The organism is Trinickia sp. EG282A (assembly GCF_040965455.1).
Taxonomy (GTDB): domain Bacteria; phylum Pseudomonadota; class Gammaproteobacteria; order Burkholderiales; family Burkholderiaceae; genus Trinickia; species Trinickia symbiotica.
Map to the genome: position 1 here is coordinate 167,503 of NZ_JBFRCC010000001.1, position 114,334 is coordinate 281,836.

The following is a 114,334-nucleotide window of genomic DNA, read 5'->3' on the forward strand; positions in this document are numbered from 1 at the left end:
TGGCGGTGCGGGCTCGCGCTCGCCGGTGCCGTACTCGGCGAATGCTTCGTCGCGCGTTCCGGGATCGGCTTTCTCATCGCGCGCGCGGTCCAGCAGTTCAACGCGGGCGGCGTCTATGCGGCGCTTGTCGTCCTCGTCGCCATTGGAGTCGTTGTCGACTTGTTCGCCGGTGCCCTCGAGCGCGCGTGGCGGCGGCGCGCTGCTCCTATCGAGAACGGAGCTCGTCCGCTCGACAATGACCATTCGACAGCGAGCGGGCGGTCGAACCGATAGTGCGGCGAGCGCGCCTAAGAAAGCGCCGGTGCAAGCGCCTTGGGTGCGAATGAATCGCTGCGCGCGACGGGCCACCACTTCTCGTAGAGCGAATAGCGATAGTTGCCGTTGGCGAGGTCGTTCGGCTCGAGATACTTGAGCAGGTCCGACATCAGCCGTACCTCGTGGGAGGACACACGGCGGACGATGTGGTGCGCGCGCAATTGCGACGGATGCTCGATGCCCGCCGCCTGGACAAGCTCGAGCAGCGCATGGAGCGTATTGCGGTGGAAGTGGTAAACACGCTCCGCCTTGTCGGGCACGACGAGCGCGCGCTGACGCACCGGATCTTGCGTCGCGACACCGGTCGGGCAGCGTCCCGTATGGCAGGTCTGCGCCTGGATGCAGCCGACGGCAAACATGAAGCCGCGCGCCGAGTTGACCCAGTCGGCGCCGATTGCGAGCGTGCGTGCGATATCGAAGGCCGTGATCATCTTGCCGCTTGCGCCGATGCGTATCCGATCGCGCAAGCCGATGCCGACGAGCGTGTTGTGCACGAGCAGGAGCCCTTCTTGCAGCGGCACACCGATGTGATCGGTGAACTCGAGCGGCGCCGCGCCGGTGCCGCCTTCGGCGCCGTCGACGACGATGAAGTCCGGCACGATCCCGGTCTCGAGCATTGCCTTCGCGATGCCGAAGAACTCCCACGGGTGGCCGATGCAGAGCTTGAAGCCGGTCGGCTTGCCGCCCGACAGGGTTCGCAGTCGCTCGAGGAATTCCAGCAATCCGCGCGGCGTCTTGAACTCGCTGTGCGCGGCCGGCGAGACGCAGTCGCGGCCCATCGGCACGCCGCGCGCTTCAGCGATCTCCGGTGTCACCTTCGCGGCCGGCAGCACGCCGCCGTGTCCGGGTTTCGCGCCCTGCGACAGTTTGATCTCGATCATCTTCACTTGCGGATCGCTTGCCTGCTTCGCGAACTTGTCGGGATCGAAGCCGCCGTCGTCGCGGCGGCAGCCAAAATAGCCCGAGGCGATTTCCCAGATGATGTCGCCGCCATGTTCGCGGTGATATTTCGAAAGCGAGCCTTCGCCCGTGTCATGCGCGAAGCCGCCTTTTTTCGCACCAAGATTGAGCGCGCGGATCGCATTGGCCGACAATGCGCCGAAGCTCATCGCCGAAATATTGAAGATCGACATCGAGTACGGCTGGGCGCGGTCATGACCGACGACGATGCGAAAGTCGGGGCTCTCTATTTTCGTCGGTGACAGCGAGTGGCTGATCCATTCATGTCCGACCGCCCGCACGTCGAGCTCCGTGCCGTAAGGGCGGCTGTCGGGCTCGTTCTTCGCGCGCTGATAGACGATGCTGCGCTGCGCGCGCGAAAACGGCTTTTCCTCGGTATCGTCCTCGACGAAGTATTGGCGGATCTCGGGGCGGATGAACTCGAAGAAGAAGCGCAGGTGGCCTGCTATCGGATAGTTGCGCAGAATGCTGTGACGCTGCTGCCTGAGATCGAAGACGCCGAGCGCGATCAGAGCGAGCGGCACGAGCAACCACCCCCACGAGATCCCATGTTTCGCGGCGAAGAAGGCGCATGCCGCGGCGAGCAGAAGCGCGCACCAGACGGCGAAGTAGCGTCGAGAGAACATCGGGGGGCTCCTGGGCGGCGATGGCCGCTCGAAAGTCCGTGATTTTAATCGGGTCCGATGTCAGGTCGTTTGCAATTGAGCGGTAAGCAGATTTTTCGTGGTCTCGGCGGATGCGCTCGCTTTTTCGATAATGCCGCCCCCAAGGCAGACTTCGCCGTCGTACAGCACGGCCGATTGACCGGGCGTCACAGCCCATTGCGGGGCATCGAACGAGAGCGCGAACGTGAATGCGCCGTCCGCGCTTGGCGCCGGCGTCTCGCCGCCGAAAGTGCAGGCGGCATCGGTCTGGCGATAGCGCGTCTTGGCCGCGAGCCGCGCGCCGCTCAAAGGCGCCTCGCCGGCAACCCAGCTCACGTTGCCGGCCACGAGCGTTTGCGAGAGCAGCCAGGGATGATCGTGGCCCTGCACGACGTAGAGCGTATTCGCGGCCATGTCCTTGCCCGCGACGAACCACGGCTCGCCGCTACCGGTCTTGCTGCCGCCGAGGCCGATGCCCTTGCGCTGTCCGAACGTGTAGAACGCGAGCCCGATATGCTCGCCGACGATCGCCCCGTCGGGCGTCTTCATCGGTCCCGGGCGAGTCGGCAGATAGCGGTTGAGGAACTCGCGGAAAGGCCGCTCGCCGATGAAGCAGATTCCCGTCGAGTCCTTCTTCTTCGCGTTGGGCAGGCCGATTTGCTCGGCGAGCGCGCGCACCTGAGTCTTCGGGATCTCGCCGAGCGGAAAGAGCGTTTTCGAAAGCTGCGACTGATTGAGCCGGTGCAAAAAGTACGATTGGTCTTTCGTATGGTCTTTGGCCTTGAGCAGCTCGAAGCGACCATCGACTTCGCGCACGCGAGCGTAGTGGCCCGTCGCGATCGTTTCCGCACCGAGGGACATCGCGTGATCGAGGAACGCCTTGAACTTGATTTCGGCGTTGCAGAGCACGTCCGGATTGGGCGTGCGGCCGGCCGAGTACTCGCGCAGGAATTCGGCGAAAACGCGATCCTTGTACTCGGCCGCGAAGTTGACGGCCTCGACGTCGATGCCGATCAGATCGGCGACTGAGACGACGTCGATCCAGTCCTGCCGGGTCGAGCAGTACTCGCTGTCGTCGTCGTCTTCCCAGTTCTTCATGAAGAGGCCGACGACTTCATAGCCGGCTTCCTTGAGAAGCCATGCGGTCACCGACGAATCGACGCCGCCCGACATTCCCACTACGACCCTTTGCTTGCTCATTGATCTGCCTGGTGTTTGATTCCCGATGCCCGGATGGCCTTGCCGATGGCCTCGCGTCCCGTCCGGACGGGACGATCGGTACGGCGCAGCGTCACTGAGCGCCCGTTGGCCCGACCGAATGCGTATGCACGAAGTCGAGCGGGAAACGCCGCCCTGCCAGGTAGTCTTCGAGCGAGCGCAGCACGAGCGGCGTGCGATGCCTCGCGCGGCAGGCGCGCAGCTCATCGGCCGTGAGCCAGAGTGCGCGAACGATGCCCTCGTCGAGCGCTCGTGCTTCGCCTTCGGCCGCGCTCGCCCCGCAAAATGTGAAACGCAGGTAGGTGGCGCCGCCGCCGGGCTTCCCGATGTAGGTCATGTAGGCGCCGACGAGCGCCTCGGGCGCGAACGCGTGGGCCGTTTCCTCGAGCGTCTCGCGCATGACCGCCTCGACGAGCGTTTCGCCGGCTTCGAGGTGTCCCGCCGGCTGGTTGATGCGCAAGCCGTCGGCCGTTTCTTCCTCGACGACGAGAAACCGGCCATCGCGCTCCACGACGGCCGCCACCGTTACATGAGGCGTCCAGCGTTCCTGTTTCATGGGTGCGTATTTTACCGTTTGCGGAAGAACCCTGCCCGACGCGCCGAACCGGGGGCAAGACGTCGGACGCCGCAGGTGCCACGGAGACCCAACGAGCTGCGATCCGAACCGAATTCGTTCGCACCGGGCAACTTCGGTTAAAGTGACGCTTCAGCGCGCCTCGAGCGAGAGGCCGACAGTCCGCCGGAACGGGCTGCGGCATGCGATTCGAGCGCGTTCGTACCGAATGAGTCGTGCAAGCCGTGTATCTCGAGATGAGCCGGCGCAGCATCGTCGGCCAGTCTTCAGTCTTCGCAGCACTTGAACAACGAGAAGGTGAGGAGGATTCCACGATGCATATCGGAGTGCCAGCCGAGACGCGCGCGCACGAAGCGCGCGTGGCCGCGACGCCCGAGACGATCAAGAAGTACGTCACCGCAGGGCATCGCGTCACGGTCGAGCGAGGGGCGGGCAGCGCCGCGAGCTTTACCGACGAGGCGTTCGCCGCCGCCGGTGCCGAGCTCGTCGATGCCGCGACGGCATTCGGCGCCGAGCTCGTTCTCAAAGTCCAATCGCCCGTCGAAAGCGAACTCGCGACCATGAAGCGCGGCGCCGTGCTCGTCGGGATGCTCGAGCCGTTCAATACGGAAAACGCCGCCCGTCTCGCCGCCGCCGGCGTCACGGCCTTCGCGCTCGAAGCCGCGCCGCGCACGACGCGCGCGCAAAGCCTGGACGTACTGTCCTCGCAGGCGAACATCGCCGGCTACAAGGCAGTGCTGATCGCCGCCGATCTTTATCCTCGGTTTTTGCCGATGCTGATGACGGCTGCCGGCACGGTGAAGGCCGCGCGCCTGCTCGTGCTCGGGGCCGGCGTGGCGGGGCTGCAGGCAATCGCGACCGCGCGTCGGCTCGGTGCCGTCATCGAAGCGTCCGACGTGCGGCCGGCCGTGAAGGAGCAGATCGAATCGCTCGGAGGCAAGTTCATCGACGTTCCTTACGAGACGCAGGAAGAGCGCGAAGCCGCGGAGGGAGTGGGCGGCTATGCGCGGCCGATGCCGGCGAGCTGGCTCGCGCGTCAGGCGACGGCGGTGCACGAGCGCGCGAAGCAATCGGACATCGTCATCACGACGGCGCTGATTCCCGGGCGCGATGCGCCGACGTTGATTTCGGCCGAGACGGTCGAGGCGATGCGTCCCGGCTCCGTCATCGTCGATCTCGCCGCGGGCCGCGGGCCCGGGTTGCCTGGGGCGCCCGGCATGCGCGGCGGAAACTGCCCGCTGACTGAGCCGGACAAGGTCGTGACGAAGCATGGCGTCACGATCGTCGGGCATACCAACCTGCCCGCGATGGTCGCGGCCGACGCCTCTTCGCTGTATGCGCGCAACCTCTTCGACTTCCTGAAACTGATCGTGACGAAAGAGGGGACGCTCAATATCGACATGGCGGACGACATCGTCGCGGCGACGCTGTTGACCCGCGACGGCGCGCTTGCACGCAGCGCGTGATTCCGAGCGCGAATAAGGCTAAGGAGAAGCGACGATGGAAGTGATCAATCACACGGTCATCAATCTGATCATCTTCGTGTTGGCCGTCTATGTCGGCTACCACGTGGTCTGGAACGTCACGCCCGCGCTGCATACGCCGCTCATGGCCGTGACGAACGCGATCTCGGCGATCGTCATCGTCGGGGCGATGCTCGCCACGGGCTTGACCGTGGGCGGCCCCGGCAAGTTCTTCGGCACGCTCGCGGTGCTGCTCGCCGCCGTCAACGTGTTCGGCGGCTTTCTGGTGACGCGCCGCATGCTCGAAATGTTCAAGAAGAAAGAGCCGAAGAAGCTAACGAAGGAGGGCGCATAAATGAGCATGAACGTCGTTACGCTCCTCTATCTGCTTGCATCGATCTGCTTCATTCAGGCCTTGAAGGGGCTTTCGAATCCGAAGAGTGCGCGGGCGGGCAACCTCTTCGGCATGGTGGGGATGGCGATCGCGATCCTCACGACGGTCGCGCTCATCGTCAAGCAGGCGGCGCTGTTCGGCTCGAATCTCGGGCTGGGGCTCGGGCTGCTCTTTGCCGCGCTCGTCGTCGGCGGGGCGATCGGCGCGTTCGTGGCCGCGCGCGTCGAAATGACGAAAATGCCCGAGCTCGTCGCGGCGATGCACTCGCTGATCGGTTTGGCTGCCGTGGCGATTGCCTACGCCGTCGTCTACGAGCCGGCGGCTTTCGGGCTCGTGCCGCCTGACGCGCCCTACGCGGGCTTTCTGCCGTACGGCAACCGGATCGAACTTTTCATCGGCACGTTCGTCGGCGCCATCACGTTCTCGGGCTCGGTCATCGCGTTCGGCAAGCTCTCGGGTAAGTACAAGTTCCGCCTCTTTCAAGGCGCGCCTGTCGTCTACCCCGGGCAGCATCTGCTGAACCTGATGCTCGCGCTCGCCATGCTCGGCTTCGGCATCATCTTCTTTCTCACGCAGTCGTGGCTGCCGTTCATCATCATGACGCTCATCGCGTTTGCGTTGGGCGTGCTCATCATCATTCCGATCGGCGGCGCGGATATGCCCGTCGTCGTTTCGATGCTGAACTCGTACTCCGGATGGGCGGCGGCCGGCATCGGCTTTTCGCTGAACAACGCAATGCTCATCGTGGCGGGCTCGCTCGTCGGCTCATCGGGCGCGATCCTCTCGTACATCATGTGCCATGCGATGAACCGGTCGTTCTTCAACGTGCTGCTGGGCGGCTTTGGGGCCGAGCCGGGGGCGACGGCCACGGGCGGCGGCGAGCAGCGGCCCGTCAAATCGGGCTCGGCCGAAGACGCCGCGTTCATGCTCGGCAATGCCGAGACGATCGTCATCGTGCCCGGCTACGGGCTCGCGGTGGCACGCGCTCAGCACGCGCTGAAAGAGTTGACGGACAAGCTCATCGAGAAGGGCGTCGACGTGCGCTATGCGATTCACCCCGTGGCGGGCCGGATGCCGGGGCACATGAACGTGCTGCTCGCAGAAGCGGAAGTGCCGTACGACCTTGTCTTCGAGATGGAAGACATCAATAACGAGTTCGGGCAGACCGACGTCGTGCTCGTGCTCGGCGCGAACGACGTGGTGAACCCCGCCGCGAAGAACGATCCGAAATCGCCGATTGCCGGCATGCCGATCATCGAGGCCTACAAGGCGCGCACGGTGATCGTCAACAAACGGTCGATGGCAGCCGGCTATGCGGGGCTCGACAACGATCTCTTCTACATGGACAAGACGATGATGGTCTTCGGCGATGCGAAGAAGGTCATCGAGGATATGGTGAAGTCGGTGGAGTGACGGGGGGGGCGGAGCGCCGCGGCAGCTCCGCGCGTCCTGTCTCGCCAGGCGGCGACTCATGAAGATTGAAGGTCGCGCAATGCTTCCGGGTGGGCTGCAGCCACGCGCAACAGCGTCTGCGCTGCCCCGGTCGGTTCGCGGCGACCTTGTTCCCAGTCTTGTAGCGTCCGCACCGATACGCCCAGCAGTGCCGCGAACGCGCTTTGCGATAGCCCTACCTTGGTTCGAGCAAGCGATGCCACAGTTGGTTCGACTTTCGTTACTCGAGCAGCCCTGCCCGCCTTCATGTCTCGGACCGACTTCAGCAAGTCGGCTTGAAATTGCTCTAGTTCTTTGTCCATCGCTCAACCTCTTCGCGCAGCGCGTTCAGGAATGCGCTCGGCAAATTGTCAAATTTAGATTTCGTATAACCGATCAGCAGCCAGATCTGACCGTTATCGAGTAGGTTGTAGTAGATCACGCGAGCGCCACCGCGCTTACCCATGCCACTGCGGCTCCAGCGAATCTTACGCAAGCCGCCGGTTCCGGAGATGACGTCGCCCGCGAATGGGTTATGCGCGAGCCACGTGACAAGCGCCTCACGTTCGTTTTCGCGCCACAGGCCGTGCGTGTACTGCACGAACGTCTCAGTTTCGATGACCGTGTACATTCGCATCATACGGCGTTGCCGTATATCTGTCTAGTCGAAGAACGGCAAGAATAGTCGCGCGGAGCAGCGCAATCGATCAGCTGGGTGGGAATTCGGACGGATGGACAGGATGGCCTCTGACAAGGGGCCTTGGGACGCCGGCAGGGATGCTCCGAGCGGCTAAGCCGACGGCGTCTCTACACGCCTCATATAGTCGGCGAGCCGTCGCCCCTCCATGTCGGGAAACGGCTCTTGCGGCGTCACGTCGGTCATGCGGGAGATGTCGAAGTTGCGGAAGTCCGAGCGCAGCTCGCACCACGCCCCGACCGTCCATTGTCCGCCCCAGTAGACGAGGCTGAGCGGCCAGATGCGCCGCTGAGTCCGTGCGCCTTTCTTGTCCTCGTAAGACATGCTGACGACGTGGTGCCTGTCCACGGCGCGATGCAGCGCATCGATGTTTTCGGAAAACTGCCGGTTCACACGATAGGAAGGCGCGAATACCGCAAGGCGCTCGATCGTCGCCCGCTTGTCGGCCGGCATGGCCGAGGCGATTTTCGCGAGCGCGCTTCTCGCGCCGCTCGCCAGTCCCATGCCGCCCCACGTCTCGATCATGCGCGCGCCGGCCGCCAGGGCGGCCAGCTCATCGGCCGTGAACATGAGCGGCGGCAGGCTCGCCGAGCGGCTCAGCCGGTAGCCGATGCCGGCCTCGCCCTCGATGGGCACGCCCGATAGCTGCAAGTCGCGTACGTCCCGGTAGACGGTGCGCGGCGAGACGCTGAGCCACTCGGCGAGTTGCTGCGCAGTCGTCAAGCGACGGCCGCGCAACAGCTCGGCGATTTGAAACAGACGATCGGCGCGGCGGCTCATGGCAGTCGGGTGATCAGCGCAGTGTCGTCGAGTGGAGTCCCACCCTGTTGCCCTCGCTGTCGAGGAAGAAGCCAATATAGCCGTAATTGTTCGGCAGCTCCACCAGCGAGCCGACTTGCTTGCCGCCCGCTTTCGCGACGCGATTCAGCGCGGCTTGGACCGACGGCTCCGCATTCAGGTAGACGAGCACGCCCGCATTGTTTTCGGCCGGGCGCATCTGGCCGGGGTTGTGGACGATGCAGCCGCCCGTTGCGTCGTCGTCGTGCGCGAAGAGTGCCATCGGCACACCGCCGATGACCTCGCGCGGCAAGTCCGCGTCGAGAACGGCTTCATAGAAACGAACGGCACGCTCGAAATCGATGGTCGGGATTTCGAACCAATTGATCACGCGCGTGGCAGTAGCGGTAGCAGTAGCAGCAGTCATGGCAGTCTCCATCGAGAGCGGCAGGTGCCGCAAGGTCAACGTTCGGGCGCCGAACGGCAGGCTGGCGCAGCGAAGTGAGACGGATTTTGAGACAGCGCTGCTGACACCGTTCTGTCAGCAGGATGTCCGCCGCGGCGATGGCGTCGGCAGGCGGACGGGCCGCGTCCTTTTGCCGTTTGTCAGAACTGCTTGAGACCGCGTGATCGTCGCCCGTCCGTCGCCGAGATCAAGAAGGCGCGGGAGCGATTCGCACGTGAGGCAGGAGGGCTGGGTGGTGGCTCGCTCAGCGTTTCGCCGCGTCGTCGTCCGCGTTGTCGGCGCGTGCAGCCTTCACACTGCCCGCGACAAGATCGAAGCGAAAAAGCCGGCATTCGAGCGCGCCGTTGAAAAGCGGCGTCTTGGTCGACTCGCGCAACCTCATCTGGCCCGGCAGCTTGCGATCGGCCGTCAGCACGAAGGCGCGCCAGCCGGCGAAGCGCTGCTTGAGCGCGTCGCCGAACGCGTGAAAGAACTCGGCGTCCGGGGCGTCGGGTTGCGCGCGCCTGAATCCTTCGTCCGCGTCGCGCTCGCGTTCGCGCGTCTCGCCGCGCGGGCCGCGCCCGCGCACGGCAATGCGCTCGCCATAAGGCGGATTCGCGACGATGATGCCGGGCGTCGCGGAGGGCGGCGTGATGGCGCGCGCGTCCAGTTGCTTCAGGGGAAGCGGCGGCAGGCCCGCGCGCTCGAGGTTCGCGCGCGCCTTGATGAGCATGTCGCCTGAAATGTCGCTGCCGAAGATGAGCAGATCGTCGCGATGCGAAGCGCGCGCGGCGCGTTTCGCATCGATCGCGGCGACTTTCAACGCTTGCCATGACGCGATGTCGTATTGCTTCAGCTTCTCGAACCCAAAGCGGCGATCGACGCCCGGCGCGATGCCGAGCGCCACTTGGGCGGCCTCGGCGAGGAAAGTGCCGCTGCCGCACATCGGATCGTAAAGCGGCGTGCCGGGCGCCCAGCCGGTCTGACGCAGGATGCCGGCCGCAAGGTTCTCGCGCAATGGCGCCGCGCCTTTGTCGAGCCGCCAGCCGCGCTTGAAGAGCGGATCGCCCGAAGTATCGAGATAGAGCGTGCACTCGCTTGCCGTGAGGAAGGCGAAGATGCGCACGTCAGGTTGCGCCGTATCGACGCTCGGCCGCGCGCCGCTCACGCTGCGCAGGCGATCGCAGACCGCATCCTTCACACGCAGCGTCGCGAATTCGAGGCTGCGCAGCGGCGATTTGATCGCGGTCAGATCGACGCGCAGCGTTTCATTCGCCGAAAACCATTTCTCCCATGCCTGCTCGGCCGCGAAAGCGTAAATGTCGTGCTCGTTGCGATAGGGTCGCTCGGCGATTTTCAGCAGCACGCGGCTTGCAATGCGCGAATGGAGATTGGCGGCCATTCCGGCCGCCCAGCCGCCGCGAAAGTGGACGCCGCCCGGCACATGCGCGCCTTGCTCGAGGGGCGGCGTGCCGGCTCCTGCGAGATGGCGCGCGCCGATCTCGGCGAGCTCGGCGGCAAGTGCAGCTTCGAGACCGCGCGGACAGGGAGCGAAGAAATCGAACGGCATGGGGGATGACATAAAGCGGCGGCCTGCGTGCAAAGCCGTCATTGTACGCGGGTCGGTCGTCCACACCCGAGGCGAGCGGCGCGCCAGCCCTGCCGATCCAGTCCGCTGGCGCCAGCGGTCAGTGTCAGCCGCTCCTGTGCGTGCGGAGGCGCTACGCCGCGCCGGCGCCGACCTTGCCGGATGATGGCTTGCCCGTCGCGCATTGCCCGCTCGGCGTCGACGGCGCACCGCGGCCGGAAGCGCCGGCCCGGACAGCCGCGGCGATCTCGTCGGCCATTTGCGCGACGGCTTGCCGATGTCCGTCGACGAGCGCGGCGTAGCCGGGACCGACGGAGACCTGCGCGAGCGTATGGCAGGTCAGCACCGATTCGCTGCCCACCTTGCGCACGCTCCACACCGCATCGAGCACCGCGCGTGAGCCGAGCCACGAATCGAAGCGCCGCACGTTGACGGTGATGCGGTAGACCGGCACCACGTTCGGATAGGGCGCGCCATAGACGTCGAATGTATCGAGGCGAGCCGCGAGATCGCCCGAGAGCGCGCGGCGGATTTCATCGGCCGGCGGCGACACCCATCGCTCTTGCTCGAGCACGTCGACGCCCGAGCCGCCTTTTTGCACCACGAGCTGATTGCGCGCGACTTGCGTGGGGACGTCGACGGGCGGCACTTCGATCAAGAAGGCCGGGCTTGTCGCACGGTCGGCCGCCGCGGCGGGGGCGGCCGCCGGCGCGGCCGATGCCGTCGATGCCATGGACGCCGACCCCGCTCCGCCCGATCCGAGCGTATAGAAATGGGCGGGCGGCGAGGCACAAGCCGCCAATGCCGCCACGCTCGCGCAAAGCGCGATGCGAACATAGGCGCCGTATGAGCGCGAGAGTCGAAGGGACTTCACGGGTTCGTATCCTTTGCCTTGCCGCGCAGCAGCGATTCGGGGTGGCGTTCGAGGTAATCGGCGAGCGCGTTGAGCGACTGCAGCGTCTGCGTGAGTTGCGTCAGCGCCTGATGCACGTCTGACTGCATCGGCGAGTCCTGCTGCAATGTCTGCTGCGCGGCGCCGAACGTCTTTTGCGCGGCCGCAAGCGTGTCTCGCGCCTGCGGCGCGACTTCCGTGTCGAGCCGCTTGAAGAGGCTGTCGGCATTCTTCAACGTGCCGTTCAGGTTCTTGCTCAGTTCGTCGAACGGGATTTTGTCGAGCTTGCTCGCGATGTCGGCCAACTGAACCTGCAGTTCTTCGAGCGTGTTCGGCACGGTCGGCAGCGTGAGCGGCGTCGCGTCGGGATTGAACGCGATATGCGGCGCGTTCGGGAACACGTCGAGCGCCACGTAGAGCTGGTTCGTGAGCAGGTTCCCGGTGCGCAGTTGTCCGCGCAAGCCGCGCGCCACGAGCTGCGTCAGCAGTGTCTTGTCGGCATTGGGACCCGTCTTCGCGAGCGCGTCGCGGAACCGCGTGCCGAGCCGGTTCGGATAGAGATTCATCGTGACGGGCATCGTGATGCTGCGCGTCTTGGCATCGTAGTCGACGCCGATCTGCGTGACTTCGCCGAGCTCGATACCGCGGAAGTCGACGCTGGCGCCCGGAGAGAGGCCTCGCAGCGATTGGTTGAAGTTCATGACGACCGTGAAGGCCGGGCCGTCCGGCTCGCGCATGGCGGCCGATTCGCTGCCCGCGAGGCGGAAAGTCATATTGTCTGGCGCTTCCTGCCCGACCGCCTGCCCTGGTGGAGACTGGAACGCGAGGCCGCCGACGATGACGGTTGCGAGCGATTGCGTATTGAGCTTGAGCCCGCTCGAATCGAGCCGCAAATCGACACCGCTCGCATGCCACCAGCGCGAGTTCTCGCCGACGTACTGATCGTAGGGCGCATCGACGAAGACCTGTATCGTGACGCCCTTGCCATCCTTGTCGAGCGAGAAGCCCACAACCTGCCCGACCTGAACGCGCCGATAGTAGACGGGCGAGCCGATATCGATCGAGCCGAGCGAATCGCCCTGCAGCGTATAGCGCCGCCCGCGCTGGTCACCGGTTACCGCAGGCGGCGTTTCAAGCCCGTTGAAGTCGGTCTCTCCGTTATGGGAGCGGCCCAGATCGACGCCAATGTACGCCCCCGAAAGCAGCGTGCCGAGGCCCGACACACCGGTCGTGCCGATGCGCGGACGCACGATCCAGAAGCGTGTGTCTTCGACGGCGAAGTCGGACGCTTCCTTCGTGAGCTGCACTTCGACGATGACGCGCGTATGGTCCTTCGAGAGGCGGATCGTCTTGACGGTACCGATGTCGACGTTCTTGTACTTGACCTTCGTCTTGGCGGCCTCGAGGCCCTCCGCGTTCGCGAAGCTGATCGAGATGGTCGGCCCGCGATCGACGACCGACTTGACGACGAGCGCAATGCCGATCAGCGCCGCAATGAGCGGCACGACCCAGACGAGCGAGGGCAGCCAGCCGCCGCGGCGGGCAGTGACCGGCTCCGGCAGATCGGGCGGAAGGCCCGAGCCGCCGTTCGAGCCGCCTGGCGGATTGCCGGGCTCTTGATTCGGGCTATTCATGTCGTTGCGTCCTGGTTCCTTTCTGTGCGTCCGGCTTCTGCTTCATCGGCGCAGTCCCAGATGAGGCGCGGGTCGAACTGCATCGATGCAATCATGGTCAGCACCACGACGGCGGCGAACGCCAGCGCGCCCCAGCCCGCGGTAATGACGGCGAGCGACCGGAAGCGCACGAGCGCAACGGTCAGCGTGATCACGAATACGTCGAGCATCGACCAGCGACCGATATGCTCGATGATCCGATAAAGCCTCGCGCGCTCGTGCGTGCGCCAGCTCGAGCGGCGCTGCACCGTCAACGCGAGCAGCGCCAGCACGACGAGCTTCAGCATCGGCACGAGGATGCTGGCGACGAAGACGATGATCGCGAGCGGCCAGTCTCCCGATACCCAGAAGTAGACGACGCCGCTCATGATCGTGTCGTCTTCGTCGCCGAAGAGCGACCTCGTGTGCAGGATCGGCAGCAGATTGGCCGGGATATAGAGCAATGCCGCGGCGATCAGCAAGGCCCACGTTCGCATGATGCTGTCCGGGTTGCGCTGGTGCAGCACCGTGCCGCAGCGCGAGCAGCGCTGGTGCGCGGCCGTGGCGCGCTCCGCGTGCTGCCCGCGCCCGGCGGCGCGGCGTGCCTCGACGTTGCCGCACGCATGGCAAGCGATCAGTCCCGCGGCTGCCGCCGTGACGTATCTCATCGCGGCTCGATGCGCGTAGGCGCCGTTCCCGCGGCCGCCGCAGCGTGCTCGGCGCGCCGCTCGCGCGCTGCCCGGGCGTCGCCTTGGCGAGCGTTCAGGCGATCGGCCATGTCCCAGAGCACACGCGGATCGAACATCACGACCACAGCCAGCATCAGCGTCAGCCCGCCGAACGCAAAGAGCGCCGCTTCCGGAATGACGCGGGCTAGGCTCGTCATTTTAACGATCGTCACGAGAATGCCGAGCATGAGCACTTCGATCATGCCCCAGGGGCGCACGAATTGAATCGCGCGCAGCACGGAATGGAAGCCGGGCGGCACGACGCCGGCTCGGATAGGCAGCAGGACATAGAGCAGCGAGGTCAGCTCGACGAGCGGAAAGAGGATCGTCGAGCAGAACACGAGCACGGCGACGATCTGCATGTCCTCGCTCCAAAGAGCCACGAGCGCGCCCATCAGCGTCGTTTGCGACGTGATGCCGTTCAACTCGAGCTCGACGATCGGAAAGCCCTGCGCGATGAGGAACGTGATCAGCGCCGCCATCGCGAGCGCGGCAATCCGCTCGACGTGGATCGAGCTCGAGCGCGACAGCACGGCGCCGCAACGCGGGCAGCGCGCATTCGCGTGATTGGAATCGCGCGGCTTGCGCAACAGTGCGTCGCATTCATGACATGCAATCAGATTCAGGCGATCCATAGGCAACAGTGCGTCCGCCCGGGCGGGGCGGCGGTGGACGGGCGAGACTCGAGGCGCTGCAAACGAGCGGCAAACCCGCGCCAATCTTACCAAATGGCCCCGCGCGGACGCGTTGCGGTCAATCCGCGGAAAGGGGCCGGAGCATGCGCGTGGGCGACGCGCGGAATAGACTGTCCTTTGTCCGCGTTTAGCAGTTGCCGTTCCCGGATTCCGTTCTCGAAAAAATTCGGGGCCACACGGTCTCTTCGCTTGCGGTAGCATGGCGGCCGTACGGGATGGGGCCGCCGTCGCCGGTCTCGGCAAAATACCTGGTAACTCGATATCCTGCCATGTCGACTGAAATCCGGCCTTCGCGGCCATCATTCTCGCAGTCCGATGCTTACACGAGCACCGCAATCACCTTTCATTGGGTAATCGCGCTGCTCATCGTCAGTGCGTTTGCGATCGGTCTCGTCATGACGAGCATTCCGGGATTCACGCCCGATAAGCTCCGCTATTTCTCATGGCACAAGTGGATCGGCGTGACCGCGTTCGCGCTCATCGTGCTGCGCATCGTCTGGCGCTTGACGCACAAGGCGCCGCCGCTGCCCGAACATATGCGCGGCTGGGAGCGCGCGCTGGCGCATGCCATCCACGGCTTTATTTACCTGCTGATGATCGCCGTGCCCGTTACCGGCTATCTCTATAGCTCGGCCGCGAACGTGCCCGTCGTCTACCTCGGCATCGTGCCGTTGCCGCGCATCATCGCACCCGACCCGATGCTGAAGGAAGTGCTCAAGACGACGCATATCACGCTCGACTATTGCCTCGCCGCGCTCGTCGTCCTGCACATTGCAGCGGCGCTCAAGCACCAGTGGTTCGACCGCGACGGACTCCTTTCGCGGATGATCCCGTTTCTCAAGTAATTCAATTATCCAAGTAACCTTTCAAGAGCGACACTGCAATGAAAGCTTCGTTTTATCGCTACATGCTGGCCGCATTCGCAGCCGCGACACTGGCAGCCTCGGGGGCCGCGCTCGCTCAGGTCGACTCCGCGAAGAGTTCGATCGTCGCGACGTCGAAACAGATGAACGTCCCCGTGGACGGCAAGTTCACGAAGTTCACGGCCGACGTGAGTTTCGATCCGTCGAAGCCGACGGCCGGCAGTGCGCAATTCTCCGTGGACGTGCGCAGCTACGATCTCGGCGATAAGGAATACAACGATCAGGTGGCCGGCAAAGACTGGTTCGACGCGAAGGCGTTTCCGACGGCCACTTTCGTCTCGAGCGCCATCGCGCCCGCCGGCGGCAACAAATACAACGTAACGGGCAAGCTGACGATCAAGGGCAAGAGCCAGACTGTCGTCGTCCCCGTGACGGTGACGCAGCAGGGGGCCAGTCAAGTGTTCGACGGCGCGGTGCCGATCAAGCGCTCGGCCTTCGACGTCGGCACCGGGGAGTGGAAGGATACCTCGGTCGTCGCCGACGACGTCGTGATCAAGTTCCATATTGTCGCGGCGGCGAAGAAAGGCTGACCGGCGCGATTTTGCGTTTCTTCCCTCGTTTATTCAACTTTGCCGCCCGTTGGGCGGTGCTCGCATCAGGAGAATCGGTTGTGAAAAAGAATGTCCTTATCGCCGCCGCGGCATTGGCGGCGACGCTGTCGGGCAGCGTCTTCGCTGCGGATACGTATCAGCTCGACCCGAACCACACGTACCCGAGCTTCGCGGCCGATCATTTCGGCGGCTTGTCGGTCTGGCGTGGCAAGTTCACGAAGACGACGGGCACCGTGACGCTCGATCGGCAGGCGAAGACCGGTACGGTCGACGTGACGATCGATCCCGCCTCGATCGATACGGGCAACGCCAAGCTCGACGAGCATTTGAAGAAGGACGAATTCTTCGACGTGACGAAGTTCCCCACGGCCACTTATAAAGGCACGAAGATCAAGTTCGACGGCGACAAGCCCGTCGAAGTGATCGGCGAGCTGACGCTGCACGGCGTGACGAAGCCTGTCGACCTGAAGATCGATTCCTTCAAGTGCATGCCGCATCCGATGCTCAAGCGTGAAGTGTGCGGCGTCGAGGCGAGCGGCGATTTCAATCGCGCCGATTTCGGCCTCGATTTCGGCCAAAAGTATGGCTTCAATATGGATACGAAGCTGGAGATTCAGGCTGAAGGGATCAAGCAGCAGTAATCGCGCGGCCGTCATAAGCTGGCGCATGACGAGCGCCAGTCCGGCGAGCCAATGAAAAAACGCTTCGAGCATGGCGCCCGAAGCGTTTTTTTTTCGCCCGTCAACAGACGCGAGACGGTACGCTGCCGACCTCAGACCTGCGCGCCCGCATTCGGATCGTTCGGATCGTGGCGTTCCCGCTTTTCCTTCAGCAGATCTTCGCGCTTCACGCCAAGCCACATCGCGAGCGCGGCGGCCACGAAGACCGACGAGTAGATGCCGAACAGAATGCCGATCGTCAGCGCGAGAGCGAAGTAGTGCAGCGTCGGGCCGCCGAAGAAGAACATCGACAGCACCATCATTTCGGTACAACCGTGCGTGATGACCGTGCGCGACATGGTGCTCGTGATCGCGTGATTGATGACTTCCATGACGGTCATCTTGCGCTCGCGGCGGAATGTTTCGCGAATCCGGTCGAAGATGACGACCGACTCGTTGACCGAGTAGCCGAGCACCGCGAGCACCGCAGCCAGCACCGACAGCGAAAACTCCCATTGGAAGAATGCGAAGAAGCCGAGAATGATGACGACGTCGTGCAGGTTCGCGATGATGCCGGCCACCGCGTACTTCCATTCGAAGCGGAACGACAGGTAGATCATGATGCCGACGACGACGCAGGCGAGCGCGAGCAGGCCATTCGTCGCGAGCTCCTTGCCGACCTGCGGGCCGACGAACTCGACGCGCTGCAGCTTCGCGGCGGGCTCCTGCTGATTGAGCGCCGTCATGACCTGATTGCTTTGCTGCGCCGACGAGAGCCCCGTCTTCAACGGCAGACGGATCATCACGTCGCGCGACGTGCCGAACGTCTGCACTTGTGCGTCCCCATAGCCCAGCTTGCCGAGCGTCGTGCGCACCGGCTCGAGTTGCGCCGCCTGCGGGTACTGCACTTCCATGACGGTGCCGCCCGTGAACTCGACAGACAGGTGCAGCCCGCGATGCAGCAGGAAAAACACCGCCGCGAAGAACGTCAGGAACGAGATCGCGTTGAAAATCAACGCGCGCTGCATGAACGGGATGTCGTTGCGAATGCGGAAAAATTCCATCGTGTTTCTCTCCGGGCCTTCATTGGCCCTTTAGCCGCTCGGCGGCCGCTGCGGGCCGCCTTCCTTTTGGCATATAAGCGCTCGGCCTCGAGCCGTCAGCGGGACGAATCCGGTTTGCGCGGCGCCGCGGTTTCCCGCGCGCGATTGCGCAACTGTGGCTTGCCTGCGCGAGCCCCTCGATTTCCGCCCTTGGGCGCCGGTTGCGAGCCGACCGACGACGCGAGCGCCGCCGTATCGCTACCCGCGTCGGACGCGCCGAAAGCGCCGGCGCCGGCTGCCGCTGCCGCCGCGGCGGGCCGCCAGACCTGGCCGATCGAGAGCGTCTTCAGCTTCTTCTTGCCGCCATACCACCAGTTCACGAGCCCGCGCGAGAAGAACACGGCCGAGAACATCGAGGTCAGGATGCCGATGCAGTGCACGACGGCAAAGCCGCGCACGGGGCCGGAGCCGAACGCGAGCAGCGCGAGGCCGGCGATCAGCGTCGTCACGTTCGAGTCGATGATCGTGGCCCAGGCGTGCGCGTAGCCGTTCTGGATCGCGAGTTGCGGCGGCGCGCCGTGGCGCAGCTCTTCGCGCACGCGCTCGTTGATGAGCACGTTCGAGTCGATTGCCATACCGAGCGCGAGCGCGATGGCGGCGATGCCGGGCAGCGTCAGCGTGGCTTGGAGCAACGACAGCACGGCTACGAGCAGCAGCAGGTTGACCGACAGGCCGATGACGGAAACGGCGCCGAAGAGCAGATAGTAGGCGATCATGAACACGGTGATCGCGGCGAAGCCGTAGACGACCGAGTCGAAGCCCTTCTTGATGTTGTCGGCGCCGAGGCTTGGTCCGATCGTCCGCTCCTCGATGATGTCCATCGGTGCCGCGAGCGAGCCCGCGCGCAGCAGCAGCGCGAGGTCGGCGGCGGCCTGCGGCGTCGGCTGGCCCGTGATCTGGAAGCGGTCGCCGAGCTCGGACTGGATCGTCGCGACCGTCAGCACCTGCCCTTTGCCCTTTTCGAACAGTACCATCGCCATCGGCTTGCCGATGTTGTCGCGCGAGACGCTCGCGACGGCGCGGCCCGCGGCCGAATTGAGGCGGATGTTGACGGAGGGGCGCTGGTGTTCGTCGAAGCCGGCCGACGCGTCGATGATGCTGTCGCCCGTGAAGATGACCTGCTTGCGCAGCAGAACTGGCACCTGATTGCCTTCGGTGAAGAGCTCGTCGCCGGGCGGCACGGGCTCGCCCGGGGCCGGATGCGTGTTGACCGGATCCGCGAGACGCGCCTCGAGCGTGGCCGTGCGGCCGATGATTTCCTTTGCCTTCGCCGTATCCTGCACGCCCGGCAGCTCGACGACGATGCGGTCGGCGCCTTGCTGCTGGATCACGGGCTCCGCTACGCCAAGCTCGTTCACGCGGTTGTGCAGCGTCTGCATGTTCTGCTTGACGGCGGCTTCCTCGACGGCCTGCTGCTGGGCGGGCGCGAACGTGCCGACGAGCTCGACGCCGCCTCCTTGCGCCGCGGGCCGCGTGTTCCATTGCAGCTCGGTGATCGTGCGCGAGAGCTGCGTGCGCGCCGTATCGGCGACGTTCGCATCGGCAAAGCTCACGACGACCGACTGACCGACGCGATTCACGCCGCCGTCGCGGATGTTGTTGTCGCGCAAGTAGGTGCGCGCGTCCGACGCGTCGGCGTCGAGCCGCTTGTCGAGCGCGCCCGCCATGTCGATCTGCATGAGGAAGTGGACGCCACCGCGCAAATCGAGCCCGAGGTACATCGGCAGCGCGTGCAGCGCCGTCAGCCAGCGCGGCGAGGCGCTTTGCAGATTGAGTGCGACGATGTATTGCGGATCGGCCGGATCGGTGTTCAGCGCCTTTTGCAGGACGTCTTTCACGTGCAGCTGCGTGTCGGTGTCTTTCACGCGCACGCGGATGTTGGCATTCGCGCCGCTATTGTCGAACGTGACGTCGTCAGGCTTGATCTGGTTGGCGGCGAGCGCGGCTTCGACCTTGTCGAGCGTCGACGCATCGAGCTTGACGGTGGCCTTGCCGCTCAACACCTGCACCGCCGGCGCTTCGCCGAAGAAGTTGGGCAATGTGTAGAGAAGACCGATGGCGAGCGCCACGGCCATCACGACATATTTCCAAAGGGGATAACGATTCATGGCATTCGCCGTTCGGGGAAGGGGCGTCAAAGCGCCGCGTCCCGCGTCTTCATGGCCGGTGCGAGGGCGCGCGGGGAAACCCGGCGCGCCGCCCGGCTCGTGAAGGCGCGGGAGGCGATCTCAAGCAGCGATCGAAACGTTGATCGACGCGACATGGGAGCGTGGCGGCTTCAGAGCGATTTGATCGTGCCTTTCGGGAGGATCGTGGTGACGGCCGCCTTTTGCACGAGGATCTCGGTGCCTTCGGCGATTTCGACGCCGACGTAGGCATCGCCGACCTTGGTGACCTTGCCGACGACGCCGCCGTTCGTCACGACCTCATCGCCCTTGGCCATGGCGGCGAGCATGTTGCGGTGCTCCTTTTGGCGCTTCATCTGGGGCCGGATCATGATGAAATACAGCACCGCGAACATGAGGATGAACGGCAGGAAGCTCATCAGATTCGATTCGGCGCCGCCGCCAGCCCCTTGCGCGAATGCGTTGGAAATCATCGACACGTTGTTTTCTCCGTAAAAGACGATCGGACGATCGCGAAATAGCCAGATATTTTACCATTGCGGTATTGCGCGGCGACGCGGGTCCCCGAAGTCGGACGAATGCCCGCTCCTCGCGCGTGACGACTATTCGGTGCCCCTTGCCCGCTCCTCGGCGAACCGCTTGCGGAACGCGTCGAAGGTCTGCGTCTCGATGGCGGCGCGCATTTCGCCCATCAGTTCGAGGTAGTAGTGCAGGTTGTGAATGGTGTTGAGCTGCGCGCCGAGAATTTCGCCGACGCGATGCAAATGGTGCAAATAGCCGCGCGTGAAGTTGCGGCAGGTGTAGCAGCCGCAGCACTCGTCGAGCGGACGCAGCGTGTTGCGGTGCTGGGCGTTGCGGATCTTGATGTCGCCGAAGCGCGTGAAGAGCCAGCCGTTGCGCGCGTTGCGCGTCGGCATTACGCAGTCGAACATGTCGATGCCGGCCGCGACGCCGGCCACGAGGTCCTCGGGCGTGCCGACGCCCATCAGGTAGTGCGGCTTGTCGGCCGGTAGCCGCGGTCCGACGTGAGCGAGCACGCGCAGCATCTCTTCCTTCGGCTCGCCCACTGAAAGCCCCCCGACCGCGATTCCGTGAAAGCCAATGTCGGAGAGGCCTGCGAGCGATTCATCGCGCAGCTCTTCGTACATGCCGCCCTGGACGATGCCGAAAAGCGCATTCGGGTTCGCGAGCCGCTCGAATTCGTCGATGGAGCGCTTCGCCCAGCGCAGCGACATGCGCATCGACTCCGCGGCCTCCGTGTGGCTCGTCGGCACGCCGTCGGTCGCGTACGGCGTGCATTCGTCGAACTGCATCACGATGTCGGAGTTGAGCGTGCGCTGGATCCGCATCGAGATTTCGGGCGAGAGAAAGAGCTTGTCGCCGTTGACCGGCGAGGCGAACGCGACGCCTTCCTCGGTGATCTTGCGCAGATCGCCGAGCGAGAAGACCTGGAAGCCGCCCGAATCGGTCAGGATCGGCCGGCGCCAGCCCATGAAGCCGTGCAGCCCGCCGTGCGCGGCGACGGTATCGAGGCCCGGTCGCAGCCAGAGGTGAAACGTGTTGCCGAGGATGATGCGCGCCTGGATCTCCTCGAGCTCGCGCGGCTGAATTGCCTTGACGGTGCCGTAGGTGCCGACGGGCATGAAGATCGGCGTCTCGACGACGCCGTGGTTGAGCGTCAATCTGCCGCGGCGCGCCTGGCCGTCGGTGGCGAGCAGCTCGAACCGCAGGCCGCCCGCGGCGGTGGGGGATGCGATCGGGTCGTGGTGGTTCGGATGACCGTCGGTCATTCAGTGACTCCTCGTGAGCAACATCGCGTCGCCGTAGCTGAAAAAGCGGTAGCGCGCCTCGATCGCATGGCGATAGGCCTCGCGTATCGTCGCCATGCCGGCAAATGCGGAGACGAGCATCAGCAGCGTCGACTTCGGCAGATGGAAGTTCGTGACCAGCCGATCAACCGCGCGAAAACGGTAGCCGGGCGTGATGAAGATATCCGTTTCGGCCGAAGTGGCCGCGAGCGGCCGGCCGGCGGCTTCGGCATCGCGCGCCGCGGCTTCGAGCGCGCGCAGCGAGGTCGTGCCGACCGCGACAACCCGGCCGCCGCGCGCGCGCGTGGCCGCGATCTTGTCGGCGAGCGTCTGCGGGAGGTGGTACCACTCGCTATGCATCTTATGCTCGGCGATGTTCTCGACGCGCACGGGCTGGAACGTGCCGGCGCCGACGTGCAGGGTCAGCGTCGCCCGCTCGATGCCGCGGCGATCGAGCTCGGCGAGCAGCGCATCGTCGAAATGCAGGCCCGCCGTCGGCGCCGCGACGGCGCCCGGGTTCCGCGCGAAGACGGTCTGATAGCGCGCTTCGTCGGTCGCATCCGGGTCGTGCTCGATGTAGGGCGGCAGCGGCAGCCGGCCGAAGCGCTCGATCAGCTCGAGGCAGTCTTCGGGAAAATGAAGCGTGTAGAACGGTTCGACACGCTCGCCGACAGTCACGTCGAATGCGTCGGCAAGGCGCAGCGTCGTTCCCGGCGTGGGGCTCTTGCTTGCGCGAATCTGCGCCAGCGCGGTGCGCTCGCCCGTCAGGCGCTCGATGAGCACCTCGATTCGGCCTCCGCTCGCCTTGACGCCGAAAAAGCGCGCCTTGAGCACCTTCGTATCGTTGAAAACGAGCAAGTCGCCGGCTGTCAGGCAGTCGGGAAGGTCGGCAAAGCGCCGATCGACGAGGCGCATCGTATCGGTCACCGTTTGCGGATCGCCGCCCGGTCTCGGCGCGACGACCTCGAGCAGGCGGCTCGCGCTGCGCTGAGGCAGGGCCTCTTGAGCGATCAGCTCGGGAGGTAGATTGAAATCGAAATCGGAAAGCGTGAACATGCTGCGTTGATCGGCGATGTGCTGTGCGGCGCGGCCCGGCGCAATTCGCGAGCCGCTATCATCGCGGGACGTCCGGCCGCGTGCCGGGCGCGATGCTGATGACGAAACCCATATTGTACTTGCGAAGAGACTCATGCCCTTGACCCGCGGCCGGCCGGCCGAGCCTGCAAACGACGCGATGGACGACGCAACCGACGCAGCGGGCGGCCGCGCGTCCGCGCGAGCCGCGCGCGATGTGGGCAACGGCCACGGCGGCGCGCGCGGCGCGGACGCTTCCACGCGCATGAAAACCATTGGGGAATCGCGCCCGGCGAAGGCCAAGAAGGCGACGGCGTCGGCCGCCGCGCCCGCGGTACGCGCGGAGCCCGCGAAGACCGCCGACAAGCTCGCGAAGCTCGGTTTGACGCGTGACATCGATCTCGTGCTGCACCTGCCGATGCGCTACGAGGACGAAACGACGCTCACCCCGATCGGCGAGCTGCTGCCCGGCGAGACGGCGCAGGCGGACGGCGTCGTCTTCGACAACGAAATCGCGTACCGGCCGCGTCGGCAGTTGGTCGTCAAGCTGCGCGACGACGCGGGCGACGAGCTCGTCTTGCGGTTTCTCAACTTCTACGGCTCGCAAGTCAAGCAGATGGCCGTGGGCCAGCGGCTGCGCGTGCGGGGCGACGTACGTGGCGGTTTCTTCGGCCTCGAGATGGTGCATCCGACGGTGCGCGTCGTCGATGACGATACGCCGCTGCCGCAGGCGCTGACGCCCGTGTACCCGAGCACGGCGGGCGTTTCGCAGGCGTATTTGCGCAAGGCGATCGACAACGCGCTCGCGCGTACTGAGTTGCCCGAGCTGCTGCCTCGCCCGATCGCCGAGCGTTATTGCGAGCCGCTCGCGCTGCCGCCGCTCGCAAGCGCCGTGCGGACGCTCCATCATCCGAGTGCCGATGCCGACGAGGCGGCGCTCAGCGACGGCAGCCATCCCGCCTGGACGCGCATCAAGTTCGACGAGCTGCTTGCCCAGCAGCTTTCCCTCAAGCGCGCGCACGAAGAGCGCCGCCGCCGCACGGCGCCCGCGATGCCGCGCCGCGCGTCCGGCGATTCGGCTTCGCTCGCGGCGCGTCTCATCGCGGCGTTGCCGTTTGCGCTCACGCGCGCGCAACAGCGCGTCGTGGCTGAAATCTCCGCCGATCTCGCCGCGCCGCACCCGATGCAGCGCCTGCTGCAGGGCGACGTCGGCAGCGGCAAGACCATCGTTGCCGCGCTCGCGGCCGCGCAGGCGATCGATGCCGGCTATCAGGCCGCGATGATGGCGCCGACGGAGATCCTCGCCGAGCAGCACGCGCGCAAGCTGCGCGGCTGGCTGGAGCCGCTCGGCGTGACGGTCGCGTGGCTGGCCGGCAGCCTGAAGACGAAGGAGAAGCGCGCGGCGCTCGCGGCCGCGGCTTCGGGCGAGGCGCGACTCGTCATCGGCACCCACGCGATGATCCAGGAAACGGTCGAATTCGCGCGGCTCGGGCTCGTCATCGTCGACGAGCAGCACCGTTTCGGCGTGGCGCAGCGCCTCGCGCTGCGGGCGAAGGCGCGCAAGGACAAGGCCGCCGATACGGCGGATGAGGGCGGGCAGCAAGGCACTGCGGGGGCCGCGGCCGGCGATGCGCGCGAGTTTCAGCCGCATCAGCTCATGATGTCGGCGACGCCAATTCCGCGCACGCTCGCGATGACGTACTACGCGGATCTCGACGTCTCGACGATCGACGAGCTGCCGCCGGGGCGCACGCCGATCGTCACGAAGCTGATCTCGGATGCGCGCCGCGACGAAGTCGTCGCGCGCGTGCGCGAGGCGGCGCTGACGGGGCGGCAGGTCTACTGGGTCTGCCCGCTCATCGAGGAGAGCGAAACGTTGCAGCTGCAGACCGCCGTCGAGACCTACGAAACGCTCGCGGCCGCGCTGCCCGAGCTGCGCGTGGGCCTCGTGCACGGACGGCTCGCGCCAGCCGAGAAAGCCCTAGTCATGGATGCGTTCTCGCGCAACGAGATCCAGCTCCTCGTCGCGACGACGGTGATCGAGGTCGGCGTGGATGTGCCGAACGCATCGCTGATGGTGATCGAGCATGCCGAGCGATTCGGGCTTGCGCAATTGCACCAGCTGCGCGGGCGAGTTGGCCGCGGCAGCACGGCATCGGTCTGCGTGCTGCTCTACGGCGGGCCGCTTTCGCTGACGGCGCGTGCGCGGCTGAAGACGATGCGCGAAACGACGGACGGCTTTGAGATCGCGCGCCGGGATCTTGAGATTCGCGGCCCGGGGGAATTCCTCGGCGCGCGGCAGTCGGGCGCGGCGATGCTGCGCTTCGCGGATTTGCAGCACGACGCGTGGCTGATCGAGCCGGCGCGCGAGGCGGCGGCGCGGCTCATCGCGGAGTATCCGGACGTCGCTATGCAGCATTTGGCGCGCTGGCTAGGCACGCGCGAGCAGTATCTGAAGGCTTGACGGTTGCCGCGCAGCATCGCTTCACCAACGCACCATCATCCGGTGAATCGAGCCGCCGGGCCGACCGATCAGCCGCCGCGTCGTGGTGTTGGCGAATCGCCGCGACAGGTGTATAAGATAAAACCTATCGACAGTCATAGTCTGATTGGTCCCCATGACGCTTACCGAACTCAAATACATCGTGGCGGTCGCCCGCGAGCGCCATTTCGGCCGGGCGGCCGAGGCCTGCTTCGTCAGCCAGCCGACGCTCTCGGTCGCGATCAAAAAGCTCGAGGACGAGCTCAATGTCCAGATCTTCGAGCGCGGAACGAGCGAAGTCAGCGTGACACCGATCGGCGAGCAGATCGTGACGCAGGCGCAGCGCGTGCTCGAGCAGACGCTCGCCATCAAGGAGATCGCGAAGCAGGGCAAGGATCCGCTCGTCGGGCCGCTGCGCCTCGGCGTCATCTATACGATCGGCCCGTACCTGCTGCCGGCGCTCGTCAAGCAGATGATCAAGAGCGTGCCGCAGATGCCGCTGATGCTGCAGGAAAACTTCACGCTGAAGCTGATCGAGTTGCTCAAGCAGGGCGAGATCGACGTTGCAATCATGGCGCTGCCGTTCCCCGAGACGGGACTCATGGTGCGTCCGCTGTATGACGAGCCGTTTGTCGTCGCGTTGCCGGCCGGGCACGCCTGGGAGTCGCGCAAGGAGATCGATCCCGATGACCTCAAGCAGGAAACGATGCTGCTGCTCGGCAACGGGCATTGCTTCCGCGACCATGTGCTCGGAGTCTGCCCGGAGCTGATGCGCTTCTCGCAGACGGCCGACGGCATTCAGAAAACGTTCGAGGGTTCGTCGCTCGAGACGATCCGCCATATGGTGGCGAGCGGCGTCGGGATTACGGTGCTGCCGCGCATGTCGGTGACCGAGGTGAAGCCGCAGGCGGGCGGCCCCGACGCCGGACTGCTCAGCTACGTGCCGTTCGGCGAGCCGGTGCCTGATCGGCGCGTCGTCCTCGCCTGGCGCAAGAGCTTCACGCGCATGCCCGCCATCGATGCGATCAGCGAGGCGATCGCCGCCTGCGAACTGCCCGGCGTCAATAAGCTCGACATGCCGGTTGCCGTCAACTGATCCGGCAGGCGGCACCGCGTGCCGCCCCTATCGGATATATATAATCAATCAATCGCAATAAGTCGATAGTCTGAATATACTTCCTCTCATGGTGATCGCATTCATGGAGGAGGTCATGTGGAATCGCTTCTCGTCTGTAGCCGGCGAGGCCGCCTCTCGGCGCGCCGGCGTGCGACTCGCGGCGGCGTTGCGTCGTTCGCGCGCCATCGGGTTCGCGCTGCTCGCCGATCGGGCGCTCGCCGTCTAGCTCGATGAAGCGACGGCCGCGCCGCCTGGCGAATGCGGCGACGACATTTCGCTCAACGTTTCGGGGCAGGGACGGTGAGCAGTTTCGAAGCAGCGTCGCGCATTCGCGTTCATTCTCTCGTTTGCATCCCATCCCTGTCTTATCGCTTCGTTCCACGTCGCCAGACGTTTCCCGATGCTAAGGAGCTCAACCGATGTCCGACCGTAATGACCGCAGTCTCACTACCGCCGCCGGCGCGCCTGTCGCCGACAACCAGAATTCGTTGACGGCCGGCCCGCGCGGCCCCGTAGCGTTGCAAGACGTCTGGCTCATCGAAAAACTCGCGCATTTCGACCGCGAAGTGATTCCCGAGCGGCGCGTGCATGCCAAAGGCTCGGGCGCCTTCGGCACGTTGCGCGTGACGCATGACATTTCGCGCTACACGAAGGCAAAAGTCTTTTCCGCGATCGGCAAGGAAACGCCGCTCTTCATGCGTTTCTCGACCGTGGCCGGCGAGCGTGGCGCCGCCGACGCCGAGCGCGACGTGCGCGGCTTCTCGATCAAGTTCTATACGGAAGAGGGCAACTGGGATGTGGTCGGCAACAACACGCCGGTGTTCTTCATCCGCGACCCGTTGAAGTTCCCCGACTTCATCCACACGCAAAAGCGCGATCCGTACACGAACCTGCGCAATAACGTCGCCGCCTGGGATTTCTGGTCGCGCCATCCCGAGTCGCTGCACCAAGTCACGATCGTCATGAGCGATCGCGGCATTCCGAAGAACTACCGGCAGATGCACGGCTTCGGCTCGCATACGTTCTCGTTCATCAACGCGAACAACGAGCGATTCTGGGTGAAGTTCCACTTCAAGTCCCTCAACGGGATCGAGAACTACACCGACGAGGAGGCGGCGCAGGTGATCGCGGGCGATCGCGAGAGCGCGCAGCGCGACCTCGTGACGGCGATCGACGACGGCAAGTTTCCGAAGTGGGCATTCCGCATTCAGGTGATGCCCGAGGCTGACGCGGCCAAGGTGCCCTACAACCCGTTCGATATTACGAAGGTCTGGCCGCACAAGGACTATCCGCTCATCGACGTCGGCGTGATCGAACTCAATCGCAACGCGGCGAATTATTTCGCGGACGTTGAGCAGGCGGCGTTTACGCCGGCCAACGTGGTGCCGGGTATTGGCTTTTCGCCGGACCGTCTGCTGCAGGGGCGACTCTTTTCATACGGCGACACGCAACGTTATCGCCTCGGCGTGAACCATCACCAGATTCCGGTGAATGCGCCGAAGTGCCCCTTCCATCACACGTTCCACCGCGACGGCGCGCTGCGCGCGGACGGCAATCTCGGCGGCACCGTCAACTACGAGCCGAGCCGCTTCGGCGAGTTCGCGCAGGATCGCAATGCCGCCGAGCCGCCCCTCGCCGCCGGCACGATCGACCGTTACGATCACCGCGAGGACGACGACTACTACAGCCAACCCGGCGCGCTGTTCCGGCTCTTCGATGAGGGGCAGCGGCAGCGGCTCTTCGAGAACATCGCTCGCGCGATCGACGGAGTGCCCGGGGACATCGTCGCACGGCAGCTCGAGCATTTCAGGCGCGCCGATCCGGCCTACGGCGAGGGCGTCGCGGCCGCGATCGAGATGCACAAGGCCAAGCGTTCGAAGTAGCCGGATGCGGCGCGCCGACGCACACGCGCGAGCCATGCGCGAGCGGCTGAGATAGCGCCGCTGCGTTTGCCTGGGCTACACTGGCGCTCGCCCGAGGCCTGCAGGCACCTGACGTGCCTTGCGGGCGTCGTGGCATCGAAGGCGTTTGCCGCCCGGAGTGGTTCGCATCATATTTGCAAGGAATAGCCATGGCCAAGAAAAACACTGCAGTTCAAATCGACATCGGCATCAGCGACAAAGATCGCAAGAAGATCGCGGAAGGACTGTCGCGGCTTTTGGCCGATACGTACACCCTCTACCTCAAGACGCACAACTTCCACTGGAACGTGACGGGGCCGATGTTCAACACGCTGCATCTGATGTTCGAGCAGCAGTACACCGAACTCGCGCTTGCGGTCGATGCCATCGCCGAGCGCATCCGCGCGCTCGGCGTGCCGGCGCCGGGCAGCTACAAGGAGTTTGCGAAGCTCTCGTCGATTCCCGAGGCCGACGGCGTGCCGGCTGCCGAGGAGATGATTCGTCAGCTCGTGGCGGGTCAGGAAGCCGTCGTGCGCACGGCGCGGGCGATCTTTCCTGCGACGGAAGCGGCGAACGATGAACCGACCGCCGATCTGCTCACGCAGCGGATGCAGACGCACGAAAAGACGGCTTGGATGCTGCGCGCGATGCTTGCGTAAAACGGGGCCGCTCGCCTTCGGGCGATCGGCTTGCCGGTCGATAGATCGGTGGTATTCGCCTTGGCGGCGAATCGCGCGTGCGCGGCGGAACTCGCGTCTCGGAGCGACATGGCTGAAAGGCCCACCGTTCGGGCCTAAAATAGGCGATCACGTTCCGTTTCGGCCGCCCGATGTCGACGCCCATGTTCGCCCGCTTCCCGCTCTACCTGCGCTTGATCCGCATGGACAAGCCGATCGGCAGCCTCCTGCTGCTGTGGCCGACGCTCAATGCGCTTTGGATTGCGTCGAACGGCCGCCCGTCGCTATCGTTGATCGTCATCTTCACGGTAGGCACCGTACTGATGCGCTCGGCCGGATGCGCGATCAACGACTATGCGGACCGCGACTTCGATCGCTACGTCAAGCGCACGGCCGATCGCCCGCTCACCTCGGGAAAGATCCGCTCATGGGAGGCGCTCGCGATCGCGGGCGTGCTCTCGTTCATCGCGTTCTTGCTGATCCTGCCGCTCAACGGGCTCACGAAGGCGCTGTCGGTCGTCGCGCTCTTCGTCGCGGGAAGCTATCCGTTCATGAAGCGTTTCTTCGCGATCCCGCAGGCCTATCTCGGCATCGCATTCGGCTTCGGCATTCCCATGGCGTTCGCGGCCGTGCAGGGTCGCGTGCCGCCCTTGGCTTGGGCGATGCTGCTCGCCAATATCTTTTGGGCCGTGGCGTACGACACCGAGTATGCGATGGTCGATCGCGACGACGATCTCAAGATCGGCATCCGCACGTCGGCTATCACGTTCGGCCGTTTCGACGTGGCGGCCGTCATGCTCTGCTATGCGGCGACGTTCGCGATTTATGCGTGGCTTGGCGCTTTGCTCGGCTTCGGGTGGCTGTACTGGCTCGGCTGGGCCGCGGCGATCGGCTGCGCCGTTTACCACTACACGCTGATCCGCGATCGTGAGCGGATGCCGTGCTTCGCGGCGTTTCGGCACAACAACTGGCTTGGCGGCGCCCTCTTTGCCGGGATTGCCGCGCACTACGTCGCGGCCGGCTTCTGATCAGTCGCGCGGCACAGCTCGCCCGCCCGCGTTGTTAAGGGCGAGGAGGGCGCCAATGTCGATAGCACCGCGGCTGAGCGGTGCTCGGCTACTGCTTGCCGAGTTCGTCACCCATCTCTTTCGCTCGCGCATCGGCGGCGAGCACGCCCGCGACGATCGCGTCCTTCACCCCTTGGGCATTGAACGATGCCAGTGCGGCGGCCGTGGTGCCGCCTTTCGAGGTGACGCGCTCGCGCAGCACGCCGGCCGGCTCTTCCGATTGGGCGGCGAGTTGCGCCGCGCCGGCAAATGTCGCGAGTGCGAGCGCGCGGCCCTGATCGTCCGAGAGTCCCAGGCGGTGCGCCGCTTCCTGTAGCGCTTCGATGAAATAGAAGACGTAGGCCGGACCGCTGCCGGAGATGGCGGTCACTGCGTCGATCTTCGTTTCATCGTCGAACCAGACCGTTTCACCGACGGCGCCGAGCACGTTTGCCGCGAGTTCGCGGCCTGCCTCCTCGACGCCCGGCAGTGCGACGAGACCCGCGACACCCATTCCGATCAGCGCCGGTGTATTCGGCATCGCGCGCACGATCCGTGTGTAGCCGTTCAGCCAGCGCGAGATGTCGGCGCCGCGAATGCCGGCCGCGATGCTGATGACGAGTTGTGCCGATAGGTGCGGCGCGAGCGCGGCGGCCACTTCCTTCATGACCTGCGGCTTGACGGCGAGGACGATGGCGTCATAGCCGCGCAACGTGTCGTTGGGCGTTGCCGCCGTAGCGATGCCGAACTGCGTTTGCAGGCGCGTGCGAGCGTCTTCGTTGACGTCGACGGCATAGAGATGGGCCGGGGACGTTCCGCGCTTGGCGAGGCCGCCGATCAAGGCGGCGGCCATGTTGCCGCCGCCGATGAATGCGATTTTCATGAGGATGACTGTGGTCGTGTAAGAGGTGGTTGTAGCTTCGCGCGACTGCCGATCAGCGGCTGTAATCGCGCGCACCGAAGATTGCGCTGCCGATCCGAACGATCGTCGCACCTTCGAAGACGGCCGCTTCGAGGTCGGCCGACATGCCCATCGAAAGTGTATCGATCGAGAGGCCTTCGGCTCGCAGTGCCTCGAAGAGCGCTCGCAGCGTGCGATGCTGGGCGCGTTGGGTATCGACGTCTTCAGTTGGTTCGGGGATCGACATGAGTCCGCGCAGCACGAGCCGCGGCATCGCGGCGATCTCTTTGGCGAGTGTTGGGGCATCGCTCGGGGCGACACCGCTTTTCGAGGACTCGCCGCTCACGTTGACTTGCAGGCAGACATTGAGCGGCGCGAGATTCGGCGGCCGTTGCTCGGACAAGCGCTGGGCGATTTTCAGGCGATCGACCGAGTGCACCCAGTCGAAATGCTCGGCGACGGGGCGCGTCTTGTTCGACTGCAACGGTCCGATGAAATGCCATTCGATTTGCGCGCGCAGGTCCGCGAGCGCTTCGATCTTCGCGATGGATTCCTGCACGTAGTTTTCGCCGAAGGCGCGCTGTCCGGCGGCGAAGGCAGTGCGCACATCATCGGCCGGAAACGTCTTCGAGACGGCGAGGAGCTTGACGGAAGCGGGATCGCGTTGCGCCGCGAGGGCGGCCTGGGCGATGCGGCCATGGACCGCCGCCAGGTTATCGGCGATGGAGGACATAAGGGTTCTGTCGGAGGCGTTGGAGCAACGTTACTTTCGAATTATACGGATCAACTTCGTCCCCCCTTCGCTTTCCGCATGGTCCCTTCGACTTCCGTTAGTCCTAAAAGGAGCCGCGCCATGCCGGCTTCGCGCGAATATCGGATTCGATCGACCTCACGGATCGTCGGCCGCCCGGCCTGACGGATGACTCGTGTTTTTTCCCGCGGAGTGTCGATGCGTTTTCTCGTTGAGTTGCTAAAGGACTACCTACTCGCCTATCGGATCACGTTGAAAGGCTATCGGTCGCTCCCCGCTCACTTTGTCATGGCTACTCTGTTCATGGCGTTGGTGACGGCGCTGTATACGCTGGCACCGTATTTGTTGCGGCAAGCAACGAACGCCCTGTCTGCCGGCGACGCGCGCCATGACAGTGTTTCCGTGCTCGCCCTGGCGGGTGCGTACGGCCTTGCGTGGACCGCTGCCCGTGCATTCGAATGGCTCAAGAACATCGCTTCGGCAACCGTTCTGGCAAGATGCGATGCCGCGTTCCACCACGCCATGTACGCGCGCCTCATTCGGGTAGAGCACGCACGATTGATCGGTCAGGACCCTGGCACGCTAGTCTCGATAATCTCGAGAAGCACGGGTGCGTTCAGCGCGCTGACGTTCACCCTGTTTTGGGTCATCGCACCCACCCTGTTTCAACTGTTGCTTTCGGGCGGCGTGTTATGGAAGCTGACGAGCGGGGCGTTCGCAGTCGCTTTCGTGGCGTCCATGCTTCTTCTTTTTCTCGCGACGTGGTGGCTTGCAAGCCTCAGCAAAGGCGCCCATACGGAAATCTTCGGCGCCGCCGATTCGCTGGCGAGCCACTTGGTCGACAAGCTCGCCTTCGCGCTCGATATCAAGGTGAATGCAGCGTACTCGCGGGAGGATGCGTTACTTCGCGACTTGCTCGGGACGTACGTGAGAAAGATTTCGCGCGGGAATGCCCGACTTTCCTTACTACTGGCGGCACAGGCCGTTTGCGCAGGGCTTTTGCTCACCGTATTCACGATGGCCACCGCGCAAGAGGTCACGACATCGAGCTTCCAAGTCGGCGATTTCGTGATGATCGTGAGCTACGTGATCGCGTTGGCGACTCCGTTCACGACGCTTGCCGCAACGCTTTCGGATCTGCGCCGTCACCACTTGGCGCTACGCGAAGGCTTCGCGATTCTCGAACTGCCTTTGGAGCAAAGTGTGACGAAGGCCGCTGTCGTCCCGCAAGGGGACAGTGTCTATCGATTGCAAGATGTGAGCGTTTCCATAAGCGGGCGACGCATCTTGTCCAACGTCGACCTCGAGATTCGAAAAGGCGAATTGGCCATCGTGACGGGCCCGTCGGGAGCCGGCAAATCGACATTGACACGCCTCATGCTCGGTTTGTCGTTGCCCGATTCGGGAGCGATATCGCTCTACGGCGCGAACGTGCGCGATGTCTCGATTGGCGACATTTGCCAGCAGGTGGCCGTGGCGCCGCAGAACCCGCTCATACTCAGCGGAACATTGAGGGACAACCTGGCTTATGGCTGTAGTGAAGCCCCGTCGGATGAGTTCCTTCTGGAACTCGTCGAGCTTCTCGAGCTGCGAGAGTTGGGTTGCGGTCATGATGATCGCATCCTCGAGCTGCCCTTAGGCATACAGGGGAGATCGCTCTCTGGCGGCGAGCGTCAGCGGATTGCACTCGGCCGAGCATTGGCCAGAAGTCCCTCGGTCGTCATCTTGGATGAGCCGACTTCGTCGTTGGACCCGGAGCGCGAACAGCGCGTCTTCGCTCGAATCCGGCAGCGTGTCCCTACGTTGATCGTGATCACCCATCGGCAGTCGCTGCTCGAAAACGCGGACCGCGTCTATCGATTGGAAGATGGCGCAATCAAAGAGCTTTCCGGCCAGTTCTGATGGCCGAGGCGGTGCCGTAGGACGCCGCCTCACAGCAGCCCGCTCAACCGTAAATGGTGTGCTCGACGAGCTCGATCCAATGCGCAACGGGCATCGGCGTGCCGCTTTGCAGATGCGCAATGCAGCCGACATTGGCCGAAACGATCATCTGCGGTTCGAGTGCCGCGAGGCTATCGAGCTTGCGATCGCGCAGCGCGTAAGCCAGCGCCGGCTGCAGGATCGAATACGTGCCGGCCGAGCCGCAGCACAGATGGCTATCGGCAGGCAGACGCACCTCGATTCCGAGCGCGCCGAGCAAACGCTCAACCAGACCTCGAACCTGCAATCCATGTTGGAGCGTACAAGGCGGATGAAACGCAACCGTATGCACGCCGCGCCGGCGCGCAAGCTGGATCAGCTCGGCTTCGAAGTCGCCCAGTACCTCGGCCACATCGCGCGCGAGCTCGGTCACGCGTCGCGCCTTTTCGGCATACGCTGGATCGTCACGCAGCAAATGCCCATATTCCTTGACCGTCGCGCCGCATCCCGAGGCGTTGATGACGATCGCCTCGATCCCGGCTTCGACGTGCGGCCACCACGCGTCGATGTTCCGGCGCATGTCGTCGAGTGATTCGTCACGGTAGCCGAGATGCAGGCGGATCGCGCCGCAACAGCCGGCCTCGGGCTCGACGATCGTCTGCACGCCGAGCGCATCGAGCACACGTGCCGTAGCGATATTGATGTTCGGCAGCATCGCCGGTTGCACGCAGCCGGCAAGCAGCAGCATCTTGTGTTTGTATCCGGTCGTCCGCGCTTGCGGCCATTGCAGCAGACGCTGGCGTGGCGGGACTTTGTCGCGCAGCTTCGGCGGCAGCACCGGCCGCACCATCTGGCCGAGGCGCATGATGGGTGTGAAAACCGCGGCGCTGGGCAGCACGGTCGCGAGAAGGCGTCGCAGGAGCCGCTGTCCGAACGGGCGCTCGACCGTCGCCTCGACATGTTGCCGCCCGATCTCGACGAGTCGTCCATATTGAACGCCGGACGGGCACGTCGTCTCGCAGCTTCGGCAAGTGACGCAGCGGTCCAGATGCAGCTGCGTGCTGCGCGTGACGGACGCGCCTTCGAACATCTGCTTCATCAAATAAATGCGTCCGCGCGGCCCGTCGAGCTCGTCGCCGAGCAGCTGGTAGGTGGGGCACGTCGCGGTACAGAAGCCGCAATGAACGCACTTGCGCAGAATCTCATCGGCTTCGTTGCCGTCTGCCGTGTTGCGAATGAAGTCCGCGAGTTGGGTTTGCATCGGGTCGCTCGGACGATCGATCAGAGATCCGGGTAGAGGCGCGCCCGGTTGAAGATGCGGGCCGGATCGAAAGCCGCCTTTAGCCCGCGATGAATCTTCATGAGCGGCGCCGGCAACGGCGTGAAAACGCTGGCGCTGCGGTCGAACTCGCGGCCCGCCCGGAAGATCGTCGCGTGGCCGCCCGCCTGCTTCGCGCTGATGCGCACCGTTTGTGCATCGGTATCGGTGATCCACCAGCGCTGTGAACCGCCCCATTCCATCATTTGCGCCCCCGGCAATTGCAACGGCTCGGCAATCGAGGGCAGGGCGAGCCGCCAGAGCGCGGCCTTGCCCGGGATCGTCGCGAAAAACGGATCGGTCTGTTCGCGCAGCCCCTCCCAAAAGCGTTCGGCCTCGACCGCATCGACGACTTCGCCGCCGAGCGAATTGCGCGCCGACTTGACGGCGCTTTCGGCACCGGAGAGCCGCAGCGCCAGCGTACCGTTGCGCCATGCACTCGCCGAGATCGGCAACGGCCGGCCGCACCACTCGTTGAGCTTGCGCACGGCGTCCGTGCCGTTCATGTCGAATTTGAGCGTGGCTTCGGCCACCGGCCGCGGCATCACTTTGATCGAGAGCTCGAGAATGAGCCCCAGCGTGCCGAGCGAGCCCGCCATCAGGCGCGCGACGTCATAGCCGGCGACGTTTTTGACGACTTGTCCGCCGAAGCGCAGCGTTTCGCCTCGACCGTTCATCACCGTCGCACCGAGCACGAAATCACGCGCCGCGCCCGCCGATACGCGCCGCGGCCCCGCGATGCCGGCCGCGATGCAGCCGCCGAGCGTGGCTCCGCGGCCGAAGTAGGGGGGCTCGAAAGCGAGCATCTGATTGCGCTCGGCGAGCGCCGCCTCGATTTCGGCGAGCGGCGTGCCGCAACGCGCAGTGATGACGAGCTCGGCCGGATCGTAGGCGACGATGCCGCGGTACGCCCGCGTATCGAGGATTTCACCGGAGAGGGCCTGGCCGTACCAATCTTTCGTACCGCCCCCGCGCAGGCGCAACGGACGTTCATCCGCCGTCGCCGCGCGAATGCGCTCTGCCCATTGCTCGACGATGTCGTCATCTTGCATGGCCCCTCGCTTTGTCGTCTCGTTCATCCGGTCGCCGGCTTTTTGTTCGAGTCTTGCTGATTCGTGCCCAAAGGGCACTTTCTCAGGGAGCCCATTGTACCGACGCATGATGGCGGAGCAACTCGCGGTTCACCCGCTCCGGGTTAGTCCTCGTTGTTAAAAGCGCGGCAGCTCCGGGTGCGGCAGCAGGCCCCCGCGCACGTGCATCTTGCCGTACTCGGCGCAGCGCGCTCGCGTCGGGATGCCCTTGGTCGGATTCAGCAGCTCGGCCGGATCGAACGCCCGCTTGACCGCGAAAAATGCCTCCCGCTCGGCCGGCGAGAACTGGACGCACATCGAATTGAGCTTCTCGATACCGACGCCGTGCTCGCCCGTCACCGTCCCACCCAGCTCGACGCAGCACTCGAGGATCGCCGCGCCAAACGCTTCGGCGCGATGGAGCTGGTCCGGATCGTTGCCGTCGAAGAGAACGAGCGGGTGCATGTTCCCGTCGCCCGCATGGAAGACGTTGATGCAGGCGAGTCCGTAGGTCGCCTCCATTTCCTCGATGCGGGCGAGCAGCGGTCCGATGCTGCGGCGTGGCACGGTGCCGTCCATGCAGTAATAGTCGGGCGCGAGCCGGCCCGCGGCGGGGAAAGCGTTCTTGCGCCCGGACCAGAACTTGAGCCGCTCGGCGTCCGTGCGCGAGATCTGCAGCCGTGTCGCGCCGTGCTCGCGCAGCACCGCCGTGATGCGCACGATCTCTTCCGCTACTTCCTCGGGCGTGCCGTCCGATTCGCAAAGGAGGATCGCGGCCGCGTCGAGATCGTAGCCGGCACCGACGAACGATTCGACGGCGCGCGTCGCGGGCTTGTCCATCATCTCGAGCCCGGCCGGGATGATGCCCGAAGCGATGATGGCGGCAACGGCGTCGCCGCCTTTGACGACATCGTCGAAGCTCGCCATGACGACCTGAGCTGTCGTCGGCTTCGGGATCAGCTTCAATGTCACTTCCGTGACAATCGCGAACATGCCCTCGCTGCCGATCATCACCGCGAGCAGATCGAGGCCCGGCGCGTCAGGCGCGAGCGAGCCGAACTCGACGATCTCGCCATCCATCGTCACCGCGCGCACGCGCAACACGTTGTGCACGGTGAGCCCATATTTCAGGCAGTGCACGCCGCCTGAATTCTCGGAGACATTCCCGCCGATGGTGCAGGCGATTTGCGAGGACGGGTCCGGTGCGTAATAAAGCCCGTACGGTGCGGCGGCCTCAGAGACGGCCAGGTTGCGCACGCCCGGCTGGACCGTCGCGGTGCGCCCGTAGGGATCGATGTCGAGAATCTTCGTGAATCGAGACAGCGAGATGACGATGCCCTGCGCGATCGGCGTGGCGCCGCCCGACAGTCCGGTGCCCGCGCCGCGGGGGACGACAGGCACGCCGAGGCGTCGGCAAATCTGCACGATGCGCTGCACTTGCGATTCGGTCTCGGGCAGCGCGACGGCAAGCGGCAGTTCGCGATAGACCGAAAGGCCATCGCATTCGTAGGGCGCTGTATCTTCGTCGCGATAAAGCAGGCAGTGAGCGGGCAACGTCGCCATCAGCGCCTGAACGACTTCGCGCTGACGGTCGACGCGCATTTTGGCTCGTACGGCCTCGTCGTCGTCCCCGGCGGGGCGCTTGATCGATGCGCCTCCATTCGCTGCCGCTCGCGGTGCGCCCGCGGCTTCGGGCCGCGGATCCGAATCGACTTGAGAGGGAGCCCCGTTCGGCGCGGGACCGCCCGAACGATAGCCCGAGTGCGGCGCCTTCCGAGTATCGGAGGGCAACGGGCGTGAGTGAGCATGGGGGCCGTCCATTGTTGTCTCCTCGCGTACCGTTTGTGCGCGCTGCGCTGTTTATGCGTCGTAGGAAAAGATTTTGCCCGGGTTCATCAGGTTGCGCGGATCGAGTGCATGCTTGACCGCGCGCATCACGCCTATGGCGTCGGCGCCATGCTCGTCGACCAGGAAGCCCATTTTGTGCAACCCCACGCCATGCTCACCGGTGCAGGTGCCGTCCATGCGCAGTGCCCGCTCCACAACGCGCCGGTTCAGGCGCTCGGCTTCGGCGAGCTCCGCGGGCTTGGCCGGGTCGATCAGCATGCAGATATGGAAATTGCCGTCGCCGACATGGCCGACGATCGGGCAGGGTAGCGGCGAGCCGCGCAGATCTTCCTCGGTTTCGACGACACACTCGGCGAGCCGCGAAATCGGCACGCAGACGTCCGTCGAGAGCGCGCGGCTGCCGGGCTTGAGCTGCAGCATCGCGAAGTAAGCGTTGTGCCGCGCGTTCCAAAGCCGGCTGCGCTCCTCGGGGCGCGTCGCCCAGGCGAACCCGCTGCCGGCATGTTCGGCCGCGATTTCCTGGACGCGCTCGGCCTGCTCCGCGACGCTCGCGTCCGTGCCGTGGAACTCGAAGAAGAGCGTCGGCGATTCGGTCAGCGTCATGTTCGAATGTCGATTGATGGCGCGAATCGCGAGCGCATCGACGAACTCGACGCGCGCGACGGGCACCCCGAGCTGAATCGTCTCGATCACGGTGCGTACCGCATCGCCCATCGTCGGGAATGCGCAGACGGCGGCCGAGACCGCCTCGGGTAGCGGATAGAGCCGCACGGTGATTTCCGTGATGACGCCGAGCGTGCCTTCCGATCCGACGAAAAGCCGCGTCAGATCGTAGCCGGCCGACGATTTGCGCGCGCGCGTTCCGGTCTTGACGATACGCCCGTCGGCCAGGACGACGGTGAGGCCGAGCACGTTCTCGCGCATCGTGCCGTAGCGGACGGCGTTGGTGCCCGAGGCTCGCGTCGCCGACATGCCGCCGATGCTCGCGTCGGCACCGGGATCGATCGGGAAGAAAAGGCCGGTGTCGCGCAGCGCCTCATTGAGCGCCTTGCGCGAAACGCCGGCCTCGACGGTGGCCGTCAAATCTTCGGCGTTGATCGAGAGCACCCGGTTCATTCCCGAGAGGTCGATCGAGACGCCGCCTTCCACCGCGAGCAAATGGCCTTCGAGCGACGAGCCGTTGCCATAGGGGATGATGGGCACCCCGTAGCGCCCGCAGAGCTCGACGGCCGTGCGCACATCGTCGGTGCTCTGGGCGAAGACGACGGCGTCGGGGGGTACCGGGTCGAACGGCGACTCGTCGCGGCCATGATGGGCGCGCACGGCTTCCGACATCGACACGCGTTCGCCGAAGGCGGTTTTGAGCGCGGTGGCGAGATCGGCCGGAAACGGACGGCGCGGGTTGACGGCGGCTGGCGGCACGGGATGGTTCACGAATGTCTCCTGGCGCGGCCATGCGGATAGGGACGCCGGCATAGGCGCGCTTGTTGTGGTTGCATACCGATCGAGCGTGATCGTCAGGCTAATGGAATGACCATTTCATTCTACGCCGATCGGGGCGGAGAACACGCGAAGCGGCGCGTGCGTCGGTGCTTGGCTGCGGCTCGACATGCAACGGGCCGCCGATTGGCTTTCGCGTCGCTCTTATAATCAAACTGTTTTCCGCTGCCGCGGCGCGCTCGCGCATGACCCGTGGTTGGTTTCCACAAAGGCACGGCTTGATCGATTTAACAACGAGGAGCAGATCATGGGCCACCGCTTGAGCAAGATCGCAACGCGCACCGGCGACGACGGCACGACGGGCCTCGGCGACGGCAGCCGCGTGCCAAAAGACGATGCGCGGATCGCGGCCATCGGCGATGTCGACGAGCTCAATTCGCAGATCGGCCTCCTGCTTTGCGAAACGTTGCCCGACGATGTTCGCGAGGCGCTGACCGTCGTCCAGCACGATCTCTTCGATCTCGGCGGCGAGCTTTGTATTCCCGGTCACACGATGATCGGAGACGCTCACCTCGCGCGCATCGACGACTGGCTCGCCCATTACAACGCCGATCTGCCGCCGCTCAAGGAATTCATTCTGCCGGGCGGCGCGCGCGCGGCCGCGCTCGCCCATGTCTGCCGCACCGTGTGCCGCCGTGCCGAGCGATCGATCGTCGCGCTCGGCAAGACGCAGCCGCTCGAAGCGGCGCCGCGTCGGTACGTCAATCGCCTGTCGGATCTTCTGTTCGTCCTCGCTCGCGTCTTGAATCGCGCGGGCGGCGGCGCCGACGTGCTTTGGCAGCGCGGGCGCAACGCCGGCTAGTCGCCCGCCAGGCTGTCTCCGCCCTCGAATGAATGATGCGCTGCGACAAATTGTCGTATTACGATTTGCCAATAAAGATGTAAATTGTGCACATCTTTAACGAGGAGCAGCCGAATGAGTTCCCCTCTCACCGCAGACCAGATCGCGCGCGTCAAGGCGACCGCGCCCGTTTTCGCCGAGCACGGCGCCACGATCACGAAGCACTTCTACCGGCGCATGTTCGCCAACCGTCCGGAGCTGCGCAACCTGTTCAACCAGACGCACCAGGCGAGCGGCAGCCAGGCCGAGACGCTGGCGCATGCGGTCTACGCCTACGCGGCGAACATCGACAATCTCGCCGCGCTCGGCACGGCGGTCGGCCGCATCGCGAACAAGCACGCGAGCTTGAATATCCGCCCGGAGCACTATCCGATCGTCGGCGAGAACCTTCTCGCGTCCGTGGTCGAAGTGCTTGGCGAGGCTGTCGATGAGGCGACGCTCGAGGCTTGGCGCGCCGCCTATGCGCAACTCGCCCAGATCATGATCGGCGTCGAGTCGAAGCTCTATCAGGGCGCGGCGTGGAGCGGGTATCGGCCGTTCATCGTCTCGCGGAAAGTGGTGGAGAGCGATGAAATCACCTCGTTCTACCTGACGCCGGCCGACGGCGCCGAGGCATGCAGTTTCGAGCCGGGGCAGTTCGTCACGGTCAAGCGCTATGTCGGCGAACTCGGCGTCGATCAGCCGCGTCAGTACAGCCTGTCGGATGCGCCGCACGGCAAGTGGCTGCGCATTTCGGTGAAGCGCCACGGCGCGCCGCAGGGCAAAGAGGACGTGCCGCCCGGGCGGCTCTCGACGCTGCTGCACGAGGGCGTGGAAGAAGGCTCGATCGTCGAAGTGACGGCGCCGATGGGCGACTTCTGCCTCGATCGCACGAAGACGACGCCCGTCGTGCTCGTTTCGGGCGGCGTCGGCATTACGCCGATGATGTCGATGCTGTCGTCGCTCGTGGCCGAGGCAAGTACTCGCCGCGTGGCGTTCGTCCACGCTTGCCGCAACGGCCGCGTGCATGCGTTCAAGACATGGCTCGCCGATACGGTGGCGAAGCATTCGAACGTGGCGCGCGCCGTCTTCTATGAGGATGTGACGGATGCCGACCGCGCCGGCATCGACTATGACTTCACCGGTCGAATCGACTTCGCGCCGATTGCGGAGCAGGCGCTGCTCCCCGATGCCGATTACTACCTGTGCGGGCCCATTCCGTTCATGCAGTTCCAGCGCGACGCGTTGATCGCGCTAGGTGTGGATGCGGCGCGCATCCACACGGAAGTGTTCGGTTCGGGCGCGGTCTGACCTGGCGAATGCGAACGGCGGGACGAGTCAGTTCCCGCTGCCGCGCACGACAAGGCGTGCTTTCACGTTCTCGGCGAGCCGCTCGAGCACGCCGACGCTCTCGTCCCAGCCGATGCAGGCGTCGGTGATGCTCTGGCCGTAGTTGAGCGTGCAACCTTCCAGCAGATCCTGCCGTCCCTCGACAAGGTGCGACTCGACCATCACGCCGATGATGCGCTCGTCGCCGCCCGCCACTTGCCGGCCGATTTCGGCGCAAACGGGAATCTGGTTTTCGTGCTTCTTCGAGCTGTTCGCGTGGCTCGCGTCGATCATGAGCCGCGCCGCCAGACCGGCCTTGCCGATCGCGGAACAGGCGGCGTCGACGCTTTCGGCGTCGTAGTTCGGCTTCACGCCGCCGCGCAGGATCACGTGGCAATCCTCGTTGCCGGCCGTCGATACGATCGCCGAGTGCCCGCCTTTCGTCACCGAGAGAAAGTGATGAGGTTGCGAGGCGGCCTTGATCGCATCGACGGCGATCTTGACGTTGCCGTCCGTGCCGTTTTTGAACCCGACCGGGCACGAAAGCCCCGATGCGAGCTCGCGGTGGACCTGCGACTCGGTCGTGCGCGCGCCGATGGCGCCCCACGCGACGAGATCGGCGATGTACTGCGGGCTGATCATGTCGAGGAACTCGGTGCCGGCCGGCAAGCCTAGCTCATTGATGCCGACGAGCAGCTCGCGCGCCGTCCGCAGCCCCTCGTTGATCTTGAAGCTGTTGTCGAGATGGGGATCGTTGATGAGACCCTTCCACCCGACCGTCGTCCTCGGCTTTTCGAAGTAGACGCGCATGACGATTTCGAGCTCGCCGGCGAGGCGCTTGCGTTGCTCCGCGAGCCGGCCGGCGTATTCGAGCGCCGCCTTGGGATCGTGAATCGAGCACGGTCCGATGATGACGATGAGCCGGTCGTCCATCCCGTGCAGGATCCGATGCAGCGACTGGCGTGTGCTGAAGATGAGATCGGAGATCGGCTCCGTGCACGGAAATTCGCGGATCAAATGCGCCGGCGGAGTCAGCTCCTTGAGCTCGCGGATCCGGACGTCGTCGGTGTTGTGCGGGGGCATGCTGCGTTTCTCCTGTCGGTAGGGTGCCGAGTTCGCCCGCGGCGGCGGCACGAAAAAAAACCGCCGGGCTTTGCCGGCGGTTTCTCTCGGGAATTCGGGTTCGCTTTGAGCGCTAACACCCCTCTCGATCCGCCAGCGGACTGAGATGCCAAAAGAAGTAAAAATAAAACTTCGTGAACATGGCTCGGGTGGGACGTCTCAAAAAGGTGCTTACGCTTTATACCCCGGTTGGGCGCGGCTGGCAAGTCGCGTGCCGGAAAAACCCGCAAAACGGGCATGATCTGCGGCCACCGCAGGGCTTTTGCGGGCAACGACGCGTACAGGCGATCGCACGGGTGGCCGGCCTCGAACGCCGGCCAGCCGGACCCGATCGATCAAACCGTTCCGCCGACCGTCATCTTCTCGATGCGCAAGGTCGGCTGACCGACGCCGACGGGCACGCTCTGGCCTTCCTTGCCGCAGACACCGACGCCTGTATCGAGCGCCATGTCGTTGCCGATCATCGTCACGTACTTGAGCGATTCGGGGCCGCTGCCGATCAATGTCGCGCCCTTGACGGGGTAGGCGATCCGGCCGTTCTCGATCATGTACGCCTCGGAGGCCGAGAAAACGAATTTGCCGTTGGTGATGTCGACCTGCCCGCCGCCGAAGTTCACGGCATAAAGGCCGTTCTTCACGGAGGCGATGATCTCGGCGGGGTCTTTGTCGCCGTTCAGCATGTAGGTGTTCGTCATGCGCGGCATGGGCAGCGCCGCGTACGACTCGCGGCGCGCATTGCCGGTGACCGGCATCTTCATGAGCCGGGCGTTCAGCGAATCCTGAATGTAGCCCTTCAGCACGCCGTCTTCGATCAGCGTCGTGCATTGCGTGGGGTTGCCTTCGTCGTCGATATTGAGCGAGCCGCGCCGGTTCGGCAGCGTGCCGTCGTCGACGACCGTGACGCCCTTCGCCGCGACGCGCTCGCCGATGCGTCCCGCGAATGCCGACGAGCCTTTGCGATTGAAGTCCCCCTCGAGCCCGTGACCGATCGCCTCGTGCAACAGCACGCCGGGCCAGCCGGGGCCGAGCACGACCGTCATCGTGCCCGCCGGAGCGGGCCGCGCGTCGAGATTGACGAGCGCGGCTTTCACGGCGTCGTCGACGTAGCGCTTGAGTACTTCGTCGGTGAAATAGCCGTAGTCGAATCGGCCGCCGCCGCCGCCCGTGCCGATCTCGCGCCGGCCGTTCTGCTCGGCGATGACCGTCACCGACACGCGCACGAGCGGCCGCACGTCGGCCGCGAGCGCGCCATCGCTGCGCGCGACGAGCACGACGTCGTATTCGCCCGCGAGGCCCGCCATCACCTGCGTAATGCGCGGATCGGCACTGCGCGCCATCTGCTCGACGCGCTCGAGGAGCTCCACCTTCGCCGTCGCGTCCAGCGAGGCGAGCGGGTCTGCGGCCAGATAGAGATCGCGGCCCGCGACGCCCCTGAGCGCGCTCGCCACCTTGATTTTCTGGTTGCCGCCACCCGCCTTGGCAATCGAGCGCGTCGCCTCGGCCGCTTGACGCAGCGCCTCGGGCGAGAGGTCGTCCGAATAGGCGAAGGCCGTGCGATCGCCGGAGACGGCGCGCACGCCGACGCCCTGATCGATACTGAAGCTGCCCGATTTCACGATTCCCTCTTCGAGGCTCCAGGCTTCGCTGCGCGTCGCCTGGAAGTAGAGGTCCGCGTAGTCGACGCGGTGCGTGAAGATATCCGCGAGCGTGCGCGTGAGCAGCGCCTCGTCGAGGCCATAGGGGGTGAGCAGCGCGTCTTTCGCCGTGGCGAGGTTGCGAATGCCGGGTTCGATGATGTTCATGCGAATGGATCGAAACGAACGGAATGCGGTGATTAAAAAAGCGGCTATGCGAGCACGCGGTGCCGCCAGGCGGGGAGGCTGCGCCTGACCTCTTCGATACGTCGGCGCTCGATATCGCCGGCCACGACGCCCGGGCCCTCGTCCGCGCGCTCGGCCACGATCTCGCCCCACGGGTCGATGAGCATGCTGTGCCCCCATGTGCGCCGGCCGTTCTCGTGCGTGCCGCCCTGCGCGGCGGCGAGCACGTAGCACTGGTTCTCGACGGCGCGGGCGCGCAACAGCATCTCCCAGTGCGCGCGCCCCGTCGTGTACGTGAACGCCGAGGGCACGACGATCATGGCGACATCGCCCATCCGCCGATAGAGCTCGGGAAAGCGCAAATCGTAGCAGACTGAGAGCCCCACTCGGCCAAACGGCGCGTCGAAGGTGCGAACTTCGCCGCCGGGCCGGATCGTGCGCGCTTCGTCGAACGACTCGTCGCCCTTTTCGAAGTTGAAAAGGTGGATCTTGTCGTAGCGCGCCACTTCCCTGCCTTGCGGATTGAAGACGAGCGACGTGTTGAGCACGCGCTCGCGGTCTGCGGACGGCTCGCTGACGGCGAGCGGCAGTGTTCCGCCGATGACCCAAAGACCATGGCGGCGCGCCTCATCGGCGAGAAAGCGCTGAACCGGGCCGTCGCCGTACGTTTCCCGCATCGTGAGCTTGTCTGCCTCCTTGAAGCCCATGAAGCAGAAGTACTCGGGCAGCAGCACGAGCTGCGCGCCGTCGCTCGCCGCCTCAGCGATGAGCCGCGCGGCATGCTCGAGATTGCGCTCGCGCTCGGGCGTGCTGACCATTTGCAGCGCGGCGACGCGAAACGGCGCGGATCGCGTCGGTGTAGTCGAAAGATCGCTCATGGAGATCAACGTAACCCGTCAGTTCCGTCAGTTGCCGGTGTTGCCGGTTGCTTCGGCCGGAGCGACCATCTTACCCCGATCGCCGGTGACCCGCTCGACGAGCGGATGCGACCATGACCCCGTTATTGCGTACTGCGTAGCGAACGCGTGGGCGATCGATTGCGAGAGCGCCAGGTTGGCCACCAGCGCGCCCAGGCCCAGCAGCGGATTCACGACCGTCGCCGCAATGACGGCGGAGCCGGCATTGAGCGTGGGGGTGACCGCGACGTGCAGATTTTGCGTTTCCGCGGCGAGATTGACAGAGCCCGAGAGGTCCGCGCGCGCCGGCGCGGTGACGATGCGGAAGTCGTCGGTTCGCGCGATGCCGTCGGTGATGCGGCCCGTGCCCGTCACGCTGCGGAACGGCAGCCCTTCGCCGATCACGTCGCGAAAGTTCAGCGTGATCACGCGCTGAAGGCTTTGCAGGCTCAATACGCCGAGCAGCTTCGCGACGCCGGGATCGACCTTGAGAATCTGCCCATGCTGGAGGTCGACGCTCATGTGGCCCCACAGTGTCGGGTAATCGATCGCCGTCGGCTCGCCGCGCCAGCCGATCCTGCCCGTGAGCGAGCCCTTGCCGGCCTTCACGGTGCGCGGAAGTCCCAATTGATCGAGCAGGGCGCCCGCGTCGGCGATGTCGAGCTTGAAATCGATGGCCGTGCGGCGCGGCGTATCGGCTGCGACGTTCACGCCGAGACGGGGCGCCGTGCGCCAGTTGGCGGTCGCCGCGAGATGCGCGGCGGGGCTCGTGATGTCGAATTTGTCGACTTGCCAGACCGGCACGCCGTCTTCCTCGAGATTGTGCGCCGCGAGGGCGAGCTGCCCGAGCTTGTGCCCTCGCACGACGAAGTCGTCGATCGTCAGATCGATGGCCGGCATATGTCGAGCCGAAGGCGTCGACAGTTGACCGACGAGCGCATGGCCGACGGCGACCGGAATTTCCGCCTTGGCGAAATGGGCCTTCAGTTGACCGCCGTCGTTGCTCGTTGCGCCGGGCCGCCAGTTCAGATCGCCCGTGAGTTGATCCGATGCAATTCGCGCTTGCCAGTCGCGCCCCGATTCTTCCGCGTCGATGTGGACGTTCGCCCATTCGCGCTCGAGCAGCTTGAGCGTACCGAACCGCAGGTTGAAGCGACTCGGGGCAAACTGGCTGCTCGATGCGTTGTTCGACGCGCCGCCCGAGCGGCCCCTCGAATCGTTTCCATCCGCCGGGTTGGCGCGGGCCTCTCGAGGTCCAGCCGTATCCCGCGACTGGCGCAGCTCGGTCACGAGCGTACGCCAGGCGTCGGCGTCGAACGACTGCAGATCGGCCGCCGCGCTCACCCCTTCGGTCGGCAGCCGCGCGGGCTCGCCGATGCCGATCGCTCCTCGCACGACCGAGAGCGCGCCCAGTGCATCGGGATGCACCGCGCCGTGACGCACGACATACGAAGCCGTCACGGGACCCAGTGCAAGGTCCGCGCGCGCGCGCGGCGAACCGTTATCTTCCGCGAGGGCCGGCTCGGGCTTCACTGAGAACGAGAATGGCATCGGCGTGCCCACCGGCTTGCCGAGCGGGGCGGGCAGATCGAGCGCGAGGCCGGTAAGGTCGGAATGCGCGGAGACCTCAGGCAAGGCGCCTTTTCTGCCACGGATGTCGAGCGCATAGGGCGCGGCACCGTGCAAACGGTCCAGTAGCTTGCCGGCCGGTCCGTTTCTGTCGAAGTCGCGCGCGCTGTCTGCCGCGATTTGTCCTGAAATGTCGAAGCCATAGCTGCCGTTGGCCGCGAGCCCCCCGCCGGCCTTGAACTCGCCGCCGAGCCAGCGACCGGCGATCCGTTCGAGCGAGAGGGTGTGCTCGGTGAATCGCACGCCGCCCGTGAGCTTTTCGAGCGGCGGCCATTGCGGACGGGCCAGCGTGTTGCCGCGCAGCCCGACGGTGCCGACCACGCTCACGTGCGGCATCTGGGTGCGCGGCACCGTCAATTGGAGGTCGAGGGTTGCCGGCCCGCTCGCGCTGACCGTTTCGCCGACGTGATCCGTCAAGCTGCCGGCGGCGCTCTTATTCAAATAGTCGAGCAGATCGGCGAGCGGTCCCCGAGCTCTGCCGTCGATGACGAGGCTCGACCCGTGATTGCCGAGATCGGCGATTCGGCCGTTGACGCGCTCGAGCGCGATGCGCTTGTAGTGACCTTTGTCGATATCGAAGCGCAGCAGGTTCTCTCTGAGCGTAAAGACGCCATCGATGCCCTCGAGCGCCGGCCAGACGTCGGGTTCGCCGTTGCGTAGCTTTTTCGGCGGATAGGGCGAAGGATCGAATTTGCCGCCCGCGAACGGTGCGACGATGCGAAAGATGCCCGCGTGCGGATCTCTCGAATACGGAAATTTGTCGAGGCCGCCATGGATTTCGATCGTTGCGTTGCGCGCGACGCCGTCCTGCAGACCGTGGCCGAGATAGTGGCGCGTGTGTTCGCCGACACTCGTCGGTAGGTAGCGCGGGATGGCAGGGACCTTCGCGCGCGCGATGTTCGCCGTCAACTCGAGCGAGCCGCGGCCGTGCCCCGGGTTCGTATAGTTCGCAACGACCGTACCGGCCGTATCGGCGTTCTCGAAGCTGAGTTCAGGCACGGTCACCGCAAACGCCTTGTGGGGCTCGCCGGGGGCCGGCTTCACGGTCCACTGCCCGCGCCCGTGCAGACGGTCGAATGCGAGGCGAGGGTCGTCGAACTCCCCGGGCACCGTCAGCGTCGCGTTGACCGTATCGATCGACACGTCGCCATGCGTTTCGTCGGCGTCGATCGTTCCCCAAATGTTTTCGAAGCCCGGCAAGCCTACGCGTGGATGGCCGGCGGGCGACAGCCCAGGGGGCGGTTCCTGCGCCGCAATGCTGATGCCTTCGAGGTCGCCCTTCACGCGGTAGCGTTCGATCGGCGCCGTGCCCGTGACGCGCTGCTCGCTCGCCGCGAGCGCATTCTCGGGGCGTGCTCGCTCGGCCTCGATCGTATAGTTCGCTATCAGCCCGCGCGGATCGAAACGAACTAGCTCGTCGAGGAAGCGTTCGGGCACGGGGAGCGCCCGGCTGAACTCCGCGAGTATGCCGAGATCGACGCGATCGCCCCTGACGCTCATCAGCTGCCCATGCTCGACACTCGCCGGGCGATAACGGCCCACGAGCGTCGAAAAGGACAGCGTGCGGGTGACGGGCGTGCCGTCGGCGAGCGGCGGCTGGCCGAGCTCGGCGTGAAGATTCGAGAGGCGCAGGCGGTAGTCGCGCTGCGGCTCGATTTCGGCGGCCCAGCCGAACTGCGCGACGGGCACATGCAGTTGCGGGTGGGTGGGGCGCACGCGCAGCGCGATGTCATAGCCTTGCAGCGTGCCCGTCGCCGCCAGGATATGGCCGCCGGAGAAATCCGCCCAAATCGCGTTGTCGATGCGCCCGGCGTAGAGCGCGATCGGCGTCTGGACGTAGCGGGCGAGCATCGGCAGGTCGACGGGGCCCGTTGAAATATAGGTTTCGCCGGTCCAGTTCTGCGGCCGGCCGCGCTCGCCGAGCGGCCGATGGCGAAAGCGCGCGCGGAAGTCGAGCGGGCCTTTGAGAACCGTGCCTTCGGCCGGCGCCTGCAGAGCGAGGTAGTGCTCGAAGCCCTTGTTGACGATGGCCGCGCGAATGTCGTGCAGCGCGAGCTCGGGCGCCTTGCGGACGCCGTCGCGCCAGCGCAGCTTGCCGCCGCGCAGCACGATCGCCTCCTGCGAGAGCAGCCAGTTCGTGAAGGTCGTGTCGTTGCCTTTGTGGGTGGTCGGCACCTGGACGCCCGCGACCGTCAATGAGCCGTCGGCCGCGCGCGCCGCGAGCAGATCGGGCCCGTCCACGACGAGGCTCGCGAGCGCGGGCTTGCCGCGCGCGAGCGAGCGCCACGAGATCGTCGCCGTCGCATGCGGCACCGATAGCGCGAGATTGCCGTCGCGATCGCGTATCGTGAGGCCCGTCACGTCCACGCCGGGTTCGAGGCCGGACCAGTGGGGCGCGAGCTTCTCAATGCGTAGCTCGGCATGGATGGTTGCCGAGACAGCTTGCTCGATGCGCGGACGAAAGTCGTCGATGCGCGGCAACAACAGATAGCGCAGACCGAGGAAAGCAGCCGCGGCCGCGAAGTAAGCCGTGATGGCGAACGCGAGCGCGATTTTCAGCGCACGGCGAAGAAGCCGATGATCGTGAAGCGACTGTCCGGCAACGGTTCTTGCTGCGGATTCCTTGCTGTCGGACATGCTGCGGCGAACGGGGCGTGAACGGAGTGGAGCGGCCGGGCTGTGGTAGTTTGGCGTCTTGGACGTCGAATGTATCACAGGGGCGGGCGCCAGCGATCATGGGTGTGCGGACGGAAGGTCTGCCGCCGGCGCGCCGTCGAGCTTCCCGGAGCTTTGCATCCGCCGTGACAAACCGCGACCTACACCGCTCATGACCGTACCCTCCTTGTCGAGTTCCAGCTATTCCACTTACGCCGCGCGCGCGATCGCGGCGCGACCCGAATTGGCCGATCGCTTGGCCGAATGGGCCGAGGCGCCTGTCACGCGAGAATGGATCGAGGCGCGTTTGGGCGAGCTGGTGAACGAGGCTCAGGCCAGCGGGGCGCCTATCGACGAGGCGCTGTTGCGGCGCGTGTTGCGCCGCTTGCGGACTGACGTGTTTTGCACTGTCATGGAGCGCGATCTGCGCGGGCGGGCTGATGTGGCCGAAGTCACGGGAGCCATGACCGATTTGGCCGAGGTGTCGATCCGGAAGGCGCTCGAGGTGCTTTCAGCCGACCTCGAAACGCTCTTCGGCGAGCCCCGCGGGCCGGAAGGCGAGCGACTGGTGCTCGGCGTCGTCGGCATGGGCAAGCTCGGCGGCCGCGAGCTCAACGTCTCGTCCGACATCGACCTTATCTTCGTCTACGAGGACGACGGCGAGACGGCCGGCGGCACGCGCACTCCGATTACGACGCAGGAATTCTTCAGTCGGCTCGGGCGGCGGCTCATCGGCGCGCTCGCCGAACCGACGGCCGACGGCTACGTCTTTCGCGTCGACATGCGGCTGCGGCCGAACGGGGACGCCGGGCCGCTCGTCTGCAGTCTCGGCATGCTCGAAGAATATTTCTATGTACAAGGGCGCGAGTGGGAGCGTTATGCCTGGATCAAAGGGCGGCTCGTTTCCGAGGGCGAAAGTGAAGCCGCGAAACGCCTCGCGCGGCAGCTCGACGCGCTCGTGAAGCCATTCGTCTATCGCCGCTATCTCGATTTCGGGGTCATCAGCGCGATCCGCGCGCTGCACCGGCAGATCGGCGAGGAGGCGCGGCGGCGAGCCTCGATGCGCCCCGAAAAGGCCGACGACATCAAGCTCGGCCGCGGCGGAATTCGCGAGATCGAGTTCAGCGCGCAGGTCTTTCAGTTGATTCGGGGCGGCCAGGATGCGGGCTTCCGCATCCGGCCAACGCTGCAAGTTTTGCGCTATGCCGCGACGCGCGGACTGGTGACGCCCGCCGTCTGCGCGACGCTCGGTGAAGCCTATACGTTTTTGCGCACGCTCGAGCATCGCCTCCAATACCGCCACGATGGCCAGACGCATGCGATGCCTGTCGACAAGGAAGAGCGCGCGCGGCTCGCCGCTTCGCTTGGCTTTGCCGACTACGCCGCGCTCGTGGCGAAGCTCGACGGCTATCGGGAGTTCGTCGAGACGCAGTTCGATCAAATTTTTGCGGATAAGGCGCGCGGCATCGGCGATGCGCCCGACGAAGGCGCGGCGGCCGGGATCTGGGGAAGTGCGCTGGAAGACGATGCGGCTAGCGAAGCGCTGGCCGCCCGACTGACCGAGCAAGGTTTCGGCGAGCGAGCGGGCGAGCTTCTCGCGCGGCTCACCGCTGTTCGTCGTTCGACACGCTATCTCGGCCTGCCCGAGCGCAGCCGTGAGCGCTTCGATATGATCGCGCGCCGGGCGCTGGATGCCGCGGCGAAGCTCGAACCGGCGGTGAGCCGCGCGCCGACGCTGACGCGGCTTTTCGATCTCCTCGAAACGGTGAGCCGGCGCAGCGCCTACCTCGCATTGCTCGACGAGTATCCGGCAGCGCTCGAACGCGTAATGGGGGTGCTTGCGGCCTCGCGCTGGGCCGCCGGGTATCTGACGCGCCATCCGCAGTTGCTCGACGAACTGCTCGACGACGAGGCGATTGCGAGCCCGTTCGATTGGGGCGCGTTCCGGGCGTCGCTACGCGCGCGGCTTGCCGCGGCCGACGGCGTAGAGCTGCAGATGGATTTGCTGCGCCATGCTCATCAGGCGGAAGTCTTCCGCATTCTGCTAATCGATTTGGCCGGCAAGCTGACGGTCGAGCAGGTGAGCGACCGGCTCTCGGAGCTGGCCGATTCGGTCCTCGACGTGACGATGGAGGCCGTATGGCGGCATCTGCCGAAGCGGCATCGCGCGGTGCCGCGCTTTTCGATCATTGCGTATGGGAAGCTTGGCGGCAAGGAGCTCGGCTACGCGTCCGATCTCGACCTCATCTTTCTTTACGACGATCCCGACGAAGCGGCGGCCGAGGTCTATGCGACTTTCGCGCGTCGCCTCATCACCTGGCTCACGACTTCGACCGGTGCCGGTACGCTGTTCGATGTCGACTTGCGGTTGCGGCCGAACGGGGAGTCGGGGCTGCTCATCACCGATCTCGATGCGTTCCGTCGCTATCAGTTGCGCGAGGGCGACGCGGCCAATGCGGCCTGGGTCTGGGAGCATCAGGCGCTGACGCGCGCACGGTTTTGCGCGGGCGACGCGGAGATTGGCGCGCAGTTCGAGGCCATCCGCAAGCAGGTGCTGACGACGCCGCGCGAGGCGGCGTCGCTTGCGGGGGAAATCGTGGCGATGCGCGAGCGCGTCGCTGCGGGCCATCCGAATCGCACGGAGCTGTTCGATCTGAAGCACGATCGCGGCGGGATGGTCGATATCGAGTTCGTCGTTCAGTATTGGGTGCTGCTCCATGCGGCGCGGCATCCGGAGCTCGTCCTCAATACCGGCAATATCGCGCTCTTGCGCGAGGTCTCGCACTTTGGGTTGATGAGCGCCGAGGAGGCCGAGACGGTAGGGGGAGCCTATCGAAGCTATCGCCGGCTACAACACCGCCTGCGGCTCGACGGCATGGAAATCGCCCGTGTGCCGCCGGAAAGCATCGGCGCGGAGCGTGCGGCCGTGCTTGGGCTCTGGCGGCGCGTGTTTGGGTGATGCATGCGAATCAAAGCGCGGAATTTCGCCGTTCGTTCGATCGTAGGTTGTCGGCACGTCTTGCCGATGCTGTACCCGATCACTCGCTTAAGTGAGCAGGCCGACGCCATGCCTCAAAGCGCCGCTGAGGGTCAAAGCAGGCTATCGGTGCAAGGGAATCGACTATTGTCGATTTCTTGACTCCTCGCTCGTCGTGCGTATGGGCGGTCGCGTTGCGATGCGCTGCCGACCGGCACCTATAGTCCCTATGGGAAAACAGGAGATTGCGAATGACTTACGTCGATGGATTTGTTGTCCCCGTGCCTACAGTCAACCGCGAAGTGTACAGACAGTTCGCCGAAAGAGCCGCGGCCGTCTTCAAGGAGCACGGCGCGTTGAAGGTGGTCGAATGCTGGGGAGATGACGTGCCGGAGGGCAAGGTGACGTCGTTTCCAATGGCGATCAAGCGCAAGGATGATGAGACGGTGGTGTTCTCTTGGGTTGTCTGGCCTTCGCATCAGTCGCGAGACGAAGGAATGAAAGCGGTAATGGCCGACCCGCGGCTGCAACCAGATAAAAATCCGATGCCTTTTGACGGCCAGCGGCTAATCTATGGCGGTTTCGAAGTGATCGTCGACGCGTGATCGCAGAAAAAGATGGCGTCGGTTCACGTTGAGACTCGAACCGCCGCCGCGCCTGGCACTGAACGTCCGCGCTGCAACGCGCGAATCTACCTGTCGGACTTACGCTACTCGGGGCAAGCAGTGAAGTCAGGTATCTGTTTAGCAGCGGACGGTCGCGCGTGACGTATAAGTGACGCCAACGGGTCGAGTTCCGCCGATCGGCGTCAGGCAGCAGCCGGCCACAAAGCGACCTTCGATGGAGCCTAAAATGAGTCACTTGGATGGCCGTACCACGTTAAGAGCCGCCGTTCCGTGGCCGAGGCGACGAACTGCTGTCCAGGGCTCGACAGTTGCAGTGTTGGCAGGTGCCTTGGCCGTCACGGCGTCCACCCCGCTGGCCGTTTTTTGAAGAGCGTTGTCGGGGGCGGATGCTGGCGACGCTTGTTCCAAGCTGGGGACCCATTGCCGCACCATTGCCGCAAGCACACTTGCGCGCCGCAACGGTCGGACCGCTTCGATATACGTAGAGTCACTCCAGACAGAGATGCGTTGCGATGACATAGGAGTCGCGGCGACTTAATATGGGCGAGGCGCTCGTGCTCTCAAGTAGACCTTTTGGGGCCAAACGCCGGTCACGGTAGCAGGGCCTCCCCAAGCTTCGTAGCAGCCACTGGGACACGCAGTCAGTTGACCCGCGTTCTTGAACATCAGTCGGAGCCCTCATGTTTCCCAATACTTCGTCGCTATGGACCGATGGCGTATGCCTGGGAAGCCAATTCTTCGGCGGCGTGATCGGCAATCTCACCGCTAATTTGCTTTGGGAGGGCGGCAAGTGGATCGCCAAGCCGGTCGTCGACCGCGTACCGGAGTTGGCTGAGCTGTTAAGCGCAGGTGGGCACGACGGGAATCACAATCTGCTTCGCGCCCTGCGTCGCGCCGAGTGCGAAGCGTTGGTTGAAATGGTCGACGGCGCCATGCTCGATTGCGCGAACTTACGGCTGGGCGACAGCCGCGTCGCCGAAATGCTCAAGACGTGGGTAAAGGCGCACAACGACGAAGACATCGCGACCCTGCTGAGGATTCGCCGTGCGTTTCAGCGAACAGGCAAGGCGCTGCACGAGATGTCGGTCGACGAATTGAAGCGCATGCATGGTATGGCGCTAAAAGATGTGCAGGGACTCGTCCGGGCAGGTTCGGAGAGCTTGTCCGTCGCAACCGCCGAGCAAATGCGCGAACGTGTTACCTCAGAGTACGTGACAGCGCTGGACCGGGCGCTCACCCGCCCCTCGCGCATGGGATCACTCTCCAAACAGGACCTCAACCTTCTCGCCAAAGGGGGGTTACCTGAATCTTTGCGCCGGCGCATTGAGGCACACCCGGGCGGATGGTGGGACGCATTGAGGTTGGCGTTTCGGGAAGAATTAAAGAATCCGGCCAATCCGGAGGTGATGAAAGCTTGGGAACTCGATGTCCAATGCCATTTGGTCGACCAACTCGGCTCGACCTATGGCGAGATGTCGAAGCAACTGGACGCCATTGACGAGGCCAATTACCGACAGTGGAAGGACTGGCTTGATTTCCGTGACGAGTTTGACCGCTTTGCAGAAGACCTCGCTGGCAGCATCAAGAAGGTGCATGAGGGTGTTGCGCGTATCGAGGACAGTGTGAGCGTCGTTCGACAGCGCATGGGGTCGATTGAAGAGATGCTGGCCAGTCTCAGCGGCGCTACCAAGCAGGAACTGGAAGCGCTACGGTCGCAGCAGGCCGCGACTCTGGAAGAAGTGTCGGTCTTGGTGCGGGCCATGCTCGATCAGCCCGAACTGCCGCCCGATCAAGTCCGACCCGCCCTGGAAAAAGCCCTCGCCGCCTATCGCACACTGCGCGGTGAGGTAGAAGATTTGCGTGAACGGGTGAAGGACTTTCCGGACGTGCAGGTAGAGTTGAGCATCGCGGCGGCGGCGTTCAAATCAGGCTCGGCCGACGATATGGCGCAAGCGGAGCAAGCGCTCGAAGCAGCGAAGTCACGATTCCGCGCCACCATCAAACGAAGGCAGATTCGGGACGCAGAAATCGAACACCAGCTGCTGGCCCAGCAGGGCCGCCTGGCGGAAGCCCAACTGCGGTTCCTTGACGCGGCAGCGCTATGGAAAGAGGCTGGAGACTGTCTGGTGCCGGAACTCCATGTGTTACGGGCCGAATCCTTATTCCGTGAAGGTTCTGCCCTCTACGAACAGGGCCAGCTGTTCGGAGGGACGTCGAAACTTCGGGATGCAGTTCGTTGCTTCGATACAGCCTTGACGTTGTTGGACCCATTAGTAGAACTCGCCGACTGGGCCCGGACGCAGAGCAACCGCGCGGCCGCGCTGCGAAGCCTCGGCGAGCGGCTGGGTGGCGAGGAGGGCCTGCAGGCGCTCCGCGACGCGTTAGCCAGCGATGATGCCGCGCTCGAGGTGCGCAACTGCGGGATCGCCCCGGCTGATTGGGCAAGGACGCAGAACAACCGCGCGAGCGGACTACACAGCCTCGGCGAGCGCTTGGCCGGTGAGGAAGGCCTACAGGCGCTGCGCGACGCGCTAACCGGGTACGACGCCGCGCTTGAAGTTAACGCCCGCGAGACCATGCCGGCCGAATGGGCCGCAACGCAGAACAACCGCGCCGCTGCGCTGCAATGCCTTGGCGAGCGCCTCGGCGGTGACGAAGGCCTGCAGATGCTGCGCGACGCGATAAACGGCTACGACGCCGCGCTCGGGATCTACACCCGCAAGACCGTCCCGGCGGACTGGGCTAGGACGCAGAGCAACCGCGCGATGGCACTGGTCCGCCTTGGCGAGCGCCTGGGAGACGACGAAGGCCTGAAGGCGCTGCGCGACGCGTTAGCCGCCTACGACGCCGCGCTCGAGATCTACACCCGCAAGACCGTCCCGGCCGAGTGGGCTAGGACGCAGAGCAACCGCGCGATGGCACTGGTTCGTCTTGGCGAGCGCCTGGGAGACGACGAAGGCCTGCAGGCGCTGCGCGATGCGTTAGCCGCCTACGACGCCGCGCTCGAGATCTACACCCGCGAGGCCATGCCCGCCTACTGGGCCGTGACGCAGGACACCCGTGCCAGCACACTGCTACGCCTTGGCGAACGCCTGGGCAGTGCTGAGTGCCTACAGGCGCTGCGCGACGCGTTAACCGGCTACGACGCCGCGCTTGAAGTCCACGCCCGCAAGACCATGCCGGTCGAATGGGCCATGACGCAGAACAACCGCGCGGTGGCACTGCAAAGCCTTAGCGAGCGCCTGAAAGGCGACGAAGGCCTGCAGGCGCTGCGCGACGCATTAGCAGGCTACGACGCCGCGCTCGAGGTGCGCACCCGCGAGACCATGCCGGCCGCTTGGGCCACGACGGAGGCCAACCGTGAAGTTGCACTCAAAAGACTGGCCGATCGGTCGGGCCCGGACCCCGCAGGATCGGCGTGAGATCGCGGCCGGCTACGACATCGCTGCGAGCAGAGTGTCGCGCTCAAAGCGCCTTCAAGGGTTTCTATTATGCATAGCGCCCAGCAGCCGAGCCGCGCTTTCGCCGTCGCTATCATTTCGCCCAGCCAGCGGGCCGCTGAATGCGGACCAGCATCCCACGATGAATTTACGGAGGAGACCTTGGAGCGCCGCACGCAGTGCTCGCGCGAGTGGCTCCTTTGATTTGGGAACGGCCGTAAGCATAGCGACGGCCCGAAGGGCAGCTTCGGGGTCGGGTGCTGCCCGACGTGGGAACAGCAACGATTGAGCGCTCCGTCGGCTCATCATCTGACCGGGTTCGGCCATCTACGGTCGCTGGCCAGCTTTCTGACAATGCCGTTCAATCGTCGCTTCCGCCTTGGCAACGGACATTCGAGCGCCAATCGTGGTCGTCGCGTTGCGGCGCGCGTCACCTCGCCTCGTCCTCGGTAAGCACTAGAGATCGACTGGCGTCGGCGTCTCCACCAATGTCCCGATGCGGAAGCTTGAATACGCACGATGACGGACTGCACTGGACGTTGCTCGGCGTCCATTCGAAGCGCTTCGAGATCGGTGCGCGCGACACTGAGCATGACGAGGCGCTTGGCCTGAACTGCGCGTGGTACGCAGACGTCCCAGCCAGCTACGCTCCAATGCCTGGCTGTGCATCGCCTTAATCGGTCTTTGCGTGTGCCAGAAAAAAGCGCAGCATCTCCTTGCTCGCATCCGGCCCCTTGACATCCGTGTACGACCCTGCGGAACTGCCGCCGGACCATGCATGGGGCGCACCATGCACGATCCACTGCTCGCAGGTCGCGATACCGTCCCTCTCGTTGAACAACCGTCGGGTGTATGACCGACCGCCGGGAACCTGTCCCTGGTGCATAGTTGAGTTCGGCATCGTATCGCCGCCGCTGAAGGCGGCTATCAGATGATCTCCGTTACACGGGTGTACCTTGGAGTCGGCATCCCCGTGAAACACAATCGTCGGCGTCGGCGCCGCATGCGCCGGTCGGGCGCGTCGCTTGCTTCGCCCAGCGCTGCCACCGTTCATCACGGCGAGTGCCGACGGTAGATTGTGCGCGGCGCCTAGAGCGGGGCCGGAGTGCACGCCTACCGCCGCGTACAGTTCGGGATAGGTGTCTGCCATCACTGCGGCCATCGCGCCACCCGCCGACAGGCCCGCGACATAGACACGCCGCGTGTCCACCTGGTACGTATCGATCACTTCCTGGGTGATGCCTGCGATGATCGACGGCTCTCCTTGTCCGCGTCGTTGGTCGCCCGGCTTGAACCAGTTCCAGCATTTCGAAACGTTCGCGCTTTGGCTTTGCGTCGGGTAGACGACGAAGCACGGCTGAGACTCAGCCAGCGCGTTCATGCGGGTCCCGGCGGCGAAGTCGTCGGCGTTCTGTGTGCAACCATGCAGCATCACTACCAACGGTAGCCGCTGGCCGTCGTAAGCGCTTGGCACATAGAGCTTGTACTCGCGGGCTCCCGCCGGGCAAGAAAACAGACGCGTGAGAAAGTGCCCGCGGTCCTCGACTTCATCCGACGGCGCAGCTGTACCGGGTTCCGGATTTCGCTTCGATTCGAAGATCGGGAAGGCGTCAGGCTGAATCACCGGCGCAACACCGGCCAAGGCATCGATGACACCGGCATAGCCTTCAGACGCTGGCGCCTGCTGCTTCACGATGGGCATCGCGCCACCATGTATTCGCCCCCCTAGCGCCGCCTTGACCGCAGGGCTCGCTTGAAATGCGCCCAGCACGGTGACCGATTCGATCGTCGCGAGCGCGAGCTCGGCGGGTACGTCGATCGCGATGGTGGCAAGTCCCAGCACCTCGATGTGGAGTCTTTCGCCAGTCGCCTGTGCCGCCTCAAGGTCCCGGAGGGAAAAGTGCTGAACGCCTAACACGAGGGCGTGGCGCGATACGGTAGCGTCCGGCTGGCTCAGCGGCGCGCTGGCTAAGACGTCAATGACAGCGTCACGGTCTCCACGGGCTTGCGCCTGCTTTACGATCTGCATCGTTCCGCCCAAGGCACGCTGGATCGCGGCGGTGGCTGCCATAGGGCCCGCGGTGTGTAACAGGCGAGTCGCTTCTTGCAGCGAGGCAAGAAAATCTTCGTTCATCTTCATCTCGGATTCCGGTTGGGGCGATCTAATGGATTCGCCCGGCTAACGCAGCCTTGACTGCGGGGCTTGCTTGAAATGCGCCCAGCACGGTGACCGATTCGATCGTCGCGAGCGCGAGCTCGGGCGGTACGTCGTCGGCGATGCTGGCAAGTCCCAGCACCTGAATGTTGAGTCTTTCGCCACTCGCCTGTGCCGCCTCGAGGTCCTGGCGCGAAAAGTGTTGAAGGCCTAACACGAGGGCGCGGCGCGATACGGATTCGTGAAGGACCTGCGTGTGCCGCGAAAGCTGGTTACGAATCGCCGTACGGATCAGATCGGTCCGATTCGAGTAAAACCCTTCCTCGACCAGCAGGTCGATCTGGCCGAGGTCCACCGGGCCAAGATTGATCGTGATTTTCTCGGTTTCGCCGCCCTTGGGGCGAGGGTCACCGGTTCGACCAGCGCGTATGTCAGTCACCTTTGCCATCTGAGCACCATCCTATCGACATCCTGATGGATGTTTTATAGGCCTGTTTGCGCGGCCGGTCAACGTCTTTTTGATGCTCGCGGCATACGCGATCTTCGGTCCGCCCTTCGGTCAACCGACTGGAACTCGGCCTAATGAAAAACTTTGCATAAGGCCACGACTTACCGTCGGACGCTGTGGCGTGAGTGGCCGTTGCATTCTGAAAGCTGCCGCACGGGCTGAACCGGGATCAAGGTCCGCTCAGGGTCGGCTGCTGCCCGACGTGGGAACATCAACGAGTGAGCGCTCCGTCGGCTCATCATCTGACCGGGTTCGGCCAGAAGCGGTCAGTCACCGATAGCTGCCCAAAGCGGTCGGCCGGTTGGCTCCGCTAGCGCACGACCGATTTCGACGTTCGGTCTCCCCCGGCGTCAGAATAGTTAGAGATTTCGTCGCATTAATAAACGCGCCAACGGAATTCTCGCTGGCGGGATAAGAAATGGACACGGCTAGCGGCGACGGATTCGAGTCACTTGGGCATGCACGCGCTAAGAGAGACGATTCGCACTTGAGCCGACAAGAGCCGATCGATGACTGTCGTCTCTCCCCCGGCATGTGCCGCCGAAAGCAGCAGTGATTTCCAATCGCGCTCAAGTTTTTTCGCGGCCGGTCGACATTGCATTGGGCTACATATCACATGGACAACTACGCGGAAAATTGATGAACGAGAATTTACTGGTCAAGCTGCTCCAAGCCTTCACGACTGGATGCGCTTGCACACTTCTGTTGGGCGGATGCAGTACTGCTCAGATCGTGTCCGACGACTATTCTGCAGAGTTCCAGGGCCGATATGTCGTGTCCGACGCTACTGGCGACGACGCAATGAAGAACAAGACCATCGAGGTCACCTTTGGCAAAGGTCGCACCGCAACGGTCGTTGTTGAAGAGAGCCATCGGGTATTTCGTTTGGACATGTGCCGCTCGCTCGCCGGCTCGTTCGCGAACTCACTGGCGAACGCGACCTCCGATTCAATCATTCATGCGGTTGCCTGCCTGGACGAAGACGATCGGTATTGGAGCTTTATGCACGGCCGCCCTGGCGCAAAGACAAGTGCAGGTTACACCCTATTCAGATGCGTCACTTCGCAATCAGGATATCTTGTCCGTAGGAGCATGAGAGACCGCTACCCCAGCGATCTCGCCTTGGAGCCCCTTCCAAAATAGAGCGCACGCTGCTGATCAAGAAAGGAATAACGTTGGTGCAACACAAGTACTCGCTTTTCGCCGAAGGGCTAGTCTGTGCAGAACGGCCCGCGCTCGCTCAAGGGACGGCTCCATGTGCGGTCGGATTTGGGCACGGCCTTGGGCGGGATATATTCGTCGCCAGGCTTTCCAGCATCGACCAGGTCTATACGGCACGCAGGCCCGTGGCCCTTCACCTCAGCGATGTAGCGGTGATTCGGCTCGGGCGAAAACGTGGCCATAGCTATACAGCCTGCTGACAGATAGTTCTCTGTACGTACGAGGGAAAACGAGAGCGGACGCCCCGCCACAATTCGACGCGAAATTTCCCCATCGTCGGCAATGGGCGGCAGCTTAGTTCTATCGGTGCATTCGGCCGCTCCAGCATAAATATCAGGTATCACCAACATATGGCCGCCCTTCTTGAATACAAGGGTAGACATGTCCCCTTCCATTGGTTCTTTGTACGGCGCAGGGCCTAAGGCGCCGCATCCCGACAAGACCGACATCATCGTCGCAGCCCAAAAAAAGTTGAGTTTTCGCATGTCTCGCAGTTTTGCAGATTTACGTTAAGTCTTGCTCGTTTGCAAGAAGCGTATACGGCACGCGGTGGCGGAAACTTGAGGGTCATTCTGCAGGCGCGTTTAGAGCCGACCTTGGGCTGGAAGATTGACATCATTGCGCCGTACAAGCTTGACGATGTGCTCGCTGCGGTAGTTCGGCGAAATTCGGCACGTATGAGCTCATACGCAGCGCAAATTTTGAACAAGCGCAAAATAGGAAGCGCCGGGCACCCAGGTGCATGCATGCTCCATGCAAATCTGCGCGACAACTGACCGGCCGTTTCGCGGCGACATGACGGTCTCTTTCGGGTCGACTACGCCAGCCCATCAAGGTTGCTAGGCCATTCCAGCGTTCGGGTGATGCAGACACCGTGAACATCTTCGCATCGATCGAATCACTGAGCTATCCCGAATGCATATTGCCGTCGGCGTCGCGCGACTTCGACCGAGACGCACAGACCAGAGCGAAGTCAGAAAGCATTATTGCCGAGCAACAGGCTGAGGTTGAGCTTCCGCAGCGATGCGTGTCTGATTGGCGCGGGATTGATGCCTCGCGTCGCGTTCAGCCAGAAATCGCTTATACGGTTATGTCTTCAAGCTTTGGTTATTTTGAATAGTGCCATCTCAAAATAGAGCCTTGAAGTGGGACTGGTCTCTAGCATCACTGGGTGCGTCGTTGTTCCTCAGCACTTGGAAATGATGTAGCATCGACGTCGGGCCGTCTTTGATTCAAACAAGCTTATGCCATGGATCTACAAACAGAGTACCGGAGAGCTTTCTCGCAATGGGGTAATTATTACCAGGAATGGCTATTCGGGTAAAGGTGAAGGTAAAAATAATCCTTCTTTGCAAGCTTGGCGAAGCGTCGGTCCAATACCGCGCGGAACCTATACCATAGGCTCGCCTCGCAATTCGAGTCACCTCGGCAATTACGCGATGCCGCTAACACCAAACACTGGTACCAACACGTTTGGACGCGATGCATTCTATATACACGGAGATTCGATTCGGCGGCCTGGAACTGCTTCGGAAGGCTGCATCATCCTTGGGCCGGACATTCGCGCTCGCATATGGGCTAGCGGCGACCGCGCCTTGCAGGTGGTCGAATGAGAAACTGTGTGCTCGCTCTCGCCATCATCGCGACCTCAGCATGGGCCGGCTCCGCCATTACGTCGCCTGCGCAAGTATCCGCCGCGATAGACCAACAAGGCGCCGCCACATTCCTGGCGTCTCTCAGCCCCGACGATATCGATAAGTTGATGGACGAAATCGGCTCGGGCCGATCCGAGTGGGTTGCGCTCGCCCCCAAGCTTGCTGAGGGCGCCGACGCAGGCAATGCCGAAGGACTAGGCATCGAACTCGCATATGCGCTGCCGAAGAATCCGCGGGCTGTCCTGGATGTTGTGGACCCACTCGAAGGTGATGGTCACATCCTCGAAGTTTCGCGCGTATGCGGCATCCCTTTTATCGAGACGATTCCCGCCGGCTACAAGGTCAAAGCGCTCCGTGCCGTACGCAGCGTAACGGAGCTGCGGTTGCGAGAAGTCAAAGCACGTTGCATTGAGGCACTCGAGAAATCGTGACGCGCGGCGGCCAGCTGCTCAAGCCGCTAGCATTTCCTTCGCGTGACGGCGCGTAGTAGCCGTAATCTCCAGGCCCCCCAGCATGCGCGCGACTTCCTCGACGCGGCTCGCATGATCCAGGACCGTGACGGTCGAGAGCGTGCCGCCGTCGCCAGTACTTGCCTTCGCCACCTGGAAGTGATGATCGCCGCGCGCGGCGACCTGCGGCAAGTGCGTGACGCAGAGCACCTGACGGTCGTGGCCGAGCTGATGCAAAAGGCGGCCGACAACTTCCGCGACGCCACCGCCGATACCGGTATCGACTTCGTCGAAGATCAGCGTCGGCGTCGGGCTTGCCGCACTTGCGATCACCGATAGCGCCAGGCTGATCCGCGCAAGCTCGCCGCCGGACGCAACCTTGGCGAGCGGCTTAGTCGGTACGCCGGCGTGGCCGGCGACCCGGAACTCGATCTGCTCGAGCCCATGCGCGCCACCCTCCGCAAGCGGCACGAGCGCGACTTCGAAGCTACCGCCCGCCATCGCGAGCTCCTGCATACCGGTGGTCACCGCGGCGCCCAGCGCTTTCGCCGCCTTCGCACGCGCCTTCGTCAGTTGCTTCGCCTCGCGCAGGTAGGCCTCGTGTGCGGCTTCGACCGCGGCCGAGAGCTTGTCGAGATCGGCCGCGGCGTCGAGCGCGGCGAGCTGTGCGCGGCGCGCCTCGTGTTCATCCGGCAGCGTTTCAGGCTGTAGACGGAATTTGCGGGCCACCGAATGCAGCGCGTCGAGTCGCGCTTCGACCTGGGCAAGGCGGTCGGGATCGAGATCCAGCTTTTGCGCGTAGTGCGTGAGCGAATAAGCAGCCTCACGCAACTGGATTTCAGCCGGCTCGAGCGCCGCGAGCGCGTCGTTGAGCGCCGGGTCGATCTCGGCCAGATCGCGCAGCTTCGAGACGATCGATCCGAGCTGACCGAGCATCGCATCATCCGCTTCGGAAAGCGCATCGAGGGCGCCGCGCACACCCTCGATCAAGTTCGCTGAATGCGCGAGCCGGCGATGCTCCGCGCCGATTTCCTCCCATTCGCCGCGCTGCGGTGCGAGCTTGTCCAGTTCGGCGAGCTGCCAGACGAGCCGTTCGCGCTCGAGCTGGATTTCACGATCGCGCGTCTTCGCGAGTTCGAGCGCATGCGCGGCGTCGCGCCAGGCCCGGTGGGCTCGTGCAACGCTCGAGGCGGCCGCGGTGAGACCGGCGTGGGTATCGAAGAGCGTGCGCTGCGCTTCCGGGCGCATCAGCAACTGATGCGCGTGCTGGCCGTGGATATCGACGAGCATCTCGCCGACCTCGCGCAGTTGCGCGAGCGTGGCTGCCGTGCCGTTAATGAACGCGCGCGAGCGGCCGTTGGCGTCCACGACGCGGCGCAAGAGGACCGTCGTCGCCTCCGCGCCGTCGGGCTCGCCGCCCGCCAAGGCCTGCTCGTCGAGCCAGCGCGACACCTCGGCGCTCGCCGAGAATTCAGCCGTGATGTCGGCTCGGGTCGCGCCCGTGCGGACGACGTCGACATCGGCGCGCGCACCGAGTGCGAGCGCAAGCGCGTCGATCAGGATCGACTTGCCGGCGCCGGTTTCGCCCGAAAAAACCGTGAAGCCGCGGTCGAATTCGAGATCGAGCGCGGCGACGATGACGAAGTCGCGTATCGAAAGGTGGCGGAGCATGGGAGCGTTTTGACTTCGAGTTCGTGGGGCGGCCATGCGCGGCCGGCTAGGGTTGGATCAAAACTTACCTCGGACCGGCATCGCATATTTGCAAGTGGGTGCCATAGGGGCGCCGGACGCCAAGGACGGAGCAGGGCAGATCGATCTGGCGATGCGGTCAGAGCGAGGCATCGTCGTCTTCATCTTCTTCGGCGGCGCTCGACGGATGCTCGTTCCAGTGGAGCTTCTTGCGCAGCGTCGCGAAGTAGCTGTAGCCGACCGGATGCAGGAACGGCACGGTATGACGCGAGCGGCGCACTTCGATTGTGTCGTTGAGTTCGAGCGCCGTGAACGATTGCATGTCGAAGTTCGCGTTGACGTCGCGCCCGCCGATGATCTGGATGCGCAGCTTGCAGTCGTCCGGCAGCACGATCGGGCGGTTCGAGAGCGCATGCGGCGCGATGGGCACGAGCACCAGGCCCTGCAGCTGCGGGTGCAGGATCGGACCCTGGGAGGACAGCGCATAGGCCGTCGAGCCCGTCGGCGTGGCGACGATCAGGCCGTCCGAGCGTTGGTCGTACATGAACCGGCCGTCGACGAACACACGCAGCTCGGCCATTCCCGAAAAGCCGCTGCGGTTGACGACGACGTCGTTGAACGCCAGCGCGTGATAGATCGGCTCGTCGGCGCGTACGATGCGCGCCTCGAGCAGCGTGCGCTCCTCGCGCTCGTAACTGCCCGCGAGCATCTGCGGCACGCGTTGCTGCATCTCCGCGACCGGTATGTCCGTGATGAAGCCGAGCCGCCCCTGGTTGATGCCGATGAGCGGCGTCCGGTAGGGCGCGAGCTGACGCCCGATGCCGAGCATGGTGCCGTCGCCGCCGAGAACGACCGCAACATCGGCACGCGCCCCGATTTCGGCGGGCGTGAGCGCGGGATAGCCGGTCGCGCCGACCTCGCGTGCGGTATCGCCTTCGAAGACGACCTCGAAGCCGCGTTTCGCGATGCAGCCGGCGAGCGCCATCAGCGGCTCGCCGATGCCGGGCGTATTGCTGCGCCCGACGAGCGCAACCGTCTTGAATTGGTGACCCATTTCCATGCCGGCATTACACCATAGCTACGGTCTGTTTACATACGGAGGCTGGCCATGTTGCCCGGAGCGGCTGCTCGGGACGCGTTTCGTATGTAAGCGGACCCTGGGTTGAAAAAGCACCGCCTCGCGAGCTCGGACGGGCCCCGATCACCCTCGCCTCGACGCGCGCGGGTTCCGAGAAGATTCCTCCGCATTGATTTGTCGCTAGAATGATGTCGTGCCGATGACAGGCTGCCTCTCCGGCGCGAATCTTGCGGGCGCTGCGCCGCTCGCGGCGGCACGCCGGGCGGGAGGCGGCCAGCATGTCCGCGGGGGCGCGGACATGGGGCCATCGGCGTTCGTCTAAAATCTTGCGTCATGCTAGAACCACGCGCTCAGACTCTGCTGAAAACCCTGATCGAGCGATATATCGCGGAAGGTCAGCCGGTCGGCTCGCGCACGCTGTCGCGCTATTCGGGGCTCGAACTGAGCCCGGCGACGATACGCAACGTGATGTCGGACCTCGAGGAGCTCGGGCTCGTAGCGAGCCCTCATACTTCCGCTGGCAGGGTGCCGACGCCGCGCGGCTATCGTCTGTTCGTCGATACGATGCTGACCGTCGAGCCGGTTGCGGACGAGGAGGCGGTCACACGCGTGGTTGAAAGGACGCTGACGCCCGGGGAGCCGCAGAAAGTCATCGCGGCCGCGGCGAGCGTGCTTTCGAACCTTTCGCAGTTCGCGGGCGTCATCCTGACGCCGCGCCGCAGCCATATCTTCAAGCAGATCGAGTTCATGCGCCTGTCGGACAAGCGCATCCTGCTCATCATCGTCACCCCCGAAGGGGACGTGCAGAACCGCATCATGGCCACGCAGCGCGACTACACGCCGTCGCAGCTCATCGAGGCATCGAACTACATCAATGCGCACTTCGCCGGGCTTTCGTTCGATGAAGTTCGCCGGCGCCTGCGAGAGGAAATCGACCAGTTGCGCGGAGACATGACCGCGCTCATGCAGGCAGCGGTGACCGCCAGCACCGACGAAAGCGAGATGGGCGAGACGGTGTTGATTTCCGGCGAGCGCAACCTGCTCGAGGTGGCGGACCTGTCGTCCGACATGGCGCGGCTGCGCAAGCTTTTCGATGTATTCGACCAAAAGACGAGCCTCCTGCAATTGCTGGATGTATCGAGCCACGCCCAAGGCGTACAAATATTCATCGGCGGTGAATCGAATCTGGTGCCGATCGAACAGATGAGCGTGGTGACGGCGCCTTATGAAGTCAACGGCAAGATCGTCGGCACGCTAGGTGTGATTGGACCGACGCGCATGGCGTACAGCCGCGTGATTCCAATCGTCGACATCACCGCGCGGCTGCTTTCGACGGCCTTGAGCCAACAGTAAGCGCGCCCGCGGACGCTCGCCGCACGCTCCGTTCGCGAACGCCGACGCCCCTTGCATGATCCTTCGCACACGGCCTTCGCGCCATTGGCCAAATGGCCGAGTCGCCATGGCCGCAGCCCTCGCTATAATCGGTGGACCTGAACCGAGGCCGGCTCATACGGATACGGTCTCTCACCCGGCCCTGTCGATTGCCCATGCGTTTCGATCTCGAGCTGCCGTCGCAGCCTGCCGCGTCACACCGAGTCGCCGTCTTGCTGATGAACCTCGGCACGCCGGATGCGCCGACGGCGCGCGCGGTGCGTCGCTATCTCGTCGAATTTCTGACCGATCCGCGCGTCGTCGAAATTCCGGCGCTCGTCTGGCAGCCGCTGCTGCGCGGGCTGATCGCGCCGTTGCGCGCGGCGAAGGTTGCCAAGAAATATGCGTCGATCTGGATGCCGGAGGGCTCGCCGCTGCGCGTCTATACCGAAAGGCAGACGGAGGCGCTGCGGGCTCTGCTTCATTCGAACGGGTATCCGGTCATCGTCGACTATGCGATGCGCTATGGAACGCCAGGCATCGGCGCGATGTTGAATCAGCTCAAGCTCGCCGGTGCCGAGCGGGTGCTGCTGATGCCGATGTATCCGCAATACTCGGCATCGACGACGGCGACGGCGTTCGACGCCGCGTTCGCGGCCCTCAAGCGGATGCGCAACCAGCTCGAAGTCCGGACGGTCCGGCATTTTGCCGATCATCCGTCGTATATTCGGGCGCTCGCCGAGGAGGTGCGGCGGCACTGGGCCGCGCGCGGCCGCCCCGACTTTGCCACGGGGGACAAGCTCGTGTTGAGCTTTCACGGCGTCCCGAAACGCACGCTCGACCTCGGCGACCCTTATCACGAGCAATGCCGGCTGACGGCGGCGCTGCTCGCGAGCCAGCTTGCGCTGAGTTCGACCGAGTGCCTCGTCACTTTTCAGTCGCGCTTCGGCAAGGCGGAGTGGCTGCAGCCCTACACCGCGCCAACGTTGCGAGAGCTCGGCGCGGCCGGCGTGCGGCGGGCCGACGTCTTTTGTCCCGGGTTTACGTCGGATTGTCTCGAGACGATCGAAGAGATCGGCCTCGAAGTTCGCGACGAATTCCTGCGCGCGGGCGGCAAGCAATTCGAGCGCATCCCGTGCCTCAACGCATCGTCCTCATGGATCGCCGCGCTCGCCGAAATCGTCGCGCAACAGTTGCAGGGATGGCCCGCGCGGTCACCTCTGCCGGCATCGCCGAGCGTGCCGGCGTGAGTCCGCCGCTCGCGAACCGGGCCGGTCTCAGGCCGCGCTTGATCGCTCGCGCCGGGCGATCGGGCAAGATCGTTGCTTTTATGCATACTTGATCGCGCGTCGGCAGGTAATTGCCGGCCGATCCGAATTTTTGGCATTCCGATGAACTACAAGATCTCGACTGAACCTGGCGCACGCCTGCGCATCGACAAGTGGCTCTGGGCGGCACGCTTCTTCAAGACGCGCTCGCTCGCCGCGGACGCCGTGGACAAGGGCCGCGTGCGCATCGGCGGGATGGCCGTGAAACCGGCGAAGGATGTGCGCGTCGGCGATCTTGTCGAAATCGAGATCGACCGCATGGTATGGGAGGTGCGTGTGATGGGCGTGTGCGAAGTGCGCGGCCCGGCCGCCGTTGCGCAGACGCTCTACGAGGAGACTTCCGCGAGCCGCGCGAAGCGGGAGGCGGAAGCCGAGCGGCGCAGAACCTACCGCGAGCCGTCGGCCGCGTTGCAGGGCAGGCCGACCAAGCGCGACAGGCGCATCATCGACAAACTTTCAGGTGGTGGGGGTTGAACAACTGCTCGAACGTCGCGTGAACGACGCCGTATTCGGTGGTTGTATCCGTCACCGCACCGGACATGCAGATCGTCGTGGTCCCCGCAACGAGTATCAGCGCGACCACCGCAATGGCAAAGGTCAGTTTCACTGTACTTCCCCGCGGGGGGCTCCCTGTTGAAAGGCGACGGACCTGGCGCCGCGACCGGCTCTCGATGCGCATCGGCGACTGGAGCGATCGATGCGTCGTAGTCATATGTCAGTCTAGGGCAAACCATAATGGTGCTCAATGCAATTTCGGTTTTGACACGGTAATCCCTGTTACGGCTCGTTTCGATGCACTTATTTTGTGCAAAAAATACGAAAGAGAGCCCTTGAATTCCTCGCGGCAAGCCCCATTTGCCGCCGATATGTGGCGGCAGGCGCAACGGACGCAAGAGGACGCGCCTGCCGCGCTTTGATTTCACTTATTGGACGATTCAGCGACATGGAAAATACGCAAGACAACCCGGCCAGCCAGAACTCGAAGCCTGCCGGCGACGACACCGCGCAACCCATTGCCGAGAACGTCGCGGAGCAAGTGGCGGCGGCCGCCGCCGAGCCTGCCCCCGAGCCGACGCCCGAAGCGGCGTTGGCCGAGGCTCAGGCGAAGATCGCCGAGCTCAACGAGAGCTTCCTTCGCGCCAAGGCCGAGACGGAGAATGTGCGCCGGCGTGCGCACGAAGACGTCGTGAAGGCGCGCAAGTTCGCGATCGAAGCTTTCGCAGAGCATTTGTTGCCCGTGATCGACAGCCTGGAAGCGGCGCTCGCCGATTCGTCGGGCGACGTCGCGAAGTTTCGCGAGGGCGTCGAGCTGACGCTGCGCCAGCTCTCGAGCGCGTTCGAGAAGGGCCACGTCGTGTCCGTCAATCCCGTGGGCCAGAAGTTCGATCCGCATCGCCATCAGGCTATTTCAATGGTGCCGGCCGATCAGGAACCCAATACCGTCGTGTCCGTGTTGCAGAAGGGCTACGTGATCGCCGATCGCGTGTTGCGGCCCGCGCTCGTCACGGTCGCGCAACCGAAGTGACGTCGGTCGCACCCAGGGCCCCACACCGCACCAGCGAGCGCGCATGAGTGACCATCCGGTCGACGCTACGGCGTTTTCTGTATTCGAGATGGAGGAGGTGAATGCCGCGAATTTCGACGCGGCGCTCGCTTCGGCCGGGGATGCGCTCGCCGTCGTGTTCTTTTGGGGTGTCGATTGCTTTAACTGCGAAATCGCGAAGAAGGCGATGCTGGCACAGCCCGAAGCGATCCGCGCGCTCGGGCTGAAGTGGTTTCATGCCAACGTCTACGAGCATCGCGAGCTCGGGCAGCGGTTTTCGTTGCACGGCGTGCCGACGTGGTTCTTCTTTCACCGCGGCAAGCGGCTCGGTCGGGCGACGGGCTGGCACGGCCTCGCGCAGTTCGAGGCCGCCGTCGAGGCGGCCCGTGCCAAGGCGCGGGCGGCCGGCGGCCAGGCGATTCAGAGCGGGGGACGCTGCGGCGATTGAAAAAATTGAAAGACTGCATCGTCTTCAGGGGCTTCGGGGCTTGAAAACGATGCAGCCGCACTTATGTTGTGTGCAGGTATGAATTGAGCGGATGGTCGAGCCAGTGAGGCTGCGGCGTCCGAAAGCGATCAAAAGTCAGGAGATTTAACAAAATGGGCAAAATCATCGGCATCGACCTCGGCACCACGAACTCGTGCGTGGCGCTGATGGAAGGCAACTCGATCAAAGTGATCGAGAACTCGGAGGGCGCCCGCACGACGCCCTCGATCATCGCCTATATGGACGACAACGAGATTCTCGTCGGCGCGCCGGCCAAGCGTCAGTCGGTGACGAACCCGAAGAACACGCTGTTCGCGGTGAAGCGCCTGATCGGTCGCCGGTTCGAAGAAAAGGAAGTCCAGAAGGACATCGGCCTGATGCCGTACAAGATCATCAAGGCCGATAACGGAGACGCCTGGGTCGAAGCGCACGGCCAGAAGCTCGCGCCGCCGCAGATTTCGGCTGAAGTGCTGCGCAAGATGAAGAAGACGGCCGAAGACTACCTAGGCGAGCCGGTCACGGAAGCCGTCATCACGGTGCCCGCCTACTTCAATGACAGCCAGCGTCAGGCGACGAAAGACGCGGGCCGCATCGCCGGCCTCGAAGTCAAGCGGATCATCAACGAGCCGACGGCGGCCGCGCTCGCGTTCGGTCTCGACAAGGCCGAAAAGGGCGATCGCAAGATCGCCGTCTATGACCTCGGCGGCGGTACGTTCGACATCTCGATCATCGAAATCGCGGACGTCGACGGCGAAAAGCAGTTCGAAGTGCTCTCGACGAACGGCGATACGTTCCTCGGCGGGGAAGACTTCGACCAGCGCATCATCGACTACATCATCGGCGAGTTCAAGAAGGAGCAGGGCGTCGATCTGTCGAAGGACGTGCTCGCGCTGCAGCGCTTGAAGGAAGCGGCCGAGAAGGCAAAGATCGAGCTCTCGTCGAGCCAGCAGACGGAGATCAACCTGCCGTACATCACGGCGGATGCATCGGGTCCGAAGCACCTGAACTTGAAGCTCACACGCGCCAAGCTCGAAGCGCTCGTCGAGGAGTTGATCCAGCGCACGGTCGAGCCGTGCCGGATCGCGATCAAGGACGCCGGCGTGAAGGTGAGCGACATCGACGACGTGATCCTCGTCGGCGGCATGACGCGTATGCCGAAGGTCCAGGAAACGGTGAAGGAGTTCTTCGGCAAAGAGCCGCGCCGCGACGTGAACCCGGACGAGGCCGTGGCCGTTGGCGCCGCGATCCAGGGGCAGGTCCTCTCGGGCGACCGCAAGGACGTGCTGCTGCTCGACGTGACGCCGTTGTCGCTCGGCATCGAGACGCTCGGCGGCGTGATGACGAAGATGATCAACAAGAACACCACGATCCCGACGAAGCACCAGCAGGTGTACTCGACGGCGGACGACAATCAGTCGGCCGTGACGATCAAGGTGTATCAGGGCGAGCGCGAGATGGCGGCCGGCAACAAGCTGCTCGGCGAGTTCAATCTCGAGGGCATCCCGCCCGCGCCGCGCGGCGTGCCGCAGATCGAAGTGACCTTCGATATCGACGCCAACGGTATTCTGCACGTGGGCGCGAAGGACAAGGGCACCGGCAAGGAGAACAAGATCGTCATCAAGGCGAATTCGGGTCTCTCGGAAGCCGAGATCGAAAAGATGGTCAAGGACGCCGAGCTGAACGCGGCCGAGGATCATCGCCTGCGTGAGCTGGCCGACGCCCGCAACCAGGGTGACGCGCTGGTGCACAGCACGAAGAAGGCGCTCGCCGAGTACGGCGACAAAGTAGACTCGAGCGAGAAGGAGAAGATCGAGTCGGCGCTGAAGGAGCTCGAGGACGCGCTGAAGAGCAACGCGAGCGAAAAGGCCGACATCGAGGCGAAGATCGAAGCAGTCGCGACGGCCTCGCAAAAGCTCGGCGAGAAGATGTACGCCGACATGCAGGCGCAAAGCGCGGCGGCCGGTGCCGCGAGCGGCGCTTCGTCCGGCGGCGCGAGCTCGGGCGCAAGCGCGAGCAAGCCCGAAGACGACGTGGTCGATGCGGACTTCAAGGAAGTGAAGAAGGACTGAGCTTAACGCTCTATCGCAATGGCGGCTGGCACCCTCGCGGCTAGCGGGGGCGGCCGGCCGGCACGACGCCTGGCGGACTTTCGGGTTCTCCGGGCACATTTGCTTTATGGGCGGGATGCTTGCTTCGGCCGTCGAGCGCGGCCGGGGCGAGCATGCCGGACGGGTCGGAAGACTCCACAGCATGCGAAAGGAGCGGCCGCGCACGTTGCGCGGCCGGCGGTGAACCGATGGCGAAAAGGGATTACTACGAGGTTCTGGGCGTTGCGAAAAACGCGAGCGACGAAGAGATCAAGAAGGCTTATCGCAAGCTCGCGATGAAGTACCACCCCGACCGCAATCCGGACAACAAAAAGGCCGAGGAAAGCTTCAAGGAGGCCAAGGAGGCCTACGAGATGCTCTCGGACTCGCAAAAACGCGCGGCGTACGACCAGTACGGCCATGCCGGCGTCGACCCGAACATGGCGGGCGCGGCGGCACAGGGCTTCGGCGGGTTCGCGGACGCGTTCGGCGACATTTTTGGCGACATCTTCGGCCAGTCAGCGGGCGGCGGCGGCCGTCGCGCCGGCCCGCAGGTCTATCGCGGCGCCGACCTGCGCTACAGCATGGAAGTCACGCTCGAGCAGGCGGCGCACGGCTGCGAGACGCAGATCCGCGTGCCGAGCTGGGTCTCCTGCGAGGTCTGTCACGGCTCGGGGGCGAAGCCCGGCACGAAGCCCGAGACCTGCCCCACCTGTCATGGGTCCGGGGCCGTGCGCATGTCGCAGGGATTCTTCAGCATTCAGCAGACTTGCCCGAAGTGTCACGGCAGCGGCACGTACATCCCCGATCCGTGCCTGCATTGCCACGGCGCCGGCAAGGTGAAGGAAACGAAGACGCTCGAGGTCAAGATTCCGGCCGGCATCGACGACGGCATGCGGATTCGCTCGTCCGGCAACGGCGAGCCGGGCGTCAACGGCGGGCCGCCGGGCGATCTCTACGTCGAAATTCACATCAAGCCGCATTCCGTCTTCGAGCGCGACGGCGACGATCTGCATTGTCAGATGCCGATTCCGTTTACGACGGCGGCGTTGGGCGGTGAAATCGAGGTGCCGACGCTCGCGGGACGCGCGACGTTCACGGTGCCGGAGGGCACGCAATCGGGCCGGACGTTCCGGCTGCGCGGCAAGGGCATCAAGGGACTGCGCTCGAGCGTGCCCGGCGATCTCTACGTGCATGTGCAAGTCGAGACACCGGTGAAACTGACGGAACCGCAGCGCGAGTTGCTCAAGCAATTCGAGAAATCGCTCGTGGAGGGGGGGCCGCGTCACAGCCCCCAGAGCAAAAGCTGGTTCGACCGGGTGAAGAGCTTTTTTGACTGAGACCCATTCAGCTCGAGCTCAAACAAGCGGCGAGCGCGAGTGAAGCCGATGAAGACTGACGAGCGCAGCGACGTCTTCGCGCTGCTCGACGATTGCGATGCAAGCGCCGCGCGCCGCTCGAGCCGCTTGTACACGGGGTTCGTGCGCGAGCACGTCGCAACCGATGCAGCCGGGCTCGATGCGGTTTGCGCGGCGGCCGCGGCGGATGTCGCCTTGGGTCTGCATGCGGTCGTGCTCGGCGATTACGAGTTCGGCCGCGATCTCCATCTCAGCGATCCAGCGAAAGTCGGCGATTCGACGCAGCGCGGCACCGCCGCGCTGCGTTTTTTGTTGTTCGAACGCTGCGCGAGTCTTTCGCGTGACGACACCGACGCATGGCTCATTTCGATGGACGGTAACGCGAGCGAGCCGTCGGTGGCCGGCGCTGCCAACGTTGTCGAGAGCGTGACGCGCGAAGAATACGACGCCGCGATCGCGGCCGTGCATGCGGCGCTCGTCGCCGGCGACTCGTACGAGATCAACTACACGTACCGGCTGGCGTTCGACGTATTCGGCTCTCCGATAGCGTTCTATCGACGGCTGCGCGCCCGCCAGCCCGTGCACTACGGCGCGCTGATCGCGCTGCCGGCGGGCGAGTGGGTTCTTTCTTGCTCGCCGGAGCTTTTTGTCGAAAAGAAGGGAGCGCGCCTGCGCACGCGCCCGATGAAGGGTACGACGGCACGCGGCCGCACGCCCGAGGACGATGCCCGAGCGCGAGCGTTCCTGCACAACGACGTCAAGAATCGCGCAGAGAACCTGATGATCGTCGATCTACTGCGCAACGACCTGTCGCGTGTGGCGCGGACGGGGTCCGTTCGTGTGCCGGCATTGTTTTCGGTGGAGCCTTACCCGTCGATCTGGGCGATGACCTCGACCATCGAGGCGGAGCTTGCCGCCGGCGTTTCGTTCGCTGACGTGCTGCGTGCGCTGTTTCCCTGCGGTTCGATCACGGGGGCACCGAAGCATCGGACGATGCAGCTCATCGACGAGATCGAGACGACGCCGCGCGGCCTCTACACCGGCACGATCGGCTGGTACGACGCGCCGGGCCCCGGGAGCGGCGCGATAACAAGCGAGGGCGTGCGCACGTCCGAGCCGTGCGGGGAGTTTTGTCTCTCGGTCGCGATTCGGACGCTGACGCTCGCGGCGCCGGACGCCGCACCTGATCGGGACGATGGCGACTCGCGCCGCGGCCACCACCCAGGTCTGCTGCGCGGCTCGATGGGGATTGGCGGTGGAATCGTGCTCGATAGCGTGGCCGCCGACGAATACGCCGAATGCCGCCTGAAGGCAAGGTTTCTGACGGGGGCCGACCCGGGCTTTCAGCTCTTCGAGACGATGAGGGCCACGCGGACAGCGGGCGTTGCCCATCTGGACCGGCACTTGGCGCGCCTTGCGGGCAGCGCCGCTCAGCTCGACTTCGCGTTCGACGAAGGCTTGGTGCGTCGGCAGATTGCGGAGCGGTGCGAGCAATTGGCCGAACCGGGGGAGCATCGCTTCAGGCTTGCGATCGGCAAGGACGGAACGGTAGCGATCGCGACGGCGCCGCTCGGACCCGTGAAAACGGATGAAGCTTCATTCGTCGGTGTGCTGCTCGCCCCCGAGCATGGTTTCACGCCCAGGCGTTCGGACGATTTTCTGCTGCGCCACAAGACCACCCACCGCGCCGAATTCGACCGCGGCTGGCGCGAGGCCGAAGCGCGAGGCGGCTTCGACACGTTGTTCTTCAACGAACGCGGAGAGCTGACGGAGGGCGGCCGCTCGAACGTGTTCGTCAAGCTCGAGGGCCGGTGGTGGACGCCGCCTCTGGAGGGCGGGCTGCTGCCCGGCATCATGCGCCAATTGTTGCTCGAAGACCCGCAGCTTGGCGCTCATGAACGCGTGCTGACGCTGGGGGACGTGCGCAACGCCGAGGCGCTGCTTGTCTGCAATGCGTTGCGCGGCGCGCTCGCGGCGCGGATTCTTCCGGCCGGGGCAGCGGTCAGCGGCACCGCATAGGCGGAAGATCCAATATCAGCGTAAGCCAGCCCTGGACGGCTGCCCGTTTCGGCTTCCTTCAGAACTCGTGCTCGGGGCCCGGAAACGAGCCTTCCCTGACGGCTTTGACATAGGCTTCCACGGCCGCCTGAATATTCGGCGCGCCTTCCATGAAGTTCTTCACGAAGCGCGGCGGCTTGCCCGGGAAGATACCTAACATGTCGTGAAGGACGAGCACCTGGCCCGAGCAGCCGATCCCCGCTCCGATGCCGATCGTCGGAATCCTCAGCTCGTTGGTGACGCCGGCCGCGACGGCCGACGGAATCGCCTCGAGGACGATGAGCTGTGCGCCCGCGTCCTGAACGGCGCGCGAATCGCGCACGAGCTGTGCCGCGCCGGCTTCGCTTCTACCCTGCACTTTGAAGCCGCCGAACGCGTGAACCGATTGCGGCGTGAGGCCGATATGCGCGCACACCGGCACTGAACGTTCGACAAGAAAGCGGACGGTTTCGGCGAGCCACTCGCCCCCCTCGATCTTGACCATCTGCGCGCCCGCGCGCATGACCTTGACGGCGCTCTCGAAGGCTTGCGTCGCCGTGCCGTAGGTGCCAAACGGCAGGTCGGCGACGACGAGTGCGCGCGGTTGTGCCCGCGCGACACAGGCCGTGTGGTAGGCGATGTCGTCGAGCGTGACGGGCAGCGTCGTCGAGTGACCTTGCAAGACATTGCCGAGCGAGTCGCCGATCAGCAGAACATCGACGCCTGCGCGGTCGGAAAGCGATGCGAAGCTCGCGTCGTAGGCGGTCAGCATCACGATTTTTTCGCCGGCCTCGCGCATCGCCTGGAGCTTCGGCACCGTCACCTTCGGCCGGCTCGTTTCCTGCAGGTAGGTCATCGCGTGTCTCGTCTCTAAGAATGATCGGCGCGCATCAGGCGTTGCCGGCCGCGCGAATCTTACTGCGCTTTTACGAAGCTCGCCTTGCGGCCGCGCATCGTTTCGATCTGTTCGACGACGAGCGCGAAGTCCGCTTGCGATTCGAGCGGATTCAGATGCTCGGTGTTGATCGTCAGCACGGGGCTCGCGTCGTAGTGGTAGAAGAACTGATCGTACGCTTCGCAGAGCTTGCGCAGATAGGTCTCGGTAATGAGACCCTCGGCGGCTCGCGCGCGTTTCTGGATGCGTGAGAGCAGCGTATGCGGGCTCGCCTGCAGATGGACGACGAAATCGGGCGCGGGGGCGCCCGCCGGCAAATGCGCGGCGAGCGATCGATAGAGCCGCCATTCGTCGTCGGGCAGTGTGAGCCGCGCAAAGACGTCGTTCTTTTGCGCGATGAAGTCCGCCACGAGCGGCGCGCCGCTCGCGAGCGCCTCGCCCGCCTCACGGGCCTGCTCCACCCGCTGCAACGCGAAGTGCAGCTGTGTCGGCAACGCGTAACGCGCCATGTCGGCGTAAAAACGATCGAGAAACGGATTGTCGGCCGCGCGCTCGAGCAACGTCCGCATCGACCACCGCTCGGCCAGTCGTTGCGCAAGCGACGTCTTGCCCACGCCGATCGGCCCTTCGATCGCGAGGTAGCGATACGGCGCGTGCCGTACGGGAGGGGTGACGGTGAGTGCGGGGGAGGTCATCGCGATTTGCCGCGCAACGCGGCGAGCATGGCGCAGCCGCAGGTTTGCACTTTTTCGATGCGTTGATGCGCGACGCCTCCGATCAGCGCATCGGCGCGGCCGATGCCGGGGATCGTGACGTCGCCATCGATCTCGACGAGCGGCACGAGAACGAATGCCCGCTCGACGGCGCGCGGGTGTGGGACGATCAGATCGGGCTCGTCGATGCGTTCGTCGCCGAATAGCACGATATCGATGTCGAGCGTGCGCGGCGCGTTGCGGTACGGCCGCTCGCGCCCGAAGTGATGCTCGATGCGCTGGCACAGCGCGAGCAGCGTGCGCGCGGTGAGCGCGGTTTCGATCTTGACGACAAGGTTGTAGTAGTCGTCGCCTTCGGCGTCGATCGGCTCGGTCCGGTAGAGGCTCGACTTGGCGAGCACGGTGACGCAGTGCTGCTGCGCAAGGCAAACGACCGCGTCCTTGAGGGACTGACGAGCATCCCCGAGGTTCGCGCCAAGACCGAGATAAGCAACCGTCATGACATGGCTTCCTACGACTTCACGACTTCACGACTTCACCACTTCTTCGGCGGCGGGCGCCGCCGCATCAATCCTCGTGCGCATCATGCGTGGCGGCGGCGTTCGTCGAGCCGCCATCGCGCGCGTCATCGGCCTGATCGGCCGACTCGCCGGGCGTGGCGCCTTCGGCCGGCTTGCGGCCGCGGCCGCCGCGCCGCCGGCGCTTGCGCGGCGTCCGTTCCTTGCCACCTTCCGCGAGAAGCGCTTCGCGCGCGGCGGCATCGCCTTCGATGAAGGCCGTCCACCAATGGCCGATCGCGGGGTCCAGCTCGCCCGACTCGCAGCGCAACAGGAGGAAATCATAACCCGCTCTAAATCTTTGGTGTTCGATCAGCTTCAACGCGCTGCGGCCGGAACGCTTTTCGAGGCGCGACTGCAGCCCCCAGATCTCGCGCATGTCGGCCGCAAAGCGCTTGTGGATCGCGAGCTTGCCCGTCTGCGTCTCGATGACGTCGTCCATCGCGCGGTGCAAGGCGGGAACCGGGTACTCGCCGTTGCTCTCGAACGCTTGCGCGCGTTGCTGCACGTCATGCCAGAGGAGGGTCGCGAAGAGGAAGCCGGGCGAGACGGGCTTGCCGGCACGCACGCGCGCATCGGTGTTGTTGAGCGAGAGCGTGATGAACGATTCGCCGTGCGGCTGTTCGAGCACCACGTCGAGCAACGGCAGAAGGCCATGGTGAAGGCCTTCCTTGCGCAGCTGCTTCAGGCACGCAAGGGCATGGCCCGAGAGCAGCAGCTTCAGCATCTCGTCGAAGAGTCGCGCGGCCGGCACGTTGTGGATCAGATCGGCGAGCGGCTTGATCGGCGCACGCGTCGCGTCGTCGATCTCGAAACCGAGCTTCGCGGCAAAGCGTACAACGCGCAGCATCCGCACGGGGTCTTCCCGGTAGCGCGTGGTGGGGTCGCCGATCATGCGCAGCATGCGTGCACGGATGTCGGCGATGCCGTCGTGATAGTCGAGCACCGTCTCCGTCGCCGGATCGTAGTACATCGCGTTGATCGTGAAGTCCCGCCGCGTTGCATCTTCGTGCTGCTCGCCCCAGACGTTGTCGCGCAGCACGCGGCCGCTCGCGTCGACAGCGTGGGTACGGCGGTCCAGCTCGTCGCGGCGCAGGCGCCGCGCGGGCGCGGCTTCGGCCGCAGGCGGATCGACGAGCGCCCGGAACGTCGAGACTTCGATGATTTCCTGGCCGAACTGCACATGGACGATCTGAAAGCGCCGGCCGATCAGCCGGGCTCGGCGAAAGAGCCGCTGGACTTCCTCGGGCGTTGCGTCCGTCGCGACGTCGAAATCTTTCGGCGCGATGCCGAGCAGCAGGTCGCGCACGGCGCCGCCGACGATGAACGCCCTGAAGCCCGCCTGCTGCAGCGTTTCGGTCACTCGCACGGCATTGCGCGAGATCAGGGCGGGATTGATCCCATGCATCTCCGACGACAGAATGACGGGCGCATCGGGCTCGCGCGCCCCCGATGAAGTGCCTCCGGGGGATGCCGCGGCAGCCCCCTTCGCCGTCTGCGGGCTCTTGCGGCGCGGCTTCGCGGGTTTCCCGGTCGCGGCGCCCGCATGGGCATCGGCTGCCGCGTTTCGCTCACTGCCGGGGGCGGGCGACTCGTCGCGACTCCCAGGAGGGACGACTTGCGGGGCGCTCTCGAAGGAGGCGTCCGGGGTGGCCGTGCTCTGGCCGAACAGCTTGCGGATGAGTTTCTTGATCACGACGGTTGGAACAGATCGAGGATGCGCCAGCCCTTCGCCTCGGCATGGGCACGCAGCGTGGCGTCGGGGTTGGTCGCGATCGGATCGGTGACTTTCTCGAGCAGCGGAATGTCGTTGTGCGAGTCGCTATAGAACCAACTCTTCGGGAAGTCGCCGATGGACTTGCCGAGCGAGGCGAGCCAGCTCTCCACGCGCACGATCTTGCCCTCGCGGTAGCTCGGCGTGCCCGTGCCGCGGCCGGTGAACGGCGAGTGCGGCTCGCCGTCGATCGTCTCGACTTCGCAGGCGATCAGCATCTCGACGCCGAACGCGTCGGCGATCGGGCGCGTGATGAACTCGTTCGTCGCGGTGACGATACAGCAGAGATCGCCCTTGTCCTGGTGGCCGCGCACGAGCTCGAGCGCCGCCGGCACCAGCGCCGGCCGGATCACCTCGTGCATGAACTGCTCATGCCAGGCCGCGAGCTGCGCGCGCGAGTATTGGGCGAGCGGCGTCAGCATCGCTTCCAGATAAGCGTGGATGTCGAGCTGGCCCGCCTTGTAGTCGGCGTAGAAACGGTCGACATCGCGCATGAAGGTCGGCCCGTCGACGATGCCGAGCTTCACCATGAAGCGGCCCCATTCGTGGTCGCTGTCGGTGGGAATGAGCGTGTGATCGAGGTCGAAGAGAGCGAGATTCGTCATGAGGCCGCATTTTACTTCAAGCGGCCGCAGGCGGCCGGCGGGGCGTCTCCCGGTGGGTTTTCCGGCGTGGCATCCGGCTCGCTCGCGCTTTCCGGGGGCGCATCGCCTGCCGGCCGCGCAAGCATCGTGCGCAGAAGCGGCAGCGTGATCGCGCGCTTTTGCTCGAGCGAGAAACGGTCCAGCGCGTCGAGCAACGCCATCAGGCTCGGCATGTCGCGCCTGAAGTGGGTGAGCAGATAGGCGGGGACGTCATCGGCGAGCGCAATGCCGCGCTCCTTCGCCGCGTGCTTGAGAACGGCGATCTTGCGGTCGTCGGGCAGCGGCGCGAGATGATAGACGAGTCCCCAGCCAAGACGCGTACGCAGGTCCTCGCGCACGGCGAGCGCGATTGGGGCGGCGTTGCCCGTGGCGACGAGCGCGGCCGACGGATGCGCGCGCACCTCGTTGAAGAGGTTGAAGAGCGCGATCTGTTGCGCGCTGGCGAGCTTGTCGCAATCGTCGACGACATAGATCGGCACGTGCGGATCGAACGCGAATGCGGCGAGCGCGCTTTGGGGACCTAGAAAGCGCGAGCGCGCCGGCCCCGCGCTGTGCACGAGCGCGGCGAGCAGGTGGCTGCGCCCGCTGCCTGGCTCGCCCCAGACGTAGAACGTGCGATCGGCGAGCGGGCCCGCGGCGAGCGCATTGTCGAGCCCGGCCAGGCGGGCGACGAGCTCGGCATTGGCGCCGGCGAAGAAATTGTCGAACGTCGACGGCGGCGGGGTGCCGAGGTCGAGCGTCAGTTGGCGTTGCACGGACACGGTGGGGGCGGCATGAAGCAGACGGATGTTGTCAGTGACGCGGCGGCGCCCGTGATCATCGTTCTTCCCCCTCGACGACGGGAGGAGACGATTTGCGCGCGTCGAGGTAAAACCGGCTCTCGAGATAGCTGCGGCGCAGCTCGCGCACGGCCGTCGAGAGAATCGCGCTGACGGGCAATGCGAGCAGCACGCCGAAGAACCCGAACAATTGCCCGAACGCCAGCAACGCGAAGATGACGGTGAGCGGGTGAAGGCCGATGCGCTCGCCGACGAGCCGCGGCGTCAGAATGAAACTTTCGAGGATCTGACCGACGCCGTAGACGACCGCGACGGCGACGAAGCCGTAGAAGTTTCCGAACTGGAGCAGCGCGGCGATCAGGGCGAGCGCGAGACCCGTGGCGTAGCCGACGTATGGGATGAAGACCGCCAGGCCGGTGAACACGCCGATGGGCAGCGCGATCTCGAATCCGGCGATCGTGAGCGCGAGGCCGTAGAACACCGCGAGCACGCCCATGACGAGCACTTGGCCGCGCAGATATTGTGAGAGCGAGAGGTCCATTTCCCGCACGAGGGCGACCGTTTTCGCGAGCCAGCGGCGCGGCACGAACAATGCGAGCCGGGCGAGCATCGAGTTCCAGTCGTACAGTAGATAAAACAGCACGAGCGGGACCATGACGAGATCGCCGATCAGCGTGAACATGACATTGCCGCCTGTGCGCAGGGACTTCCACGCCGCGACGGCGACGGCTTGTCCGCTGCTTTCGATCTTGCTCGTGAGCATGTCGCGCAGGCTCGCGAAGTCGAAGAGGTCGCCATAGCCGAGGTAGGTGAGCTTCGGCTGTGCCCAGTCGTGCAGGCGCGCGATAAAAATGGGCACCTGCAGCTTCAGCTGCGGCAGTTCGCGCTGCACGACGGCGAACACGAGCAGCGCGAGCAGCGACACGATGATCGCGAAAAAGAGCATCATGACCAGCGCGGCGAGGCCGCGCGGCACGCGCCTGCGCACGAGCCAGGCGACGCCGGGCTGCAGGATGTAGGCGATGATCGCGCCGAGCAGGAACGGGGTGAGCACGGGCCTCAGCAGCCAGAGCAGCATGCCGAGGCCGAGCGCGACGGCGCTCCAGAAAAGGGCCTGGCGTTGGTACGGCGTGAGAAACGGGGCGTTGTGCGACAAGAGTTTTCCCAAGTGTGGTCGGAGAGGGTAAATCGAGCGGGCCGGCGCGCATCGGGTAAAATCGCATTTTACCGACCTTCTCGCACTTCCCCATGAATCAACCGAAATCCGCTCCGGATGGTGAGAATCCGGCTCGTTCGGCGCAAGGCCTTTCGTACCGCGACGCGGGCGTCGACATCGACGCCGGCGATGCGCTCGTCGACGCCATCAAGCCGTTTGCGAAGAAGACGCTGCGCGAGGGCGTGCTCGGCGGCATCGGCGGATTCGGTGCGCTTTTCGAGGTGCCGAAGAAGTATCGCGAGCCCGTGCTCGTTTCGGGCACGGACGGCGTTGGCACGAAGCTCAAGCTCGCGTTCCATCTGAACAAACACGATACGGTCGGCCAGGATCTCGTCGCGATGAGCGTCAACGATATCCTCGTGCAAGGCGCCGAGCCGCTTTTCTTTCTTGATTACTTTGCGTGCGGCAAGCTCGAGGTCGGCACGGCGGCGACCGTCGTGAAGGGCATCGCTCACGGCTGCGAGCTCGCCGGCTGTGCGTTGATCGGCGGCGAGACGGCCGAAATGCCCGGTATGTATCCGGACGGCGAGTATGACCTCGCCGGCTTCGCGGTGGGCGCCGTCGAGAAGAGTAAGATCATCGACGGCAGCACGATCGTTCCGGGCGACGCGGTGCTCGGGCTCGCCTCGAGCGGCATTCATTCGAACGGTTTTTCGCTCGTGCGCAAGATCATCGAGCGCGCGAACCCCGATTTGTCGGCCGATTTTCACGGTCGTTCGCTCGCTGACGCGCTGATGGCGCCGACGCGGATTTACGTGAAGCCGCTGTTGGCGTTGATGGAAAAGCTCGCGGTCAAGGGCATGGCGCACATCACGGGCGGCGGGCTCGTCGAGAACATCCCGCGCGTGCTGCGCGACGATCTCACGGCCGAGCTCGACAAGGACGCGTGGCCGATGCCGCCGCTCTTCTCTTGGCTCCAGCAGCATGGCGGCGTGGCCGACGCCGAAATGCACCGCGTGTTCAACTGCGGCATCGGGATGGCCGTCATTGTGGCGGCGGCCGATGCCGACGAAGCCATGCGCGAGCTCACCGCGGCCGGCGAGCAGGTCTGGAAGATCGGCAAGGTGCGCCCGCGGCACGAGGGCGAGGCCCAGACGGTCGTGGTTTGAAGGGACGTGTAGCCGCTGCTTTTTCGTAGCAGTTGAAAAAAGACCGCTTGGGTGCCAAGCGGTCTTTTTTTCGTCGGTCGGGCCTGCGCACTATAACTTTCGGACGGCTGGAAAGACGATGCCCCCGGGGGCATGCTTTCGCAGAGGTCGCACCGGGGGCTTGCGGGTTGGATGATAGCGGGAAGCTGCCGGCGCGGTCAATGAAAACCACGCCGATTTCCAATCGGCTAGTGACGCGAGGCAGTTCCCTTGGCCAAATCCGCTCTGTCCTCACTGGACTCCGCCCGCCGCGCGCGGGTCGTCAGCACATTGACGAGATCACGTCTCAACAAGTACCTGCAAGCTGCCAAGGGCAACGAGCAGCAGGCGCTTCGCCTGTACATCATGAACGCGAAGCTCAGCGCCGCATTTCTCTTTGACTTTCACTATTTCGAGATCGCACTCCGAAACAAGTTCGACGCGGAACTGGCTGCAACCTTCGGTACTGAGTGGTTCTCCGACGAATCTTTGCTCGCTCTACTCGATAAACGCTTCCGCGATGCTCTCAGAAAGGCCCAAAACGACGCCGGCAGGACGTTTCCGCAGGGGCGGCCTATGCCACCAAGCAAAGTCGTAGCGGAATTGACTTTCGGCTTTTGGACCGGGCTCACGGACAGCAGGTACGAACACAAGCTATGGGTGCCTTGTCTTCACAAAGCGTTCTCGCCGGCAAAGCCCCCTAAGCGAGCCAGTTTCAACGTTCTCTTGGAGCGGTTGCGACAAGTCCGCAATCGCGTCGCCCATCACGAGCCAGTGTTCCAATTGGATATGCTCAACGTACACCGTGGTCTTTCGGATGGCGCGCGCTTGCTTTGCCCGGCCGTTGCGAATCTGATGAATCGTACAAGTACCGTCAAGCGCGTGGCCATGTCGCTTATGAGATATCGCGCCCGACGGTCCATATGATGTCCAAGCAGCGCGAGCCGCTTGCAGCGGCGATCCGATGCGTTGCCGCGTCATCGCCTGGAGAAGCCGAGCGCATCTTCGATTGCGCGGACCGCCTCGAACGTCGCGGATTGCGAGCAACAGTCGACCACGATGCGCTCCGGCATCGATCGCAGCCATGTCAGCTGTCGCTTGCAGAGCTGACGCGTCGCGAAGATACCCTTGTCGCGCATCGTCGCGTAATCGATCTCGTCATCGAGGTACGCCCAGGCCTGGCGGTAGCCCACGCAGCGCATCGACGGCAGGCCGGGATCGAGGTCGCCACGCTCGCGCAGCCGTTTCACCTCGTCGATGAAACCGGCCGTGAGCATGGCGTCGAAGCGCTCAGCGATCCGTACATGCAGCACGGCACGGTCGGACGGTTCGAGCGCGATCGGGACGAAGCGATAACGCGCGCCGGCATCGTTCGCTTCTCCGCGCGCCGTGTTGCCGCCTTCGATGCGCTCGTCGTCGTCCACAGGACCGCGCCGACGCTCGGCAAGCAGATTCGACATCGGCCGCCCCGTCAGCGCAAAGATCTCGAGCGCGCGCTGAATGCGCTGGGAATCGTTGGGCGCGAGGCGAGCCGCCGTGGCCGGGTCCACCCGCGCCAGCCGCGCATGCAACGCGGGCCATCCTTCGCGCGCCGCATCGGCTTCGAGTTCGGCACGCACGGTAGCGTCGGCCGACGGCAAATCGTCGAGCCCCTGCGAAAGCGCCTTGTAGTAGAGCATCGTGCCGCCGACGAAAAGCGGCACGCGTCCGCGCGCAAGGATTTCGCCGGCGAGGCGCAGCGCATCGGTGCGAAAGTCGGCCGCCGAATAGCTATCGGTCGGCTCGATGATGTCTATCAGATGATGGGGCACGGCCGCGCGTTCCTCGCGCGTCGGTTTGGCCGTGCCGATGTCCATGCCGCGGTAGACGAGTGCCGAGTCGATGCTGACGATCTCGATCGGATGTCGCGCCGCGAACGCGAGCGCGGCGGCGGTTTTGCCCGACGCCGTGGGGCCGAGCAGGCAGGGTATCGCGGTTCGGCTCATGTTGGCTCTTTTGAAGCGTCCGCGGTCACTGCCCGCGCAGGAAGAGCCGGTCGAGATCGGCAATGGACAACTGATACCAGGTCGGGCGCCCGTGATTGCATTGATCGGCGCGTTCGGTCGCCTCCATTTGTCGCAGCAACGCGTTCATCTCGTCGATCGTGAGGCGCCGGTTGGCACGGACCGCATGGTGGCAGGCCAGCGTGCCGAGCAACTCGTGCTGGCGCTCGGTCAGTACGCGTGAGCCGCCATACGCGTGCAGATCGGCCAGCACGGCGCGCGCGAGCGAGGGCAGGTCGGCGTCCTTTAGCAACGCCGGCACGGCGCGGATCGCGAGCGTCGTCGGCGAAAGCGCGGCGAGATCGAAGCCGAGCGCGTCGAGCGTTTCCCGCTCCTCTTCCGCGGTGCCGATCTCGACGGCATCGGCCGGCATCGAGATCGGCAGTAGCAGCGGCTGCACGGCGATCGATCGCTGCGCCAGCGCGCGCTTGAACTGCTCGTAGAGAATTCGCTCGTGGGCCGCATGCATGTCGACGATGACGAGCCCCCGCGCGTTTTGCGCGAGCACGTAGATGCCATGGATCTGCCCGAGCGCGAAACCGAGCGGATGGTCTTCGTGGGCGTCGTCGGTTCCTTGAGCGGCGCTGTCGCGCGCTTGCACCTGGTACGCGGGCCGGATCGCGGGCGAGAGCGGATCGTTGGATGGACCAATCGCCCCGTCGCCGCTGCCCGCATTTCCCGACGTCTCTTTGCGGCCGAAAAGCGCATCGTAGAGCGCCAACGGTTGCGCGACGGGCAAGCGCCCTTGCGTCATCCGCGCGTCGCGCATCCAGGTCGTGCCGGTGCGTGTCGGATAGGGTGAGTTCGCGTCGCCTCGCCCGTTGCTCGCGCCGGCCGTATCGATTCCGCCCGATGCCGACGCGGCCGGCGCGCCCGCCGATTGCGCCGCGCCGGGTCCGGGCGGAAACGGCGCTTCGAGATGCGCCGCGTGTCCGCCTGCCGTCGTTTCGGCGGAAGCACCCGCGTGACGCGCCAATGCCCGCTGCAGCGCATGAAACACGAACTGATGCACGGCGCGGGAATCGCGGAATCGGACTTCGATTTTCGACGGATGCACGTTCACGTCGACCGTTTCGGGCGGCAGATCGAGGAAGAGCACGTACGACGGATAGCGATCGCCGTGGAGCACGTCTTCGTAAGCCGAGCGCACGGCGTGCGTGAGCAGCTTGTCCCGCACGAAGCGGCCGTTGACGAAGAAGTACTGCTGATCGGCACGGCCGCGGCTCGCCGTCGGCAAGCCGGCGCAGCCGTAGAGCGCGAGCGGCCCCGCTGCTTCGTCGAGCGGCAGATGCGCCAGCGCGAATCCTTCGCCGAGTATCTTCGCGACACGTTGCGCCGGCTCACTTGCGTTCCAGTGGTCGAGCGCGCGTCCGTTATGGAGGACCGAAATCGCGACGTCGGGCCGCGCGAGGGCGACCCGGCGAATCATCTCGACGCAATGGCCGAGTTCCGTCTGTTCGCTCTTCAGAAACTTGCGGCGCGCGGGCGTCGTAAAGTAAAGCTCGCGCACTTCGATCGTCGTGCCGACACCGCCCGCGGACGGCGTCAGCGCGCCCGTCTGCGCGTCGATGCGCGTCGCATGAGGCGCGTCGGCCGTGCGGCTCGTAATGGAGGTTTCGGCCACGGAGGCGATGGAGGCGAGCGCTTCGCCGCGAAACCCGAGCGTGGCCACCGATTCGAGCTCGGCGAGCGAGCGGATCTTGCTGGTGGCATGACGCATCAGCGCGAGCGGCAACTCGGCGGCCGGAATGCCGCAGCCGTCGTCGGCGATCGAAATGCGCTTGATGCCGCCCGCATCGAGCAGGATGCGCAGCGTTTTCGCGCCGGCGTCGAGCGCGTTTTCGAGCAACTCCTTGACGACCGAGGCCGGCCGCTCGACGACTTCGCCGGCGGCAATCTGGCTGATCAGCTGGTCGGGCAGCGGCTGAATGGCGCGCGCGGCGGGTCGCGCCCGCGATGCAAGCGAAGAAGGCGCGGCGGCCGGCGGTTCGGGGAACTCGGACATTCGGCGATTATAGCGATTCGATGTCGGGCAGTTTCGGTATCATGGCGGCGATTGTTCGACTCACCGGCGCGTCGTCGCGGCCGGGGCCATTGACGAGAAGGGATGATTTTGGACACGCTGCTTCATTTCGCCGGATTGATTCTCCACATCGATACGTTCCTCGGCCAGTTCGTCCAGCAATATGGCGCATGGGTGTATGCGGTATTGTTCCTGATCGTCTTTTGCGAAACGGGGCTCGTGATCCTGCCGTTTTTGCCAGGCGATTCCCTGCTTTTCATCGGCGGGGCGTTTTGCGCGACGGGCGAAATGAACCTCGCGGCCCTGATAATATTGCTGCTAGCGGCATCGGTCAGCGGCAACAGCTTGAACTATGCGATCGGGCGAGCGCTCGGGCCGAAAGTATTCAACACGCATATCCCTTATCTCGAGCGCTTTCTCGACCGCGTCGCGCTGCAAAGGACGCACGACTTCTACGAGCGGCACGGCGGCAAGACGATCGTTCTCGCGCGCTTCATTCCCGTGATACGGACCTTCGCGCCGTTCGTCGCGGGCGTCTCCTGCATGCGCCCCGGCCGCTTCCAGTTCTTCAACGTGTCGGGCGCGGCGCTTTGGGTTCTCCTGCTCGTGCTGGCCGGCTACTTTTTCGGCAACATCCCGTTCATCAAGCAATATCTGAACGTCATCGTGCTCGTCGGCATCGGCGCGGCCATCGTGCCGATCGTCCTCGCGGCGCTTTGGCGTATGTGGCGCAAGAAAGCCGCCGCGCCGATGGTGCGCAAGCCGGACAGCCGTTGAGCTCGCATGCGGATAGAGACAGACCTCCCTGAACTACTGCTCATCACGCCTGAACCCGAACCGGACGCCGATGGACGATTCGGGCGCTTCCTCGATCGGCTCGATCGCGCATTGGCGCGCGGAATCGCGCTGGTGCAACTGCGCGCGAAACGGCTTGACGCCGCCCGTTTCGACGAACTCGCGGCTCAGGCGCTGATCCTATCGCACGGGCGCGGCGCACGGCTCATCGTCAACGGGCCGCGAGGGCATGCCGCCATCGTCGCGGCGCCGAACCCAGCGTCGGGCCTCGAGCCGACCGGTCATGGCGGTGGGGTCGCCGGCGCCGACGGCTTCCACCTGACGAGCGAACAACTGATGAAATGCTCGGCACGTCTGCTGTCCGACGCAAAATTGCTTTCGGCCGCATGCCATACCGAAGAGCAGTTGGCGCGGGCGGAGCGCGTCGGCGTCGATTTCGTGACGCTTTCGCCTGTGCTGCCGACGGCGAGTCACCCGGGCGCAGCGACGCTCGGGTGGGAGCGTTTCGGCGAATGCGTCGGCCGAGCCCGCGTGCCCGTTTACGCGCTCGGCGGCATGACGCGCGAGCATTGCGCCAAGGCGCGCTCGCTCGGGGCGCAAGGCATCGCGTCGATCACCGGGCTCTGGTAGCGCATCGATTCTCCCCAGTGGCGTTCGAGGCACGCGCGTTGCAACTTAACGCGAGAGCCTCGCGCTCGCCAGCGTTATTGAACAGCGGCATCGGCTGAATCCAACTGGAGGGAATCCATCATGGCAGCACGCAAGACACTCGAGGATCTGTTCATTCACGATCTCTCGGATATCTACAGCGCCGAAAAACAATTGACACGTGCGCTCGCTAAACTATCGCGAGCGGCGGCGAACACCGAGCTTTCGAAGGCGTTCGAGACACATTTGCACGAGACGGAGGGCCAAATCGAGCGGATAGACAAAGTCGTCGAAATTTGCGGTGTCCGACTCAAGCGGATCAAGTGTGTGGCGATGGAAGGCCTCATCGAGGAGGGGCAGGAACTCGTCGACGAGATCGAGAAGGGTCCGGTGCTCGATGCCGGACTCATCGGCGCGGCACAGAAAGTCGAGCACTACGAGATCTCGGCGTACGGCACGCTCTGTGCGCTGGGCAAGCAGCTCGGCCGGGACGATGCCGTGAAGCTGTTGCATGAGACGCTCGAGGAAGAAAAAGCGACGGACCAGAAGCTTTCGCAATTTGCCGAGCAGATCGGCAATCCGCAGGCCAAGAAGGCCTGACGCGCAATCACTGTCCAATCACTTTCGAGGGAGCACGACGATGAATTCACCTGCAGTCGAATATGTTGGTTCAGTCGAGCAGGCCACGGCAGGATCGATCGCCGGTATTGCCCAGCGAACGCTGGACGGCTTCCGGCGGCTCGCCCATCTCAATCTCGAGACGGCCCAGAGCGCCTTGAGCGAGCAGCGCGAGATTGCGGAGGAAGCTGTAACGTCGCGATCGCTCGACTGGCTACTTCTGCTGCCGCCCGCGCAGGTCGAGGCTGCCATGAAGAAATCGCTCGCCTATTGGCGCGATGCGAGCGATATCGCGATCGAGACCATTGCCGATAGCGTTGGATCGAGCCTGTGCGGTTTCAGTGAGTTTGCTCGTTGGACGACGTCGTTGCTGGGCGATGCGGTATCGCGTATCCCGGCGTCGGAATCGACGAGCCTCGTTATTGCCGATCCCGACGCCAATTTGCCGCTGATTGCCGACGCGGAGGATGCTGATGTGAGAGCGGGCAGAAGAAGAAGGTCGGTCAAGCCGGCAGACGAGGAAGGCGGCGACGGTTCGACGATGAAGCAGTAGTGCCATCCCTGAGGCGCATGACGTCAAGCGCTGCTCGGCTTGCCTGTGAACGCCGATATCGGCTTGTCGATATCGCGTTCGAGGCCGGCCGAGAATGCCTTGAGTCCTTCGATGAGCGGCGTCAGCGCTTGCCAGAGCGCGTCGTCGTGCAGCATGCGATAAGCGCCGCTCACGCCCGGCGCCGTATTCCCGTCCTCTTGCGGCTGCCATGTGCTCGCCGCATGAAACGCGTCCGTCATCGCAAACGCTGCTTTGTAGAATTGCTGCGGCGAGATGCGCGATAGCGCCATGAGCACGATCGCCAGATTCTGGATCGCGTTCAGCGTGCCTTCCTTTTCGAGGCCGCTCACGAGCACCTGAGCGACCGGCGTCTTCGCGCCGACGAGGTCGTTCACGAAGCGTAGAACGCCGTGCCGGTGCAGGTTTTGAAGCAGACGTTCGAGCTCTTCGTGCGCATCGGGCCCGATCTCGGGCACGCTGGCTTGGTAGTGAATCCGTTCGGCCATTACATTCTCTCCGGGTGTGGCACCTGCGCGGGCGGGCGCGTGTAGTCCTGACGCGCCCACTTCTCGGCCGCGTCGATTCCATCGATGGGCGTGCGCTCGTGGTTGCGGTAATTGCTCGGCGGCAGCGGCGGACCGTCCTTCGCGCGCGGCAATACCTCGAGCTTGGCGGCGACCTCCTTGTAGGCCGGCGTGTTGACGTCCGGGTCATGGTGCTCGCCCGTCATCTCATTGACGCCGGGCTTGCCCTGGTGGATCGGCACGAAGAGCGTCTTGCCGCGCACGCGGTCGGTGACGAGCGCCGTCAGCTCGGCCGAGCCGCGCCGCGAACTGATGCGCACCCAGGCCCCGCTTTCGATGCCGCGCTCGGCGGCGAGCTCGGGGCTGACCTCCACGAACCAGTTCGGCGCCTCGTGCCAGATGCGCGGCCCGCGCCCGGTCTGATTCGTCGATTGAAACTGCTCGAGCATGCGTCCGTTGTCGAGCATGAGATCGTATTCGTTGTCGGCGTCCTCGTCGGGTGCCTTCCATTCGAGCGCATAGAGCACGGCCTTGCCGTCGTCGGTATGGAACCGATCGGTGTAGAGCAGCGGCGTATCGGTGCCGTCGGGCTTCACCGGCCAGACGAGCGACTTCCATCCTTCGAGCCGCTCGTAATTGACGCCGGCGAACATCTGAGCGATGCCGGCGACTTCGTCCATGATCTGCGACGGGTGCGTATATCCCCACGGATGGCCCATGCGGGCGGCGAGATCGGTCAGGATGCGCCAGTCTGGGCGGCAGTTTCCGAGCGGCGGCATGACCTCGTAGAAGCGCTGAATACGCCGCTCGGTGTTGACGAACGTGCCCTCTTTCTCGACGCTCGGACATCCAGGCAGCACGACATCGGCGAACTCGGCCGTCCGGCTCATGAAGATGTCCTGCACGACGAGGAAGTCGATTTCGCGGAAGGCCTTGTGGACGTTTTCGGAGTCGGCATCGGAAAACGCCGTTTCCTCGCCGATGACGTACATCGCCTTCAGTCGCTTTTGCGCGGCCTCTTCGACCATCATGAAGTTGTCCTGACCGATCTTGCCCGAAAGGCGGCTCGCATCGATGCCCCATGCCTTGGCCCATTTCTCCCGCACTTTCTCGTCAGTCACCTTCTCGTACCCGGGGAAGACGTTCTTCAGGCAGCCGAAGTCGCTCGCTCCCTGTACGTTGTTGTGTCCGCGCATCGGGTAGCCGCCCGTGCCGGGCCGGCCGTAGTTGCCGGTCACGATGAGCAGGTTCGAGAGGGCAGTGCTCGTGTCCGCGCCATGGCTGTGTTGCGTGATGCCCATCGCCCATAAAAGGCAGACGCTCTTCGCCTGACCGATCATTTCGCCGGCCGCCGCAAGCTGGTCGCGAGGGATGTTCGTCATGCGCTCCGCGAACTCGAGCGTGAATGGCTCCAGCGAGCGCCGATATTCCTCGACCTTGTTGACTCGCTTGGCGAGAAAGTCCAGGTCGGCATAGCCATGCTCGAACATGTAGCGCGAGAGCGCCGAGGCCCAGATCAGATCGGTGCTTGCCTTCGGCCGCAGATAAATGTCGGCGCGCTCGGCCATTTCGTGGCGCCGCGGGTCGACGACGAGGAGCTTCTGTCCGCGCAGCTTGTGCGCGGCCTTGATCTTCGAGGCGATGACGGGATGGTTTTCGGCCGTGTTGCTGCCGACGATGACGACGAGATCGGCTGATTCGATGTCGGCGATCGTGCCCGCGTCGCCGCCGTAGCCGACCGTGCGAAAGAGTCCCATCGTCGCGGGGTTCTGGCAATAGCGCGACGAGTTGTCGACGCTGTTCGTGCCGATGATGAGCCGCGCGATTTTTTGCGTGAGGTATGCCTCCTCGTTGCTCGCCTTGCTCGAGCCAATGAAGCCGATGCTGTCGGGTCCGTGCGCGTCGCGGATCTCGAGCAGGCGGCGCGCAACGAGGCTGAGCGCCTCGTCCCAGCTCGCCTCGCGAAAGCAGTTGTGCTCGCGATCGCGGATGAGCGGCGTCGTGAGCCGCTCTTTGTCATTGATGAAGTCCCATGCGAACTTGCCTTTGATGCAGGTCGAGATGCCGTTGACGGGCGCGTCGACGACCGGCTGCACCTTCAGCAGATGCCGGTCGCGCGTCCACATCTCGAACGAGCAACCGACGCCGCAGTAGGTGCAAACCGTCTTCGTCCGCTTGATCTCCGGCTGCCGCCAGTGCATGTCCATCTTCGAGAGCGCGGTGATGGGCGGGGCGCCGATGGTGTTTTCGAGCGTCTTCACGACCTCGATCAGCGGCCGTTTCAGTGACTGCGGCATCGATGTAAAGGGGCCCGCGTCCGGTTGCATCGTCTTTTCCATCAGCGCGTTGCAGGGGCAGACGGTCACGCAATGCCCGCAGCTCACGCAGCTCGATTCGTCGATGGGCTTGCCGCCGTCCCAGAGCACGCGCGGATGCTCCGCCGAGAAGTCGATGCTGAGCGTTTCGTTGACTTCGACGTTCTGGCAGGCTTCGACGCAACGGCCGCAGAGAATGCATTGATCGGGGTCGTAGGTATAGAACTGGCTCGATTCGTCCTTTTCGTAGGGCTTGCGCTCGAACGGATAGCGCTGGATCGGCATGTTCATTTGCGCCATCGTGTTGTGCAACGTGCAGTCGCCCGTGTTGTTTTCGCAGACGGTGCAATAGAGTTCGTGCTTGGCCAGCAGCCTGTCCATGCCCTCGCGCTGGGCGGCCATGGCGGCTTCGCTCGCGCTCGAAATAACGAGTCCGTCGGCCGATTTCACCGTGCACCCGCGTTCGAGCTGGCCGTCCATCTCGACCCAGCAGACGTCGCAGGTCTGCAAAGCGCCGAGCGAACGGTGATAGCAGACGTGGGGCAGTGCGATTCCATGTTCCGCGAGAAAGTCCATCAGCGGCTGGCCCGCTTTGCCGGTCAGCGTCTTACCGTCGAACGTCAGCGTGCATTCGTTTGCTTCGGCCATCGTCTTTCCTCCGAGCGTTTCATGAGGCCGTTTTAACGGCGCATCTGGGAAGCAGTCAGCATGGGCCGTACCAGCTGCCGCCGGGCTCGAAGAGAAGAAGGGCGGCGACGGGCGCGGAAACGATGAGGCACGTGCGGTGCTGCGCCCAATCCGCACGGTGAAGGAGGATGTGATGACCGACCGGCAGGGAACTAACGAGACCCGTTCGCGCCCCGGCGCAACCCCGGATGCGTCCGGCACCGCTCGCGGCGGCGCGCGGTTCTGGCGCCGCTCTTTGACTTCGGGCTCGGCGGCAGGCGCGCTTGCCGCCGCCGTCGCGGCCTGGCGAGCGCGCACCGACGGGACGACGGCGTGTGCCCCGATCAATGCGGTGACGCATTGCCTGTGGCCGGAAGCCGCGCCCAGAGCGACGACATGGAGCGTGCGCCACACGTTGACGGGGTTGGCCATCCATCAAGCCGCGGCGGTGTTCTGGGGCGCGCTTTTCGAAAAGCTCGTCCCGCGCATGCCCCGCCAACGGCCTGCTCGCACGGCCGGAGCGGCGGCCGCCACCGCGGCGACGGCCTATCTCGTCGACTATCACGTCGTGCCGAAACGACTGACGCCGGGCTTCGAGGCACATTTGTCGCCGCGCTCGATGGCCTGCGTCTACGCCGCGATTGCCACGGGCTTCGCCGTGGCCGCATTGGCGAGGAGGCCGGCGCGTTGAGCCCGCGGCGGCCGCGCTCGCGGATCGGGCGCAACTGCCAGGCGCGATAGGTCAAAATACCGGACGCGTCAGGGTATATTGTGACGGTTCCCGATCCCCCCGGAGCCTGTCATGCAGCCGCTCGTGGAATCCTTCTTCGATCCCGTGACGTCGACGTTCACCTACGTCGTGCATGCCGGCGACGGGTCGCCATGCGCGATCGTCGATTCCGTGCTCGATTACAGTCCATGCTCGGGACGCACATCGACCGTCGCGGCCGACCGCGTGGTGGCATTCGTGCGTGCGCACGGGCTCAGCGTGCAATGGCTGCTCGAAACGCATGCGCATGCCGATCACCTGTCGGCGGCGCAATACCTGAAGCGCGAGCTCGGCGGGAAGACCGCGATCGGCGAGCAGATCCGCGCCGTGCAGCATACGTTCAAGCGTGTGTTCAATCTCGGCGCCGATGTGCCGGCCGACGGCACGCAGTTCGATCATTTGTTCACATCGGACGAAACCTTTTCGATCGGCGCGCTGACCGCTGAGGCGCTGCACGTGCCCGGCCACACGCCGGCCGATATGGCATACAAGGTCGGCGATGCGGTCTTCGTCGGGGATACCCTGTTCATGCCCGATGTGGGGTCCGCGCGCTGCGACTTCCCCGGTGGCGACGCCCATTCGCTCTACCGTTCGGTGACGAGGCTGCTGTCGCTGCCGCCCGAAACGCGGCTTTTCATGTGCCACGACTATCCGCCGCCTACGCGCGAGGCCTGCTGTCAGACGACGGTCGCGGAAGAGCGGCACATGAATATTCATCTGCGCGAGGGCGTGTCGGAGAGCGACTTCGTCGAAATGCGCACGCGCCGCGATCGCACGCTCTCGATGCCGGCGCTGATCATTCCGTCGGTGCAGGTGAATATGCGCGCGGGCGAAATGCCGCCACCGGAATCGAACGGCATTCCCTATTTGAAAATCCCCGTCAACGGCTTCTAGTTGCCGACCGCGTCGTGCGGCGGCCGCGCCCATCGAGAGCCCGGGGCCGCGAATTCTTTCGGACTGCTGACGAGTACACCGCGGCGACCTCGAAGCCGCGTTCAGCATAGAATCGGGGCTCCCGGAACGAGTCATCAGCGGACGAACGAGCAGCCGGCGTCGCGAGCACGAATATGCGGATATTGGTCATTGAAGACGAGCCGAAGACAGGGGCCTACCTGAAAAAGGGGCTGCAGGAGTCGGGTTATTCCGTCGACGTCGCGACGGACGGTGCCGAGGGGCTCCTGCTCGCGCAGGAGGAGCGCTACGACGTGATCGTGCTCGACGTCATGCTGCCGACGATGGACGGGTGGTCCGTGCTCAAAACACTGCGCGAGCAACGTCTGACCACGCCTGTCCTGTTTCTGACCGCAAGAGACGACATTCACGACCGCGTGCGCGGCCTCGAGCTCGGCGCCGACGACTATCTCGTCAAGCCGTTCGCGTTCGTCGAACTGCTCGCGCGCGTACGGACACTGGCGCGGCGCGGGCCCCCGCGCGAAAACGAGCTGCTGAAAGTGGCCGACCTGGAGATCGACGTCAACCGGCGGCGTGTGCGCCGGGGGACGACCCGCATCGATTTGACGCCGCGCGAGTTCGCGCTGCTTCAGTTGCTCGTCCAGCACGAGGGCGAGGTGCTGAGCCGCACGCAGATCGCCTCGTACGTCTGGGACATGAACTTCGACAGCGATACGAATGTCGTCGAGGTCGCGATTCGCCGGTTGCGCGTGAAAATCGACGAGGATTTCCACGTCAAGCTGATCCAGACCGTGCGTGGAGTCGGGTATGTGATCGAACCCAGAGAGGAGCAGTGAATGGCGAGCCGGTCGCTCGCCGCTACGCTCGCACTGGCCTTCGGCGGTATCACGCTCGTCGTCTTCGGGGCCGTCGGCAGCATGCTGTACTACGCGCTCGATCGGCAGATCAAGAAAGAGGACGACCTCGACACCGTGCTCATCTCGCGCCACGTGCGGCGCCTCGCGGACGAGCTCGACTCCACCGCGTCCGTGCGCGAGCATGCTGAGCGACTCACGAGTCAGGTGCTCGGCCATCGCGAGCTGTCGCTGCACGTCGTCGATTCCGCCGGCGAAGTGCTCGTCGATCATAACGCCGAGACGCTCGGCACGGCGTCGCCGCTGCCGGCGTCGATGCCCGATGTGCCGGACGATGCACGAATTACCGAGCAATCGATCGTCGAGTGGCATGCCCCGGCCGGCAGGCCGATGCACGGTATCGCGTCCCAACTTCGGCTGCGCGACGGCAGTACCGTCACGGCTATCGTTTCACGCGATATGACCGATCGATGGCAACTGCTCGATCACTATCGCGAGCGTCTCTACGCGTTCGGCCTTGGCGGCATGCTGGTCGCGCTCGGGCTCGGATGGATGCTTTCACGCGAGGCGTTGCGCCCAGTCCGCGACATCGCGGCGAGCGCGGCAACGATCACGGTCGAGAAGCTCGACACGCGCATCGATGTCGAAAACGTGCCGACCGAGCTGAGCGCGCTCACGCAGTCGCTCAACGCAATGCTCGATCGCCTCCATCGCGGCTTCGAACGCATTTCGCAATACACGGCCGATCTCGCGCACGATATGCGCACACCGCTCGGCAACCTGCGCGGGTCGGCCGAGGTGGCGCTCGCGCGCGAACGTACGGTCGAGGAATATCAGGCGGTGCTCGCCTCGAACCTCGAGGAGTGTGAGCGGCTATCGCGGATGATCGAAAGCGTGCTGTTTCTCGCGCGGGCCGAGCACCCGCAATTCGTCACGCAATTGCGCGAGCTCGATGCGGTGGAAGAGCTCACGCGTATTGCGCAGTATTTCGAAGGCGTGGCCGACGATGGGGGCATTCGGCTGAGCGTGAAGGGCGATGCTTCAGTCAAGCTGCGAGCCGACGTCGAGTTGATGAGGCGAGCCATCAACAATCTGCTCGCCAACGCACTCCGCTATACGCCGCCGGGCAAGGAAATCGCCCTCGAGGCCGCGCGAGCGGAGGACGGTACACGGATCGTGGTGGCCAACGAAGGCGCCCCCATCGATCCCGCGTTGCTCGAGCGCATCTTCGATCGGTTCTACCGAGCGGATCCGGCGCGCAAGAGCGAGCCGAGTTCGGTCGGCTCGGCCGGACTCGGCCTCGCGATCGTGCGCACCATCATGGAATTGCATGGCGGCACCGCGCGCGCCGAGAGCGATGCAGCCGGCACGCGCTTTATCCTGACCTTTCCCGAGGGAACGGCTACCCGCTGATCGTTTCGGCGAGGAACCAGGCGCGCCGCTGCGCTTCGTCGATCCAGTTTTCGAGCAGGCTCGCCGTCGCGACGTCGTCGTGCTTGTCGCAGACCTCGTGCGCTTCCAGCATGAATGCGGCAAGGCGAAGATTGTCGTCGCGCAGCTCGGCGAGCATCGCGAGCGGTGCGACCGAGTCGGCATCGTTGTCCGAGATGCGCTGCCTGCGCGCGATATCGCCGATCGAGCGCAGCGTCGATCCACCGATCTTGCGCACGCGCTCGGCGATGTCGTCGGTGATGGCGAAGAGCTGTTCGCCTTGCTCGTCGAGCAGCAGATGGTAGTCGCGGAAGTGCGGGCCGCGCATATGCCAATGGAAGTTCTTCGTCTTCAGATAGACCGCGAAGACATCGGCCAGCAGCGGATTGAGTTGCTCCGAGATTTCATCGATTGCCTGCTTGCTGAAAGGATTTTGTGCGTTTGCTGAGGTTGCGCGAGTGTTCATGACGACTCCTGTTTCCTGTTGTGTCTGATTGATTGTCAGGGCTTCGAACGGCACGGCGAAACGCTTGCGCACAAGTATAGAAGAGAGCGCAAGCGCATGCATTTTGGCCGGCCTCAAGTCCCGGGCTTGCTTGTTCCAGTGTCCGCTTCCTCTGGAACATTTCCTCGGCTCGGCGTCGGCTTGGCGGATTTGTCCGCGCTTGTGGCGTCGGTATCCGCGCCGGCGAGGGCGGTGCGGTCCCAGCCGCCGCCGAGCGCTTTCACGAGCAGGGCCGCCGCGTCGACACGGCGGGCCTGGATCTGGTCTTCGGTACGCTCGTTCGTCAATGCGATGGTTTGCGCCGTGACGACGTCGAGGTAGCTCACGGCCCCCGCGCGATAGCGATTCATGGTCAGCTTCAGCGACAGTTGCGCCGACTGCGTGGCGATGCGCTGCGTCTGCTCTTCGCTTCCCAATGTTTGCAGTGCCGATAAGTTGTCCTCGACCTGCTGGAACGCGACGAGAACCGTTTGCCGATAGTCTGCGACGGTGCCTTCATATTGCGCGGTGGCGGTTTTGAGCGCGGCATCGCGTCGGCCTCCATCGAAAATCGTGCCGGCCAGTTGCGCGCCCAACGACCAGACGAGGCTTCCCGCCGTCAGCCAGGGCGCGTAATAGGTGCTCTCGAGTCCGGCACCGGCCGAGAGAAGCAGGTCCGGATAGTAGGCGGCATGCGCCTCGCCGATTTGCGCGTTGGCCGCGGCCACCCGGCGCTCGGCGGCCGCGATGTCGGGCCGTCGCTCGAGCAGTTGCGACGGCACGCCCGTCGGGACGTCCGGCACTGTGATCGGCGCGACGCTCGGCGGCAGTGAGAACGACGAGGCCGGGACGCCGATCAGCGTGGCGATTGCATGCTCAAGTTGCGAGCGCTGAACATCGATGTCGGTATCCTGCGCGCGCGTGCTTTCGAGTTGCGTCCTCGCCGCGGCGACGGCCGATGCATCGACCGCGCCGTCTTTCCACTGTTGCTCGACGATGTCAAGCGAGGCCGTATAGGCCGTGACCGTGTCGTCGAGCAGCTTCTTCTGAGTGTCGAGCGCGCGCAGGTCGAAATAGTCGATTGCAAGGTCGGTCGTCATCGAAAGTCGGACGGCCTCGAGGTCCGCCTGGCTCGCCTGCGCGGTATCGCGCGCGCCGACGACGGCATCCTTGACGCGCCCAAAGAGGTCGGGCTCCCAGCTTGCCGTGGCGCCCGCCGCATAGTCGGGCAATGTCTTGCCGGCCGTCGAATGGCCGATGACGTTCTTCGAGTAAAGGCGTGCGCGCTCTGCGCCGCTGCCGGCCGTGACGATCGGTGAGAAGCCCGAACGCTCGTATTTGACCAGCGCACGCGCTTGCTCCAGCTGCGCGACCGCCTTCTTGACGGTCTGGTTGGAGACGTCGATGCGCGCTTCGAGGCTGTCGAGCCGCGGATCGCCGAAGAGCGTCCACCAGGGGCCGCGCGAGAGCGCGTCAGCCGGCGTTGCCACGCTCCAGCCGGCGGCGGGTGCCGCCTCATTGGCGTAGTGCGCCGGAATCTCGACGTCGGGCTTGCGATAGGGCGGCAGCGTCGAGCACGCGGTGCATGCGCAGGCAACGCAGGCGGCGATCGTCTTGCGCAGCGACGGTGGACTGAAGCGGCGAAGGAGGGCATGGCTCATGGTCGGTCTCCGTCTGTCGCGCTTCAGGCGTGAGCGGCGGGCGTGGCCGCGACCCGAACGGCTTCGCCTTCGCCAATGGCGTCGCCAGGGTTGTCGATCACGCGATCTGTCGGCGCGAGACCCGTGGCGACTTCGACGTAGGTGCCGAAATCGCGGCCGATGGTGACCGTCTTCAGATGGGCCTTGCCGTCGCGGCCGACGACAGCAACCGTTACGCCTTTCGGGCGGAACAGCAATGCACTGACGGGCAGCTCCAGCGCCGGATGCGGCGCGACGAGCTCGAGGTGCGCTTGAGCGTAGGCGCCCGGCATGAGGGCGCCGTCCGCGTTGTCGACGTCGACTTCCACACGCAGCGTCCGGCTCGATGGATCGATCGCGTTCGTTGTGCGCGCAACCTTCGCCGGAAAACGTCTCCCTGGATATTGTGGCGACGTCAAATAGACTGGCGTGCCCGCATCGACAAGCGCCGCATCGTCTTGCGGAACGTCGACGAATACGCGCAGCGTCGCTGTCTGAGCCATCTGAAAGAGTGCGGTGCCGTTCGCGGGCGCGTTGACGCCGGGCGTGCCGCCGGCCGTGACGAGCGAGCCGATGTCGATGTTGCGGGCGGTAATGGTGCCGTCGAACGGCGCCACCACCTTCTCGTACGAGACAAGCTCGGCAAGACGCGCGACGTTCGCACGCGCCGCCTCGAGCATCGCCTTTTTGGCCTGCATGTCGGCTGTCTTCGTGTCCGCGTCCTGCTGCGACACCGATTGTGTCCGCAGCATCTGCTCCCATCGGTCCGCCGTGCTTTTCGCATAGTTGTAGTTCGCAAGGGCCGTCGCTTCGTCGGCGCGCGCCTGACTCAGCTGCGCGTCGAGCTCGGGCGTCTCGATGACGGCGAGCGTCTGGCCCGCTTTCACTTTCGTGCCGATGTCCGTGTACCAGTGCACGATATAGCCGCTCGTGCGCGCGTAGATGGAGGCGTCGATATAAGGCGTCACCGCGCCGGGCAACAGCAGTTCCTGCGACGCGGGTGCGGGCTTCGGTTCGACGAGGGAGACGGTCAGCGCGCTTTGGGCCTGCACTTGCCGCGTCAATTCGGTGCTTGCACGCAGGCGCGGCACGATGCCGGTCGTGAGCAAGGCCGCGGCAAGGCAGCCGAGTGCGATGGGCAGCATCGGACGGCGCCGGACCCTGGCCGAGGCCGCCGGTCGGGCGGGGCCGAGGTCATCGCATTGTGTTCCGTCGGCTGCGCGTGCGGTTGGCTGAGCCGAGACGATGTCGCGATCCGTCTGGCAATCGTTGGGTGTATTCATGACATGAGCTCCTGCAGACGAAGTTCAATCGGCGGCGGCGGATTGCGGCAAGCCGGTGGTGCGGCGCGCTCTACGATTCGCGAGCCAGGCGTGGACGGTCCCGAATACGACCGGCACGAACGTGAGCGTGGAGACGGTGCCGAACATGAGGCCGCCGATCACGGCGCGACCGAGCGGCGCGTTTTGCTCGCCGCCGTCGCCGAGGCCGAGCGCCATCGGCAACATCCCGATCAGCATCGCGAGGGCGGTCATCATCACTGGCCTGAAGCGGGCAAAGCCGGCTTCGAGCGCGGCGGCAAGCGGCGCTCGTCCGCTTGCGAGCAGGTCGCGCCCCGCGTTGACGACGAGAATACTGTTCGCGGTCGCGATGCCCATGCAAAGGATCGTCCCGGTGAGAGCCGGCACGGACAGCGTCGTATGCGTGGCGAACAGCATCCAGGCAATGCCGGCGAGCGAGCCCAGGAGGCCGCTCACGATCACGAGCGGGTCGATCCATGACTGGAAGTTCACGACCATCAGCAGGTAGACGAGCACGATGGCAAAGGCGAGACCCGTGCCGAGGCCGACGAACGATTGGTTCATCGATTGCACTTGGCCGCGCAGCACGATCGACGAACCGGGCGGCAGCTGCGCGCGCGCCGCATCGACGAGGTGCTGGACGTCGGACGCGACCGCGCCGAGATCGCGGTTTTGCGCCGAGGCGTAAATGTCGATCACGGGCTGCACGTTGTAATGCGAGATGACAGCCTGTTGCGTCGAGCGGGACATCGTTCCGAGCGTGCCGATCTGGCTCTGCGGGCTTGCTGAAGGCTGCGGTGTCGTGAGCGGAATGTTGGCGAGCGTCTGCAGCGAGTGAATCTCGTACTGCGGCGCTTCGACCGTCAATGGATAGCTCACGCCGTTTGCGGGATCGAGCCAGAAGTTCGGCGTGGTCTGCGAACTGCCCGACAGCGCAATCAACAGGTTCTGCGCGATGTCATGCTGCGAAAGCTCGGCCAGAATCGCCTTCGTCCGGTCGATGTCGAAGCGGATCGTCGGCTCGTCGCCGGGCTGCTGGATACGCGCATCGACGAGGCCGCGTACGCCGCGCAGCTGCGTCAGCAGACGATCGGCGACGACTCGGTTCTGCGCGAGCTGGTTGCCGACGATCTGTACGTCGATCGGAGCGGGCAGGCCGAAATTGAGGATCTGGCTGACGATGTCGGCCGGCAAGAAGGCAAACGACACGCCTGGAAACGAAGCGCTCAGCACGTTGCGCAGTCGGGCGACGTATCGTGCCGTAGGCGCGTGATCGGGCTTCAGCGTGATGAGGACTTCGGCGTCCTCGGTGCCGATCGGCTGCGACGAGTCGTAGGTCAGATTGATCCCGCTGACCGGCAGACCGATGTTGTCGAGCATCGAGCCCAGTTCGCCCGCCGGAATCACGGTGCGGATCTTTTGCTCCACCTCGCCCGTGATGCGCGCCGTCTCTTCGATGCGCGTGCCGGTCGGTGCGCGCAGATGCAGCCGTATTTCACCGCTATCGACGGAGGGGAAGAAGTCGCGGCCGAGGAACGGCACGAGCGCGAGCGACCCGAGGCAGATCAGCAGAAAGACAGGGATGAACGTGCGCCGCGCCGCGATCGCGCGGGAAAGTGCAGCGTGATACCGCTCGCGCAGCGCGGCGAAGCGATGCTCGAATCGTTGCTGAAAGCGGGCGATCGCGGCGAAGCGGCCGCCCGTCGTGCCGCTGTGAGCCGTTTTCGCGCGCAGCAGATACATCGCGAGCGTCGGTATCAACGTGCGCGAGAAGAAATAGGAAGCGCAAAGCGCGAAGACGACCGCTTCGGCGAGCGGCACGAACAGATAACGCGCTACGCCCGAAAGCAGAAACATCGGGACGAAGACGATGCAGATCGACATCGTCGAGACGAACGTCGGCGTGGCGATCTCCCCGGCGCCGACCAGGATGGCTTCCTCCAGCGGCTCGCCGTTCTCGAGATGATGCGAGATGTTCTCGATCGCGACGGTCGCATCGTCGACGAGGACGCCGACGGCGAGTGCCAGGCCGCCGAGCGTCATGATGTTGATCGTCTGCCCGAGCGCGGAGAGCGCGATGATCGAGGACAGGACGGCGAGCGGAATCGAGACGGCGATGATGAGCGTGGCGCGCCAGCTGCCGAGGAACAGCAAAATCATCGCGGCCGTGAGGCACGCCGCGATCAGGCCTTCGCGCACCACGCCCATGATCGCGGACTTGACGAAGACGGACTGGTCGGCGAGCGGCGTAATCTTCAACGACGACGGCAGGCCCGCCGCGATCTTCGGCAAAAGTGCCTTGACCTGCTGAATGATCGCGAGCGTGGAGGTGCTGCCCGTTTTTTCAATGGTGAGCAGCGCGCCGCGCTTGCCGTCGGCGCGCACGATGTTCGTCTGCGGCGCATAGCCGTCTATGACGTGCGCCACGTCGCGCACATAGACGACGGAGCCGTTCACGACCTTGATCGGCAGATCGTTGAGAGCGGCGATCGTCTGCGTGCTGCCGTTCATTTCGACGTTGTATTCGCGAGCGCCGATTTTCGCCGTACCGCTCGGCAGAGTCAGGTTCTGCGCGTTGATGGCATTGACGACATCGATCGGCGCGAGGCCCTTCGCCTGCAGCGCGCGGGGATCGAGCTCGACCATGACCTGGCGCACCTTGCCGCCGTAAGGCAGCGGCACGGCGGCGCCTTGCACGGTGGCGAGCTGCGTACGGATGAAGCTGTTGCCGAGGTCGTAGAGTTGCTGCTCCGAGAGCGTCTTGCTCGAGAGGCCGAGCTGAAGGATGGGTACGGTCGACGCGCTGTAGACAATGATGTTGGGCGGCAGCGTGCCCGGAGGCAGGTTCTTCAGGATCGATGCCGAGTTCGATGCGGCCTGTGCGACGGCACGATTGATGTCGGCGCCCGGGTGGAAGAAGACCTTGATCACCGAGACGCCGGCGAGCGATTGCGATTCGATGTGCTCGATATCGTCGACATCGGTCGTGAGCGATCGCTCGTAGGGCGTCGTGATCCGCTGCGCCATGTCCTGCGCGGAGAAGCCGTTGTACGACCAGACGATGCTGACCACCGGGATGTCGATGTTCGGAAAAATGTCGGTGGGCGTGCGCATGATCGCGAGCGGCCCGAGGATGAACAGCAGCAGGGCCAGCACGATGAACGTGTAGGGCCGCTTCAGCGCGAGTCTGACGATCCACATTGCGGGGGTCCTTTCGGAGCGATTCCGGAGTGCGCGTCGGGGCGAAGCCCGCCCGCGATGCGCGATTGACCCGCAGTTTGCCGGCGGGGCACTGACCCCGCCGTTACGTCGACATTACAAGTTCGTTATCTGGATGAGCTCCGGAGCCGCGGGGGCTCGAGGGGCTGTGGGACGTTTAGGGCCGAGGAGGGGTGGCCGGCACCGGGAAGTACACGCCCGCTCGCTGTGCCGCCGCAACGATATGCGTTTCGATTGCGCGCCCGGCGCGGTCCGGATCGCGGCTTCGCAATGCCTCGACGATCGCCGCATGCTCACGATGAGTCGATAGAACGAGCTCGCGTTGATAGAACGGCAGGCGCTGGCTTTCCTGCATGATGTCGGCGCTGTTGCGCAGGATCGTTTCGATCGCCGAGTTCCCGGCGAGCGCGACGATCCGCATATGGAAGTCGAAGTCCAGCCGGGCGGCGGTCTCGAATTCGCCGTCCGTGAGCGCGACGCGCAGTGCGTCGAGGTTCTCCTCCAATGGCGCGAGATCGTCATCGCCGATCGCCACCACCGCAAGGCGCGCGACGAATCCCTCGAGCGCATAACGCATTTGGTAGGTATCGGGCAGCGAAACCTGATCGGCGAAGCGCCACCGTTGAGGATGAGCCGGGCGAGCGCGAGCGACATAGACGCCCTTGCCGGCGCGGATCGTCACGAGCCCGAGCGCCTCGAGCGTCGACAGCGCCTCGCGCAACGAAGCACGGCTGATCTGGAGCTCATCGGAAAGCTGCCGCTGCGCCGGCAACAGACTGCCGACGGGGTAGACGCCTTGATGAATGCGCTCTTGAATCGTTGCGGCGGCGGCTTCGGTGACGGTTTGGGCGATGCTGCTCATGCGGTCCTCTGCGGTCAGACCGGTAGTTTAGTACCGTCTGGTCGAAATGGGGTGCCAGCGCGCCACCGGCACGGCCGCGCGATCGTTTTTTCCGGTGAAATCGGAGCGCCGATAGGCGCGGGTTAACCCCCTCGCGGCTTTGCTTGACGCTGCCATATTGGGTTTCTAATATTCGCCTTAACGAGTGAGGTCTGACCAGTTAGACCAGTCCGGCCAGCCTCGTGAATTCGTCGCCGCCAGGAGGCCTGCCGTGTTCAGATTTCTCAATTCGTTATTTGGGCGCGTCATCGTCGCCCTCGTCGCCGGTGTTGTGCTCGGCGCGTTGTTTCCGCATTTCGGCGAGTCGCTGCGTCCGTTGGGCGACGGTTTCCTGAAGCTGATCAAGATGGTGGTCGGACCGATCGTTTTTTGCGTCGTAGTGAGCGGTATGGCGAGCACGGGCGATCTCAAGAAGGTGGGTCGCGTAGGCGTCAAGGCGATTGCCTACTTCGAGGCCATGACGACGATCGCGCTCGTGATCGGCGCGCTGCTCGCCTGGTTCGTGCAGCCGGGCGCCGGCATGAACGCCGACTTGCGCAACCTCGACGCGGCTTCGCTCTCGACCTATACCGAGCACGTCAAGAGTCTCAAGGACGTCGGTGGCTTTTTGCTGAAGATCATTCCCGATACCGTCGGCGACGCGTTCGCACGCGGGGATATCCTGCAAGTGCTCGTCTTTTCCGTCCTGTTCGGTGCGGCGCTTTCGCTGCTCGGCGACAAGGCGGCTCGCGTCAGCGGCTTCATCGACGAGCTCGCGCAGACGTTCTTTCGCATCATGGGCTTCGTCATCAAGCTCGCCCCGCTCGGCGTGCTCGGTGCCATCGCGTTCACGACCGGCAAGTACGGGGTCACTTCGTTGAAGCAACTCGGCATGCTCGTCGTCGTCTTCTACGCGAGCTGCGTCGTGTTCGTCTGTGTCGTGCTCGGGATCGTCATGCGCATCGCGGGCTTCAACATCTTCAAGCTGATCCGCTACTTCAAGGACGAGCTCTCGATTGTCCTCGGGACCGCATCGTCGGATGCCGTCTTGCCGCAGGTCATGCGCAAGCTGGAGTGGCTCGGCGTCAAGGATTCGACGGTCGGGCTCGTCATTCCGACCGGCTATTCGTTCAATCTCGACGGCTTCTCCATCTATCTGACGCTTGCCGTCATCTTCATCGCCCAGGCGACCAATACGCCGCTGTCGATGCACGACCTCATCGTCGTCGTGCTCGTCTCACTCGTCACCTCGAAGGGGGCGCATGGCATTCCGGGATCGGCCATCGTGATTCTCGCGGCCACGCTTTCGACGATTCCTGCTATTCCGGTGCTGGGCCTCGTGTTGATTCTTCCCGCCGATTGGTTCGTCGGCATCGCTCGCGCACTGACGAACCTGATCGGCAATTGCGTCGCGACGATCGTCGTCGCGTCCTGGGAAAACGACATCGATCGCGCCCGTGCTAAGCGCGTGCTCGACGGTGACGTCGATCTTCAGTTCGTGCCCGATACCGTGGCTCCGCTCGGCACCGAAGCGCCGATCGCCGCGGCGCGTGCGGGCTGATTGCGGCTGCGGCAAGCGATTCCTTCATTCGTTCCGTTATCCAGTACTCCGAACTATCCCGACATCATGGCTATTCCGATCCTCGACCCCACGGCCCCCGACTTCACCCGTCGCTATGTCAACCTGGCCGACCCTCGTTTCGGTGCGAAAGCGCTCGAAGCCAGCGACGAGTTTTTTGCACCCAAGGAGCGCATGCTCAACCCGGAGCCGGCCGTCTTCATTCCCGGCAAATACGACGATCACGGCAAGTGGATGGACGGTTGGGAGACGCGCCGCAAGCGCACGTGCGGCTTCGACTGGTGCATCGTCGAGCTTGCGCGGCCCTGCGTCATCAAAGGCTTCGATCTCGATACGAGTCATTTCACCGGCAACTTCCCACCCGCCGCATCGATCGAGGCCGCCTATGTCGAAAGCGGTGCGCCGAGTTCAGAAACGCAGTGGGTCGACGTTCTTTCTTCGGTCGCCTTGCAGGGCAATTCGCACCATTACCACGCCATCGACGATGCACGGACCTTCACGCACGTGCGCGTGAATCTGTATCCGGACGGCGGTCTCGCGCGGCTACGCGTGTACGGCGCACCGCAGGTCGACTGGAGCAGAGCCGGGCGCGATTCGGTCGTGGACCTTGCCGCGATGGAACATGGCGCCTACGTGGTTGCGGCGAACAATCAGCATTTCGGTCTGGCGTCGAATCTGCTGATGCCGGGGCGCGGCGTCAATATGGGCGACGGCTGGGAAACGCGGCGCAGGCGCGAGCCCGGCAATGACTGGTGCATCGTGGCGCTCGCTCACGCGGGCGAGATCGGCAGGATCGAGGTGGACACGGCGCACTTCAAGGGCAACTATCCGGACCGCTGCTCGCTGCAGGCGGCCTATGTGGCGGGCGGGACCGACGAATCGTTGATCACGCAGTCGATGTTCTGGCCGGTGTTGCTGCCCGAGCAGAAGCTGCAGATGGATCACGTTCACACGTTCGTGGCCGAATTGGCGGCGCTTGGCGCCGTCACCCATGTCCGCTTCAACATCGTTCCCGACGGCGGCGTCTCGCGCCTGCGGTTGTTCGGAACTCCTCAACGATGAAAACGCTGCCCGTCGAGCCGCTTACGCGGCAAGCATTCGAACCGTTCGGCGACGTGATCGAACTGAAAGGGGCTCGTCATTTCCCGATCAATCTCGGGACGACCGAGCGGTTCCACGACCTCGCGCGCATCGATGTGGGGGATGACGGAGGGCGCCCGCTCGTCAGTCTGCTTCGCGGCGAGCCGCGGACTTCGCCCGTCGAGATCCGGATGATGGAGCGGCATCCGCTCGGCTCGCAAGCTTTCATTCCGCTCGCCGATACGCCGTTTCTGGTCGTCGTTGCGCCGGCGGGGCCGCTCGATCCCGCCAAGTTGCGCGCGTTCGTCACGCGCGGTTGGCAGGGTGTCAACTACGCGAAGGGCGTTTGGCATCATCCGCTCCTTGCACTGGAGCGGGTCAGCGATTTCATCGTCATCGACCGCGGCGGCGAAGGGCCGAATTGCGACGAAGCGTGGCTCGACGAAGTTCTGCACCTTTCATCGGCTGCAACGTGAATGCCGCTCACGGCGGGCGATCGCGACGAAGATCGCCCGCCGCTACTGGTGAATGTCGAGCGGCTGCTGCATCGCTTCAGCCGTTCGCGGAGCTCAACGGCAGCGCTTCACCCAATGGTGGTGAACGCGCTCCCGATGGCAAACGCGATGATGATGGTCGTAGGCGAATGCCTGTGAGACGGTGCCGAAAACGACGGTCAGTGCAGCGATCGCGAGGATGACTTGCTTCATGGGCTCTTCCTTGGAATTCAAGAATACAGAAGAGCGTGAATGCTAGCAAAGCGCGATTACGGTTCCCTTTCCCCTGGGGCGCTTTCTTCCTATCACTGCGTGGGGCAGGCAACCCGCTCTACCACTCGCGGCTTGTTCGCGAGCCTGAGGAAAGCGGGGAACGCCACGCAGCCGAGCACCGCCACGCAAACCTCGAATGCGCTCAGTGACGCCACTGTGCCGGGAAGCGAGGCGATGGCCGAGATCGCGAGCGACCCGGCTGTCAAGTGCATCGCTCCCATCAATCCCGATGCCGCGCCCGCGCTGGCGGGAAAGCTCGTGACGCCCCCCGCGAATGAGAGCGGGAGCAGGAAGCCGTTGGCGAGCGTAATGACCGATATGACGAGAATCATCGGCAGCGGCGTCGCCACCCCGTGGATAGCGAGCGCTGCCACGCAAGCGGCGCCGAGCGCGAGCAGAACGAAGCCGACGGCAAGCAGCCGGTTCAGCGGATGATGCCGCGCGAAATGGCGCGAGACGAGGTTGCCCGCGATATAGGTGACCGAAAGGCTGATGTAGCAATAGCTGATCGACTTCGTCGATAGCCCCATGCTTTCCAGGATCACGGGCGACGCCGCGAGATACGCGAGATAAGCAGCGTAGCCGACGCAAAGGTTCACGGCGTACGCCCAAAACCGCGGTTGCTCGAGCAGCATAGGGTAAGTCGCGAATGTCGCAAGCACACTACTGCGCCGCTTCGTGGCCGGCGCTGTCTCGGGAATATAAAAGGCGAGGAGCAGCACTGCCGCCACACCGATGAGCGCCGTGAAGTAAAACGGAGCGCGCCACGAGATGTAGGTCGTGAGGTATCCGCCTACGAGCGGCGCGAGCGCTGGAGAGGCGCCGACGATCGGCATGATCGTCGTGAAGATGCGCGCCGCGGTTTTCGTATCGAAGAGGTCGCTGATGATCGCGCGCCCGATCACCATTCCCGCGCCGGCGCCCAACGCCTGGACGATACGCGCGAGTCCGAAGGCCGTGACGTTCGGCGCGAGCGCGCAGGCGATCGAGGCCGCCGTGTAAAGCGCCATGCCGCCGATGACGAGACGGCGACGTCCGTATGCATCGGAAAGCGGGCCATAAATGGCCTGCGCGATGGCGAGCCCGATCACGTAGACGCTGAACGTGTGCTGCAACGCCGACATCGGCGCATCGAACGCCCGAGCGGCGAGCGCCATGCCGGGCAGGTTGATGTCGGAAGCGAATAAGCCGCTCGCGCTGAGCAGAACGAGCGTGGTGAGCAAAATGCCGTGCGGGATGGCAAATCGCGGTCTGTCGATGACGTGGTCACTTTGCATGTTCGTTTCGTCCGTCTCGCGGACGACCTGAGAATGAGTCGACTGCAATCGCGCGGCACGCTGGTGCAGGGACTCGGGCCGCGAAACGAGTGCTCCGGAAGACGTGAGATTAGTGGCTCGGTATAATGCTGTCCAAGACTTAATTTGTCGCATATCTGCTAAGACAGGTCTCAACATGGAGCTGCAGCAACTTCGCTATTTCATCGCCGTGGCGGAAACGGAGCACGTGGGGCGTGCCGCCGAGCGGCTGCATATCTCGCAATCTCCGTTGAGCCGGCAGATTCGCCTGCTCGAAGCGCAACTCGGCCTGCAGTTGTTCGAGCGCGTCAAACAACGCGTGCGTCTGACTCCGGCGGGCCGTGAGTTTCTCGTCGAGGCGCGCGACCTGGTGGCGCAGGCGAGCCGAGTCGAGGAGCGAGCACGCGAGGTCGGGCGCGGCGACATGTGCTCGGTATCGATCGGCTATTGCGAGGGTGTCGTTCACAATGGGCGCTTGCCGGCCGCATTGCGGAGGTTTCGGACGGCCTATCCGCGCGCGCGGTTGAAGCTCACCACGATGCGTTCGGGCGAACAGGCCGAAGCGCTCGAGCGCTCGGTCATCGACGTAGCGTTCGTCTACAACCCGTCGCATCGAAGCGAACTTCTCGCAAGCCGGCTGCTGACGAGCGAGCCGTTCGTGCTCGCCATGGCGGACGATCATCCGCTCGCGAGGAAAAAGGCCGTGACGGCGCGCGATATCGATAGGGCGCCATGGATCGCGATACCGAAAGAGAACAATCCGGCCGCGCGCGAGCGGTTTCTCGCGGCATGCAAGTCGGCGGGTTTCACGCCGGATATTCAGTTCGAAGTCGCGCAGGTGGCCAATACGCTCGGTCTCGTCAGCGCCGGGCTCGGGTTCGCGGCGATGCAGGCGAGCATGCAGCGAATGAATCCGCCCGGCATCGTCTTCAAGAAGCTCGACTGGCTGCCGCTGACGGTCGATGTCCACGTGATGTGGCGGGCACGCGCGCAAAGCGCGGGCGTGCGGCATTTTCTGGACGCGCTCGAATGGCCCGTGAACGCCAAAACGGAGGAGACCTTGGCTATCTAAGATTGGGCATGCCGCTCTGCTCCAGTTCTTTGTCGAGCACGGGCGCCCTTTGGGGCGAGCTTGTTACATGGCGCCCGGCCGCGGATCAGACACAAACCCGCCTCGATTCGGCATGCGAACCTTGGGCAGCGACTTTGCATCTAGCCTGGCCTGCTCGGGGACGATCCCATTCAGATGGAGCAGATAGGCGCTGAGCGCGTAGACTTCGTCGGCCGTGAGCGATTGCGGTGCGTTATAGGGCATCGCGCGACGGATATAGTCGAATAGCGTTGTCGCGTAAGGCCAATAGCTGCCGATGGTCTTCTGCGGCTTAAGGCTCGTCAGCGAGCCGGCGCCGCCGACGAGCGGATCGCCGATGCCTCCTTCTCCGGTCTGGCCGTGACAGGCCGCGCATTTCGCCGCGAAAATCTGCTTGCCCGCCGCGACGGTGCCCGATCCGGCGGGTAAACCGCGCCCGTCCGGGGCGATGTCAATGTTCCACCGCGCCAGGGCCGATGCCGCGATGGGCGCGCCGAGCCCGTACTCCGCGCTAGCTGTCGGCACCTGACAGGCGAGCGCGCTGATGACCAATGCAAGCGCCTTACGCATTCCGCACCTCCCCATTTGCGTCGATGCGCCAGCGTTGGATGCCGTTGTAGTGATAGTAACTGTTGAGCCCGCGAGCGGCGACGAGTGCCTCGCGCGTTGGCTGTACGTAGCCGGTTTCGTCGATGGCTCGACTCTGCAGCGTCGCGGGTCCGCCGTCCCAACGCCAGTCCGCTTCAAAGCGCGTCAGCGCGCGATCGTGCACGGGACCGACGAGCCTGGCCGCAAGCCAGGTCGCACCGCCGTCAGCGGACACCTCGACGGCACGAATCCGGCCGCGCCCGGACCAGGCAAGGCCGCTCACGGCGTAGTAACCTCGTGTGGTGAGGCGATGCCCCGGCGACGGTCGCGTGATCACCGATTTCGCATCCATTTCGAACACGAACTGGCGAGCGCAGCCGTTCGGCAAGAGACTCGTGTATTTCGAGGTTTCCTCTCGCGTCATCTCGGGCGCGTCCATCAGCTTGAGGCGACGCAGCCATTTGACGTTCGTGTTGCCTTCGAATCCCGGCACGATGAGTCGCAGCGGATAGCCGTTTTCCGGCCTCAGTCGTTCGCCGTTTTGCGCATAGACGACAAGCGCGCGCTCGGCGATCCGATCGATCGGTAAGCTGCGCGTCATCGCCGCGCCGTCCGCACCTTCTGCGAGCACCCATTTCGCCGAGGCGTCGAGTCCGGTCTCGTCGAGCAGCGTCGAAAGCCGCACGCCGGTCCACTCGCAGCACGAAAGCAGGCCGTGCGTGAACTGCACGGGAAGACCGCTCGGCCCCTTCCACTCGCTCGCCGTGTTTCCCGAGCATTCGAGGAAGTAGACATGCGACTCCGAAGGAAAGCGAAGCAGATCGTCGATCGTGAAGATGCGCGGCTCGCGGACGAGGCCGTGGACGAGGAGCCGGTGCTGGTCGGGATCGATACGCGGAACGCCCGCATGATGGCGTTCGTAGACGAGTCCGTTCGGCGTGATACTGCCATGAAGATCGGCGAGCGGCGTTTGCGAGGAGCCGGAACCCGGCATCGCCGCGGGACGCGCCGCGCGTCGAATCACGTCCTGTTCGAACGGCCCCGGGAGGCCGTAGGGCGGCGACAAGAGCGGCGCACCGGGCTCGAGCGTCCAGGGATCCGGAGCGAGCGGCACGTCGGGGGAGCGCGGCGCGATCGGTTCCGATGCGCCGGTAGCCCACGCGCCACGTGCCGGCAGCAACGTGGCGGCCAATCCGCTGGCAACACCGCCGGCCAGCTCTCGGATCATCCGCCGCCGGCGCGGCGACGCGGGAATCGATTGGGACTGCGAATCGATCGGTTCGGACAACGAAGGATTGTTTTTCATCGATAAGGTAGTCGACGTGCCAGATGGACGATGGCTCAGTGCTGAACACCCCAGCGCCGCACCGTCAGGTGTTCGAGCACGTCGAAGACGAGATGTTCGACGATAAGGCCGATGAGGATCACGGCGGCAAGCCCGGCGAAGACGCGATCCGTGTAGAGTTCGTTGCGATTCTGGAAGATGTACCAGCCAAGGCCGCCGCTGCCGGAACTCGTGCCGAAAACGAGCTCGGCGGCGATCAACGTGCGCCATGCAAACGCCCAGCCGACGCGCAGGCCCGCGATGATGGCCGGCAATGCCGCCGGCACGAGGATCAGCACAACCTGGCGCAGGCCTCTGAGCCCGTAGTTGCGTCCGGTCATCCGCAGCGTTGCCGGTACTGACTGGAAACCGGCATAGGTGTTGAGCGCGAGCGGCCATAGCACTGCATGCACGAGCACGAACAGCAGGCTACCGGTACCGAGCCCGAACCAGAGCAGGGCGAGCGGCAACAGCGCGATCGACGGCAGCGGATTGAACATCGCCGTCAACATCGTCAACAGGTCGCGGCCAATGCGCGTCGACGCCGCGAGCGAGGTCAGCGCGAAGGCGAGGGCGACGCCGAGCAAATAGCCGCGCAAGAGCACCGACATCGAGGCAGCGGTCCTCATGAGCAGTTCGCCGCTGACAATGCCTTGCACGAATGCGAGCAGCGTGGCGCTGAACGTCGGCAGCAGCAGATCGTTCGCCACCAAGTGCGCCGCAATTTCCCAAGCGGCGAGGAGCAGCAATGCAATCATGCTTTTTCGCAGCCAAGTCTGCGAAAAAACCCGCTCGGCCAACGGTAGCGGCGCATCGCCGTTCCCGCTTGCGACGGGCGCGAGCGGCACTTCATATTCGGCCCGCACCGGTGGCAGCGGCAACGTCTGCACGGACGCTCCGGCAGAGCTCGTCGACTGTAGCGAGGATTCGCGTTTCATGAGACCTTCGTTTCGTCTTCGAACAAGAGGCGATGAATGCGTGCGGCGGCCTCCTGAAAGTCGTCGCGCCCGACGCTTTGCTGAGCGTACTGATGGCTGTTGAGCTCGGCGCGCACGCGCCCGGGATGCGGCGAGAGCAGCAGGATCCGATTGCCGACGATCAATGCTTCCTCGATTGAATGCGTCACGAAGAGCAGCGTGAAATGCACCTCATCCGAGAGCCGCAGCAGTTCTTCCTGCATGCGGCGGCGCGTCAGCGCATCGAGTGCCGCAAAGGGCTCGTCCATCAACAGCACGCGCGGCTGCATGGCGAGCGCGCGCGCGATTGCCACGCGTTGCTTCATGCCGCCCGAGAGCGTAAGCGGATAGGCTTTGGCGAAGTCGGCAAGGCCGACTTTCTCGAGGAAGTGCGCGGCGCGCTCTTTCGCTTCGGCGCGCGACAGCTTTTTCGCAACGCGCAGCGGAAACGCGACGTTCTCGAGCACCGTCTTCCAAGGCGGGAGTTGGTCGAACTCCTGGAATACGACGACGCGATCGGGGCCTGGCCCGTGAATGGGCTGCGCGTCCAGCTCGATGCTGCCCGACGCGGGCGTCACGAAACCCGCGATCGCCTTCAACAGCGTCGACTTGCCGCAGCCGGACGGCCCGAGCAGCACGAAGCGGTCGCGCTCGTAGACGTCGAAGCTGACTTGCTGCGTAGCGCGAACGACGCGTTCGCGAACCCGAT

99 protein-coding genes and 2 pseudogenes (2 of these 101 running past the window's edge) are annotated in these 114,334 nt (G+C 64.6%); 46 read left to right on the forward strand and 55 right to left on the reverse strand.

Annotation, left to right across the window (positions count from 1 at the left end; all coding sequences use genetic code 11):
• Positions 1-273, forward strand: the 3' portion of a protein-coding gene (locus tag AB4Y31_RS00820; protein ID WP_368672290.1) for an ABC transporter permease. It extends 558 nt beyond the left edge of the window; 273 of the gene's 831 nt are visible here — the last part of the coding sequence; its start codon lies off the left edge, out of view; the stop codon is at positions 271-273.
• Between the two features lie 14 nt (positions 274-287).
• Here AB4Y31_RS00820 and AB4Y31_RS00825 read toward each other — a convergent pair whose 3' ends face one another.
• The 3 genes from AB4Y31_RS00825 to AB4Y31_RS00835 form a co-directional block, all read right to left on the reverse strand.
• The gene (locus tag AB4Y31_RS00825; RefSeq protein ID WP_368672291.1) at positions 288-1,901 is read right to left on the reverse strand and encodes an FMN-binding glutamate synthase family protein; all 1,614 of its coding nucleotides are present in this window, start codon (positions 1,899-1,901) and stop codon (positions 288-290) included.
• A 60-nt stretch (positions 1,902-1,961) separates the two neighbouring features.
• Positions 1,962-3,119 (reverse strand): tRNA 2-thiouridine(34) synthase MnmA, encoded by a 1,158-nt coding sequence (gene mnmA, locus AB4Y31_RS00830; protein WP_368672292.1) that lies wholly within the window; start codon positions 3,117-3,119, stop codon positions 1,962-1,964.
• A 91-nt stretch (positions 3,120-3,210) separates the two neighbouring features.
• Positions 3,211-3,693 carry an NUDIX hydrolase gene (locus AB4Y31_RS00835; RefSeq protein ID WP_368672293.1) on the reverse strand — a complete coding sequence of 161 codons (483 nt, stop codon included), beginning with the start codon at positions 3,691-3,693 and terminating at the stop codon, positions 3,211-3,213.
• 332 nt (positions 3,694-4,025) lie between these two features.
• Between AB4Y31_RS00835 and AB4Y31_RS00840 the strand changes: the two genes are divergently transcribed.
• Genes AB4Y31_RS00840 through AB4Y31_RS00850 form a run of 3 tightly spaced genes read left to right on the forward strand, consistent with a single transcriptional unit; the run spans position 4,026 to position 6,981 of the window.
• Positions 4,026-5,177: a Re/Si-specific NAD(P)(+) transhydrogenase subunit alpha gene (locus AB4Y31_RS00840; RefSeq protein ID WP_368672294.1), complete on the forward strand. Its 1,152-nt coding sequence runs from the start codon at positions 4,026-4,028 to the stop codon at positions 5,175-5,177.
• Between the two features lie 34 nt (positions 5,178-5,211).
• The gene (locus AB4Y31_RS00845) at positions 5,212-5,529 is read left to right on the forward strand and encodes a proton-translocating transhydrogenase family protein (RefSeq protein ID WP_107150313.1); all 318 of its coding nucleotides are present in this window, start codon (positions 5,212-5,214) and stop codon (positions 5,527-5,529) included.
• A complete protein-coding gene (locus AB4Y31_RS00850; protein WP_368672295.1) occupies positions 5,530-6,981 on the forward strand; it encodes an NAD(P)(+) transhydrogenase (Re/Si-specific) subunit beta in 1,452 nt (483 codons plus the stop codon). It abuts the gene before it with no gap.
• A gap of 56 nt (positions 6,982-7,037) precedes the next feature.
• Here AB4Y31_RS00850 and AB4Y31_RS00855 read toward each other — a convergent pair whose 3' ends face one another.
• The 9 genes and pseudogenes from AB4Y31_RS00855 to AB4Y31_RS00895 all read right to left on the reverse strand — a co-directional run bounded on the left by AB4Y31_RS00855 (position 7,038) and on the right by AB4Y31_RS00895 (position 14,413).
• Positions 7,038-7,322 carry a helix-turn-helix domain-containing protein gene (locus tag AB4Y31_RS00855; RefSeq protein WP_368672296.1) on the reverse strand — a complete coding sequence of 95 codons (285 nt, stop codon included), beginning with the start codon at positions 7,320-7,322 and terminating at the stop codon, positions 7,038-7,040.
• Positions 7,307-7,630, reverse strand: a complete 324-nt coding sequence (locus AB4Y31_RS00860; protein ID WP_368673410.1) for a transcriptional regulator — start codon at positions 7,628-7,630, stop codon at positions 7,307-7,309. The genes AB4Y31_RS00855 and AB4Y31_RS00860 overlap by 16 nt, the downstream gene beginning before the upstream one ends.
• 159 nt (positions 7,631-7,789) lie before the next feature.
• Positions 7,790-8,479 (reverse strand): annotated as a pseudogene (locus AB4Y31_RS00865) (helix-turn-helix transcriptional regulator); the annotation flags it as partial.
• Positions 8,480-8,489: 10 nt separating this feature from the next.
• Positions 8,490-8,900, reverse strand: coding sequence for a VOC family protein (locus AB4Y31_RS00870; RefSeq protein WP_368672297.1), 411 nt, complete (start codon positions 8,898-8,900; stop codon positions 8,490-8,492).
• A 283-nt stretch (positions 8,901-9,183) separates the two neighbouring features.
• A complete protein-coding gene (locus AB4Y31_RS00875; RefSeq protein WP_368672298.1) occupies positions 9,184-10,500 on the reverse strand; it encodes a class I SAM-dependent RNA methyltransferase in 1,317 nt (438 codons plus the stop codon).
• A 139-nt stretch (positions 10,501-10,639) separates the two neighbouring features.
• A complete protein-coding gene (locus tag AB4Y31_RS00880; RefSeq protein ID WP_368673411.1) occupies positions 10,640-11,335 on the reverse strand; it encodes a membrane integrity-associated transporter subunit PqiC in 696 nt (231 codons plus the stop codon).
• Positions 11,336-11,376: 41 nt separating this feature from the next.
• On the reverse strand, positions 11,377-13,032 hold the full coding sequence (locus AB4Y31_RS00885; protein WP_368672299.1) for an intermembrane transport protein PqiB: 1,656 nt from the start codon (positions 13,030-13,032) through the stop codon (positions 11,377-11,379).
• On the reverse strand, positions 13,029-13,718 hold the full coding sequence (locus AB4Y31_RS00890) for a paraquat-inducible protein A (RefSeq protein WP_368672300.1): 690 nt from the start codon (positions 13,716-13,718) through the stop codon (positions 13,029-13,031). Before AB4Y31_RS00890 ends, AB4Y31_RS00885 begins: the two co-directional genes overlap by 4 nt.
• The gene (locus tag AB4Y31_RS00895) at positions 13,715-14,413 is read right to left on the reverse strand and encodes a paraquat-inducible protein A (protein ID WP_368672301.1); all 699 of its coding nucleotides are present in this window, start codon (positions 14,411-14,413) and stop codon (positions 13,715-13,717) included. The genes AB4Y31_RS00890 and AB4Y31_RS00895 overlap by 4 nt, the downstream gene beginning before the upstream one ends.
• 329 nt (positions 14,414-14,742) lie before the next feature.
• Between AB4Y31_RS00895 and AB4Y31_RS00900 the strand changes: the two genes are divergently transcribed.
• The 3 genes from AB4Y31_RS00900 (at position 14,743) to AB4Y31_RS00910 (ending at position 16,588) form a co-directional block, all read left to right on the forward strand.
• Complete coding sequence (locus AB4Y31_RS00900) at positions 14,743-15,318, forward strand: cytochrome b (RefSeq protein ID WP_018439962.1); 576 nt, start codon at positions 14,743-14,745, stop codon at positions 15,316-15,318.
• 38 nt (positions 15,319-15,356) lie between these two features.
• Positions 15,357-15,926 (forward strand): YceI family protein, encoded by a 570-nt coding sequence (locus AB4Y31_RS00905; RefSeq protein ID WP_368672302.1) that lies wholly within the window; start codon positions 15,357-15,359, stop codon positions 15,924-15,926.
• Positions 15,927-16,006: 80 nt separating this feature from the next.
• Positions 16,007-16,588, forward strand: a complete 582-nt coding sequence (locus AB4Y31_RS00910) for a YceI family protein (RefSeq protein WP_368672303.1) — start codon at positions 16,007-16,009, stop codon at positions 16,586-16,588.
• A 131-nt stretch (positions 16,589-16,719) separates the two neighbouring features.
• Here AB4Y31_RS00910 and secF read toward each other — a convergent pair whose 3' ends face one another.
• From secF to queA, 5 genes are all read right to left on the reverse strand, one after another.
• Positions 16,720-17,670 (reverse strand): protein translocase subunit SecF, encoded by a 951-nt coding sequence (gene secF / locus AB4Y31_RS00915; RefSeq protein ID WP_018439965.1) that lies wholly within the window; start codon positions 17,668-17,670, stop codon positions 16,720-16,722.
• A gap of 95 nt (positions 17,671-17,765) precedes the next feature.
• Positions 17,766-19,817: a protein translocase subunit SecD gene (secD, locus tag AB4Y31_RS00920; protein ID WP_368672304.1), complete on the reverse strand. Its 2,052-nt coding sequence runs from the start codon at positions 19,815-19,817 to the stop codon at positions 17,766-17,768.
• Between the two features lie 170 nt (positions 19,818-19,987).
• Positions 19,988-20,314 carry a preprotein translocase subunit YajC gene (yajC, locus tag AB4Y31_RS00925; protein WP_018439967.1) on the reverse strand — a complete coding sequence of 109 codons (327 nt, stop codon included), beginning with the start codon at positions 20,312-20,314 and terminating at the stop codon, positions 19,988-19,990.
• 123 nt (positions 20,315-20,437) lie between these two features.
• Positions 20,438-21,625, reverse strand: a complete 1,188-nt coding sequence (gene tgt / locus AB4Y31_RS00930) for a tRNA guanosine(34) transglycosylase Tgt (protein WP_368672305.1) — start codon at positions 21,623-21,625, stop codon at positions 20,438-20,440.
• Positions 21,626-22,699, reverse strand: a complete 1,074-nt coding sequence (gene queA / locus AB4Y31_RS00935; protein ID WP_368672306.1) for a tRNA preQ1(34) S-adenosylmethionine ribosyltransferase-isomerase QueA — start codon at positions 22,697-22,699, stop codon at positions 21,626-21,628. It abuts the gene before it with no gap.
• Positions 22,700-22,982: 283 nt separating this feature from the next.
• On the opposite strand from queA, the gene recG reads away from it, so the two are divergent.
• From recG to ubiA, 6 genes are all read left to right on the forward strand, one after another.
• Positions 22,983-25,181, forward strand: coding sequence for an ATP-dependent DNA helicase RecG (gene recG, locus AB4Y31_RS00940; protein WP_368673412.1), 2,199 nt, complete (start codon positions 22,983-22,985; stop codon positions 25,179-25,181).
• Positions 25,182-25,335: 154 nt separating this feature from the next.
• Complete coding sequence (locus AB4Y31_RS00945) at positions 25,336-26,295, forward strand: hydrogen peroxide-inducible genes activator (RefSeq protein ID WP_018439971.1); 960 nt, start codon at positions 25,336-25,338, stop codon at positions 26,293-26,295.
• A 115-nt stretch (positions 26,296-26,410) separates the two neighbouring features.
• Positions 26,411-26,542: a hypothetical protein gene (locus AB4Y31_RS00950; protein ID WP_368672307.1), complete on the forward strand. Its 132-nt coding sequence runs from the start codon at positions 26,411-26,413 to the stop codon at positions 26,540-26,542.
• Between the two features lie 193 nt (positions 26,543-26,735).
• Positions 26,736-28,199, forward strand: a complete 1,464-nt coding sequence (locus AB4Y31_RS00955) for a catalase (protein ID WP_368672308.1) — start codon at positions 26,736-26,738, stop codon at positions 28,197-28,199.
• 188 nt (positions 28,200-28,387) lie between these two features.
• Complete coding sequence (locus AB4Y31_RS00960) at positions 28,388-28,876, forward strand: Dps family protein (RefSeq protein ID WP_368672309.1); 489 nt, start codon at positions 28,388-28,390, stop codon at positions 28,874-28,876.
• A 182-nt stretch (positions 28,877-29,058) separates the two neighbouring features.
• Positions 29,059-29,922, forward strand: a complete 864-nt coding sequence (gene ubiA, locus AB4Y31_RS00965; protein ID WP_368672310.1) for a 4-hydroxybenzoate octaprenyltransferase — start codon at positions 29,059-29,061, stop codon at positions 29,920-29,922.
• An 88-nt stretch (positions 29,923-30,010) separates the two neighbouring features.
• Here ubiA and proC read toward each other — a convergent pair whose 3' ends face one another.
• Both proC and AB4Y31_RS00975 read right to left on the reverse strand, forming a co-directional pair.
• Positions 30,011-30,823 carry a pyrroline-5-carboxylate reductase gene (gene proC, locus AB4Y31_RS00970; RefSeq protein WP_368672311.1) on the reverse strand — a complete coding sequence of 271 codons (813 nt, stop codon included), beginning with the start codon at positions 30,821-30,823 and terminating at the stop codon, positions 30,011-30,013.
• Between the two features lie 52 nt (positions 30,824-30,875).
• A complete protein-coding gene (locus AB4Y31_RS00975) occupies positions 30,876-31,574 on the reverse strand; it encodes a YggS family pyridoxal phosphate-dependent enzyme (RefSeq protein WP_368672312.1) in 699 nt (232 codons plus the stop codon).
• A gap of 216 nt (positions 31,575-31,790) precedes the next feature.
• Between AB4Y31_RS00975 and AB4Y31_RS00980 the strand changes: the two genes are divergently transcribed.
• A complete protein-coding gene (locus AB4Y31_RS00980; protein ID WP_368672313.1) occupies positions 31,791-33,494 on the forward strand; it encodes an ABC transporter ATP-binding protein in 1,704 nt (567 codons plus the stop codon).
• A gap of 43 nt (positions 33,495-33,537) precedes the next feature.
• On the opposite strand, the gene glcF is transcribed toward AB4Y31_RS00980, so the two are convergent.
• The 4 genes from glcF to AB4Y31_RS01000 form a co-directional block, all read right to left on the reverse strand.
• Complete coding sequence (gene glcF / locus AB4Y31_RS00985) at positions 33,538-34,773, reverse strand: glycolate oxidase subunit GlcF (protein WP_368672314.1); 1,236 nt, start codon at positions 34,771-34,773, stop codon at positions 33,538-33,540.
• Positions 34,774-34,793: 20 nt separating this feature from the next.
• Complete coding sequence (gene glcE / locus AB4Y31_RS00990) at positions 34,794-35,882, reverse strand: glycolate oxidase subunit GlcE (protein ID WP_368672315.1); 1,089 nt, start codon at positions 35,880-35,882, stop codon at positions 34,794-34,796.
• A gap of 156 nt (positions 35,883-36,038) precedes the next feature.
• Positions 36,039-37,502 carry an FAD-linked oxidase C-terminal domain-containing protein gene (locus tag AB4Y31_RS00995; protein ID WP_368673413.1) on the reverse strand — a complete coding sequence of 488 codons (1,464 nt, stop codon included), beginning with the start codon at positions 37,500-37,502 and terminating at the stop codon, positions 36,039-36,041.
• 258 nt (positions 37,503-37,760) lie between these two features.
• Complete coding sequence (locus tag AB4Y31_RS01000; protein ID WP_368672316.1) at positions 37,761-39,182, reverse strand: FAD-linked oxidase C-terminal domain-containing protein; 1,422 nt, start codon at positions 39,180-39,182, stop codon at positions 37,761-37,763.
• Positions 39,183-39,495: 313 nt separating this feature from the next.
• Here AB4Y31_RS01000 and AB4Y31_RS01005 point away from each other — a divergent pair, with 313 nt between their 5' ends.
• Positions 39,496-40,050: a cob(I)yrinic acid a,c-diamide adenosyltransferase gene (locus AB4Y31_RS01005; protein WP_368672317.1), complete on the forward strand. Its 555-nt coding sequence runs from the start codon at positions 39,496-39,498 to the stop codon at positions 40,048-40,050.
• 114 nt (positions 40,051-40,164) lie between these two features.
• Entirely contained in the window at positions 40,165-41,379 is a 1,215-nt protein-coding gene (gene hmpA, locus AB4Y31_RS01010) for an NO-inducible flavohemoprotein (protein WP_368672318.1), read from the forward strand.
• Between the two features lie 27 nt (positions 41,380-41,406).
• Here hmpA and aroG read toward each other — a convergent pair whose 3' ends face one another.
• The 4 genes from aroG to AB4Y31_RS01030 form a co-directional block, all read right to left on the reverse strand.
• On the reverse strand, positions 41,407-42,480 hold the full coding sequence (gene aroG, locus AB4Y31_RS01015) for a 3-deoxy-7-phosphoheptulonate synthase AroG (RefSeq protein ID WP_368672319.1): 1,074 nt from the start codon (positions 42,478-42,480) through the stop codon (positions 41,407-41,409).
• 374 nt (positions 42,481-42,854) lie between these two features.
• Complete coding sequence (tldD, locus tag AB4Y31_RS01020; protein ID WP_368672320.1) at positions 42,855-44,321, reverse strand: metalloprotease TldD; 1,467 nt, start codon at positions 44,319-44,321, stop codon at positions 42,855-42,857.
• 44 nt (positions 44,322-44,365) lie between these two features.
• Entirely contained in the window at positions 44,366-45,217 is an 852-nt protein-coding gene (locus AB4Y31_RS01025; RefSeq protein ID WP_368672321.1) for a carbon-nitrogen hydrolase family protein, read from the reverse strand.
• A 27-nt stretch (positions 45,218-45,244) separates the two neighbouring features.
• The gene (locus tag AB4Y31_RS01030) at positions 45,245-49,501 is read right to left on the reverse strand and encodes a YhdP family protein (protein ID WP_368672322.1); all 4,257 of its coding nucleotides are present in this window, start codon (positions 49,499-49,501) and stop codon (positions 45,245-45,247) included.
• Between the two features lie 190 nt (positions 49,502-49,691).
• Between AB4Y31_RS01030 and glnE the strand changes: the two genes are divergently transcribed.
• From glnE to AB4Y31_RS01050, 4 genes and pseudogenes are all read left to right on the forward strand, one after another.
• The gene (gene glnE / locus AB4Y31_RS01035; protein ID WP_368672323.1) at positions 49,692-52,478 is read left to right on the forward strand and encodes a bifunctional [glutamate--ammonia ligase]-adenylyl-L-tyrosine phosphorylase/[glutamate--ammonia-ligase] adenylyltransferase; all 2,787 of its coding nucleotides are present in this window, start codon (positions 49,692-49,694) and stop codon (positions 52,476-52,478) included.
• A gap of 269 nt (positions 52,479-52,747) precedes the next feature.
• Positions 52,748-53,101, forward strand: a complete 354-nt coding sequence (locus AB4Y31_RS01040; RefSeq protein WP_368672324.1) for a DUF1428 domain-containing protein — start codon at positions 52,748-52,750, stop codon at positions 53,099-53,101.
• A gap of 701 nt (positions 53,102-53,802) precedes the next feature.
• Positions 53,803-56,544: a hypothetical protein gene (locus AB4Y31_RS01045; RefSeq protein ID WP_368672325.1), complete on the forward strand. Its 2,742-nt coding sequence runs from the start codon at positions 53,803-53,805 to the stop codon at positions 56,542-56,544.
• A gap of 545 nt (positions 56,545-57,089) precedes the next feature.
• Positions 57,090-57,239, forward strand: a pseudogene (locus AB4Y31_RS01050) (serine protease); the annotation flags it as partial.
• Here AB4Y31_RS01050 and AB4Y31_RS01055 read toward each other — a convergent pair.
• Together AB4Y31_RS01055 and AB4Y31_RS01060 are read right to left on the reverse strand one after the other, a co-directional pair.
• Positions 57,236-58,702, reverse strand: coding sequence for a PHB depolymerase family esterase (locus AB4Y31_RS01055; RefSeq protein ID WP_368672326.1), 1,467 nt, complete (start codon positions 58,700-58,702; stop codon positions 57,236-57,238). The pseudogene AB4Y31_RS01050 and the gene AB4Y31_RS01055 overlap by 4 nt on opposite strands.
• 22 nt (positions 58,703-58,724) lie before the next feature.
• Entirely contained in the window at positions 58,725-59,165 is a 441-nt protein-coding gene (locus AB4Y31_RS01060; RefSeq protein WP_368672327.1) for a CopG family transcriptional regulator, read from the reverse strand.
• A 699-nt stretch (positions 59,166-59,864) separates the two neighbouring features.
• Between AB4Y31_RS01060 and AB4Y31_RS01065 the strand changes: the two genes are divergently transcribed.
• Positions 59,865-60,368 (forward strand): hypothetical protein, encoded by a 504-nt coding sequence (locus tag AB4Y31_RS01065; protein ID WP_368672328.1) that lies wholly within the window; start codon positions 59,865-59,867, stop codon positions 60,366-60,368.
• A gap of 68 nt (positions 60,369-60,436) precedes the next feature.
• Here the strand turns inward: AB4Y31_RS01065 and AB4Y31_RS01070 are convergent, their stop codons facing one another.
• Positions 60,437-60,829 carry a hypothetical protein gene (locus tag AB4Y31_RS01070; protein ID WP_368672329.1) on the reverse strand — a complete coding sequence of 131 codons (393 nt, stop codon included), beginning with the start codon at positions 60,827-60,829 and terminating at the stop codon, positions 60,437-60,439.
• Between the two features lie 491 nt (positions 60,830-61,320).
• On the opposite strand from AB4Y31_RS01070, the gene AB4Y31_RS01075 reads away from it, so the two are divergent.
• The 3 genes from AB4Y31_RS01075 to AB4Y31_RS01085 all read left to right on the forward strand — a co-directional run bounded on the left by AB4Y31_RS01075 (position 61,321) and on the right by AB4Y31_RS01085 (position 62,532).
• Positions 61,321-61,566 carry a hypothetical protein gene (locus tag AB4Y31_RS01075; RefSeq protein ID WP_368672330.1) on the forward strand — a complete coding sequence of 82 codons (246 nt, stop codon included), beginning with the start codon at positions 61,321-61,323 and terminating at the stop codon, positions 61,564-61,566.
• 124 nt (positions 61,567-61,690) lie between these two features.
• On the forward strand, positions 61,691-62,059 hold the full coding sequence (locus AB4Y31_RS01080) for a tlde1 domain-containing protein (protein WP_368672331.1): 369 nt from the start codon (positions 61,691-61,693) through the stop codon (positions 62,057-62,059).
• A complete protein-coding gene (locus AB4Y31_RS01085; RefSeq protein WP_368672332.1) occupies positions 62,056-62,532 on the forward strand; it encodes a hypothetical protein in 477 nt (158 codons plus the stop codon). The genes AB4Y31_RS01080 and AB4Y31_RS01085 overlap by 4 nt, the downstream gene beginning before the upstream one ends.
• Before the next feature lie 18 nt (positions 62,533-62,550).
• Here the strand turns inward: AB4Y31_RS01085 and recN are convergent, their stop codons facing one another.
• Entirely contained in the window at positions 62,551-64,221 is a 1,671-nt protein-coding gene (recN, locus tag AB4Y31_RS01090) for a DNA repair protein RecN (RefSeq protein WP_368672333.1), read from the reverse strand.
• 157 nt (positions 64,222-64,378) lie between these two features.
• Positions 64,379-65,299 carry an NAD kinase gene (locus AB4Y31_RS01095; protein WP_368672334.1) on the reverse strand — a complete coding sequence of 307 codons (921 nt, stop codon included), beginning with the start codon at positions 65,297-65,299 and terminating at the stop codon, positions 64,379-64,381.
• A gap of 351 nt (positions 65,300-65,650) precedes the next feature.
• On the opposite strand from AB4Y31_RS01095, the gene hrcA reads away from it, so the two are divergent.
• The 3 genes from hrcA to AB4Y31_RS01110 all read left to right on the forward strand — a co-directional run bounded on the left by hrcA (position 65,651) and on the right by AB4Y31_RS01110 (position 68,490).
• Positions 65,651-66,670, forward strand: coding sequence for a heat-inducible transcriptional repressor HrcA (gene hrcA, locus AB4Y31_RS01100; protein WP_018439998.1), 1,020 nt, complete (start codon positions 65,651-65,653; stop codon positions 66,668-66,670).
• 194 nt (positions 66,671-66,864) lie between these two features.
• Positions 66,865-67,938, forward strand: a complete 1,074-nt coding sequence (gene hemH / locus AB4Y31_RS01105) for a ferrochelatase (RefSeq protein WP_368672335.1) — start codon at positions 66,865-66,867, stop codon at positions 67,936-67,938.
• Positions 67,939-68,079: 141 nt separating this feature from the next.
• Positions 68,080-68,490 carry an RNA-binding S4 domain-containing protein gene (locus tag AB4Y31_RS01110; RefSeq protein ID WP_018440000.1) on the forward strand — a complete coding sequence of 137 codons (411 nt, stop codon included), beginning with the start codon at positions 68,080-68,082 and terminating at the stop codon, positions 68,488-68,490.
• On the opposite strand, the gene AB4Y31_RS01115 is transcribed toward AB4Y31_RS01110, so the two are convergent.
• Positions 68,459-68,623, reverse strand: a complete 165-nt coding sequence (locus AB4Y31_RS01115; protein ID WP_181321782.1) for a hypothetical protein — start codon at positions 68,621-68,623, stop codon at positions 68,459-68,461. The genes AB4Y31_RS01110 and AB4Y31_RS01115 overlap by 32 nt on opposite strands.
• 336 nt (positions 68,624-68,959) lie before the next feature.
• On the opposite strand from AB4Y31_RS01115, the gene grpE reads away from it, so the two are divergent.
• The 5 genes from grpE (at position 68,960) to AB4Y31_RS01140 (ending at position 75,510) form a co-directional block, all read left to right on the forward strand.
• On the forward strand, positions 68,960-69,541 hold the full coding sequence (gene grpE, locus AB4Y31_RS01120; RefSeq protein WP_368672336.1) for a nucleotide exchange factor GrpE: 582 nt from the start codon (positions 68,960-68,962) through the stop codon (positions 69,539-69,541).
• 43 nt (positions 69,542-69,584) lie between these two features.
• Complete coding sequence (locus AB4Y31_RS01125) at positions 69,585-70,007, forward strand: thioredoxin family protein (RefSeq protein WP_368672337.1); 423 nt, start codon at positions 69,585-69,587, stop codon at positions 70,005-70,007.
• Between the two features lie 152 nt (positions 70,008-70,159).
• Positions 70,160-72,115 carry a molecular chaperone DnaK gene (dnaK, locus tag AB4Y31_RS01130; protein ID WP_018440003.1) on the forward strand — a complete coding sequence of 652 codons (1,956 nt, stop codon included), beginning with the start codon at positions 70,160-70,162 and terminating at the stop codon, positions 72,113-72,115.
• A 227-nt stretch (positions 72,116-72,342) separates the two neighbouring features.
• Positions 72,343-73,473 carry a molecular chaperone DnaJ gene (dnaJ, locus tag AB4Y31_RS01135; RefSeq protein ID WP_018440004.1) on the forward strand — a complete coding sequence of 377 codons (1,131 nt, stop codon included), beginning with the start codon at positions 72,343-72,345 and terminating at the stop codon, positions 73,471-73,473.
• 48 nt (positions 73,474-73,521) lie between these two features.
• Entirely contained in the window at positions 73,522-75,510 is a 1,989-nt protein-coding gene (locus tag AB4Y31_RS01140; RefSeq protein WP_368672338.1) for a chorismate-binding protein, read from the forward strand.
• Between the two features lie 58 nt (positions 75,511-75,568).
• Here the strand turns inward: AB4Y31_RS01140 and panB are convergent, their stop codons facing one another.
• The 7 genes from panB to AB4Y31_RS01175 all read right to left on the reverse strand — a co-directional run bounded on the left by panB (position 75,569) and on the right by AB4Y31_RS01175 (position 82,046).
• Positions 75,569-76,384, reverse strand: coding sequence for a 3-methyl-2-oxobutanoate hydroxymethyltransferase (gene panB, locus AB4Y31_RS01145; RefSeq protein ID WP_107150354.1), 816 nt, complete (start codon positions 76,382-76,384; stop codon positions 75,569-75,571).
• 59 nt (positions 76,385-76,443) lie between these two features.
• The gene (locus AB4Y31_RS01150; protein WP_368672339.1) at positions 76,444-77,118 is read right to left on the reverse strand and encodes a deoxynucleoside kinase; all 675 of its coding nucleotides are present in this window, start codon (positions 77,116-77,118) and stop codon (positions 76,444-76,446) included.
• Positions 77,115-77,636 carry a 2-amino-4-hydroxy-6-hydroxymethyldihydropteridine diphosphokinase gene (folK, locus tag AB4Y31_RS01155; RefSeq protein ID WP_368672340.1) on the reverse strand — a complete coding sequence of 174 codons (522 nt, stop codon included), beginning with the start codon at positions 77,634-77,636 and terminating at the stop codon, positions 77,115-77,117. The genes AB4Y31_RS01150 and folK overlap by 4 nt, the downstream gene beginning before the upstream one ends.
• Positions 77,637-77,703: 67 nt before the next feature.
• Positions 77,704-79,389: a polynucleotide adenylyltransferase PcnB gene (pcnB, locus tag AB4Y31_RS01160; protein WP_368672341.1), complete on the reverse strand. Its 1,686-nt coding sequence runs from the start codon at positions 79,387-79,389 to the stop codon at positions 77,704-77,706.
• A complete protein-coding gene (locus AB4Y31_RS01165; protein ID WP_368672342.1) occupies positions 79,386-80,072 on the reverse strand; it encodes an HAD family hydrolase in 687 nt (228 codons plus the stop codon). The genes pcnB and AB4Y31_RS01165 overlap by 4 nt, the downstream gene beginning before the upstream one ends.
• A gap of 11 nt (positions 80,073-80,083) precedes the next feature.
• The gene (gene hda / locus AB4Y31_RS01170; RefSeq protein WP_018440011.1) at positions 80,084-80,872 is read right to left on the reverse strand and encodes a DnaA regulatory inactivator Hda; all 789 of its coding nucleotides are present in this window, start codon (positions 80,870-80,872) and stop codon (positions 80,084-80,086) included.
• Between the two features lie 55 nt (positions 80,873-80,927).
• Positions 80,928-82,046, reverse strand: a complete 1,119-nt coding sequence (locus AB4Y31_RS01175) for an AI-2E family transporter (RefSeq protein ID WP_368672343.1) — start codon at positions 82,044-82,046, stop codon at positions 80,928-80,930.
• Between the two features lie 92 nt (positions 82,047-82,138).
• Here AB4Y31_RS01175 and purM point away from each other — a divergent pair, with 92 nt between their 5' ends.
• Both purM and AB4Y31_RS01185 read left to right on the forward strand, forming a co-directional pair.
• Entirely contained in the window at positions 82,139-83,215 is a 1,077-nt protein-coding gene (purM, locus tag AB4Y31_RS01180) for a phosphoribosylformylglycinamidine cyclo-ligase (protein ID WP_368672344.1), read from the forward strand.
• Positions 83,216-83,464: 249 nt separating this feature from the next.
• Positions 83,465-84,160 (forward strand): Abi family protein, encoded by a 696-nt coding sequence (locus AB4Y31_RS01185; RefSeq protein ID WP_368672345.1) that lies wholly within the window; start codon positions 83,465-83,467, stop codon positions 84,158-84,160.
• A gap of 50 nt (positions 84,161-84,210) precedes the next feature.
• Here AB4Y31_RS01185 and miaA read toward each other — a convergent pair whose 3' ends face one another.
• Together miaA and mutL are read right to left on the reverse strand one after the other, a co-directional pair.
• Positions 84,211-85,218, reverse strand: a complete 1,008-nt coding sequence (gene miaA, locus AB4Y31_RS01190; protein ID WP_368672346.1) for a tRNA (adenosine(37)-N6)-dimethylallyltransferase MiaA — start codon at positions 85,216-85,218, stop codon at positions 84,211-84,213.
• A 25-nt stretch (positions 85,219-85,243) separates the two neighbouring features.
• The gene (gene mutL, locus AB4Y31_RS01195; RefSeq protein WP_368672347.1) at positions 85,244-87,280 is read right to left on the reverse strand and encodes a DNA mismatch repair endonuclease MutL; all 2,037 of its coding nucleotides are present in this window, start codon (positions 87,278-87,280) and stop codon (positions 85,244-85,246) included.
• 108 nt (positions 87,281-87,388) lie between these two features.
• Between mutL and AB4Y31_RS01200 the strand changes: the two genes are divergently transcribed.
• From AB4Y31_RS01200 to AB4Y31_RS01215, 4 genes are all read left to right on the forward strand, one after another.
• The gene (locus AB4Y31_RS01200; RefSeq protein ID WP_368673414.1) at positions 87,389-88,075 is read left to right on the forward strand and encodes a DedA family protein; all 687 of its coding nucleotides are present in this window, start codon (positions 87,389-87,391) and stop codon (positions 88,073-88,075) included.
• Between the two features lie 6 nt (positions 88,076-88,081).
• Positions 88,082-88,723, forward strand: coding sequence for a thiamine phosphate synthase (locus AB4Y31_RS01205; RefSeq protein ID WP_368672348.1), 642 nt, complete (start codon positions 88,082-88,084; stop codon positions 88,721-88,723).
• Positions 88,724-88,843: 120 nt separating this feature from the next.
• Positions 88,844-89,341 (forward strand): ferritin-like domain-containing protein, encoded by a 498-nt coding sequence (locus AB4Y31_RS01210; protein WP_368672349.1) that lies wholly within the window; start codon positions 88,844-88,846, stop codon positions 89,339-89,341.
• 40 nt (positions 89,342-89,381) lie between these two features.
• A complete protein-coding gene (locus tag AB4Y31_RS01215; RefSeq protein WP_368672350.1) occupies positions 89,382-89,912 on the forward strand; it encodes a phasin family protein in 531 nt (176 codons plus the stop codon).
• A 23-nt stretch (positions 89,913-89,935) separates the two neighbouring features.
• Here AB4Y31_RS01215 and AB4Y31_RS01220 read toward each other — a convergent pair whose 3' ends face one another.
• Positions 89,936-90,418 (reverse strand): DUF1641 domain-containing protein, encoded by a 483-nt coding sequence (locus AB4Y31_RS01220; protein ID WP_107150366.1) that lies wholly within the window; start codon positions 90,416-90,418, stop codon positions 89,936-89,938.
• Entirely contained in the window at positions 90,418-93,399 is a 2,982-nt protein-coding gene (gene fdhF / locus AB4Y31_RS01225; RefSeq protein WP_368672351.1) for a formate dehydrogenase subunit alpha, read from the reverse strand. The genes AB4Y31_RS01220 and fdhF overlap by 1 nt, the downstream gene beginning before the upstream one ends.
• Before the next feature lie 172 nt (positions 93,400-93,571).
• On the opposite strand from fdhF, the gene AB4Y31_RS01230 reads away from it, so the two are divergent.
• The 4 genes from AB4Y31_RS01230 (at position 93,572) to AB4Y31_RS01245 (ending at position 97,365) form a co-directional block, all read left to right on the forward strand.
• Entirely contained in the window at positions 93,572-94,108 is a 537-nt protein-coding gene (locus AB4Y31_RS01230; protein ID WP_368672352.1) for a hypothetical protein, read from the forward strand.
• A 111-nt stretch (positions 94,109-94,219) separates the two neighbouring features.
• Complete coding sequence (locus tag AB4Y31_RS01235; RefSeq protein ID WP_368672353.1) at positions 94,220-95,080, forward strand: MBL fold metallo-hydrolase; 861 nt, start codon at positions 94,220-94,222, stop codon at positions 95,078-95,080.
• A 173-nt stretch (positions 95,081-95,253) separates the two neighbouring features.
• The gene (locus tag AB4Y31_RS01240; RefSeq protein WP_368672354.1) at positions 95,254-95,934 is read left to right on the forward strand and encodes a heavy metal response regulator transcription factor; all 681 of its coding nucleotides are present in this window, start codon (positions 95,254-95,256) and stop codon (positions 95,932-95,934) included.
• Positions 95,935-97,365 (forward strand): heavy metal sensor histidine kinase, encoded by a 1,431-nt coding sequence (locus tag AB4Y31_RS01245; RefSeq protein WP_368672355.1) that lies wholly within the window; start codon positions 95,935-95,937, stop codon positions 97,363-97,365. It abuts the gene before it with no gap.
• Here the strand turns inward: AB4Y31_RS01245 and AB4Y31_RS01250 are convergent.
• The 5 genes from AB4Y31_RS01250 to AB4Y31_RS01270 form a co-directional block, all read right to left on the reverse strand.
• Positions 97,355-97,849: a Dps family protein gene (locus AB4Y31_RS01250; protein ID WP_368672356.1), complete on the reverse strand. Its 495-nt coding sequence runs from the start codon at positions 97,847-97,849 to the stop codon at positions 97,355-97,357. The two genes, AB4Y31_RS01245 and AB4Y31_RS01250, sit on opposite strands and share 11 nt — an antisense overlap.
• A gap of 113 nt (positions 97,850-97,962) precedes the next feature.
• Positions 97,963-99,528, reverse strand: coding sequence for an efflux transporter outer membrane subunit (locus tag AB4Y31_RS01255; protein WP_368672357.1), 1,566 nt, complete (start codon positions 99,526-99,528; stop codon positions 97,963-97,965).
• Positions 99,529-99,551: 23 nt separating this feature from the next.
• Positions 99,552-100,829 carry an efflux RND transporter periplasmic adaptor subunit gene (locus AB4Y31_RS01260; protein ID WP_368672358.1) on the reverse strand — a complete coding sequence of 426 codons (1,278 nt, stop codon included), beginning with the start codon at positions 100,827-100,829 and terminating at the stop codon, positions 99,552-99,554.
• Positions 100,830-100,853: 24 nt separating this feature from the next.
• Positions 100,854-104,048 (reverse strand): efflux RND transporter permease subunit, encoded by a 3,195-nt coding sequence (locus AB4Y31_RS01265; protein WP_368672359.1) that lies wholly within the window; start codon positions 104,046-104,048, stop codon positions 100,854-100,856.
• A gap of 175 nt (positions 104,049-104,223) precedes the next feature.
• Positions 104,224-104,928 carry a FadR/GntR family transcriptional regulator gene (locus AB4Y31_RS01270; RefSeq protein ID WP_368672360.1) on the reverse strand — a complete coding sequence of 235 codons (705 nt, stop codon included), beginning with the start codon at positions 104,926-104,928 and terminating at the stop codon, positions 104,224-104,226.
• A 250-nt stretch (positions 104,929-105,178) separates the two neighbouring features.
• Between AB4Y31_RS01270 and AB4Y31_RS01275 the strand changes: the two genes are divergently transcribed.
• From AB4Y31_RS01275 to AB4Y31_RS01285, 3 genes are all read left to right on the forward strand, one after another.
• Complete coding sequence (locus AB4Y31_RS01275; RefSeq protein WP_368672361.1) at positions 105,179-106,507, forward strand: C4-dicarboxylate transporter DctA; 1,329 nt, start codon at positions 105,179-105,181, stop codon at positions 106,505-106,507.
• A gap of 66 nt (positions 106,508-106,573) precedes the next feature.
• The gene (alc, locus tag AB4Y31_RS01280; RefSeq protein WP_368672362.1) at positions 106,574-107,587 is read left to right on the forward strand and encodes an allantoicase; all 1,014 of its coding nucleotides are present in this window, start codon (positions 106,574-106,576) and stop codon (positions 107,585-107,587) included.
• A complete protein-coding gene (locus AB4Y31_RS01285; protein ID WP_368672363.1) occupies positions 107,584-108,081 on the forward strand; it encodes an ureidoglycolate lyase in 498 nt (165 codons plus the stop codon). The genes alc and AB4Y31_RS01285 overlap by 4 nt, the downstream gene beginning before the upstream one ends.
• Before the next feature lie 93 nt (positions 108,082-108,174).
• Here AB4Y31_RS01285 and AB4Y31_RS01290 read toward each other — a convergent pair whose 3' ends face one another.
• Together AB4Y31_RS01290 and AB4Y31_RS01295 are read right to left on the reverse strand one after the other, a co-directional pair.
• Complete coding sequence (locus tag AB4Y31_RS01290) at positions 108,175-108,312, reverse strand: hypothetical protein (RefSeq protein WP_368672364.1); 138 nt, start codon at positions 108,310-108,312, stop codon at positions 108,175-108,177.
• 92 nt (positions 108,313-108,404) lie between these two features.
• Positions 108,405-109,649: a multidrug effflux MFS transporter gene (locus AB4Y31_RS01295; RefSeq protein ID WP_368672365.1), complete on the reverse strand. Its 1,245-nt coding sequence runs from the start codon at positions 109,647-109,649 to the stop codon at positions 108,405-108,407.
• A 175-nt stretch (positions 109,650-109,824) separates the two neighbouring features.
• Between AB4Y31_RS01295 and AB4Y31_RS01300 the strand changes: the two genes are divergently transcribed.
• Positions 109,825-110,739 (forward strand): LysR substrate-binding domain-containing protein, encoded by a 915-nt coding sequence (locus AB4Y31_RS01300; RefSeq protein ID WP_368672366.1) that lies wholly within the window; start codon positions 109,825-109,827, stop codon positions 110,737-110,739.
• Between the two features lie 63 nt (positions 110,740-110,802).
• On the opposite strand, the gene AB4Y31_RS01305 is transcribed toward AB4Y31_RS01300, so the two are convergent.
• The 4 genes in view from AB4Y31_RS01305 to AB4Y31_RS01320 are tightly spaced (at most 35 nt apart) and all read right to left on the reverse strand, a layout consistent with a single transcriptional unit that may run on beyond the window.
• Positions 110,803-111,327, reverse strand: a complete 525-nt coding sequence (locus tag AB4Y31_RS01305; protein ID WP_368672367.1) for a c-type cytochrome — start codon at positions 111,325-111,327, stop codon at positions 110,803-110,805.
• Entirely contained in the window at positions 111,320-112,651 is a 1,332-nt protein-coding gene (gene soxC / locus AB4Y31_RS01310) for a sulfite dehydrogenase (protein ID WP_368672368.1), read from the reverse strand. The genes AB4Y31_RS01305 and soxC overlap by 8 nt, the downstream gene beginning before the upstream one ends.
• 35 nt (positions 112,652-112,686) lie before the next feature.
• A complete protein-coding gene (locus AB4Y31_RS01315; protein WP_368672369.1) occupies positions 112,687-113,607 on the reverse strand; it encodes an ABC transporter permease in 921 nt (306 codons plus the stop codon).
• Positions 113,604-114,334 carry the 3' portion of an ABC transporter ATP-binding protein gene (locus AB4Y31_RS01320; RefSeq protein ID WP_368672370.1) on the reverse strand. The gene runs 109 nt beyond the window's last position, so the window shows 731 of its 840 coding nt (coding positions 110-840); its start codon lies off the right edge, out of view; it ends in the stop codon at positions 113,604-113,606. The genes AB4Y31_RS01315 and AB4Y31_RS01320 overlap by 4 nt, the downstream gene beginning before the upstream one ends.

Coding starts and splice junctions, on each gene's coding strand:
- AB4Y31_RS00825 (WP_368672291.1), bottom strand. CDS start 1,901: ATGTTCTCTCGACGCTACTTCGCCGTCTGGTGCGCGCTTCTGCTCGCC.
- mnmA (WP_368672292.1), bottom strand. CDS start 3,119: ATGAGCAAGCAAAGGGTCGTAGTGGGAATGTCGGGCGGCGTCGATTCG.
- AB4Y31_RS00835 (WP_368672293.1), bottom strand. CDS start 3,693: ATGAAACAGGAACGCTGGACGCCTCATGTAACGGTGGCGGCCGTCGTG.
- AB4Y31_RS00840 (WP_368672294.1), top strand. CDS start 4,026: ATGCATATCGGAGTGCCAGCCGAGACGCGCGCGCACGAAGCGCGCGTG.
- AB4Y31_RS00845 (WP_107150313.1), top strand. CDS start 5,212: ATGGAAGTGATCAATCACACGGTCATCAATCTGATCATCTTCGTGTTG.
- AB4Y31_RS00850 (WP_368672295.1), top strand. CDS start 5,530: ATGAGCATGAACGTCGTTACGCTCCTCTATCTGCTTGCATCGATCTGC.
- AB4Y31_RS00855 (WP_368672296.1), bottom strand. CDS start 7,322: ATGGACAAAGAACTAGAGCAATTTCAAGCCGACTTGCTGAAGTCGGTC.
- AB4Y31_RS00860 (WP_368673410.1), bottom strand. CDS start 7,630: ATGTACACGGTCATCGAAACTGAGACGTTCGTGCAGTACACGCACGGC.
- AB4Y31_RS00870 (WP_368672297.1), bottom strand. CDS start 8,900: ATGACTGCTGCTACTGCTACCGCTACTGCCACGCGCGTGATCAATTGG.
- AB4Y31_RS00875 (WP_368672298.1), bottom strand. CDS start 10,500: ATGTCATCCCCCATGCCGTTCGATTTCTTCGCTCCCTGTCCGCGCGGT.
- AB4Y31_RS00885 (WP_368672299.1), bottom strand. CDS start 13,032: ATGAATAGCCCGAATCAAGAGCCCGGCAATCCGCCAGGCGGCTCGAAC.
- AB4Y31_RS00890 (WP_368672300.1), bottom strand. CDS start 13,718: ATGAGATACGTCACGGCGGCAGCCGCGGGACTGATCGCTTGCCATGCG.
- AB4Y31_RS00895 (WP_368672301.1), bottom strand. CDS start 14,413: ATGGATCGCCTGAATCTGATTGCATGTCATGAATGCGACGCACTGTTG.
- AB4Y31_RS00900 (WP_018439962.1), top strand. CDS start 14,743: ATGTCGACTGAAATCCGGCCTTCGCGGCCATCATTCTCGCAGTCCGAT.
- AB4Y31_RS00905 (WP_368672302.1), top strand. CDS start 15,357: ATGAAAGCTTCGTTTTATCGCTACATGCTGGCCGCATTCGCAGCCGCG.
- secF (WP_018439965.1), bottom strand. CDS start 17,670: ATGGAATTTTTCCGCATTCGCAACGACATCCCGTTCATGCAGCGCGCG.
- secD (WP_368672304.1), bottom strand. CDS start 19,817: ATGAATCGTTATCCCCTTTGGAAATATGTCGTGATGGCCGTGGCGCTC.
- tgt (WP_368672305.1), bottom strand. CDS start 21,625: ATGACCGACGGTCATCCGAACCACCACGACCCGATCGCATCCCCCACC.
- queA (WP_368672306.1), bottom strand. CDS start 22,699: ATGTTCACGCTTTCCGATTTCGATTTCAATCTACCTCCCGAGCTGATC.
- recG (WP_368673412.1), top strand. CDS start 22,983: ATGAAAACCATTGGGGAATCGCGCCCGGCGAAGGCCAAGAAGGCGACG.
- AB4Y31_RS00945 (WP_018439971.1), top strand. CDS start 25,336: ATGACGCTTACCGAACTCAAATACATCGTGGCGGTCGCCCGCGAGCGC.
- AB4Y31_RS00950 (WP_368672307.1), top strand. CDS start 26,411: ATGTGGAATCGCTTCTCGTCTGTAGCCGGCGAGGCCGCCTCTCGGCGC.
- AB4Y31_RS00955 (WP_368672308.1), top strand. CDS start 26,736: ATGTCCGACCGTAATGACCGCAGTCTCACTACCGCCGCCGGCGCGCCT.
- AB4Y31_RS00960 (WP_368672309.1), top strand. CDS start 28,388: ATGGCCAAGAAAAACACTGCAGTTCAAATCGACATCGGCATCAGCGAC.
- ubiA (WP_368672310.1), top strand. CDS start 29,059: ATGTTCGCCCGCTTCCCGCTCTACCTGCGCTTGATCCGCATGGACAAG.
- proC (WP_368672311.1), bottom strand. CDS start 30,823: ATGAAAATCGCATTCATCGGCGGCGGCAACATGGCCGCCGCCTTGATC.
- AB4Y31_RS00975 (WP_368672312.1), bottom strand. CDS start 31,574: ATGTCCTCCATCGCCGATAACCTGGCGGCGGTCCATGGCCGCATCGCC.
- AB4Y31_RS00980 (WP_368672313.1), top strand. CDS start 31,791: ATGCGTTTTCTCGTTGAGTTGCTAAAGGACTACCTACTCGCCTATCGG.
- glcF (WP_368672314.1), bottom strand. CDS start 34,773: ATGCAAACCCAACTCGCGGACTTCATTCGCAACACGGCAGACGGCAAC.
- glcE (WP_368672315.1), bottom strand. CDS start 35,882: ATGCAAGATGACGACATCGTCGAGCAATGGGCAGAGCGCATTCGCGCG.
- AB4Y31_RS00995 (WP_368673413.1), bottom strand. CDS start 37,502: ATGCGCGTCGACCGTCAGCGCGAAGTCGTTCAGGCGCTGATGGCGACG.
- AB4Y31_RS01005 (WP_368672317.1), top strand. CDS start 39,496: ATGGGCCACCGCTTGAGCAAGATCGCAACGCGCACCGGCGACGACGGC.
- hmpA (WP_368672318.1), top strand. CDS start 40,165: ATGAGTTCCCCTCTCACCGCAGACCAGATCGCGCGCGTCAAGGCGACC.
- aroG (WP_368672319.1), bottom strand. CDS start 42,480: ATGCCCCCGCACAACACCGACGACGTCCGGATCCGCGAGCTCAAGGAG.
- tldD (WP_368672320.1), bottom strand. CDS start 44,321: ATGAACATCATCGAACCCGGCATTCGCAACCTCGCCACGGCGAAAGAC.
- AB4Y31_RS01025 (WP_368672321.1), bottom strand. CDS start 45,217: ATGAGCGATCTTTCGACTACACCGACGCGATCCGCGCCGTTTCGCGTC.
- AB4Y31_RS01030 (WP_368672322.1), bottom strand. CDS start 49,501: ATGTCCGACAGCAAGGAATCCGCAGCAAGAACCGTTGCCGGACAGTCG.
- glnE (WP_368672323.1), top strand. CDS start 49,692: ATGACCGTACCCTCCTTGTCGAGTTCCAGCTATTCCACTTACGCCGCG.
- AB4Y31_RS01040 (WP_368672324.1), top strand. CDS start 52,748: ATGACTTACGTCGATGGATTTGTTGTCCCCGTGCCTACAGTCAACCGC.
- AB4Y31_RS01045 (WP_368672325.1), top strand. CDS start 53,803: ATGTTTCCCAATACTTCGTCGCTATGGACCGATGGCGTATGCCTGGGA.
- AB4Y31_RS01055 (WP_368672326.1), bottom strand. CDS start 58,702: ATGAAGATGAACGAAGATTTTCTTGCCTCGCTGCAAGAAGCGACTCGC.
- AB4Y31_RS01060 (WP_368672327.1), bottom strand. CDS start 59,165: ATGGCAAAGGTGACTGACATACGCGCTGGTCGAACCGGTGACCCTCGC.
- AB4Y31_RS01065 (WP_368672328.1), top strand. CDS start 59,865: ATGAACGAGAATTTACTGGTCAAGCTGCTCCAAGCCTTCACGACTGGA.
- AB4Y31_RS01070 (WP_368672329.1), bottom strand. CDS start 60,829: ATGTCTACCCTTGTATTCAAGAAGGGCGGCCATATGTTGGTGATACCT.
- AB4Y31_RS01080 (WP_368672331.1), top strand. CDS start 61,691: ATGCCATGGATCTACAAACAGAGTACCGGAGAGCTTTCTCGCAATGGG.
- AB4Y31_RS01085 (WP_368672332.1), top strand. CDS start 62,056: ATGAGAAACTGTGTGCTCGCTCTCGCCATCATCGCGACCTCAGCATGG.
- recN (WP_368672333.1), bottom strand. CDS start 64,221: ATGCTCCGCCACCTTTCGATACGCGACTTCGTCATCGTCGCCGCGCTC.
- AB4Y31_RS01095 (WP_368672334.1), bottom strand. CDS start 65,299: ATGGAAATGGGTCACCAATTCAAGACGGTTGCGCTCGTCGGGCGCAGC.
- hrcA (WP_018439998.1), top strand. CDS start 65,651: ATGCTAGAACCACGCGCTCAGACTCTGCTGAAAACCCTGATCGAGCGA.
- hemH (WP_368672335.1), top strand. CDS start 66,865: ATGCGTTTCGATCTCGAGCTGCCGTCGCAGCCTGCCGCGTCACACCGA.
- AB4Y31_RS01110 (WP_018440000.1), top strand. CDS start 68,080: ATGAACTACAAGATCTCGACTGAACCTGGCGCACGCCTGCGCATCGAC.
- grpE (WP_368672336.1), top strand. CDS start 68,960: ATGGAAAATACGCAAGACAACCCGGCCAGCCAGAACTCGAAGCCTGCC.
- AB4Y31_RS01125 (WP_368672337.1), top strand. CDS start 69,585: ATGAGTGACCATCCGGTCGACGCTACGGCGTTTTCTGTATTCGAGATG.
- dnaK (WP_018440003.1), top strand. CDS start 70,160: ATGGGCAAAATCATCGGCATCGACCTCGGCACCACGAACTCGTGCGTG.
- dnaJ (WP_018440004.1), top strand. CDS start 72,343: ATGGCGAAAAGGGATTACTACGAGGTTCTGGGCGTTGCGAAAAACGCG.
- AB4Y31_RS01140 (WP_368672338.1), top strand. CDS start 73,522: ATGAAGACTGACGAGCGCAGCGACGTCTTCGCGCTGCTCGACGATTGC.
- panB (WP_107150354.1), bottom strand. CDS start 76,384: ATGACCTACCTGCAGGAAACGAGCCGGCCGAAGGTGACGGTGCCGAAG.
- AB4Y31_RS01150 (WP_368672339.1), bottom strand. CDS start 77,118: ATGACCTCCCCCGCACTCACCGTCACCCCTCCCGTACGGCACGCGCCG.
- folK (WP_368672340.1), bottom strand. CDS start 77,636: ATGACGGTTGCTTATCTCGGTCTTGGCGCGAACCTCGGGGATGCTCGT.
- AB4Y31_RS01165 (WP_368672342.1), bottom strand. CDS start 80,072: ATGACGAATCTCGCTCTCTTCGACCTCGATCACACGCTCATTCCCACC.
- purM (WP_368672344.1), top strand. CDS start 82,139: ATGAATCAACCGAAATCCGCTCCGGATGGTGAGAATCCGGCTCGTTCG.
- miaA (WP_368672346.1), bottom strand. CDS start 85,218: ATGAGCCGAACCGCGATACCCTGCCTGCTCGGCCCCACGGCGTCGGGC.
- mutL (WP_368672347.1), bottom strand. CDS start 87,280: ATGTCCGAGTTCCCCGAACCGCCGGCCGCCGCGCCTTCTTCGCTTGCA.
- AB4Y31_RS01205 (WP_368672348.1), top strand. CDS start 88,082: ATGCGGATAGAGACAGACCTCCCTGAACTACTGCTCATCACGCCTGAA.
- AB4Y31_RS01210 (WP_368672349.1), top strand. CDS start 88,844: ATGGCAGCACGCAAGACACTCGAGGATCTGTTCATTCACGATCTCTCG.
- AB4Y31_RS01215 (WP_368672350.1), top strand. CDS start 89,382: ATGAATTCACCTGCAGTCGAATATGTTGGTTCAGTCGAGCAGGCCACG.
- AB4Y31_RS01220 (WP_107150366.1), bottom strand. CDS start 90,418: ATGGCCGAACGGATTCACTACCAAGCCAGCGTGCCCGAGATCGGGCCC.
- fdhF (WP_368672351.1), bottom strand. CDS start 93,399: ATGGCCGAAGCAAACGAATGCACGCTGACGTTCGACGGTAAGACGCTG.
- AB4Y31_RS01230 (WP_368672352.1), top strand. CDS start 93,572: ATGACCGACCGGCAGGGAACTAACGAGACCCGTTCGCGCCCCGGCGCA.
- AB4Y31_RS01235 (WP_368672353.1), top strand. CDS start 94,220: ATGCAGCCGCTCGTGGAATCCTTCTTCGATCCCGTGACGTCGACGTTC.
- AB4Y31_RS01240 (WP_368672354.1), top strand. CDS start 95,254: ATGCGGATATTGGTCATTGAAGACGAGCCGAAGACAGGGGCCTACCTG.
- AB4Y31_RS01245 (WP_368672355.1), top strand. CDS start 95,935: ATGGCGAGCCGGTCGCTCGCCGCTACGCTCGCACTGGCCTTCGGCGGT.
- AB4Y31_RS01250 (WP_368672356.1), bottom strand. CDS start 97,849: ATGAACACTCGCGCAACCTCAGCAAACGCACAAAATCCTTTCAGCAAG.
- AB4Y31_RS01255 (WP_368672357.1), bottom strand. CDS start 99,528: ATGAGCCATGCCCTCCTTCGCCGCTTCAGTCCACCGTCGCTGCGCAAG.
- AB4Y31_RS01260 (WP_368672358.1), bottom strand. CDS start 100,829: ATGAATACACCCAACGATTGCCAGACGGATCGCGACATCGTCTCGGCT.
- AB4Y31_RS01265 (WP_368672359.1), bottom strand. CDS start 104,048: ATGTGGATCGTCAGACTCGCGCTGAAGCGGCCCTACACGTTCATCGTG.
- AB4Y31_RS01270 (WP_368672360.1), bottom strand. CDS start 104,928: ATGAGCAGCATCGCCCAAACCGTCACCGAAGCCGCCGCCGCAACGATT.
- alc (WP_368672362.1), top strand. CDS start 106,574: ATGGCTATTCCGATCCTCGACCCCACGGCCCCCGACTTCACCCGTCGC.
- AB4Y31_RS01285 (WP_368672363.1), top strand. CDS start 107,584: ATGAAAACGCTGCCCGTCGAGCCGCTTACGCGGCAAGCATTCGAACCG.
- AB4Y31_RS01290 (WP_368672364.1), bottom strand. CDS start 108,312: ATGAAGCAAGTCATCCTCGCGATCGCTGCACTGACCGTCGTTTTCGGC.
- AB4Y31_RS01295 (WP_368672365.1), bottom strand. CDS start 109,649: ATGCAAAGTGACCACGTCATCGACAGACCGCGATTTGCCATCCCGCAC.
- AB4Y31_RS01300 (WP_368672366.1), top strand. CDS start 109,825: ATGGAGCTGCAGCAACTTCGCTATTTCATCGCCGTGGCGGAAACGGAG.
- AB4Y31_RS01305 (WP_368672367.1), bottom strand. CDS start 111,327: ATGCGTAAGGCGCTTGCATTGGTCATCAGCGCGCTCGCCTGTCAGGTG.
- soxC (WP_368672368.1), bottom strand. CDS start 112,651: ATGAAAAACAATCCTTCGTTGTCCGAACCGATCGATTCGCAGTCCCAA.
- AB4Y31_RS01315 (WP_368672369.1), bottom strand. CDS start 113,607: ATGAAACGCGAATCCTCGCTACAGTCGACGAGCTCTGCCGGAGCGTCC.